The sequence below is a fragment of the Azospirillum sp. 11R-A genome (assembly GCF_049472615.1).
Lineage (GTDB): Bacteria > Pseudomonadota > Alphaproteobacteria > Azospirillales > Azospirillaceae > Azospirillum > Azospirillum palustre.
The window spans coordinates 56449-169365 of the sequence record NZ_JBCEBL010000017.1 but is presented as its reverse complement, the minus strand read 5'-3'; the positions used below and the strand labels follow the sequence as shown (position 1 = coordinate 169365).

At 68.7% G+C, this 112917-nt stretch carries 104 protein-coding genes (2 of these 104 cut by a window edge); 34 read left to right on the top strand and 70 right to left on the bottom strand.

What is annotated here, in order from left to right; all coding sequences use genetic code 11:
• A protein-coding gene (locus tag VH569_RS22050) for a class II aldolase/adducin family protein (protein WP_423317952.1) crosses the window boundary here: on the bottom strand, nucleotides 1–749 show its 5' portion. The gene continues 43 nt to the left of window position 1, outside the view; the window shows 749 of its 792 coding nt (coding positions 1–749); it begins with the start codon at nucleotides 747–749; the stop codon falls past the left edge of the window.
• A gap of 26 nt (nucleotides 750–775) precedes the next feature.
• Nucleotides 776–2098: a M20 family metallopeptidase gene (locus VH569_RS22045; RefSeq protein ID WP_423317950.1), complete on the bottom strand. Its 1323-nt coding sequence runs from the start codon at nucleotides 2096–2098 to the stop codon at nucleotides 776–778.
• Between the two features lie 323 nt (nucleotides 2099–2421).
• On the opposite strand from VH569_RS22045, the gene VH569_RS22040 reads away from it, so the two are divergent.
• Both VH569_RS22040 and VH569_RS22035 read left to right on the top strand, forming a co-directional pair.
• On the top strand, nucleotides 2422–3429 hold the full coding sequence (locus VH569_RS22040; protein WP_423317948.1) for a LysR family transcriptional regulator: 1008 nt from the start codon (nucleotides 2422–2424) through the stop codon (nucleotides 3427–3429).
• Nucleotides 3430–3624: 195 nt separating this feature from the next.
• Nucleotides 3625–6912: a PAS domain S-box protein gene (locus tag VH569_RS22035; RefSeq protein ID WP_423317946.1), complete on the top strand. Its 3288-nt coding sequence runs from the start codon at nucleotides 3625–3627 to the stop codon at nucleotides 6910–6912.
• Between the two features lie 5 nt (nucleotides 6913–6917).
• Here VH569_RS22035 and VH569_RS22030 read toward each other — a convergent pair whose 3' ends face one another.
• A complete protein-coding gene (locus tag VH569_RS22030; RefSeq protein ID WP_423317944.1) occupies nucleotides 6918–8330 on the bottom strand; it encodes a PLP-dependent aminotransferase family protein in 1413 nt (470 codons plus the stop codon).
• A 138-nt stretch (nucleotides 8331–8468) separates the two neighbouring features.
• On the opposite strand from VH569_RS22030, the gene VH569_RS22025 reads away from it, so the two are divergent.
• Nucleotides 8469–9329 carry a DMT family transporter gene (locus tag VH569_RS22025; protein WP_423317942.1) on the top strand — a complete coding sequence of 287 codons (861 nt, stop codon included), beginning with the start codon at nucleotides 8469–8471 and terminating at the stop codon, nucleotides 9327–9329.
• A 3-nt stretch (nucleotides 9330–9332) separates the two neighbouring features.
• Here VH569_RS22025 and VH569_RS22020 read toward each other — a convergent pair whose 3' ends face one another.
• The 13 genes from VH569_RS22020 to VH569_RS21960 form a co-directional block, all read right to left on the bottom strand.
• The gene (locus VH569_RS22020) at nucleotides 9333–10805 is read right to left on the bottom strand and encodes an L-lactate permease (protein WP_423317940.1); all 1473 of its coding nucleotides are present in this window, start codon (nucleotides 10803–10805) and stop codon (nucleotides 9333–9335) included.
• Nucleotides 10806–10946: 141 nt separating this feature from the next.
• Nucleotides 10947–11735 carry an SDR family NAD(P)-dependent oxidoreductase gene (locus VH569_RS22015; protein ID WP_423317938.1) on the bottom strand — a complete coding sequence of 263 codons (789 nt, stop codon included), beginning with the start codon at nucleotides 11733–11735 and terminating at the stop codon, nucleotides 10947–10949.
• A gap of 83 nt (nucleotides 11736–11818) precedes the next feature.
• On the bottom strand, nucleotides 11819–12505 hold the full coding sequence (locus VH569_RS22010; protein ID WP_423317936.1) for an SDR family NAD(P)-dependent oxidoreductase: 687 nt from the start codon (nucleotides 12503–12505) through the stop codon (nucleotides 11819–11821).
• A gap of 14 nt (nucleotides 12506–12519) precedes the next feature.
• Nucleotides 12520–13284, bottom strand: a complete 765-nt coding sequence (locus tag VH569_RS22005) for a 2-keto-4-pentenoate hydratase (protein WP_423317934.1) — start codon at nucleotides 13282–13284, stop codon at nucleotides 12520–12522.
• A gap of 70 nt (nucleotides 13285–13354) precedes the next feature.
• A complete protein-coding gene (locus VH569_RS22000; RefSeq protein ID WP_423317932.1) occupies nucleotides 13355–14569 on the bottom strand; it encodes a sialidase family protein in 1215 nt (404 codons plus the stop codon).
• 53 nt (nucleotides 14570–14622) lie between these two features.
• Nucleotides 14623–16038, bottom strand: a complete 1416-nt coding sequence (locus VH569_RS21995; RefSeq protein ID WP_423317931.1) for a sodium:solute symporter family protein — start codon at nucleotides 16036–16038, stop codon at nucleotides 14623–14625.
• Nucleotides 16039–16139: 101 nt separating this feature from the next.
• Nucleotides 16140–17039, bottom strand: a complete 900-nt coding sequence (locus VH569_RS21990) for a dihydrodipicolinate synthase family protein (RefSeq protein ID WP_423317929.1) — start codon at nucleotides 17037–17039, stop codon at nucleotides 16140–16142.
• 45 nt (nucleotides 17040–17084) lie between these two features.
• Nucleotides 17085–18221: an iron-containing alcohol dehydrogenase gene (locus VH569_RS21985; RefSeq protein ID WP_423317927.1), complete on the bottom strand. Its 1137-nt coding sequence runs from the start codon at nucleotides 18219–18221 to the stop codon at nucleotides 17085–17087.
• 11 nt (nucleotides 18222–18232) lie between these two features.
• A complete protein-coding gene (gene pdxA / locus VH569_RS21980; protein ID WP_423317925.1) occupies nucleotides 18233–19267 on the bottom strand; it encodes a 4-hydroxythreonine-4-phosphate dehydrogenase PdxA in 1035 nt (344 codons plus the stop codon).
• Nucleotides 19264–20463 (bottom strand): four-carbon acid sugar kinase family protein, encoded by a 1200-nt coding sequence (locus tag VH569_RS21975; protein WP_423317923.1) that lies wholly within the window; start codon nucleotides 20461–20463, stop codon nucleotides 19264–19266. The genes pdxA and VH569_RS21975 overlap by 4 nt, the downstream gene beginning before the upstream one ends.
• A gap of 275 nt (nucleotides 20464–20738) precedes the next feature.
• Nucleotides 20739–21515, bottom strand: a complete 777-nt coding sequence (locus VH569_RS21970) for a FadR/GntR family transcriptional regulator (RefSeq protein ID WP_423317921.1) — start codon at nucleotides 21513–21515, stop codon at nucleotides 20739–20741.
• Between the two features lie 98 nt (nucleotides 21516–21613).
• Nucleotides 21614–23173 carry a threonine ammonia-lyase, biosynthetic gene (gene ilvA, locus VH569_RS21965; protein ID WP_423317920.1) on the bottom strand — a complete coding sequence of 520 codons (1560 nt, stop codon included), beginning with the start codon at nucleotides 23171–23173 and terminating at the stop codon, nucleotides 21614–21616.
• A 34-nt stretch (nucleotides 23174–23207) separates the two neighbouring features.
• Nucleotides 23208–24146 carry a LysR family transcriptional regulator gene (locus tag VH569_RS21960; RefSeq protein ID WP_423317918.1) on the bottom strand — a complete coding sequence of 313 codons (939 nt, stop codon included), beginning with the start codon at nucleotides 24144–24146 and terminating at the stop codon, nucleotides 23208–23210.
• Between the two features lie 195 nt (nucleotides 24147–24341).
• Here VH569_RS21960 and VH569_RS21955 point away from each other — a divergent pair, with 195 nt between their 5' ends.
• Together VH569_RS21955 and VH569_RS21950 are read left to right on the top strand one after the other, a co-directional pair.
• Nucleotides 24342–25508 carry an MFS transporter gene (locus VH569_RS21955; RefSeq protein WP_423317916.1) on the top strand — a complete coding sequence of 389 codons (1167 nt, stop codon included), beginning with the start codon at nucleotides 24342–24344 and terminating at the stop codon, nucleotides 25506–25508.
• A 191-nt stretch (nucleotides 25509–25699) separates the two neighbouring features.
• Nucleotides 25700–26506, top strand: a complete 807-nt coding sequence (locus VH569_RS21950) for a class I SAM-dependent methyltransferase (RefSeq protein WP_423317915.1) — start codon at nucleotides 25700–25702, stop codon at nucleotides 26504–26506.
• A gap of 16 nt (nucleotides 26507–26522) precedes the next feature.
• Here the strand turns inward: VH569_RS21950 and VH569_RS21945 are convergent, their stop codons facing one another.
• From VH569_RS21945 to VH569_RS21895, 11 genes are all read right to left on the bottom strand, one after another.
• Entirely contained in the window at nucleotides 26523–27965 is a 1443-nt protein-coding gene (locus VH569_RS21945; protein WP_423317913.1) for an FAD-binding oxidoreductase, read from the bottom strand.
• Between the two features lie 5 nt (nucleotides 27966–27970).
• Complete coding sequence (locus VH569_RS21940; RefSeq protein ID WP_423317912.1) at nucleotides 27971–28678, bottom strand: ABC transporter ATP-binding protein; 708 nt, start codon at nucleotides 28676–28678, stop codon at nucleotides 27971–27973.
• A complete protein-coding gene (locus VH569_RS21935) occupies nucleotides 28671–29462 on the bottom strand; it encodes an ABC transporter ATP-binding protein (RefSeq protein ID WP_423317910.1) in 792 nt (263 codons plus the stop codon). Before VH569_RS21935 ends, VH569_RS21940 begins: the two co-directional genes overlap by 8 nt.
• Nucleotides 29459–30475: a branched-chain amino acid ABC transporter permease gene (locus tag VH569_RS21930; protein ID WP_423317908.1), complete on the bottom strand. Its 1017-nt coding sequence runs from the start codon at nucleotides 30473–30475 to the stop codon at nucleotides 29459–29461. The genes VH569_RS21935 and VH569_RS21930 overlap by 4 nt, the downstream gene beginning before the upstream one ends.
• Entirely contained in the window at nucleotides 30472–31350 is an 879-nt protein-coding gene (locus VH569_RS21925) for a branched-chain amino acid ABC transporter permease (RefSeq protein ID WP_098736495.1), read from the bottom strand. Before VH569_RS21925 ends, VH569_RS21930 begins: the two co-directional genes overlap by 4 nt.
• 175 nt (nucleotides 31351–31525) lie before the next feature.
• Nucleotides 31526–32668, bottom strand: coding sequence for an ABC transporter substrate-binding protein (locus VH569_RS21920; RefSeq protein ID WP_098736494.1), 1143 nt, complete (start codon nucleotides 32666–32668; stop codon nucleotides 31526–31528).
• 105 nt (nucleotides 32669–32773) lie between these two features.
• Complete coding sequence (locus tag VH569_RS21915; RefSeq protein ID WP_423317905.1) at nucleotides 32774–33634, bottom strand: isocitrate lyase/PEP mutase family protein; 861 nt, start codon at nucleotides 33632–33634, stop codon at nucleotides 32774–32776.
• On the bottom strand, nucleotides 33618–34181 hold the full coding sequence (locus tag VH569_RS21910) for a 3-isopropylmalate dehydratase (protein WP_423317903.1): 564 nt from the start codon (nucleotides 34179–34181) through the stop codon (nucleotides 33618–33620). The genes VH569_RS21915 and VH569_RS21910 overlap by 17 nt, the downstream gene beginning before the upstream one ends.
• 8 nt (nucleotides 34182–34189) lie before the next feature.
• Complete coding sequence (locus tag VH569_RS21905; RefSeq protein WP_423317901.1) at nucleotides 34190–35446, bottom strand: 3-isopropylmalate dehydratase large subunit; 1257 nt, start codon at nucleotides 35444–35446, stop codon at nucleotides 34190–34192.
• Nucleotides 35447–35472: 26 nt separating this feature from the next.
• The gene (locus VH569_RS21900; protein WP_423317899.1) at nucleotides 35473–37062 is read right to left on the bottom strand and encodes an FAD-binding oxidoreductase; all 1590 of its coding nucleotides are present in this window, start codon (nucleotides 37060–37062) and stop codon (nucleotides 35473–35475) included.
• Between the two features lie 36 nt (nucleotides 37063–37098).
• Nucleotides 37099–37989 (bottom strand): MBL fold metallo-hydrolase, encoded by an 891-nt coding sequence (locus VH569_RS21895; RefSeq protein WP_423317897.1) that lies wholly within the window; start codon nucleotides 37987–37989, stop codon nucleotides 37099–37101.
• A gap of 380 nt (nucleotides 37990–38369) precedes the next feature.
• On the opposite strand from VH569_RS21895, the gene VH569_RS21890 reads away from it, so the two are divergent.
• On the top strand, nucleotides 38370–39263 hold the full coding sequence (locus VH569_RS21890; protein WP_423317896.1) for an IclR family transcriptional regulator: 894 nt from the start codon (nucleotides 38370–38372) through the stop codon (nucleotides 39261–39263).
• A 47-nt stretch (nucleotides 39264–39310) separates the two neighbouring features.
• On the opposite strand, the gene VH569_RS21885 is transcribed toward VH569_RS21890, so the two are convergent.
• Nucleotides 39311–40927 (bottom strand): alpha/beta fold hydrolase, encoded by a 1617-nt coding sequence (locus VH569_RS21885; protein WP_423317894.1) that lies wholly within the window; start codon nucleotides 40925–40927, stop codon nucleotides 39311–39313.
• Between the two features lie 274 nt (nucleotides 40928–41201).
• On the opposite strand from VH569_RS21885, the gene VH569_RS21880 reads away from it, so the two are divergent.
• Nucleotides 41202–42809 carry a class I adenylate-forming enzyme family protein gene (locus VH569_RS21880; protein ID WP_423317892.1) on the top strand — a complete coding sequence of 536 codons (1608 nt, stop codon included), beginning with the start codon at nucleotides 41202–41204 and terminating at the stop codon, nucleotides 42807–42809.
• A gap of 98 nt (nucleotides 42810–42907) precedes the next feature.
• Here VH569_RS21880 and VH569_RS21875 read toward each other — a convergent pair whose 3' ends face one another.
• Complete coding sequence (locus VH569_RS21875) at nucleotides 42908–43603, bottom strand: TetR/AcrR family transcriptional regulator (protein ID WP_423317891.1); 696 nt, start codon at nucleotides 43601–43603, stop codon at nucleotides 42908–42910.
• A 149-nt stretch (nucleotides 43604–43752) separates the two neighbouring features.
• Here VH569_RS21875 and VH569_RS21870 point away from each other — a divergent pair, with 149 nt between their 5' ends.
• Genes VH569_RS21870 through VH569_RS21850 form a run of 5 tightly spaced genes read left to right on the top strand, consistent with a single transcriptional unit; the run spans nucleotide 43753 to nucleotide 47908 of the window.
• Nucleotides 43753–44520, top strand: a complete 768-nt coding sequence (locus VH569_RS21870; protein WP_423317889.1) for an SDR family NAD(P)-dependent oxidoreductase — start codon at nucleotides 43753–43755, stop codon at nucleotides 44518–44520.
• A gap of 17 nt (nucleotides 44521–44537) precedes the next feature.
• Nucleotides 44538–45734 carry an acyl-CoA dehydrogenase family protein gene (locus tag VH569_RS21865; RefSeq protein ID WP_423317887.1) on the top strand — a complete coding sequence of 399 codons (1197 nt, stop codon included), beginning with the start codon at nucleotides 44538–44540 and terminating at the stop codon, nucleotides 45732–45734.
• Nucleotides 45731–46786, top strand: a complete 1056-nt coding sequence (locus tag VH569_RS21860) for a phosphotransferase family protein (RefSeq protein WP_423317886.1) — start codon at nucleotides 45731–45733, stop codon at nucleotides 46784–46786. The genes VH569_RS21865 and VH569_RS21860 overlap by 4 nt, the downstream gene beginning before the upstream one ends.
• A gap of 28 nt (nucleotides 46787–46814) precedes the next feature.
• On the top strand, nucleotides 46815–47198 hold the full coding sequence (locus VH569_RS21855) for a DUF6285 domain-containing protein (protein WP_423317885.1): 384 nt from the start codon (nucleotides 46815–46817) through the stop codon (nucleotides 47196–47198).
• A complete protein-coding gene (locus VH569_RS21850; RefSeq protein ID WP_423317883.1) occupies nucleotides 47195–47908 on the top strand; it encodes a histidine phosphatase family protein in 714 nt (237 codons plus the stop codon). Before VH569_RS21855 ends, VH569_RS21850 begins: the two co-directional genes overlap by 4 nt.
• Before the next feature lie 12 nt (nucleotides 47909–47920).
• Here the strand turns inward: VH569_RS21850 and VH569_RS21845 are convergent, their stop codons facing one another.
• On the bottom strand, nucleotides 47921–48859 hold the full coding sequence (locus VH569_RS21845; RefSeq protein WP_423317881.1) for a LysR family transcriptional regulator: 939 nt from the start codon (nucleotides 48857–48859) through the stop codon (nucleotides 47921–47923).
• 103 nt (nucleotides 48860–48962) lie between these two features.
• Here VH569_RS21845 and VH569_RS21840 point away from each other — a divergent pair, with 103 nt between their 5' ends.
• Together VH569_RS21840 and VH569_RS21835 are read left to right on the top strand one after the other, a co-directional pair.
• On the top strand, nucleotides 48963–49727 hold the full coding sequence (locus VH569_RS21840) for an SDR family NAD(P)-dependent oxidoreductase (RefSeq protein ID WP_423317879.1): 765 nt from the start codon (nucleotides 48963–48965) through the stop codon (nucleotides 49725–49727).
• 157 nt (nucleotides 49728–49884) lie between these two features.
• Entirely contained in the window at nucleotides 49885–52632 is a 2748-nt protein-coding gene (locus VH569_RS21835; protein WP_423317877.1) for an HAD-IC family P-type ATPase, read from the top strand.
• Here VH569_RS21835 and VH569_RS21830 read toward each other — a convergent pair.
• The 9 genes from VH569_RS21830 to VH569_RS21790 all read right to left on the bottom strand — a co-directional run bounded on the left by VH569_RS21830 (nucleotide 52619) and on the right by VH569_RS21790 (nucleotide 61006).
• A complete protein-coding gene (locus VH569_RS21830) occupies nucleotides 52619–53095 on the bottom strand; it encodes an L-2-amino-thiazoline-4-carboxylic acid hydrolase (RefSeq protein ID WP_423317876.1) in 477 nt (158 codons plus the stop codon). The two genes, VH569_RS21835 and VH569_RS21830, sit on opposite strands and share 14 nt — an antisense overlap.
• A 37-nt stretch (nucleotides 53096–53132) precedes the next feature.
• Nucleotides 53133–53858: an ABC transporter ATP-binding protein gene (locus tag VH569_RS21825; protein ID WP_423317874.1), complete on the bottom strand. Its 726-nt coding sequence runs from the start codon at nucleotides 53856–53858 to the stop codon at nucleotides 53133–53135.
• On the bottom strand, nucleotides 53855–54625 hold the full coding sequence (locus tag VH569_RS21820) for an ABC transporter ATP-binding protein (RefSeq protein ID WP_423317872.1): 771 nt from the start codon (nucleotides 54623–54625) through the stop codon (nucleotides 53855–53857). Before VH569_RS21820 ends, VH569_RS21825 begins: the two co-directional genes overlap by 4 nt.
• Nucleotides 54622–55674 carry a branched-chain amino acid ABC transporter permease gene (locus VH569_RS21815; protein WP_423317870.1) on the bottom strand — a complete coding sequence of 351 codons (1053 nt, stop codon included), beginning with the start codon at nucleotides 55672–55674 and terminating at the stop codon, nucleotides 54622–54624. The genes VH569_RS21820 and VH569_RS21815 overlap by 4 nt, the downstream gene beginning before the upstream one ends.
• Complete coding sequence (locus VH569_RS21810; protein ID WP_098736474.1) at nucleotides 55661–56575, bottom strand: branched-chain amino acid ABC transporter permease; 915 nt, start codon at nucleotides 56573–56575, stop codon at nucleotides 55661–55663. The genes VH569_RS21815 and VH569_RS21810 overlap by 14 nt, the downstream gene beginning before the upstream one ends.
• Before the next feature lie 52 nt (nucleotides 56576–56627).
• Nucleotides 56628–57737, bottom strand: coding sequence for an ABC transporter substrate-binding protein (locus VH569_RS21805; protein WP_423317868.1), 1110 nt, complete (start codon nucleotides 57735–57737; stop codon nucleotides 56628–56630).
• Nucleotides 57738–57790: 53 nt separating this feature from the next.
• Nucleotides 57791–58288 (bottom strand): L-2-amino-thiazoline-4-carboxylic acid hydrolase, encoded by a 498-nt coding sequence (locus VH569_RS21800; protein ID WP_423317866.1) that lies wholly within the window; start codon nucleotides 58286–58288, stop codon nucleotides 57791–57793.
• 17 nt (nucleotides 58289–58305) lie between these two features.
• The gene (locus VH569_RS21795; RefSeq protein ID WP_423317864.1) at nucleotides 58306–59649 is read right to left on the bottom strand and encodes an NAD(P)/FAD-dependent oxidoreductase; all 1344 of its coding nucleotides are present in this window, start codon (nucleotides 59647–59649) and stop codon (nucleotides 58306–58308) included.
• Nucleotides 59650–59836: 187 nt separating this feature from the next.
• Nucleotides 59837–61006: a M20 aminoacylase family protein gene (locus VH569_RS21790; protein ID WP_376963194.1), complete on the bottom strand. Its 1170-nt coding sequence runs from the start codon at nucleotides 61004–61006 to the stop codon at nucleotides 59837–59839.
• A gap of 230 nt (nucleotides 61007–61236) precedes the next feature.
• Here VH569_RS21790 and VH569_RS21785 point away from each other — a divergent pair, with 230 nt between their 5' ends.
• Together VH569_RS21785 and VH569_RS21780 are read left to right on the top strand one after the other, a co-directional pair.
• A complete protein-coding gene (locus VH569_RS21785; protein WP_423317862.1) occupies nucleotides 61237–61497 on the top strand; it encodes a helix-turn-helix domain-containing protein in 261 nt (86 codons plus the stop codon).
• A gap of 118 nt (nucleotides 61498–61615) precedes the next feature.
• A complete protein-coding gene (locus tag VH569_RS21780) occupies nucleotides 61616–63355 on the top strand; it encodes a SulP family inorganic anion transporter (RefSeq protein ID WP_423317860.1) in 1740 nt (579 codons plus the stop codon).
• A 19-nt stretch (nucleotides 63356–63374) separates the two neighbouring features.
• On the opposite strand, the gene rbsK is transcribed toward VH569_RS21780, so the two are convergent.
• The 10 genes from rbsK to VH569_RS21730 all read right to left on the bottom strand — a co-directional run bounded on the left by rbsK (nucleotide 63375) and on the right by VH569_RS21730 (nucleotide 72749).
• A complete protein-coding gene (gene rbsK, locus VH569_RS21775) occupies nucleotides 63375–64301 on the bottom strand; it encodes a ribokinase (protein WP_423317858.1) in 927 nt (308 codons plus the stop codon).
• Nucleotides 64298–65314, bottom strand: a complete 1017-nt coding sequence (locus VH569_RS21770; RefSeq protein WP_423317857.1) for a LacI family DNA-binding transcriptional regulator — start codon at nucleotides 65312–65314, stop codon at nucleotides 64298–64300. Before VH569_RS21770 ends, rbsK begins: the two co-directional genes overlap by 4 nt.
• 78 nt (nucleotides 65315–65392) lie before the next feature.
• Nucleotides 65393–66274, bottom strand: a complete 882-nt coding sequence (rbsB, locus tag VH569_RS21765; RefSeq protein WP_423317855.1) for a ribose ABC transporter substrate-binding protein RbsB — start codon at nucleotides 66272–66274, stop codon at nucleotides 65393–65395.
• 87 nt (nucleotides 66275–66361) lie between these two features.
• Nucleotides 66362–67303: a ribose ABC transporter permease gene (gene rbsC / locus VH569_RS21760; protein WP_098736466.1), complete on the bottom strand. Its 942-nt coding sequence runs from the start codon at nucleotides 67301–67303 to the stop codon at nucleotides 66362–66364.
• Nucleotides 67304–67324: 21 nt separating this feature from the next.
• The gene (locus tag VH569_RS21755) at nucleotides 67325–68821 is read right to left on the bottom strand and encodes a sugar ABC transporter ATP-binding protein (protein WP_423317853.1); all 1497 of its coding nucleotides are present in this window, start codon (nucleotides 68819–68821) and stop codon (nucleotides 67325–67327) included.
• A gap of 14 nt (nucleotides 68822–68835) precedes the next feature.
• The gene (gene rbsD, locus VH569_RS21750) at nucleotides 68836–69255 is read right to left on the bottom strand and encodes a D-ribose pyranase (RefSeq protein ID WP_423317851.1); all 420 of its coding nucleotides are present in this window, start codon (nucleotides 69253–69255) and stop codon (nucleotides 68836–68838) included.
• A gap of 201 nt (nucleotides 69256–69456) precedes the next feature.
• Nucleotides 69457–69831 carry a hypothetical protein gene (locus VH569_RS21745; RefSeq protein ID WP_423317849.1) on the bottom strand — a complete coding sequence of 125 codons (375 nt, stop codon included), beginning with the start codon at nucleotides 69829–69831 and terminating at the stop codon, nucleotides 69457–69459.
• 38 nt (nucleotides 69832–69869) lie between these two features.
• Nucleotides 69870–71573 (bottom strand): copper resistance CopC/CopD family protein, encoded by a 1704-nt coding sequence (locus tag VH569_RS21740; RefSeq protein WP_423317847.1) that lies wholly within the window; start codon nucleotides 71571–71573, stop codon nucleotides 69870–69872.
• A gap of 106 nt (nucleotides 71574–71679) precedes the next feature.
• Nucleotides 71680–72213 (bottom strand): YcnI family protein, encoded by a 534-nt coding sequence (locus VH569_RS21735; protein ID WP_423317845.1) that lies wholly within the window; start codon nucleotides 72211–72213, stop codon nucleotides 71680–71682.
• 50 nt (nucleotides 72214–72263) lie between these two features.
• Nucleotides 72264–72749 carry a DUF2946 family protein gene (locus VH569_RS21730; RefSeq protein WP_423317843.1) on the bottom strand — a complete coding sequence of 162 codons (486 nt, stop codon included), beginning with the start codon at nucleotides 72747–72749 and terminating at the stop codon, nucleotides 72264–72266.
• Nucleotides 72750–73028: 279 nt separating this feature from the next.
• Here VH569_RS21730 and VH569_RS21725 point away from each other — a divergent pair, with 279 nt between their 5' ends.
• A complete protein-coding gene (locus VH569_RS21725; protein ID WP_423317841.1) occupies nucleotides 73029–73394 on the top strand; it encodes a hypothetical protein in 366 nt (121 codons plus the stop codon).
• 133 nt (nucleotides 73395–73527) lie between these two features.
• Here the strand turns inward: VH569_RS21725 and VH569_RS21720 are convergent, their stop codons facing one another.
• The 10 genes from VH569_RS21720 to VH569_RS21675 all read right to left on the bottom strand — a co-directional run bounded on the left by VH569_RS21720 (nucleotide 73528) and on the right by VH569_RS21675 (nucleotide 86552).
• Nucleotides 73528–74835, bottom strand: coding sequence for an AAA-associated domain-containing protein (locus tag VH569_RS21720; protein ID WP_423317839.1), 1308 nt, complete (start codon nucleotides 74833–74835; stop codon nucleotides 73528–73530).
• 13 nt (nucleotides 74836–74848) lie between these two features.
• On the bottom strand, nucleotides 74849–76609 hold the full coding sequence (locus tag VH569_RS21715) for an ABC transporter permease (RefSeq protein WP_423317837.1): 1761 nt from the start codon (nucleotides 76607–76609) through the stop codon (nucleotides 74849–74851).
• A 507-nt stretch (nucleotides 76610–77116) separates the two neighbouring features.
• Entirely contained in the window at nucleotides 77117–77815 is a 699-nt protein-coding gene (locus VH569_RS21710) for a response regulator (protein WP_098736456.1), read from the bottom strand.
• A complete protein-coding gene (locus tag VH569_RS21705; RefSeq protein WP_423317835.1) occupies nucleotides 77812–80577 on the bottom strand; it encodes a DUF4118 domain-containing protein in 2766 nt (921 codons plus the stop codon). Before VH569_RS21705 ends, VH569_RS21710 begins: the two co-directional genes overlap by 4 nt.
• Nucleotides 80578–80710: 133 nt before the next feature.
• On the bottom strand, nucleotides 80711–81328 hold the full coding sequence (locus tag VH569_RS21700) for a K(+)-transporting ATPase subunit C (protein ID WP_423317833.1): 618 nt from the start codon (nucleotides 81326–81328) through the stop codon (nucleotides 80711–80713).
• A 10-nt stretch (nucleotides 81329–81338) separates the two neighbouring features.
• Nucleotides 81339–83447, bottom strand: a complete 2109-nt coding sequence (gene kdpB, locus VH569_RS21695; RefSeq protein WP_423317831.1) for a potassium-transporting ATPase subunit KdpB — start codon at nucleotides 83445–83447, stop codon at nucleotides 81339–81341.
• A gap of 14 nt (nucleotides 83448–83461) precedes the next feature.
• Complete coding sequence (kdpA, locus tag VH569_RS21690) at nucleotides 83462–85171, bottom strand: potassium-transporting ATPase subunit KdpA (protein WP_423317829.1); 1710 nt, start codon at nucleotides 85169–85171, stop codon at nucleotides 83462–83464.
• Between the two features lie 13 nt (nucleotides 85172–85184).
• Complete coding sequence (locus tag VH569_RS21685; RefSeq protein ID WP_109448108.1) at nucleotides 85185–85274, bottom strand: K(+)-transporting ATPase subunit F; 90 nt, start codon at nucleotides 85272–85274, stop codon at nucleotides 85185–85187.
• Between the two features lie 270 nt (nucleotides 85275–85544).
• Complete coding sequence (locus VH569_RS21680) at nucleotides 85545–85754, bottom strand: hypothetical protein (RefSeq protein WP_423317827.1); 210 nt, start codon at nucleotides 85752–85754, stop codon at nucleotides 85545–85547.
• A 198-nt stretch (nucleotides 85755–85952) separates the two neighbouring features.
• On the bottom strand, nucleotides 85953–86552 hold the full coding sequence (locus VH569_RS21675; RefSeq protein WP_423317825.1) for a gamma carbonic anhydrase family protein: 600 nt from the start codon (nucleotides 86550–86552) through the stop codon (nucleotides 85953–85955).
• Between the two features lie 266 nt (nucleotides 86553–86818).
• On the opposite strand from VH569_RS21675, the gene VH569_RS21670 reads away from it, so the two are divergent.
• From VH569_RS21670 to VH569_RS21660, 3 genes are read left to right on the top strand one after another with little or no spacing between them, the layout of a single operon-like run.
• Nucleotides 86819–87145 (top strand): hypothetical protein, encoded by a 327-nt coding sequence (locus VH569_RS21670; RefSeq protein ID WP_423317823.1) that lies wholly within the window; start codon nucleotides 86819–86821, stop codon nucleotides 87143–87145.
• On the top strand, nucleotides 87142–88713 hold the full coding sequence (locus VH569_RS21665) for a PepSY-associated TM helix domain-containing protein (RefSeq protein WP_423317822.1): 1572 nt from the start codon (nucleotides 87142–87144) through the stop codon (nucleotides 88711–88713). Before VH569_RS21670 ends, VH569_RS21665 begins: the two co-directional genes overlap by 4 nt.
• Nucleotides 88706–89005 (top strand): DUF3325 family protein, encoded by a 300-nt coding sequence (locus VH569_RS21660; protein WP_423317820.1) that lies wholly within the window; start codon nucleotides 88706–88708, stop codon nucleotides 89003–89005. The genes VH569_RS21665 and VH569_RS21660 overlap by 8 nt, the downstream gene beginning before the upstream one ends.
• Nucleotides 89006–89031: 26 nt before the next feature.
• Here VH569_RS21660 and VH569_RS21655 read toward each other — a convergent pair whose 3' ends face one another.
• Both VH569_RS21655 and VH569_RS21650 read right to left on the bottom strand, forming a co-directional pair.
• A complete protein-coding gene (locus tag VH569_RS21655; protein WP_423317818.1) occupies nucleotides 89032–89253 on the bottom strand; it encodes a hypothetical protein in 222 nt (73 codons plus the stop codon).
• Between the two features lie 153 nt (nucleotides 89254–89406).
• Nucleotides 89407–90258 (bottom strand): LysR family transcriptional regulator, encoded by an 852-nt coding sequence (locus VH569_RS21650; RefSeq protein ID WP_161958024.1) that lies wholly within the window; start codon nucleotides 90256–90258, stop codon nucleotides 89407–89409.
• Between the two features lie 311 nt (nucleotides 90259–90569).
• On the opposite strand from VH569_RS21650, the gene VH569_RS21645 reads away from it, so the two are divergent.
• Nucleotides 90570–90947, top strand: coding sequence for a c-type cytochrome (locus VH569_RS21645; protein ID WP_109050936.1), 378 nt, complete (start codon nucleotides 90570–90572; stop codon nucleotides 90945–90947).
• Between the two features lie 68 nt (nucleotides 90948–91015).
• Here VH569_RS21645 and VH569_RS21640 read toward each other — a convergent pair whose 3' ends face one another.
• Nucleotides 91016–91612 carry a TetR/AcrR family transcriptional regulator gene (locus tag VH569_RS21640; protein ID WP_423317816.1) on the bottom strand — a complete coding sequence of 199 codons (597 nt, stop codon included), beginning with the start codon at nucleotides 91610–91612 and terminating at the stop codon, nucleotides 91016–91018.
• Between the two features lie 154 nt (nucleotides 91613–91766).
• Here VH569_RS21640 and VH569_RS21635 point away from each other — a divergent pair, with 154 nt between their 5' ends.
• The 10 genes from VH569_RS21635 (at nucleotide 91767) to VH569_RS21590 (ending at nucleotide 102998) form a co-directional block, all read left to right on the top strand.
• Nucleotides 91767–92165, top strand: coding sequence for a RidA family protein (locus VH569_RS21635; RefSeq protein WP_423317814.1), 399 nt, complete (start codon nucleotides 91767–91769; stop codon nucleotides 92163–92165).
• 113 nt (nucleotides 92166–92278) lie between these two features.
• Nucleotides 92279–92614, top strand: coding sequence for a hypothetical protein (locus VH569_RS21630; protein ID WP_423317813.1), 336 nt, complete (start codon nucleotides 92279–92281; stop codon nucleotides 92612–92614).
• A gap of 215 nt (nucleotides 92615–92829) precedes the next feature.
• Nucleotides 92830–93264 carry a DUF4399 domain-containing protein gene (locus VH569_RS21625; protein WP_098736439.1) on the top strand — a complete coding sequence of 145 codons (435 nt, stop codon included), beginning with the start codon at nucleotides 92830–92832 and terminating at the stop codon, nucleotides 93262–93264.
• 38 nt (nucleotides 93265–93302) lie between these two features.
• Nucleotides 93303–93884, top strand: coding sequence for a DUF4399 domain-containing protein (locus tag VH569_RS21620; RefSeq protein ID WP_423317811.1), 582 nt, complete (start codon nucleotides 93303–93305; stop codon nucleotides 93882–93884).
• A gap of 67 nt (nucleotides 93885–93951) precedes the next feature.
• Nucleotides 93952–95511 carry a DUF4384 domain-containing protein gene (locus tag VH569_RS21615; protein ID WP_423317809.1) on the top strand — a complete coding sequence of 520 codons (1560 nt, stop codon included), beginning with the start codon at nucleotides 93952–93954 and terminating at the stop codon, nucleotides 95509–95511.
• A gap of 116 nt (nucleotides 95512–95627) precedes the next feature.
• Nucleotides 95628–96458, top strand: a complete 831-nt coding sequence (locus VH569_RS21610; protein WP_423317807.1) for an OmpA family protein — start codon at nucleotides 95628–95630, stop codon at nucleotides 96456–96458.
• 26 nt (nucleotides 96459–96484) lie between these two features.
• Entirely contained in the window at nucleotides 96485–96862 is a 378-nt protein-coding gene (locus VH569_RS21605; protein ID WP_376963093.1) for a hypothetical protein, read from the top strand.
• 27 nt (nucleotides 96863–96889) lie between these two features.
• Nucleotides 96890–98008 (top strand): DUF4384 domain-containing protein, encoded by a 1119-nt coding sequence (locus VH569_RS21600; protein WP_423317805.1) that lies wholly within the window; start codon nucleotides 96890–96892, stop codon nucleotides 98006–98008.
• Between the two features lie 7 nt (nucleotides 98009–98015).
• Nucleotides 98016–99935: a CHASE2 domain-containing protein gene (locus VH569_RS21595; protein ID WP_423317803.1), complete on the top strand. Its 1920-nt coding sequence runs from the start codon at nucleotides 98016–98018 to the stop codon at nucleotides 99933–99935.
• 261 nt (nucleotides 99936–100196) lie between these two features.
• Nucleotides 100197–102998, top strand: coding sequence for an SUMF1/EgtB/PvdO family nonheme iron enzyme (locus VH569_RS21590; protein ID WP_423317801.1), 2802 nt, complete (start codon nucleotides 100197–100199; stop codon nucleotides 102996–102998).
• A 6-nt stretch (nucleotides 102999–103004) separates the two neighbouring features.
• Here the strand turns inward: VH569_RS21590 and VH569_RS21585 are convergent, their stop codons facing one another.
• From VH569_RS21585 to VH569_RS21565, 5 genes are all read right to left on the bottom strand, one after another.
• Nucleotides 103005–103730, bottom strand: coding sequence for a hypothetical protein (locus VH569_RS21585; RefSeq protein ID WP_423317799.1), 726 nt, complete (start codon nucleotides 103728–103730; stop codon nucleotides 103005–103007).
• A gap of 103 nt (nucleotides 103731–103833) precedes the next feature.
• Nucleotides 103834–104544, bottom strand: a complete 711-nt coding sequence (locus tag VH569_RS21580; RefSeq protein ID WP_098736430.1) for a Crp/Fnr family transcriptional regulator — start codon at nucleotides 104542–104544, stop codon at nucleotides 103834–103836.
• A gap of 273 nt (nucleotides 104545–104817) precedes the next feature.
• Entirely contained in the window at nucleotides 104818–105165 is a 348-nt protein-coding gene (locus tag VH569_RS21575; RefSeq protein ID WP_423317797.1) for a hypothetical protein, read from the bottom strand.
• A 33-nt stretch (nucleotides 105166–105198) separates the two neighbouring features.
• The gene (locus VH569_RS21570) at nucleotides 105199–105675 is read right to left on the bottom strand and encodes a hypothetical protein (protein ID WP_423317795.1); all 477 of its coding nucleotides are present in this window, start codon (nucleotides 105673–105675) and stop codon (nucleotides 105199–105201) included.
• A 241-nt stretch (nucleotides 105676–105916) separates the two neighbouring features.
• On the bottom strand, nucleotides 105917–106459 hold the full coding sequence (locus VH569_RS21565) for a hypothetical protein (RefSeq protein ID WP_423317793.1): 543 nt from the start codon (nucleotides 106457–106459) through the stop codon (nucleotides 105917–105919).
• 224 nt (nucleotides 106460–106683) lie between these two features.
• Between VH569_RS21565 and VH569_RS21560 the strand changes: the two genes are divergently transcribed.
• From VH569_RS21560 to VH569_RS21550, 3 genes are all read left to right on the top strand, one after another.
• On the top strand, nucleotides 106684–108555 hold the full coding sequence (locus VH569_RS21560) for a sensor domain-containing diguanylate cyclase (RefSeq protein ID WP_423317791.1): 1872 nt from the start codon (nucleotides 106684–106686) through the stop codon (nucleotides 108553–108555).
• 173 nt (nucleotides 108556–108728) lie between these two features.
• A complete protein-coding gene (locus VH569_RS21555) occupies nucleotides 108729–110495 on the top strand; it encodes an SLC13 family permease (RefSeq protein WP_423317789.1) in 1767 nt (588 codons plus the stop codon).
• 106 nt (nucleotides 110496–110601) lie between these two features.
• Nucleotides 110602–111033 (top strand): CBS domain-containing protein, encoded by a 432-nt coding sequence (locus tag VH569_RS21550; RefSeq protein ID WP_244592406.1) that lies wholly within the window; start codon nucleotides 110602–110604, stop codon nucleotides 111031–111033.
• A 30-nt stretch (nucleotides 111034–111063) separates the two neighbouring features.
• On the opposite strand, the gene VH569_RS21545 is transcribed toward VH569_RS21550, so the two are convergent.
• The 3 genes in view from VH569_RS21545 to VH569_RS21535 are tightly spaced (at most 7 nt apart) and all read right to left on the bottom strand, a layout consistent with a single transcriptional unit that may run on beyond the window.
• Nucleotides 111064–111636 carry a DUF533 domain-containing protein gene (locus VH569_RS21545; RefSeq protein WP_423317787.1) on the bottom strand — a complete coding sequence of 191 codons (573 nt, stop codon included), beginning with the start codon at nucleotides 111634–111636 and terminating at the stop codon, nucleotides 111064–111066.
• 7 nt (nucleotides 111637–111643) lie between these two features.
• A complete protein-coding gene (locus tag VH569_RS21540; protein WP_423317785.1) occupies nucleotides 111644–112030 on the bottom strand; it encodes a response regulator in 387 nt (128 codons plus the stop codon).
• On the bottom strand, nucleotides 112023–112917 hold the final stretch of the coding sequence (locus VH569_RS21535) for a PAS domain-containing protein (protein WP_423317783.1). Its footprint extends 2879 nt past the window's final position; only the last 895 of its 3774 coding nucleotides appear in the window; its start codon lies off the right edge, out of view; it ends in the stop codon at nucleotides 112023–112025. Before VH569_RS21535 ends, VH569_RS21540 begins: the two co-directional genes overlap by 8 nt.

Here is a 112917-nt window from a genome sequence, read left to right as displayed (position 1 = left end):
AGCAGCGAGTCCCATTCCAGGACGCCGGCGCGGGGATAGGCGCGCTCATACTGCTGAGCGGTGTGTTCGCAGACCTCCGGCGACGGATAGACCAGCGGACGGCCGCCGGCCATCGCCATGATCTGCTGCTTGCAGGCCTGCTCCAGGTAGTACATCAGCACCGCCGCCTCGGCGACGTCCTGGCCGACGGTCAGCAGGCCGTGGTTGCGCAGGATCATGCTGTGGTGGTTGCCGAGGTCGGCGACCAGCCGTTCCCGCTCCGCCAGATCCAGCGCGATGCCTTCGTAGGTGTGGTAGGCGATGCGGTTGTACCAGCGCAGCGAATGCTGGGTGATCGGCAGCAGCCCGTCGGCCTGGGCGCTGACCGCCATGCCGGCGTCGGTGTGCAGGTGGATGACCGCGCCGACGTCCGGGCGGGCGTGGTGCACCGCGCTGTGGATGGTGAAGCCGGCGGGGTTGATGGCGTCGCCGTCGCGTCCGTCGACCAGATTGCCGTCGATGTCGACCTTCACGAGGTTGTCCGGCGTCACCTCATGGAACATCAGGCCATAGGGGTTGATGAGGAAATGGTCCGGCGTGTCCGGGATGCGGGCCGACATGTGGGTGTAGATCAGGTCGGTCATGCCCAACCGGTCGAACAGCTTGTAGGCGGCGGCCAGATCGGTGCGCGCCTTCCACTCAACGTCGGAATAGGTGCTGCTGGCCTGCGGGGCGTGGGCGGCGTTTGCTCTCAGGGTGGCGGCGATCATCGGGCGGGTCTCGTCAGGCTAAGGGGTCAGATGGGTTCCAGGCCGCACCAGCCGGCGATGAACAGCGCCAGCACGCGGGTCACGTCGCGCAGGCTGTCCAGCGACACCGATTCGTCGATGCCGTGGATGCGCGTCGCCTCCGGCCCGTAGCAGGTGGCGGGCGTGTCGCCATAGAGCTGGAAGAAGCGGGCGTCGGTGGTGCAGGTCAGCGCGACCAGTTCCGGATCGCCGCCGCGCACGGCGCGATGGCTGTCGGCCAGCAGGGTCACCAGCGGGTGCGCCGGGTCGATCTCGCAGCCGGCGGCCTGGAAGCCGTTCCACTGCAGCTCGATCCCCACGCCGGACAGGGCCGGGTCGGTGGAGCGCGCCTGCTCCACCGCCCGGGTCACCTCGGCGCGGACCGCTTCCGGCTCCTGCCCGGGGAAGAAGCCGAGCCGGAGGTCGAGCGCGCAGCGCGTCGGGACTGACGACGGCCACTCACCGCCCTCGATCCGGCCGAGATTGATGTTGACGGGATGGGCATGGCCGCAGAAGGCGGGGTGGCGGCAGGCCGGCTCGTTCCATCGAACCTCCAGCGCCTTCAGATGCGCCGCCAGCGCATAGGCCGCCTCGATGGCGTTCACGCCGGCCGAGGTGTCCAGCACATGGGCCGGCGTGCCCGTCAGCACCAGCCGCACCCACATCACGCCGACCTGGGCGATGGAGATGGAGTGGTTGAACGGCTCCGGGATCACGGCGGCGTCGGCGCGGTAGCCGCGATGCAGGCAGGCCAGCGCGCCATTGCCGGTGCATTCCTCCTCGATCACGGACTGGAGATAGACCGGGGCGGCCGGCTGGTAGCCCAGATTGCGCAATGCTGAGAAGGCGGCGGTGTAGGCGGCGATGCCGGCCTTCATGTCGCCGGCCCCGCGGCCATAGAGCCGTCCGTCGGCGATCCGCGGCTCGAAGGGCGGGGTGGTCCACAGCTCCGCCGGGCCGGTCGGCACCACGTCGATATGGCCGTTCAGGATCAGCGAGCGGCCTTTCGCCTCACGCGGCCTGTGGACGCCGACGACATTCTCGCGGCCGGCATAGGCGCCGGGGAGAACCGGCGGCGAGAAGCCCGGCATGCGGGAAATCGCCTGCTCGTCGATGTCGAAACGGTCGACCTCCAGACCCAGTGCGGCGAAGCGGTCGGCCATCAGCGCCTGAGCCCCGGACTCGTCCCCCAGCAGCGACGGCTGGCGGACGAGGTCGGACAGGTGCGACACACAATCGCCCTGCGCCGCATCGGCGGCGTCCAGGATCGCGGCGCGCAGGCCGGGGTCCGGCAACACATGGTCGAGACGGTCTGCCGTATCTCGTGTCATTCTAAATCCTTTGCCCGATTCCATTTCGCTGCTGCGGCAGGGATGCACGGGCGGGTGGAAAAAGACGAAGCTGTTGCGTTGCGGCCCATCCCAAATGGATATGGCCACCATAACGGTGCATTATGCGGTGTCCGGCATGGCGATGTTTGAAGGCCGCCATGTGTCGATTAGGAAGGCATCCAATCGATCAGGCAAATAAGCATTTTTCATTTCGCCCATGAATCTGATTTATGCCGCAGTTGCTCACAACGCACTCATGTGCGTAGAATTTGGGCGGCAGCAGCGATGCACCGGAATCGGGCAGCGATCGAGGGGATGGGACGGTGAACGAAACCGAGGCGGAACGGCAGGCCCTGGCCCGGCTGGGCCAGCAGATGGACTGGAACCTGCTGCGCACCTTCATGGTGATCGTGCAGGAGGGCAGCATCACCAGGGCCGCCGTCCGCCTGTTTTTGACGCAGCCGGCGGTCAGCCTCGCCCTGAAGCGGCTGGAGGAGCAGCTTGGCCGCGCCCTGATCGACCGCGGCCCCGGCCGCTTTGTCGTCACCGCCGCCGGCGAACAGGTCTATGACGAGGCGGTGTCGATCCACGCCACCGTGTCCCGCCTGGGCGCCCTGGTGCGCGACGCCAAGGACGAGGTCAGCGGCCATGTCCACATCCTGATGACCAGCCGCATCCAGACCCCGCTGCTCGACCGCTCGCTGCGGGAATTCCACCGCATGTACCCGCTGGTGACCTTCCGCATCGACGTCATGGCGTCGGCCGACGCGCACATCGCGTTGCAGCAGCGGGTTGGCGCCATGGCGATCTGCCTGCTGCGCGAGCCGATCCCCGGCCTGTCCAGCCAGATCTTCCTGCGCCAGACCTATCGTCTCTATTGCGGCCCGGATTTCCGCCTGTTCGGCCAGCGCGACATCGACATCGCCGAACTGCGCCACGAGAGTTTCGTCTCCTTCACCTCCGACCAGATCGACGGCGCCCTGTCGCCCCTGACCCTGTTCCGCGCGCGGGAGGGCTTCGCCGGCCGCGTCGTCGCGTCGTCGGCCAACCTGGAGGAGGTGCGGCGGATGATCGTCTGCGGCCTTGGCATCGGCCCGCTGCCCGAACACATCGCCGCCCGCGACGTGGCCGACGGCCTGCTGTGGGAACTCCCGCCCTACGAGGGCATCGCGCCGGTCAACGTCCACCTGATCTGGAACGAACAGGCCAAGCTGAACCGCGCCGAACGGGCCTTTCTCGATTATCTTCAAACGGCGCTCGCCACCGCGCCGGCCCGGGAGCTTGCCGGGGGGGCGGAGGGGAATTCCGACAGCCACCTCCTTCGGGGCTGACGATTGGACAGCTAGGCCGCCGCCCTTGAGCCGTGTGATAACGGAATCGTTTCGACGCTGGATTTATTCGACTGCTTTGATGAACGTCCAAGGTCTTCCGTTCCCCGCCGGTGTTGGACGATGCCGGTGAGCCAGTCACCCGCCGCGGCGTCTCCGCCCGCCTTTTTGACCGGGGCGGGGGATGTGGCCTCTCTCATGCGCGGCCATGACTGGACGGCGACGCCGCTCGGTCCGCCGGAGAAATGGCCGCAGGAGCTTCGGGCCATGGTCGGCCTGATGATGCGGTCGCGGCAGGCGATGTTCATCGGCTGGGGCCCCGACGTCACCGTTCTCTACAACGACGCCTATCGGGACATTCTGGGGTCCCGCCACCCGGCGGCGCTGGGCCGGCCGATGAGCGAGGTCTGGCCGGACGCGTGGCCGCAGGTCCGCGATTTCGTCCGCCGCGCCTATGAGGGCGAGTCCCTGCTGCACGAGGATCTGCTGGTCCCGCTGGAGCGGCGCGGATTGGGCGAGGACTATTATTTCACCTTCTCCTACACGCCGATTGCCGGCGAAACGGGCTGCATCGGCGGCTTTCTCTGCATCGTGGCGGAGACCACGCTTGCCGTGCGGGGCCGGCGGCGCATGGCCTTCCACGCCGAACTGGAACACCGGCTCCGCGAACTGACAAATCCGCTCTGTGTGGTGACCGTGGCGGCGGAGGCGCTGGGCCGGCATCTCGACGCCAGCCGGGTCGGCTACGGCGTGATGGACGAGAGCGAGCGCTTCTTCACCACGGAGCGCAACTGGACCGACGGCACGGTCGCTCCCCACATCGGGACCCACGATCTGCTGGTCTTCGGCGAGCCGGTGCTGGCGACCCTGCGCAGGGGACAGTCTCTGGTCGTCGACGATGCGGCCACCGATCCGCGCACCGCAACACCGGACCTGCTGGCAGCCTTCGCTGCGTTCGGTTTCTCCTCCGTGGTCACCGCCAGCCTGGTGAAGCAGGGCCGGATGGTCGCTGCACTCTACGTCCATGACCGCCGCTCCAGGCATTGGCGCGAGGACGAGATCGAACTGATCGAGGAGGTTGCGGAACGCACCTGGTCGGCGGTGGAGCGGGTGCAGGCGGAAGAGGAGGTGCGGCGCGCCAACGAACGGCTGCGGGCCGAGGGGGAGCGGCTGCGTGCCCTGTTCCGGCAGGCGCCGGGCTTCATGTATGTCTGGCGCGGGCCGGACCATGTCTTCGAGATGGCGAACGACGCCTATTTCGAGCTGATCGGCCGGCGCGACGTCATCGGCAAGCCGGGGCGGGAGGCGTTGCCGGAAATCGTCGGCCAGGGCTTCTTCGAACTGGCCGACCGGGTCTACCGGACCGGCGAGCCCTTCGTCGGCGAAGGCATGCCGGCGCGGATCGCCCGGCGGCCCGGTACGCCGCTGGAGGAACGCTTCGTCACCTTCGTCTTCCAGCCGATCCGTGATGATGAGGGGCAGGTGACGGGCCTGTTCGTCCAGGGCAGCGACGTCACCGGCATGAAGCGGACGGAAGAGGCGCTGCGCGAGAGCGAGCAGCGGCTGCACATCGCCCAGGATGCCGGCGGGGTCGGTACCTTCGAACTGCGCGCCGATGGCCTGCTGGCGGTGTCGCCGCAGTTCTGCCGCCTGTGGGGCATCGACGAGAGGCCGCTGGTGCGGCTGGAGGAACTGGTCGGGCTGATCCATCCGGAGGACCGGCCCACCCTGAACACGCTCCAGCCGGGGCAGGTGCCGACGGACGGTCTGGGCTATGTCGAATACCGCATCCTGCGGCCGGACACCGGCGCCGTGCGCTGGATCGCCCGGCGTGCCCAGGCGTTCAAGCGCGACGAGGACGCGGATGGAGGGGGCGTGCGGGTTCTCGGCGCCTGCTACGACATCACCGACCGCCGCTGTGCCGAAGATGCCCTGCGCGCGCTCAACGCGACGCTGGAACAGCGGGTGGCGGAGCGGACGGCCGACCGCGACCGCATGTGGCGGCTGTCGACCGACATCATGCTGGTGGCGCGGTTCGACGGCACGATCGGCGCGGTCAACCCGGCCTGGACCACGCTTCTCGGCTGGCGGGAGGAGGATCTGCAGGGTGCGGTCTTCCTCGATTTCGTCCATCCCGACGACCTCGACGCGACGGTGGCGGAGGTCGGCCGGCTGCGAACCGGCCTGACCACCCTGCGGTTCGAGAACCGCTACCGCCACAAGGACGGGTCCTATCGCTGGATCTCCTGGACCGCGGTGCCGGACGACCGCTTCATCCATGCGGTGGGGCGCGACGTGACGGCGCGCAAGGAGGCCGCCGCCGCCCTGCGCCGGGCCGAGGACCAGCTGCGCCAGGCGCAGAAGATGGAGGCGGTCGGCCAGCTGACCGGTGGCGTGGCCCACGATTTCAACAACCTGCTCCAGGCGCTCAGCAGCTGCCTGACCATGATCGGCCGCCGCAGCGCGGAGCCGCGGCTGGCGCCTCTGCTGGAGGCCGGCATGCAGGCGGTCGACCGCGGCGCCAAGCTGGTCCAGCAATTGATGGGCTTCGCCCGCCGCGACAGCCTGCGTCCGGAGCCCATCGACGTGCGCGACCGCGTCCTCGGCATGGCCGGCCTGCTGGAGCGCGCTCTGCGCGCCGACATCCGGCTGGAAACCCGCTTCGCCCCCGGTCTGCATCCCATCGAGGTCGATCCGACCCAGTTCGAACTGGCGCTGATCAACATGGCGGTCAACGCGCGCGACGCGATGCTCGGTGGCGGCACCCTGACCGTCGAGGCGGAGAACCGGACGTTAGGCCCCGGCGAAACAACCGGTCTGGATGGCGGGGGCCTGGAGGGTGAGTTTTTGCGGCTGACGGTCGCCGACACCGGAACCGGCATGCCGCCGGAGGTGGTGGCGAGGGCCTTCGATCCCTTCTTCACCACCAAGGAAGTCGGCAAGGGCTCCGGCCTTGGCCTTGCCCAGGTCTATGGGCTGGCGCGGCAGGCGGGCGGCACGGTCTGGATCGAAAGCCGGCCGGGGGAGGGGACCCGCATCGTCCTGCTGCTGCGCGCCGGCACCGGTATTCCGAGGGCGTCGGCGGCTCCCGCCCAGGCCGCGGCCGGCCTCGTCCGGGGGGCGCGGGTGCTGATGGTGGAGGACGATCCGGTCGTCGCCTCCTCAGTCGCGGCGGCGCTTGAGGAAAGCGGCTGGACCGTGCTGCGCGCCGCCTCGGCCGACGAGGCGCTGCCGCTGCTGGCAGGGGACGAGCGCATCGACCTGCTGTTCTCCGACGTGGTGATGCCCGGCCGGCTGAGCGGCATCGACCTCGGCCGCGAGGCCGCGCTCCTGCGCCCCGGCCTGCCGGTGGTGCTGACGACCGGCTACAGCGAGGATGTGGCGCGCACCGAAGGCATCGCGGTGCTGTCGAAGCCCTACCGCATCGACACCCTGCTCCAGACGCTGAGCGAGGCGCTGGCGAAAAAACCCTCGTCCCAGCGGTGAAGGGCTTATGGAGAGGAAGTGTTCGCCATCGCCCGCTCCAGAACGCCGTAGATGCGTGGATCGCCCATCTGGGCGACGTTGAAGCGTAGAAATCCCGATGCGGAGTGGGAGACGCTGAACACGTCGCCGGGGGCGAGCACGACATCCTCGCGCAAGGCCGTGCGGGCGACGTCGGCGGCGTTCCGTCCATCGGGCAGGCTGCACCAGAGATAGAAGCCGCCGCGCGGCATCAGCCATGGTGTCAGGCCAATCGCTTCCAGCCGGGTGGCCGTCTCGCGCCGCACCCGTGCCAGACGCCGGCGCAGCCCGTCGAGATGCTTGCGGTAATTGCCGTCGTTCAGGGTGGCGAGGACGAGTTCGGCCGCGGCCGGGCTGGGTCCGCCAAAGTTCGTCGCCACCTGCAGATCGACCAGCGCCTCCACCCAGTCCGGCCGCGCCGCGATATAGCCGCAGCGGATCGAGGCGGAGAGCGTCTTGGAGAAACTGCCGATCCGGATCACGCGGGCCAGCCCGTCCAGCGCCGCGAGCCGGGGTGACGGCTCGGGCTCGAAGCCGGCGAAGATGTCGTCCTCGACGATGGTCAGGTCTTGCGCGGCAGGGTCATGCGCCGCAGCGGCGCAGAGCAGGCGGTGGGCGGTCTGCGGCGTCATGGTGGCGCCGGTCGGGTTGTGAAGGGCGGAATTCGTGATGTAGAGACGCGGCCGGTGCGCCGTCAGCGCCTGAGCGAACAGCTCCGCATCCGGCCCGTTGCGCGTATAGGGCACGCCGACGATCCGCGCCCGATGGGCGCGCAGCAGCGCCTGGAAATTGAAATAGCAGGGGTCGTCGATCAGCACCGTGTCGCCCGGCCGCAGCAGCAGGCGGCAGATCAGGTCGATGGCCTGCGTGCCGGAGGCGGTCAGCAGGATCTGGTCGGCACCGGCGGCGATCCCTTCGTCCGCGAACTGGCGGGCCAGCAGCCGGCGCAGCGCCAGCGATCCGCGTGTGCCGCCATAATCCGCCAGCAGCCCGTCATCCGCCCGCGCGAGCTGGCGGATCGCCCGGCGGATCGCCGCGTTCGGCATCCAGTCGGCCGGCAGCCATCCGCATCCCGGCTTCAGCATCTCCGCCCCGGCATCGAGCGATTGCCGCGACACCCAGAAGGGATCGATGGCGCGGTCGCGCTGCGGTTCCGCCTCGGCCAATGCCAGCGGCGGCATGGCGCCCGACACGTAGAAGCCCGATCCCGGCCGCGACTGGATCGCGCCATCCGCCGCCAGCCGGTCATAAGCCTCCACCACGGTCGAGGGCGACACGCCCATGGTGGCGGCGAAGCTGCGGATCGACGGCAGCTTTTCCCCCGGAGACAGCTGGCGGTTCGCCATCCTGCGGCGGATCGCCTCCATCACCTCGCTGGTGCGCGTGCCGGTCCTGCCCATGATGTTCCACCGCAGAAAAGCGTATTGCCCTGTAGGGCAGTACAGTTTGGCGGAATTGTATGGGACTGTCCCTGTTTCCGCCAGAGGCCACCGCGCTAGGATCGTGCTGCGATTTCTGGGGTGCGGAAGGAAAGCGGGATGCGGACGTCGACGGCGGGATGGGGCAGCGGGCTGCTCGGCGTGATCATTTTCAGCGGTTCGCTGCCGGCGACGCGCGTCGCGGTCGGCGGCTTCACGCCGCTGTTCCTGACCGCGGCGCGGGCGGTCATCGCGGCGGCCCTGGCGGCGGCGCTGCTGGCGCTGCTCCGGCAGGCCTGGCCGGCGAGGCGCGACCTGCCCTCGCTCGCCATCGTGGCGGTCGGCGTGGTCGCCGGCTTTCCCCTGCTGACCGCGCTGGCGCTCCAGCACATCACCTCGGCGCAGTCCATCGTCTTCATCGGCCTGCTGCCGCTCGCCACCGCCCTGTTCGGCGTGCTGCGGGGGAGGGAACGGCCGCGGCCGGCCTTCTGGCTGTTCTCGACGGCGGGCAGCCTGACCGTGGCCGGCTTCGCCCTGTGGCAGGGCGGCGGGGCGTCGCTGACCGGCGACCTGCTGATGATCCTGGCGATCCTGCTCTGCGGGCTCGGCTATGCCGAGGGGGCGGCCCTGTCGCGCCGGCTGGGCGGCTGGCAGGTCATCTCCTGGGCGCTGGTGCTGGCGCTTCCCCCGATGGCGGGGGCGGCGGTTGCGACCATGCCGGACGACTGGACCGGGGTTGCCATGCCGGCCTGGATCGGGCTCGGCTATGTGTCGGTGTTCAGCATGCTGATCGGCTTCGTCTTCTGGTATCGCGGGCTGGCGCTGGGCGGCATTGCCGGCGTCGGGCAGTTGCAACTGCTCCAGCCCGCCTTCGGCCTGATCCTGGCCGGGCTGCTGCTGCGCGAGCCGGTCGCCTGGACGATGATCGCCGCGACCGGGCTGGTCGTGCTCTGCGTCGCTGGAGCGAAGCGGTTCGCCTGATCGCTAAACCAGCCCGCCGGCCTTGAAGCCGGTCATCGCGACGATGACGGCCAGCAGGGCGAGGATGGTCGCCAGCCCGATCGGCAGGGCGCGGCGGTAGATCGCCCCCTCCGACCGCTCCAGCCCGACCAGACCGGCGGCCAGCACGATGCGGCCGGGGGTCAGCATGGTGCAGATGCTGCCGGCAACCGTCTGGACCGCTGCGATCAGGATGGAGGGCAGGCCGCTTTCGGCGGCAAGGCTCAGCTGGATGTGCATCATCAGGGCGTTCGATGCCGTGTTGGAGCCGGTCAGCATGCCAGCCGCGGCGCCGAAGACCGGGCTTGCCAGCACGGCGAAGCGTCCCGCCACCTCGCGCCAGGCGTTGCCGAACATCGCCGCTCCGCCGGAGGCCGCCATGAAGGTGGCGAACTCGACGAAGACCAGCGTCGCCGCCATCGGCACCAGGGCGGCGCGAAGGGCGCCGCGCACCACGTTCCCGGCCTCGGCCCCCGGCAGGCCGGCCAGCAGGATGCCGGCGATCAGCACCAGCCAGGTCGCGGGATGGCGCAGCAGAGCCAGCGGGGCAAGACCGCCGAACGGGTCGAGCACCAGCCATTGCCCGGTCCAGTCCGACAGCGGCGGCAGCAGGCGGGTCGCCATCAGCCCGGCGATCAGCAGCCCATAGGGCCAGAGCCGCTCGGCCATTTCGCGGACACCGGTGCCGCTGCGCAGCAGGCGCGGCCCCTCCACGACCAGCAGCAGGATTGCAGTCGCCAGCCCGCCGCCGAGTTCCGGCGCGACGAACCGGTTGGTCAGCCAGATCAGCCCGGCCAGGCAGAGGAGAAGGGCGACGTCGGTCGCCCGCTCCCGCAGGGTGGAGCGCAGCCCCGACGACTGGATCAACCCCCAGAACACCGGCAGGAGGCAGGGCAGCACGACCGCCATCAAGAGGGCGCTGGCGGTTCCAAGCTCGGTGAAGGACACGCCGATCAGTTCGGCCCCGACCCGGCTGCCGACGCCCATCGCGCCCCAGGCGGCCAGCACCTGACTGAACAGGCCAAGCGCCGCCGACTGAACCGGCGGCAGCCCCAGGCTGCGCAGCATGGCGAGCGCCACCACCAGACCGACGCCGAACCCCGTCACCGACTCCGCGAAGGGACCGACCAGGAAGCAGGCGACGAAGACGGCGCGCCGCCGGTTCTCCTGCGCGACCGCGGCCGTCCGCGTGCCGCGCGCCTCGAAGGCACGGTGGAACAGCAGGCCGGCGGCGATGATCGACATCGCGTGCCATGCCAGCCATGCCCCTTCCCCCGCCTTGACGGCGGCCAGACCCAGCACCGGCCCGGCCGACGGCTGCGCCATAAGCATCGGGGCGACCATCGTGACGAGCGCCAGCGCCATGCCGGCGATCCCGGCGGACAGCAGGCTGACCCGGCGCGAGGCGAGCAGCAGGATCGTGCCGACGAGCGGCATCATATGGAAGGCAAGAGTCATGATCGGCCAGACGCGTTCCGGAGGGGGGAGTGCCGGCGCGAATCCTGGCCGGGGCCATTGGATACTAGTATATCTGCGGTGGCGCAATCATTCGGCGCCTGCAACGGCACCGAATGATTGCGCCGGATGGTCGCGGATGCGTCAGGCCGGCGTGTCGCGGTGGATCTTGAACGGCGCCCAGGACTGGCTGACCGGCATGATCTCGACGCTGTTGATGTTGACGTGCGGCGGCAGCGAGACCACCCAGCGCACCGTCTCGGCGATGTCCTCGGGCTGGAGCGGGTTGGCGCCGCCATAGAGCGCATCATAGGCCGCCTTGTTGCCGCCGGTGCGCACCAGGGTGAACTCGCTTTCCGCCAGGCCCGGCTCGATGGAGGTCACGCGCACGCCCTGCGCCGACAGGTCGCTGCGCAGGCCGAGCGAGAACTGCTTCACGAAGGCCTTGGTGCCGCCATAGACATTGCCGCCGGGATAGGGCCAGTTGGACGCGACCGATGCGAGGTTGACGATCAGCCCGCGTTGCGCGATCAGCCGGGCCAGCAGCAGCCGGGTGATCGTGACCAGTCCGGTGACGTTGGTGTCGATCATCGTCCGCCACTGCTCCAGGTCGCAGTCCTGCGCCGCTCCGGTGCCGAGCGCCAGCCCGGCATTGTTGACCAGGACCGAGATGTCGGCGAAGGCGTCGGGCAGGGTGGTCAGCGCGGCGCGCGTCGCCTCCTCGTCGCGGATGTCGAAGCAAAGCGGATGGACGACATCCGGCCCGCCCAGCGTTTCGACCAGGGCGTCCAGCCGGTCCTGGCGCCGGCCGGTGGCGACGATCCGCCAGCCCTCCGCTACCAGCCGCCGGGCGATGGCGTCGCCGAAGCCGGAGGTGGCGCCGGTGACGATTGCAATCTTCTGGGCGGCAATCTTCGGGGCGGTGTTCGACATCCTGTGATCTTTCCTCGTGACGGAAGTGCGTGGCAACCATATAGCCCGAAATCGTCCGGGTCGATGGCCGCCCGTGCTCCAGCCTAAAGCGAAGCGCCGCCGCAGACGAGGATCTGCTGCCCGGTGATGGCCGCCGCCGCGTCGGACAGCAGGAAGGCGGTCAGCGCCGCCACCTCCTCCGGCTTGATGAAGCGGCCGATGGGCGGAAGCTTCGGTGGCAGGCCGGTGCGGTTCGGGTCCTTCAGCATCGGCGTGTCGGTCGCCCCCGGCGCCACCACATTCACCGTGACGCCGCGCGGCGCCAGCTCCAGCGCCCAGGAGCGGGCAAGCCCGACCATCGCCGCCTTGGTCGCCGCATACTGGCTGCGGCCGGCGGCCCCCTGTGCGGTGCGGCTGCCGATCAGGACGATCCGGCCACCGCCGTCCGACATGCGGGGGGCGACATGCTCGACCAGCTGTGTCGCAGCCTCCACATGCAGGCGCCACATCGCCCTCGCATCGTCCCCGGCCAGTTCGCCGAGCGTGCCGACCCGCATGACCCCGGCGGCATGGACCAGCGCGTCGACGGGCGGCAAACCGGCCAGCGCCTTCGCCACGGAGTCCGGCGCCATCAGGTCGGCCGGGGTGAAGCGCAGGTTCGGGTGGTCGATGGGGGGGGCCGACCGGCTCATCCCCTCAACCAGCCAGCCATCCTGCAACAGCCGTTCGGCGATGGCGGCACCGATCCCCGAACTGACGCCGGTGACGAGGGCGCGCCTTTCCGTGTTCATCCCGGCGCCCTCCCTCATGCCACGGTCAGGGCGATGCGGCCGAGGCCGGGGAAGTCGGCAACGGCGCGGCTGCCGGGCTTGATGAAGATGGTGCCGGTGCAGGACCCGGTTGTCACCGTGTCGCCGGCATGCAGGCCGCCGAACGGCCGGGCGCCGACATTGGCGAGCCAGGCAAGCAGACGCATCGGGTCACCGGCCTTGTTGCCGCTCACCGTGTCGATCCTGCGCTCGCCGTCGATGTCCAGCGTCAGCGGCTGGGTCACCGGATCAATGCGGCGCCAGTCCGCCGTGGCCGCGCCGACGATCAGCGCGCCGTGGTTGCCCTGATCGGCCAGCGAGGCGAGCGGCCCCTGCGAGCCGTAGGCGGCGAAGCGGGTGTCGCAGATCTCGAAGGCCGGATGGATGGAGCCGACGGCGTCCAGCACCTCGTCCCGCGTCCAGGGCTCGTCACGGGCGGGCAGGTCGCTTTTCAGGCGATAGACGATCTCCGCCTCGATCCCGATGACGCGGAACATCGCGGCGGGCAGTGTTTCGGTCTCGAAGAACAGCGTGTCGGCATGGATGGGCGCGCTCGACGGCTCGGCGTCGGGGGCGGAGGCGCCGACCTTCCAGGCGGTCACCGGGCCGATGCCGCGGGCGACCTCGGTCTGGATGGCGTAGGCGCCGGCCTTGTCAGCGGGCATCGCCGCCGGCGGCAGGGCGTCGAGCGGGCGGTTGTCGCGGCGCGCAGCGAGCAGCGCGCCGGCGGCCTCAAGAACGGCCTCGGCGGTCATGGTCATGGGACAAGTCCCCGGAAAATGAGGAATCGGACGGGCGGGCGGGGACGCCGGTTGGCGCCCCCATCGCCGGTCAGTTGCCGCCGCCCACCCAGTCGGGCGAGACGCGGCTGTATTTGATGGCCTGCCGGAAATAGGTGAAGGCGACATGCAGGTCGCCCTCCGCCGTCTGGGTGACCGACGGGTAGGAGAATTCCCGGTTCAGGCTGTCCTTGGAATTGTTGGTCATGCAATAGCCGTCGCCGACCTCCAGGTTCCGGCGCGCCGGCCAGCTCAGCCCGCCATCCTCCGACAGGGCCAGCGTCAGCGGCGCACGTGGCGCCCCCCAGAAGGCCTTGCGGGCAGGTGTCTGCGCCGGCTTTGCGGCGACCGCAACGGCGGCGCCGCCGGCCGGGACGTCGTCCTCGATCTCGTCATAGAGCGAGGCGCGGCGCTCGGTCGCGTTCTCCGCACTGGATTCGTTGAAGACGATGGCGAGCCGGCCGTCGGCCAGCGCCGTCACCTGGATCGAGGAGTTGTTGTTGGGCAGCCCAGTCGGAACCGGCGCGCTCCAGCTGCGGCCATTGTCGGCGGAGACGCTGCGGTAGACATGGTCGGCCCAGCGGCTGCGGTAGAAGGCGGCCAGCGTGCCGTCGCACAACGGCACGACGCTCATATGGACGCAGCCGACGCTGTCGGGCACCGGATGCTCGGTCCAGCTTTCACCGCGGTCGGAGGAGATGCGGACGGCGCTGGTGTCGTTATCGCCCACCCACTTCTCGCCCGGCGTGCCGTGGCAGAGGAAGGTCGGCAGCAGCCAGTCGCCATTTGGCAGCACCACCACCGGCTGGCGGATGAAGATGCCGTCGCTGCCGCTGCCTTCGAACAGGGTGCGGATGGGGCCCCAGCTCTGCCCATGGTCGGCGGAGTTGCGGCAGCGCACGACGGCGGTGTCCTGGTTGCCGGAGATTTGCGCGGTGTAGAACAGCCACAGCGTGCCGTCCGGCGCCGGGAACAGCACCGGGTTCTGTTCCGAGCGGGTCGGGTCGTCCGACAGCTTGACCGGATCGGTCCAGTTGTCGGAGCCCCGGGGCAGCCGCGAGAAATAGATCGAGATGTCTGGAATGCCCTCCTGGGTGCCGCCGAACCAGACGCAGCCGAGATCGCCGTTGCCGAGCACAACGATGTTGGCGGCATGGTTCTGGACGCAGGGCGACGGCAGATAGGCGTCGCGGCGCCCGGCGTCCCCGTCCACGGGCGCAACGCGCCCGCGGTCGGTGGTGAAGGGCAGGGTCGAGGGTGTGGTCATGTCGGTCACATGCAAACTGGGGAAGGGGCAAACTGGGGAAAGCGCCAAGCCGGTCATCCTGCGTCGGCCTGCGGCGGGGCGGCGACCATCGCCGGGGCGCTGCGGCCACGGATCAGGCGCTCCACCAGCATCACCAGCATCGGCGTCAGCAGGGCGACGTACATGTTGTCGATGCCGTAGGGGTTGCCCATCACGTACCAGACGGTGGTGCTGACGGTGGCGCCCAGCAGGCCCAGCGTGGCGCCCAGGTTGCTGGCGAACAGCGGCAGGAAGAAGCCGATCATCGCCACGACCGTGATCGACAGGCGCAGCGCCCGGGTGAAGAAGGACAGCTTCAGGATTTCCGGCACGAAGAAGACGAAGATCAGCGGCAGGAAGCCGATGATGAGAGACAGGATGCGGGTGGTGCGGAATTCCTGCTCCGGCGTCGGCTTCTTCCACGGCACGTAGAAGTCGCGCACCGCCAGCGAGGCGATGGCGAGCGCCACCGTGCTGACGCTGACGAAGACCGAGGCGACGAGCGAGGTGGTGACGATGGCGGCCATCAGCGGGTGCATGGCGTCGAGGAACACCGGCAGCGCGTACAGGCTCTTCATGTCGGGATGGAGGTAATGCGCGGTCACGCCGATCAGCGCCAGCATGATGCCGAGCGGCAGGCAGAAGATCGCGGCATAGAAGGCGGAGCGCTGGGCCTCGCCGGCGCTGCGGTTGGACGAGATCGCCTGGATGACGAACTGGGTGGAGAAGATGGCGCCGACGGTGCCGATGACCCAGGCGAAGATCGTCGGCATGCCGATGGTGCCGTCGATGGTGAAATAGTGGGCCGGCAGCTTTTCAACCATCGGGCCGATGCCGCCGCTGAGCGACAGCGCGGTGCCCAGCAGCAGGGCGATGCCGAGCAGCTTCAGCCCGCTGTGCAGGATGGTGACGTAGGCGATGCCCTTCAGCCCGCCGAACACGTAGTAGAAGGTGCTGACCACCGCGATGATGACCATCGCCCAGGTCAGATTGAGGTTCATGACGGTGGACAGGGCGGCGGCACCGCTGATGTAGTTGCCGACATTCACCAGCAGCAGCGCATACATCATGATGATCGACACCGTCCGCATGGTGGAGGTGCCGTAATATTTCGCGATGGCGGCGGAGATGGTGTATTCGCCCGATCCGTAGATGCGCTTGGCGAAGAACAGGCCGAACAGCAGGAAGCCGATGGAGGCGCCCAGCACCGACCAGGCCGACGCCATGCCGGAGCTGAAGGCTTCCTGCGCCGTGCCGACGGTGGACTTGGCGCCGATGAACTCGGACATCAGCAGGACGCCGACGACGGCCGCCGGCATCGACCGCGCGGCGTTCATGAACTCGCCGTTGTTGCGGCTGCGCAACCGGATGGTCAGCCAGGAGGTGAAGAGGATGTAGAGGACGACGATCCCCAGGATGAGCGCACTTTCTTCACTGGTGAAATGGTTCATGGACGGGTCTCCCTAACGGGCGGATGGATCCGCCTTCGGTGTTGTTCAGGGGATTGGCGCCGGCCTTGTGTCGTCACGGCGCCATGCGGCGTGGAACAGCGTCACACCGCTTCGGCGTAGCGTGCCGCGATTGCCTTGATCCGGCTGTCCACCTCGTCGGCGATCAGCACCGGGGCGCGGCTGAAACCGACCTCGGGCATGGCGCTGCGGAGAGCGCGCTTGACCATCGCCGGCGGGAAGCCCAGCGCGTAGAGTTCCTTGCGGAGCGTGCTGAAATGGGTCTGGTGCCTGTCGGCCGCGTCGTCGTCGTCGGCCACGAAAGCGGCATGGATGCTGTTGAGCGTCACCGGCGCGATGTTGCCGAGGCCGGAGATGCAGCCGGCGGCGCCGTTGCGCAGGCCGTGCAGCACCAGCGAATCCGGGCCGACCAGCACGTCGAAATCGTCACGCTCGCGCGCGATGGCGAGGAAGCCGTCCAGGCTCTCCTGCGAGCCGGCGCTGTCCTTGATGCCGATGATGTTCGGGTGGTCGGCCAGGATGCGGGCGGTCTGCGGCTCCAGCGTGTTCCCGGTGCGGGCCGGGATGTTGTAGAGATAGACCGGCACCGTCAGCGCATCGGCGACGCGGCGGTAATGCTCCACCAGTTCGGCCTGCGAGCAGGCGATGAAGGACGGCGTGATGGCGGAGACCGCCTTGACGCCGAGCCGCTCGACCGCCTTGCCCAGCGCGATGGTCTGGTTGGTGGAGATCTCGCCGATATGGGCCAGCACCGGCACCTTGCCGTCGGCGGCCTCGACGCAGGTCTCGGCCACCGCCAGCTTCTCGTCGAAGGACAGGGCGTAGAATTCGCCGTTGGTGCCGGCGCAGAAGACGCCGTTGCCGGCGGACGCCTGCCGCTTCACCTGCCGTCGCAGCGCTGCGAATTCGACGCGTTCGTCGCCGTCGAAGGGGGTGACGATCGCGACGAAGGGTCCGCCGATCTTGCCGCTGGTCTTGCTCATGGGATTGGCCTTTTCACGAACGGGATGAGGGCTGGCGCCGCGCCGTCAGGCGGCGGCGCGGTACATGCCCAGGATGTCCTCGCGGCTGAGATCGCGCGGGTTGTTGTCGAGCAGCCGGCGGATGGCGTGCGCCTCCTCGGCCATGGCGGCCAAGTCGGCCTCGGGCACGCCGAACGCCGACAGCCGCATGGTGCAGCCGAGGTTCACGCACCAATCGTGCGCGGCCTTGAACACCGCGGCCGGATCGGCGACCGCCGGCAGGCCCAGCGCTTCCAGCACCGCGGCGGTCTTGGCCGGGACGGCCGGCGCGTTGAAGGCCAGCACATGCGGGAAGATCAGCGCGTTGGCGGCGCCATGCGGGATGTGGTGGCGGGTGCCCAGCGGATAGGCGACGGCATGGCCGGCGGCGGTGTTGACCGGACCCAGGCAGATGCCGCCGTAGAAGGACGCCACTGACAGGCCGGCCCGCGCCTCGCGGTCGCTGCCGTCGGCGATGGCGCGCGGCAGGAAGCGGCCGACCAGCCGGATGCCTTCCAGCGCATAGAGGTCGATCAGCGGATGGGCCTTGCGGTTGGTGTAGGCCTCGACGCAATGGGCCAGCGCGTCGACGCCGGTGGCGGCGGTCACCGCGGCCGGCACGCTCAGCGTCAGGTCGGGATCGACCACCGCGACGTCGGCCAGCATGTGGACGCTCTGCACCGCCAGCTTGCTCATCGTCGCCGGGTCGGTGACGAGCGCGCGGGTGCCGACCTCGCTGCCGGTGCCGGCGGTGGTCGGCACCTGCACCAGGACGGCGCGCTTGCCCGCCACCTTCTCCGGCCCGACCACGTCGCGGATGGTCTGGCCGCTGCCCGGCAACACGGCGGCCAGCTTGGCCAAATCCATGGCGCTGCCGCCGCCGAAGCCGATCACCACCTGCGGCTCGACCTGTTCGGCGACCGCGAGCAGCGCCTCCAGGTTGGGAACGTCGGGTTCGGGCTTGATGTCGGCAAAGATCGTGACGGCGCCCTCAAGCCCCAGCCGCTCCACGCGGGTGGCGTTGAAGGCGTCGGCGACCACCAGGATGCGGGTCAGGCCGCGCTCCCGCACCCAACGGCCGGTCTCGGCCGCGGTGCCGGCGCCGAAGACGACGCGGGGCGGGCGGAGCAGGTCGATGGGCGTGGTCAGGTCGATGGTGTTCATGATCGGGTTCCTCAGGCGGCGACGCGCACGCGGGCGGCGGCCAGCTTTTCGGCGTAGTCGATGGCCTCGATCAGGCTCAGCTCGTTGGCGATGCCCTTGCCGGCGATGTCGAAGGCGGTGCCGTGGTCGACGGAGGTGCGGATGATCGGCAGGCCGAGCGTGATGTTGACACCGCTCAGCGCGTCCCAGGTGCCGGTCTCCGGATTGACGTTGAAGCCCAGCAGCTTGACCGGGATGTGGCCCTGGTCGTGATACATGGCGACCACCGCGTCGTACTGGCCGGCGCGCAGCTTGACGAAGATGGTGTCGCCCGGCACCGGCCCGACGACATCCAGCCCGTCGGCGACGCATTGGCGGATCACCGGCTCGGTCACCTCGATGTCCTGGCGGCCGAACAGCCCGCCTTCGCCGGCATGCGGGTTCAGCGCGGCGATGGCGATGCGGCGGCGGGAAAGGCCGAGCCCGGCCAGCGTCTCGTCGGTGCGGTCGATGACGTAGCGCAGCCGTTCCGGCGTCAGCTTCTTCGGCACATCCTCCAGCGCGATGTGGGTGGTGACGTGGCTGACCCGCATGTTGCCGTGGGCCAGCATCATCACCGAGCCGCGGGCGCCGGTCAGTTCGGCCAGCAGGTCGGTGTGCCCGGCGAAGTGATAGCCGGCCTTGTTCATCGCCTCCTTGTTCAAAGGCGCGGTGACGATGCCGTGGATGCGGCCGGCTTCGGCCAGCCGCACCGCGCGTTCCACCGCCAGATAGGCGAAGCGGCCGCCGTCGACCGACAGCACGCCGGGACGGATCGGCTCGCCCTCCGGCCCGGCCTGGAGGCAGGCCAGCGCCGGCCACTCGCCGTCGATGTCAGTCACCTCGGGGAAGTCGAGGTCGCTGCCGAGCGCATCGCGCGCCGCATGGAGGGCGGGGTTGCTGCCGATGACCAGCAGGCGCAGCGTGCCGTCGGCCAGCCGGTCCTTCAGACGCGCGCAGGCCTTCACGATGATCTCCGGCCCGACGCCGGCCGGATCGCCCATGGTGATGGCCAGATGCGGTGTCATGCTTGTTCTCCCTGATGAAGCGGCGCAGCCAGCGCAAGCAGCCGGCGCAGCAGTGATGGGTCGCCGAACGCGCCCGATTTTGAAATGATGCGGACCCCGTCGAAGCGTCCGCCGCGCAGGATGGAGCAGGGCACCCCCGGCCAGATCTGTCCGTCCAGCTCCAGCCGGTCGGCTTCCAGGGCGAGGCAGAGGCCGCGCAGGGTCTCGCCGCCCGCCACCAGCAGCGTGCCGGGCGGGTCGAGCCGGCGGACCAGCCGGGCGAATTCCCGTTCGATCCGCTGCGCCGCGTTGCTCCGTGCCAGCCCGTCGGGCAGGGCGAGGGTGGCGAGTGCGATGCCGTCGCGGTCCAGCCGCTGGGCCAGCACCATGGCCGAGGTCGGGCCGCCGTCGGGCAGCGCCAGCACATGTTCCGAACAGGCGCCGATCTGCGCCGTCATCGCCGGATGGTTGGTGCCGAACAGGCCGAGGATCGGCCGTGGCAGCCGCATGGCGACGGGATCGCAGGCGGCGGTGCCCATCTGCCGGGCCAGCGCACCGGCCAGTCCGCTGCTGCCGCACCACAGCACGCGCCCGTTCAGCGCGAGGCCGGCGGCGGCGACGGCGTCGAGATCGGCATCGGTTTCGGCATCCCACAGGCTGACACCCGCCGGCACCGCCGCGCCGGGGCAGCGGAGCTGGACCGCAAGGCCTTCCCGCTCCAGATCGGCGCGCAGGTCGCTGGCTGCGGCTGTCCAGCTGCGGGCGTCATCGCCGCGGGCAAGCTGGATGCCGCCGCGCGTGATGCGGCCCTGATAGGGGAAGGCGGGGGCGACGATAACATGATCGGGAGCCGTGGCCGCGATCCAGGCGGCGATCTCCGTCCCGGCATGGCCGCGCAACAGGCTGTCGAGCTTGGCGTAATGGAGCGAGCCGGGACTGCGCGGCAGGCCGGCGGCGATGGCGGCGACCCGGCGGCGGGCCTCGTCCCGCGTCGCCTCGCGCGTGCCGCTGTCGAAAGCGAGCGTATTCGGCAGAGTGGGGTAGGGCAGGCTCTGCCAGTAGACGGAGATCGGACCGGCGATGGCGGCGAACTGGGCGGCGGTGTCGAGCGCCCCGGTCAGGTCGTCGGCGATCAGGCACGGATGCAGCGTTGCCGATGATCCGGCCGCGGCCTGGATGCCCTGTGGCGATCCGTCCTGTGGAACCATGCTGTCCATGGGTGGTCCCCATCCTTGTGAGCGGCGGCCCTCGCATTGCGATGGTCAGCTGCCGGGCGCTCCCGCCGCCCTCGACGATGACCCACTCCATCATAGCGCTGCGGAGATGTCAATATGTTGTAATGTTGTTGAAGGCAAAAATAAGGGATACAGCGCGGTTCTCGGGCAATACATGTTTACATGTTGCGCCAAGAAGCTATGGCCGCGCCGGTTCACGCGCACCAGCGACGGCCGGGCGGTGCGGTTCTGCCGGAAAGCAATTGCAGGTCAGCGATTTACAGCGAGAGGTCCAGCGCCCGCCCTTCGAACACGCGGTCGCGCGACCCTTCCAGATGCGTGCGCATCCGCTGGCGTGCGGTTTCGCCGTCCCGGTGACGGATGGCGTCGAAGATGCCGCGATGTTCGTCATACACGCCGGTTAGGCCGGAGCTCGGACCCATCAGCGACACGCCGTGGAACTTCATGCCGACGGAGATGTGATCCTTCAGCGCCTGCATCGACGACATGTAATAATGGTTGTTCGTCGCCTCGGCGATGGCGGTGTGGAAGGCGTAGTCGGCGTCCTCGCGGTGACGGTGGGCGCGGGTCGCATCGTCCATCAGGCTCAGCGCCGCGGCGATGCGGTCCAGCGCGGCGTCGTTCCAGCGCAATGCTGCGTGATAGGCGTGGTCCGGCTCGATGGTCAGGCGGAACTCGTAACAGCGCTGGATGTCGGCAATCGTTTCCACCGGCGCATAGCCCAGCACCGGCTGGCTTTCCTCCACCGCCACCCGGACGAAGCTGCCAGCGCCCTGGCGGGAGTAGATCAGCCCGTCGTTGCGCAGCCGCTTCAAGGCCTCCCGCACCACCGGGCGCGACACCTGGAAGCGGGCGGCAAGGTCGTTCTCGCCGGGCAGACGCTCGTCGGGCTTGAAATCGCCGGCGCTGATCTGGGCCAGCAGCAGCTGGTAGATCCGCGTGACCAGCGGCGTCTGGCGGGTGCGGAGCAGCGGCGTGCCCTCCCCGCCGTCCGACACCGCAGCGGTCATCGCGCCGTGTTCACTCGACTCCATCCTGTCGCTCCCGCTCCGCTGGCTGCCGTCCCTCGGCTGTCAGGTATTTGTAAACATGTAAGGGCCAACTTGCCAGCTTTTAGGGAGCGGTCCGGGCATCAGCCCTGCGGTTCGGCCAGGAACATCCGGTAGGCCGGGTTGCCGGTCTCGTCCCAGCAGGGATAGCCAAGCTCGTCCAGGCAGCGCCGGAACCGCGTCCGGTCCTTGTCCGGCACCTGGATGCCGGCCAGCACGCGGCCATAGTCGGCACCGTGGTTGCGGTAATGGAACAGCGAGATGTTCCACTCCTGCGCCAGCCCGTTCAGGAACTTCAGCAGGGCGCCCGGCCGCTCCGGGAACTGGAAGCGGTAGAGCAGCTCGTCCTTCAACCCGCGCACCCGGCCGCCGACCATGTAGCGGACATGGAGCTTCGCCATCTCGTTGTCGCTCATGTCCAGAACCGGGCAGTCCAGGCCGCGCAGCAGATCGATGATCTGGCGCTTTTCCGCATCGCCCTCGGTCAGCTGGACGCCGACGAAGATCTGCGCCTCGCGGTCGTCGGCATAGCGGTAGTTGAACTCGGTGATCGAGCGCTTGCCGAGCGCCTGGATGAATTGCCGGTAGGCGCCCGGCCGCTCCGGGATGGTGACGGCCAGCAGTGCCTCGCGCCGCTCGCCGATCTCCGCCCGTTCGGCGATGTGGCGCAGCCGGTCGAAATTCATGTTGGCGCCGCTGCCGATGGCCACCAGCCCCTTGCCCTGCAACCCTTCGCGCTCGGCGTATTTCTTCAGGCCGGCCAGACCGACCGCGCCCGACGGTTCGGTGATCGCGCGGGTGTCCTCGAAGATGTCCTTGACGGCGGCGCAGATCTCGTCGGTGTTGACGGTGATGACCTCGTCCAGCAGCTCGCTGCACAGCCGGAAGGTCTCGGATCCGACCTGACGGACGGCGACGCCGTCGGCGAACAGCCCGACCTGATCCAGTTGCACGCGCTTTCCGGCCGCGATGGCGGCGCCCATGCTGGCCGCGTCGTCGGGCTCGACGCCGATCACCTTCACGTCGGGGCGCAGGAACTTGACGTAGGCGGCGATCCCGGCGGCCAGCCCGCCGCCGCCGATCTGCACGAAGATGGCGTCCAGCGGGTGCGGGTGCTGGCGCAGGATTTCCATGCCGACGGTGCCCTGGCCGGCGATCACGTCGGGATCGTCATAGGGATGGATGAAGGTCAGCCCCTTGTCGGCCTCGATCTGGCGGGCATGGAGATAGGCGTCGTCGAAGACGTCGCCGTGCAGCACGACCTTACCGCCGCGGCTCTTGACCGCCTGGACCTTGATGGCCGGCGTCGTCCGCGGCATGACGATCACCGCCTTGATCCCCAGCTTCTGCGCCGACAGCGCCACGCCCTGGGCATGGTTGCCGGCCGACGCGCACACCACCCCGCGCTCCCGCGCCTCCGGCGGAAGCCCGACCATCTTGTTGTAGGCGCCGCGCAGCTTGAAGGAAAAGACGGGTTGCAGATCCTCGCGCTTCAGCAGGGCCATGTTGTTCAGGCGCTGCGACAGCCGCGGCATCGGGTCGAGCGGGCTTTCGATCGCCACGTCATAGACGCGCGCGGTGAGGATTTTGCGGACATACTCGTGCATGAACATCGGCCTTCCTGAACAAGTCGCGGACACCATAGCAAAGCCGTGGCAATGCCGCCGCCTTTTGACGCTATGGCGCCTGCACCGCGCGGAAGGCGAGGGGCACGGCGACGCGCATCACCTCGATGAAGCGGCGCAGGCGGGCCGGCTGGTGGCGGGCGGGATGATAGACCAGACTGACGGGCAGGGTGGGCGCCTGCCAGTCCGGCGCCAGATGCACCAGCCGGCCCGCCGCCAGATCGTCCACCAGCGCCCATTGCGAGGCGATGGCCGCCCCCAGCCCCAGGATCGCCGCGTTGCGGATCGCCTGCAGCCCGTCGGTGGACAGGCGCGGCCGGATGGGAAAGCCGACCGTCTCGCCGGTCCCGGCATGGGTCAGCGTCACCTCTCCCCGGTAGAAAGTGCGCAGAGCCAGCCAGGGCAGGTCCGTCAGCTCGTCCGGATGCTGCGGCACCGGCCGGCCGCCGAGCAGGGTGGGGGAGGCAACGGCGATCCGCGGCACCTCCGCCAGCCGCAGGGCGACGACCGATGGGTCGGAGACCTCGCCGACCCGGATGGCGCAGTCGATGCCCTCGGCGATGAAGTCCGGCATGCGGTCGTGCAGCAGCCATTCCACCGTCATCCGCGGAAAGCGGCGCAGATAGTCCGCCACCGGCCCGATCAACTGCTGCTGTCCGAAAGCATGCGGCGCCAGCACCCGCAGATGGCCGGTCGGCTGGTCGTCGGCGCCGCGGACATCGCTTTCCAGCATCTGCCAGCCGGCCAGCAGATCTTTTGCCCGCTCGTAACAGAGAGTGCCGTCTTCCGTCAGGTTCATCCGGTGGGTGGAGCGGTGCAGCAGCCGGACGCCGAGCGTCCGCTCCAGCAGTTGCAGACGGCGGCTGACCGTCGGCTGGGTGCTGCCCAGCTGTGTGGCTGCGGCCGACAGGTTCCCCGCCTCCACGATGCGGACGAAGGTCTCCAGCAGGGCGATGCGGTCGCTGCCGACCGCCGGGAGGTCATTGTTCATACGTAAAGCGTATAGCAAATCTACACCCGGTCCGGCTACCGTCTCTTGCAGCCCGCCGCCATACTCCCCCTCAACCAAGACACTGCTTGCCCTTGAGGGGATCGAACGATGACAATCATTCAAACTGCGCATGCAACGCCGCTGGCAAGTGCAATGCCAAGCCAGGGTCCCCTGGCGCCTGCGCATGACGGCGGGATGAGCCGGCCGCTGGTGTTCCTGATGGCCGCGGGCACCGGTCTGGCGGCGGCGACGCTCTATTACAGCCAGCCGATGCTGGGCGTGCTCGGCGCTGACATCGGGGCGGCGGACCGGACGGTTGGCTGGGTGCCGACGCTGACCCAACTGGGATACGCCTTCGGCATTCTGCTGCTGGCCCCGCTGGGCGACCGCTTCGACCGCCGCCGCATCATCCTGGCGAAGGTGTCGGTGCTGGTCGCGGCCCTGCTGGCGGCGGGCTTCGCGCCTTCCATCGGCGGATTGCTGGCGGCGAGCCTGGTGATGGGGCTTTCGGCGACGCTGGCGCAGGACATCGTCCCCGCCGCCGCGACGCTGGCCCCGGCGGAGCATCGCGGCCGGGTGGTCGGCACGGTGATGACCGGCCTGCTGCTGGGCATCCTGCTCTCTCGGGTGGTCAGCGGCGTCATCGCCGAACAGTTCGGCTGGCGCGTCGTGTTCGTCGCCGCCGCCGGCAGCATCGCCCTGCTCGGCGCCGCGCTGTGGCGTGGGCTGCCGCGCTTTGCGCCGACGACCGATCTCGGCTATGGCGAGCTGCTGGGGTCGCTGGTCACGCTGTGGGCCCGTCATCCCGGCCTGCGCCGGGCGGCGATGGCGCAGGGTCTGCTGTCGCTGGGCTTCAGCGCCTTCTGGTCGACCCTGGCGGTGATGCTGCATGGCGCGCCGTTCCATCTGGGTGCCGCCGCGGCGGGTGCCTTCGGTCTGGCCGGTGCGGCCGGTGCGCTGGTGGCGCCGATTGCCGGCCGCATCGCCGACAGCCGCGGTCCGGCGCTGATGACCCGGCTGGGCGCCGGTCTGGCCGTGCTGTCCTTCGCCGCCATGGCGCTGTCGCCGCTGCTGCCCGAAGGGGGCCGCCTGTGGCTGCTGGTGGCGAGCGCCGTCGGCTTCGACCTTGGCGTCCAGGCATCGCTGATCGCCCACCAGACCATCGTCTACGGCATCGACCCGGCCGCCCGCAGCCGCCTGAACGCGGTGCTGATGGTCGGCATGTTCATCGGCATGGCAGCCGGCGCCACGCTGGGCAGCCAGGCCCTGGCCGCCTGGGGCTGGAATGGCGTGGTCGCCGTCGCCACCGCCGCCTCGGCCGCAGCATTGGTCCTGCGGTTCCTGACCCGGTCGGACCGCTGAACCGTCCCTTTTCCCAAGATGACCGCAAGTCCCCCGGAGCCATGCCGAAACGCATGGCTCCGGGGGACTTTTCGTTGCGATTTCGTCGATTGCCGGACCCAAGGAGCATGCGCCCGCCCCCAATTGGCCGTCGCCCGCATCGTCGGCGGGGAATAAGCTGAGCGATCCCGCATTTTGAAATGGGGGGCGACATGGCTGACGTGGACAAGGCATTCGCAGGGGCGATTCCGGCACTCTATGACCGTTATCTCGGCCCCCTCCTGTTCGAACCCTATGCCGGCGATATGGCACGGCGGCTTGCAGGCATGGAAGGGCGGATTCTGGAAACGGCGGCCGGAACCGGGATTGTGACGCGCGCCCTGGTCCAGACCCTGCCGGCAAGCGTCGAACTCGTTGCGACGGACCTCAATCAACCGATGCTCGACCATGCGGCGCAGAAGCTGGATGCGTCGCGGGTGATATGGCGGCAGGCGAACGCCCTGAGCCTGCCCTTCGAAAGCGACAGCTTCGATGCGCTCGTCTGCCAGTTCGGCGTGATGTTCTTCCCGGACAAGCCCGAGGGGTTCGCCGAAGCACGCCGGGTGCTGAAGCCGGGAGGCCGCTTCCTGTTCAGCGTGTGGGACCGGATCGAGGACAACGAGATCGCCGCGGTCGTCAGCGCCGCCGTTGCCGCGGCCTTTCCCGACGATCCGCCCGGCTTCATGGCACGGACGCCGCACGGCTATCATGACACCGGGCGGGTCCGCGCCGACCTCCAAAAAGCCGGCTTCACCGACATCGGCATCGAGACCGTGACCCTGCGCAGCCGGGCGGCGACTGCCGCCGATCCGGCGACCGGCTTTTGCCAGGGAACGCCCATGCGCCTGGAGATCGAGGCGCGGGATGCAAGCCGCCTCGACGAGGTGACGGACCTCGCCGCCCAGGCCATCGCCCGGCATTTCGCCGACGGCCCGATAGACGGCAGGATTCAGGCGCATGTGATAACGGCGGTGGCCTGAACCGGGGACACAATGGTCAGTGTCGGGCCGCCACGACCTTGCCCGGATTCATCACTCCCTGCGGGTCGAACAGCTGCTTGATGCCCCGCATCAACGCCATCTCCGCCGGTCCCTTGAAGGCGGCGAGCGCGTCGCGCATGCTCTGGCCGATGCCATGCTCGGCGCTGATGGTGCCGCCGAGCGCGATTGCCTGTTCATGGACCGCCGCGCTGATCGCCTGGGCGATGCGGTCCAGCGGCTCGCCGGATGCGCGGAGGCTTTCGCGGAGGCTTTCCGGCAGGATGGCGACCAGATGGATGTTGCCGTCGCCGATATGCCCCACCGCCACCACTCGGGCATCCGGCCGCACCGCCTCGATGGCCGCGCTGGCGCGGGTGACGAAGTCGGGGATGCGGGCGACCGGCACCGCGGTGTCGTGGCCGACGACGATGCCGCTCTTGCGGTTGGCCTCCGACACGCTGTGGCGCAGCTTCCACATCGCATTCGCCTGGGCTTGGCTGCGGGCCACCGCCGCGTCGGCGATGCGTCCGTCCTCCAACCCGGTTGACAGCAAATCCTCCAGCCGCGCGGCCAGATCCAGCCCCTGCATCGGGTCGGTGACCTCGACCAGCAGATACCAGGGCATGATTGTGCCGAGCGGTCGGGCAGTGCCCGGCACATGGGCCAGCACCGAGGCCAGTTGCGACTCCGACAGGATTTCCGCCGTGCTCACCCGGTCGCCCAGCGCAGCGCGCAGTTGGGCGAACACTTGCAAAGCCGCGTCCAGCGAGGGCAGGGCGAGAAAGCCGGTGGCGACGCTCTGCGGCCTTGGGAACAGCTTCAGCGTCGCCGCCGTGACGATGCCCAGCGTGCCCTCCGCCCCGATGAACAAATGCTTCAGGGCATAGCCGGTGTTGTCCTTGCGCAGCGACCGCAGCCCGTTCCACAGCGTGCCGTCGGGCAGCACCACCTCCAGCCCGAGCACGAGGTCGCGCATCGGGCCGTAGCGCAGGACGGCGGTGCCGCCGGCATTGGTGGCGATGGTGCCGCCGATCTGGCAGCTGCCCTCGCTGCCCAGGCTCATTGGGAACAGCCGCCCGGCCTCCTCGGCGGCGGCCTGGACCGCGGCCAGGGTGCAGCCGGCCTCCACTGTCAGGCTGTCGCCGATGGGATCGACATCGCGGATGCGGGTCAGGCGCGACAGGCTGAGCACGAGGCTGCGGCCGCTACCGTCGGGAATGGCGCCGCCGACCACCCCGGTGTTGCCGCCCTGGGGAACCAGCGGCGTGCCCGTTTCCGCGCAAAGCCGAACGATGGCCGCCACCTGCGCCGCATCGGCCGGCCGGACCACGGCCAGCGCCGCGCCGCGGTAGCGCCCGCGCCAGTCCGCCAGGAAGGGCGCCGTGTCCACCGGCCCGACCAGCACATGGGCCGGCCCGAGGATCGCCCGCGCCCGCTCCACCACCTCCGTGCCGGACATGCCCGTCACAGCCCGAGATAGGCTGTTTTGATGCGCGGATCGGCCAGCAGGGTCTGGGCCGAATCCTCCATCACCACCCGCCCGGTTTCCAGCACATAGGCGCGGTCGGCAAGACGCAGGGCCAGATCCACGCGCTGCTCGACCAGCAGGATGGTGATGCCGGTGCCGTGCAGGTTCCTGATGGTGTCGGCTAGGGTGTCGACGATGATCGGCGCCAGACCCAGCGTCGGCTCGTCCAGCATCAGGCACTTCGGGTTGGCCATCAGGCCGCGGCCGAAGGCGACCAGCTGCTGCTGTCCGCCGCTCATCGTGCCGGCCTTCTGGGTGCGGCGTTCGGCCAGGATGGGGAACAGCTCGTAGACCCAGCGCAGCCGCTCGGCGAAGCCCATGCTGCCGGGCCGGCCGCGCAGCGCGCCCAGCTCCAGATGCTCCAGCACCGTCATCTCGGGGAAAAGCTGGCGGCCTTCCGGCACATGGACCAGCCCGCGCTCGATCACCTGATGGGGCGCCAGCCTATCGATGCGCTCGCCGTCGAAGGTGATCGTCCCGCCGCTCGGCCGCAGCAGGGCAGAGATCGCCTTCAGCGTCGTCGTCTTGCCGGCGCCGTTGGAGCCGACCAGCGTGACCAGCTCTCCGGCCTCGACGGTCAGGGAGACGTTGTGGACCGCCTCGCGGTGGCCGTAGCGGACTTTCAGACCTTCGACCTTAAGCATCGACCGGCTCCCGTCCCAGATACACGCGGATCACTTCCGGATCGTTCAGCACCTTGGCCGGCGGTCCCTCGGCGATCTTCACCCCATGGTCGAGCACCACCAGCCGGTCGCAGACGCTGGCAACCACCCGCATGTGGTGCTCCACCAGCAGAACGGTGACGCCGCGGGCGCGGATGCGGCGGATCATCTCGACCAGCCGCTGGCCCTCCTCCGGGTTCATGCCGGCGGCCGGCTCGTCCAGCAGCAGCAGGCGCGGCTCGGCGGCCAGCGCGATGGCGATCTCCAGCCGGCGTTGCTCGCCATAGGACATGGCGTCGGCCAGCGTGTCGGCGCGGTGGTCGAGATCGCAGAAGGCCAGGATCTCCAGCGCCTTGCGCCGCAGCTCCGCCTCTTCCCGTCGGTAGGCGGGGCTGCGCAGGATGGCGGCGCCCCAGCCGGCCCGCGTGGTGCGGAAGGCGGCGCTGCGCACATTGTCAAGCGCCGTCAGGCTTGGGAACAGGCTGGTGATCTGGAAGGTCCGCGAGACGCCGCGCTGGCCCATGACGTGCGACGGCGCGCCGGTGCAGTCGGTGCCTGCGAAGCGGATGCTGCCGGACGAGGGCGGCAGCGAGCCGCCCAGCATGTTGAACAGCGTCGTCTTGCCGGCGCCGTTCGGCCCGATCAGCCCGACCACCTCGCCGGCCTGGACCGTCATGGTGACGTCGCGCACCGCGGTCAGGCCGCCGAAGATGCGGGTCAGGTTGCTGACGGCGAGGATTTCACCTGCGTTTGCGGCGGGGTTCATTTCGCACCTCCCTCCGTGCTGGGCAAGCCGGTGGGCGTGGCCGGCTGGGTGTTCTCCGACTTGTGAGCGTTGCGCCAGCGCTGCCACAGGCTGATCAGCCCGCCCGGCAGGAAGACGACGGTGCCGGTCAGCAGGGCTGCGAAGATGACCATGCGCAGCGGGCCGGCGACGCGCAGCGATTCCAGGAGGCCGATATAGACCAGCGCCCCCAGGATCGGACCCAGGATGGTGCCACGGCCGCCGATAATGACGACGATGATGAGGGCGGCGACATTGTGGACGCCCATGATATCGGGGGTGATGACCCGGATGTAGTGGGCATAGATGGCGCCGCCGATGCCGGCGATGGCGGTGGCGGCGACGAAGCCCATCAGCTTGGTGTGGAAGACGTTGATGCCGAGCGAGGCGGCGAGCGGCGCATTCTCCCGCACCGCCAGGAAGGCGCGGCCGGTGCGGCTGCCCACCAGCGCGTGGCAGAGATAGGCGGTCGCCAGCACCAGCGCCAGCACCAGATAATAGGTCGGTCGGGCGCTGTCGAAGGCCAGCGGACCGATTGCCATCGGCGGGATGTCGGTGATGCCCATGGGCCCGCGCGTCAGATCGACCCAATGGTTGGTGATGGTGAACAGGATGGCGCCGAAGCCCAGCGTCAGGATGGCGAACTGCGGCCCGACCACCCGCAGGGCGGCGTAGCCGATGACCAGCCCGAACGCTGCGGCCACCAGCCCGGCCAGCGGCAGCCCCAGCAGCGGCGGCAGGCCCAGCTGTGTGGAGAGGATGGCCGAGGTGTAGGCGCCGACGCCGACGAAGGCGGCATGGCCGAAGGTGAGTTCGCCGAGATAGCCGATCACGATGTTGAGGCTGAGCGCCAGCAGCGCATACAGCATCCACAGCACCAGCAGATGTTCCAGATAGGCGTTGCCGGCCAGGAAGGGCAGGACGGCCAGGGCGGCGATACCGCCGGCAATCGCCAGGGGTTGGCCCAGGGAATGCCCATGAGAGTTGGTGTTCATCGCAGACCCCGCGCCGTGCTGAACAGGCCGTTGGGGCGCCACAGCAGGACCGCGATGATCATCGCGTAGCCGATCGCCTCCATGAAGCCGAGGGAGATGTAGCCGCCGCCCAGCGATTCGATGACGCCCAGCAGCAGGCCGGCGAAGAGAGCGCCGGTGACGCTGCCCAGACCGCCCATGATGACGACGATGAAGCCCTTCAGCACCGCCCAGTTGCCGATGGTCGGGAAGATCATCACGGTGGGGCCGACCAGGGCGCCCGACAGCGCCGCCAGCCCGCAGGCGAGCGCGAAGGTGTAGGTGTGGACCAGCCCGATGTTGATGCCGGTCAGCGCCGCACCGTCCGGATTCTGCGCCGTCGCCCGCATCATCTTGCCGAAGCGCGAATAGCGGATGAACAGGTAGACCGCGATCAGCGCCACCACCGCGGCGGCGAAGACCAGCACGCGCTGCTGGGTCAGCGTCACCGTGCCGATCTCCAGCACCTCGTCGGCGAAGGGGCTCTCGACATATTTCGGATCGGCGCCGAACAACAGTTCGCCGCCGTTGGCGATCAGCAGGGCGAGGCCCAGGCTGGACAGCAGGATGGTGAATTCATGGTCGCGGCGCAGCGGCCAGAAGATCAGCTTGTTGGCGGCGACGCCGAGCCCCGCCACCACCACGGCCGAGATCGCCGCCGCCGCGATGTAGTCGAGCCCGAACAGGGTGCCGACGAAATAGGTGATGTAGGCGCCGAGCATGTAGAACTCGCCATGGGCGAAATTCACGATGCGCAGCACCCCGAAGACCAGCGTCAGCCCGGTGGCGATGAGCACATAGGCCATCCCGTTGACCAGGCCGTTCGCGATCTGCTGGGCGAAGACGGTGAAATCCATGTCGAATCTTCCTGTCGGGGGGCGGGCGGTTGTTCCCTCTCCCCCCCCGGGAGAGGGTTAGGGTGAGGGGGTCGCGCTGCGGCCCTTTACCTAGAATCCACCCAATGCCTCCCCCTCACCCCGACCCTCTCCCCGGGGGGGAGAGGGGGAAGAAGGAGGGAGAGGGAGACCCTCGTTAATCCCGGACGCTGACGATCTGCTTCTTCTGAACCTGCACCAGATGGATCGCCTGGCTCGCCTGACCCTTGTCGGAGAAGCGCAGCTCCCCCATCACGGTCGGGACCGCCTGCGACTTCAGGGCCGCGGCGATCTTGTCGTAGGCGCGCGGGTCGCCGCCGGCGGCATCGACGCCGAAGGCCAGGGTCTGCACCGCCTGCGCGCCGAGCGCGGCGATAAAGGACGGATCGTTCTTGTAGTCCTTGCGGTATTGGTCCAGCCACGGCTTCAGCGACGGGGCGGCGCCGTCCTCGGTGAAGGGCGAGGCGGAATAGACCTGCTCCAGCGAGTTGCCGGACAGCTCGACCAGCTTCGGGTTCATGTTGCCGGCCGACGCGATGACCTTGCCGCGATAGCCGGTCTGCTTGATCTGCCGGTAGATCGTCGCCCCCTGCGAGGTGTTGATCGCCGCGACATAGATGGCGTCGGCGTTCAGCGACTTCAGCTTGGTCAGCGCGGTGGTGAAGTCGGTGTCGGTGCGGTTGTAGAACTCATGCCCCTTCACCTCGATGCCGCAGCCGGTCAGCAGCTTGGTGTAGTTGTCCAGCTCCAGCCGGCCCCAGTCGTCGTTGACGTTCATGAAGGCGATGGACTTGGGCTTGATGCGGTCGCAGATCGCCTTCGAATAGAACTCCGACATCATTGCCGAGGTGGCGTTCAGGCGGAACAGGTACTTGTGCCCTTCCTCCGTCACCTTCGGGTGCTGGGAGCTGGTCATGACGGTGATGATCTTGTCGCGCGTCACTTCCTTCATCGACAGGGCGACGGCGCTGAACCAGCCGCCGATGATCATGTCGACGTTGTCCTGCTCCATCGCCCGCTTGGCGGCGCTGACGCCATCCTCGGGGGAGCCCTTGTCGTCATAGGTCAGCAGCTCGATCTTGCGGCCGCCGGCCACACCGCCCTTGGCGTTGATCACCGCGGCCATCGCCTGCGCGCCTTCCAGGCCGAGCTGGCCTTCGAAGGCGCCGGTGCCGCTCATCGGCCCGATGAGGGCGATGCGGACTGGGGGCTGCTGCGCCTGTGCGCCGGTGGTGCCGGCGACGGGAATGATCAGGGCCAGGGCCGCCGCGGCGGCAAGGAGAGTGCGCCTACCGAACATGGGGTTCCTCCGTGGATTGGTCGTCTTTTGGTTGGCCGTCTTTTGCCCGGCCGGCTTTTGATTTCCCCTTGGCCCCGGCGGGTGGTGCCCGCCGGCAAAGGATCGTCAGGCGGTCTTCAGGTAGCGCTTCTGCAATTCCTCGATCTGCGGGAAGCCGATGAAGTCGATGAAGCTGTTGTGGTCGGTCACCGGGCGCGGCAGATCGCGGGTGGAGCGGCGTTCGGCCAGCGCCGCCAGATTCTCCTTCAGCGCCGAGGCGACGGTCATCAGCGGCACCAGCGCGTAGGTCGCCATGCCGGCCACCTCCTCGACCTCGTCGGCCGACAGCTTCTCCAGCCAGCCGAGCAGCTGCAGCGACAGCGGCACGCCGACCGCCTCGCGCATCGCACGCAAGCCGTCGATGTTTTGGAAGCATTTGCTGATCGGCTGGATCATGTCGGCACCGGCGGCGACATAGGCGCGCCCGCGCTCCATCGCGGCAGCCGGATCGACCACGTCGGTGCGGGCGATGATCAGCATGTTGGGATCGCGCCGGGCGGCCACCGCCGCCTCGATCTTGGCGACCGCCTCGTCCATCGGGATCACCTCGACCCCGCCGACGCAGATCGGGCAGCGCTTGGGCGCCACCTGGTCCTCCATGATGACGGCCGATACGCCCGACGCCTCGAACTCGCGGATCGTGCGCATCACGTTGATGGCGTTGCCATATCCGGTGTCGATGTCGGCGATGACCGGCACGTTGACCGCCGACACCACGTTGCGGACCACCGTCAGGTTTTCCGACATGGTGTACAGCTCTGCATCCGGCTGGCCGAGGAAGGAGGCCGAGACGCCGAAGCCCGAGGTCATCAGCGCGTCGAAGCCGGCCGCCTCGATGAAGCGGGCGGACAGGGCGTCATAGGCACCGGCCGACCAGACGGTCTTCTGCGCCAGGATGCGATTGCGGAATTCAGGTCCCCGAGACATTGGCATGGTCCTTTTGTTCGCGTTGCTGGGCCGCCTGCCGCTTCAGGAAGGGGACGAGGCCGCCGGCCTCGATCATCTCGGCATCCGCCTGCGGCAGCGGTTCGAAGGGAATTTCGGTGCCTTGGGTGTGGTTGCGGACCACGCCCGCCGCCCAATCCACCTCGATCTCGTCCCAGCGCCGGACGAAGCCGAGGATTCCGGGGCAGCTGACCTGCGGGAAGCCCATGCTGACCTCGCCGCGCCAGTAGCCGGGCGAGAAGGATTCCGCGATCACCCCGGTGACGCCGAGATGGCGCATCGCCTTCATCGGCGGGTAGTGCGGATGGCCGTAGCCGAAATTGTCGGCGCCGACCAGCAGGTCGCCCGGCCGTACCGACGTGGCGAAATCGGGGTCGTAGGCCTGCATGGCAAGCTGCGCCAGTTCGGCCACGTCGGTGATCTTGATGTTCTTGACGCCGACGATCTGGTCGACGTCGAAGTTGACCTCGTCGAAGATGAAGGCGACGCGGCCCTTCATCGCCGGCATATTAAGTGTGGGTTCGGTCATGCCCGGCCTCACAGGTACGGGCGCGGATCGGCGATCCGGCCCTCGATGGCGGAGGCGGCGACGACCGCGGCGTTGCAGAGGTAAATCTCGGAGTCCGGGCTGCCCATGCGGCCGCGGACGTTCAGCGTGCCGGTCGATACCGCGCGCTGGCCCGCCGTCATCGTCGCGATGCGGCCGAAGCAATAGTCGCAGCTGGGGGAGGAGACGAAGGCCCCCGCCTCCACCAGGGTGGAGACCAGCCCCTCGCGCGCCGCCGCCGCCATCAGCTCCTGGCTGGTCGGCACGATGTGCAGCGAGACGCCGGTCTTGACCCGCCGGCCCTCCAGCACCTTGGCCGCCGCCCGCAGATCCTCCAGCCGGCCCGATGCACAGGACCCCAGATAACCGGCGTTGATCTCCAGCCCGAGGAACTCGGTCAGGTCGCGGGTGTCCGCCGGGGTCGGCGGGGCGACGACGATCGGTTCCAGATCCGACAGGTCGATGTCGTGGACCGCCGAATAGTGGGCGTCCGGATCGCTCGACACCGGCTCCAGCCTTTTGCGGGCGCGGGGCAGGGCGTAGTCCAGCCGTACCGGGTCGGGATTGACGATGGCGGTCAGGGCGCCGGTGAACATGGCGAGCCCGGTGATGGTCTGAAGCCCCTCCGTCGACATCGCCGCCACCGACGGCCCGCCCAGCTCCAGCACCTGGAAGCGGCAGGAACTCGGCCCCAGACGCCGCACCAGATGATGGAAGACGTCGCGCGCCATCACGCCGGGCCGCAAAGACCCGCGCAGGTTCACCCGCACGGTGTCTGGCACGCGGATCGACACGGTGTCGCTGACGAAGGCTTCCATCACATTGCGGCGCAAGCCGATGGCGAGCGTGCCGAAGGTGCCGAGCTGGCTGACATGGCCGTCGAAATGGACGACGAAGGCGCCCGGCGTCGCATAGCCGACCTCGGCCGCCACCTGATGGCCGATGCCGTGCCGTTCGAACAGCGGCACATCGTTCTCCGCGCACCAGTTGCGCGTGTTGATGTGCAACTCCTCCTCCTTGGCGGTGGCGGTCGGCACCATATGGTCGATGAAGATGCCGAAGCGTTCCGGCTCGGCCACCCGCTCGATGCCGAAATCCTCCTTCATCGTCTTGAAGTAGACATCGGTGTAGCCGGGGAAGTCATAGGCCAGGACGAAGTCCGGCTTCGCCTTGATGTCCTGTCCGGCGCGCACCGCGGGCAGCCCCGCGGCGCGTGCCAGGATCTTCTCGGTGATGGTGTAGCCCATGGCGTGGATGTCTCCGCTCCCGATCCTCAGCGGCCGAGGCCGAGGGAACCGGGATTCATCAGCCCCTGCGGATCGACGGCGCGCTTGACGCCTTCCAGCAGCGACCAGGTTTCGGGGGTCACGATCTCGCGGAACGGGTAGTCTCGGGCGACCTGCCAGCTGACGCCGCCGAGGCTGCAATAGAGCTCCTGCGTCGCGCGGCGCAGTTCCGCCACCGCGTTGCGCGCCGCCGGGTTGGCCGGGCGGTCGCGCCAGGGCTTCACCACCTCGTCGCCCAGGCTGGCGGCGTGCAGCGGCGTGATCTCGTCGGTCCAGTAGAAGGCCGGTTCCAGGAAGAAGTCGTTCCCGACCGTCATGGTCATCACCGAATAGATGATGCCGTGCTGTTCCATGAAGCCGCGCTTTTCCGCGAAGAAGGCGTCGTTGGCAGCGACCACTCTGTCGGCGTCGCCCAGCGGGAAGATGGCGTGGATCGGCACCCAGCGCTGACCCTCGCGCCCCAGCATGCCGCGCACCGGCCCGAAGGGCTTGGAGCGCATGACCTTGGGCACGCTGTTCTCGATCTCCTTGCCGTGGCGGGCACCGATCTCGCGCACCGTCTGCATCGCCTCGCGCAACTGGGTCTCGCTGCGCCCCTCCACCACCAGATGGAGGGTGAAGTTGTGGTCCTTGAGGAAGGCGGTGCCGGCGGTGGCGACGCTCAGCGCCTCCTTGGCGCCCTGGAACAGCGACTTGCCGGCCTTCGCCACGTTGCCCAGCGTCTTCAGCCCGTCCGACAGCTTGTTGACGCTGGCCGAATGCTCGACCTTGGTGCGGTCGATGCCGAAGCCTTCCGAGACGCAGCGCGCCCGCGCCATCTCCACTTGCGCTGCGGCCATCGCCTGCATGGTGGCGAAGCCGAAGGACAGGAAATCGGTGTGCTCCGGCCGGCGGTGCAGCCGCAGCGTCGCCGCCACCTTGAAGCCCATGGCGCCGTTGTCGCCCAGGAACAGGCCTGTCAGGTCGGGGCCGCCGGAGCGGGTGAAGGGTTTGGTGCCGACGCGTCCGCCCGACCCGGTGGTGACGGTGCGCCCGTCGGCCAGCACCACGGTGACGCCCAGCACGCTCTCCGCCACGGTGCCGTGCAGGGCGGACCCGAAGAAGGCGCTGTTCTGCGACAGGGCGCCGCCGATGGTGGCGTTGATGCCCGACAGCGGTCCCCAATAGCCGGTGCGCAGGCCGGTTCCCTCCAGCGCCTCGTTCAGCGCCGCCCAGGTGCAGCCGGTCTCCACCGTCACATAGAGGCTGTCGGTGTTCAGCTCGACGATGCGGTTCAGCCGGCGGCTGTCGATGACGACCGAATTCGGGCCTTCGGGCAGATAGCCCTTGGTGTAGGACATGCCGCCGCCGCGCGGCACCACCGCCACCCCGGCGTCATGGGCGGCGCGCACGGTGGCGGCGACGGCGTCGCGGTCGCGCGGCAGGGCGATGGCGAGCGGCGCGATGCCCGGCTGCCAGAAAACGTCGTTGGCGTAGAAATTCCGGCTCTTCTCGTCATCCAGCAGGCCGTCGGGGCCGAGCGCCGTGCGCAGGGTGTCGATGAGAGTGGCCGGGCCGTCGAGGGCGGCGATGCTCATGGGGAAGTCCCTTTCGGGTATGATCGGGCTGAATGATCAGGCGGCGAGCGGCTCGAACCGGAAATTCTCGGCCGTCCGGCGGACGAAGCCGGTGTGGGGAGCGCCGAAATGGGCGGGGAAGACCAGGGCGCCGCGGTCGGCGGCATGGTCGAGCAGCCGGCGGCGGGTCGCCACCGCCTGCGCCTGATCCTCGCAGAAGCGGCTGTTCCAGTCGGGGCGCGCCACCTGCATCGGCTGGTGCAGGCAGTCGCCGGTGAAATAGGCGGCGTGCCGGTCCGACTCCAGCCGGACGAACATCTGGCCGGCGGTGTGGCCGGGGGCCAGTTCCACCGACAGCCCGTCGAGGATGCGGTCGCCGTCCTCGATCAGCTCGACCTGTCCGGCTTCCCAGACCGGCAGGACGCTGTCCTCCATCACCGGGCCGTTGCCCGGCATGCCGATCAGCCCGCCCTCGGGGCTGCGCCAGTGCTTGAATTCCTGCGCGCCGTAGATGTAGCGGGCGTTGGGGAAGGTCGGCACCCAGCGCCCGTCGACCAGCTGGGTGTTCCAGCCGACATGGTCGATGTGTAGGTGGGTGTTGATGACCAGCGTCACGTCCTCCGGCTGCACGCCCGCCGCCGCGAGGTTGCGCAGATAGGGCTTGTCCAGCATGTGGAAGCGCTCGAAACCGGGCGTGTGGCGTTCCTTGTGGTTGCCGCAGCCGGTGTCGACCAGGATCACATGGCGGTCGGTGCGGATCAGCCAGGAATGCATGCTCGACATCAGGCGCTTTGATGCCGGGGCGAGGAAATTCGGTTCGGCCAGTTCGGGGTTCCGGGTCAGGATCGCGTCGTCGTAGGCCGGAAACAGGAAGCCGGGGTCGAAGCCCGGCGTCAGCATTTCCTCGATCCGCGTGACCGTGAACGCACCAAGGGCGATGGTGTGCATAGTCCTCCCCTCGTGCAGGATGCCGGCGGCCGGTCCGGGAAATCAGGGGACGGCGGCGTGCCGGAGCATGGGGCGCCCGCCATCCGCAAAGGCGGTGGGGCGCGCTTGTTCTGTTTGGTTCGTTTTGTTTGTTTGGCAAGGAAACCATTTGCACCGGATCGTGTCAACAGGCAAAATTGGTGTCACTGTTTGACACGAACGGTGCATCGCGTTAGGGACGGTGGAAAGGGGTTGCGGAACTCCGCGCCTGCCATCAATGCTAGCCGGCGCTGCTACCGCGGCGGGATGATGGCGGTTTCGCCGTCTTCCGCCGGCTGTGTCGGACAGCAGCGTTTCCGCCTGGACTCGAGACGCGGGACATCCATAAGGGGCTTGAACGTATGGACACCGAACAGGACGACAACCAGGGCGCGGACAACCAGGGTATGGACGGCCAAGAGATGGACGGCCAGGGCACGGAAAAGAACGGTCTCGGCGTCCGCGCGGTGTCGCGGGCCCTGGCCGTGCTGCGCAGCTTCTATCGGGAAGGCCCGACGCTGACCCTGACGGAGGTCGCCGGTGCCGCGAAGCTCGACAAGGGGACGGCTCGGCGCATCCTGTTGACGCTGGTGCAGGATGGCTTCGCCGCCTTCGACCCGCAGAGCCAGAAATACAGCCTGGGGCTCGAGATCCTGAAGCTGGCCGGGGCGGTGCCGGAACGCCGCGACCTGCGCCAGATCGCCTCCACCATCCTGTCGCGGCTGGCGAAGACGACCGGCAGCACCGTGTTCCTGTCCGTCTATCACGACGGGTCGGCTGTCTGTTTGGACCAGTTCCACAGCGACCGCTCGGTCGAGGTGCGCTGGTGGATCGTCGGCGGGCAGCTGCCGATGAATTGCGGTGCGGCGCCGCGCGTGCTGCTGGCCTATCTGCCGGAGGCGGAGGTCGACCGCGTGCTGTCCCGCGGCACTACGCGCCTCACCCCCCACACCACCACCGACCCCCGCCAGCTGGCGAAGGAGTTGGAGGAGGTGCGGCAGCGTGGATGGTCGGTGGCGGTCGACGACGTGATCGAGGGGCTGGCCGCCATCGCCATGCCGCTGTTCGAGCCGGATGGCCGGCTGATCGCCGCGGTCAGCCTGACCGGCCTGACCCCCCACATCGTCCGCAACGGCCAGCCCAATTTCCTCGATGACATGCGCGACGCGGTGCGGGAGATCTCGGCCAACCTCTATTCCCTGTCGGCCCCGCCGCTGCACCGCGCCGTCCGCGCCCAGTCCGCCATCGGCGGCTGAACTGGGCCCGCCATCGGCGGCTGAACGGGGGTGGCGACAGTATTGCCTTATGACACCGGGTGCGGATTTGCCGTCCCCGGCTTTCCATTGAGGAAAGCGGCGTAGCAGTCGATGGTTTCCTGTACCGCCTGGGCACCCTGGCCGGGATACCAGACGGTGGCAGGGGTCGGCGTGACCTCCGTTCCGGCCGGGGCGAGCGTCTTCGCCTCCGCCAGCCCTTCGACCAGCATGTCGGCCGGACCGGCGCAGATCAGGGCCGGACGGGTCAGGCGCACCAGGGCCGCCCGCGTGTCGTAGCGGAAGGCGGCGCGGTAGGAGCGGTCGTAATGGCTGCTGCTCGCCAGCAGCCCCATGGTCCAGTCATGCAGCACCGCCGCGGTCGGGACGCCGATGTCGCGGGCGGCGGCGCGCTCCTGGCGGTACCACGGCCAGAACAGGAACATGTCGCGCCGCATGTTCCAGGCCTGGAGCAGATGCAGCCCCCAGCGGTCGGCGGCCAGCGGCGGGAAGTAATGGTCGAGGATGTCGGCGCTGAAGTCGGCCGGGATCAGCACCGGCGCTTCCAGCACGGCGCGGCCGATCCGCTCGGGATGGCGGACCGTCAGGTCGAGCGCCACCAGCGCGCCGGTGTGGGTTCCCCACAGGTCGAACCTGTCCAGGCCAAGCGCGTCGGCCAGCGCCAGCATGTCGTCGGCCAGCACGCCGATGTCCACCGCACGCTCCGGCTTGTCGGACTCGCCGTTGCCGAGATAATCGGGCGCGATGATCTCCCGTTCCGCCGCCAGCCCGTGCAGCAGCGGCAGCAGCGGTGCCGACGAACCCGGTGCCGACTGGAAAGCCAGCAGCGGCCGTCCCCGCCCGGCGCGGCGCAGATGGACGCGGCCATGGGGTGTGTCGGCGTAATCGTGCCAGACCCGCAGCGGGTCGGCGAAGGACCGCGTCGGCGGCAGCGGAGCGGTGGCTTTCCGTCCGGCGGCCATCGGTGCGAGACGGTCGGCGACCTCCGCTAGCCCAGCGATACAACTCTCCCCGGCGGCAGAGCCGGTCTCCGCGCGCATGGCGTCCAGGCACAGCGACCACAGCGCCCCATACCGGTCCGGTGCGACGGCAGCGCTGCGCAGCATCGCATCCAGCTCAGGCGGAGCGGGCAGGGGAGCGCCGCTCCTGGCCGGATGGCTGGCGTCGCGCGGTTCCAGGACATGGGCGTCGCGCAGATGCGCCCACAGCACCGCCAGATGCGTGCCATCCGCGCGGGGAGTCAGCGGGGCAGGACGCAAGTCCCGTTCGCTCCACCCCTCCGCCACGGCGGTGTCGACCAGCAGCACGCCGTACGGCTGCCACCCCGTTGCCGGCAGAGCGCGTGCCAGAGGGGCCGCAAGGTCGAAGGCCAGCAGCGGGCAGCCGATCAGGCCGAGCCGGCCGGCGGCATCGGCGATCAGGCGGGCCAGTCCGGCGACGTCGTCCGCCCAGCTTGTGACCGACCCGCCGGTTCCCGGCAGGTCGAGCGCGGTGACGGTCCAACCCGGCAGCGCACCCGCCAGCCGGTCGGCACAGACGGAGGCCGCTTCGATCAGGCCGGGAAGGACCAGCAGGTCCGGGCCCGATCCGCTGCGCCAGACGCGCATCTGGCTGTCGGCGAGGGTCACGTAATGGGGTGTCGACATCGGTTTCCTCCCGATTGGCTGGCGTCCGGCGCCTGCTCTTCGATGATGTGCGGAATTTGGGAATGGTCGCGCGAAGCGTCGGCTCCGCTCGCGTCGGGCGCTATGTTCGCCCTGCTGACGGTGTCGCTATTTGACACTCAGTTCATAGAATGACATAGTTTCCGCAACACCGACAAGTGCGGTGCCGGTGGGGCCGCAGAGCTTCGAGCCCCGGCATCGCCTGAATCCAGATATTCCACCAGAAATTCCAATTGAATCGTCAGGGAGGAGCGGCATGGCCTGGCCGGACGGGATCGGCGTTTCCAAACGGCGCGAGCTGCTTTTCGGCACGCGCCTCGTACCGTGCTACAGCGAGCGTCCGTCCACCATCGACGCCATGTTCCGCGCCGCCGTCGCGCGCCGGCCGGATGGCGAAGCGCTGGTGGATGGGGAGCGGCGTTACAGCTATGGGCGGCTGGATGCGCTGGCGACGCGCGCCGCCGCGTGCCTGCTGGCGCAGGGCGCCCGGCCGGGCGACCGCATGGCGCTTGTCCTGTCCAACCGCGCGGAGTTCCTCATCGCCCTGCTGGCGGCGGCCCGCGCCGGCATCGTCGCGGTGCCGGTCAGCGCGCGGGAGCAGCGGCCGGGCATCGCCGGCATCCTGAACGACTGCGGCGCCTCCATCCTGATCCATGACTCGGGCCTCGCAGACCGGATGCCCGACGCGGTGGAGGTGCCGTCGCTCATTTCGCGCTTCTCCGCCGGCGGAGCGGTGGACGGCTGCCAGCCCTTCGAAGCGCTATTGGAAACCGACGCCGACCTTCCGCAGTCCGCGGAGCCGCAGCGGGAGGAGGACATCGCCGTCATCCTCTACACCTCCGGCACCACCGGGAAGCCGAAGGGCGCGTTGCTGTCGCATGTGAACATCATCCACTCCGCCATGCATTTCGAGGAATGCTGGGACTATCGCGAGGGCGAGCGGGCGGTGCTGGCGGTTCCGGCCTCGCACGTCACCGGGCTGGTCGCTGTCGTCATGGCGATGATCCGCGTCGCCGGCTGCACCGTGATGATGCCCGCCTTCGATGTCGCCGGTTTCCTGGAACTGGCGAGCCGGGAGCGCATGACCACCACCGTGCTGGTGCCGGCCATGTACAATCTCTGCCTGCTGCGCGCCGATTTCAGCCGCTACGACCTGTCGTCCTGGCGGATCGGCGGCTTCGGCGGCGCCCCGATGCCGGAAGCAACGGTGGAGGCGATGGCGGAACGGCTGCCCGACCTGCATCTGCTGAACGCCTACGGTTCGACGGAATGCGCCACCATCATCAGCGTGGTTCCCATCGGCCACACCCGCGCCTGCCTGGATTCGGTCGGCATGTGCGTGCCCTGCGGCGACCTGCGCATCGTCGACGATCAGGGCCGCGAATGCCCGCCGGGGGTGAGCGGCGAGGTGTGGATCCGCGGTCCGATGACCATCCGCGGCTACTGGAACCGCGAGGATGCCACCCGCGACAGTTTCGTGGATGGCTATTGGCGGTCCGGCGACATCGGCACACTGGACGGGCGCGGCTATCTCCGACTTCACGACCGCAAGAACGACGTCATCAACCGCGGCGGCCACAAGATCTACAGCGTGGAGGTCGAAAACCTGCTGGTCCGCCATGCGGACGTGGTGGAGGCGGCGGTGGTCGCCCATCCCGATCCGGTGCTGGGCGAGAAGATCCACGTCTTCGTCATTTCAAAGTCCGGCAGCCTGACCGAAGACGACGTGCGCGACTTCTGTCGCGCCAGCCTCGCCGAATACAAGGTGCCCGATTACGTCACGCTGCTGGGCGACGCGCTGCCGCGCAACGCCAACGGCAAGGTGACCAAGCGGGTGCTGCGCGATCGGGTGTCCACGATCTAGAGTCTGTCTGGTGCTTATTGAAGCACCAGACAGACTCTAAGCTTTTGGTTTTCCGTGTGATTCACGCTTCAAGCGATTCCGCTTGAAGCGATCACACTCTAAGCCCGCCTCGGCCCCACCGCCGCCTCGACGAAGGCGATCAACTGCTCGGCATAGAGGTCGGGCGTGATGCCGCGGCGGCGGTGCTTGGCGCGCTTCACGTACCAGTCCTGCAGCATCGGCTTGATCAGCGCCGCCGTCATCGTCACGTCGGGCATGGCGAACAGGCCTCGGGCGACTCCGTCGGCCAGCGCGTCGGCGATCATGCTCTCCGTCAGCATCTCGCTGGTGACGGCAAGGTCGCGCCCGTCCTTGGGGAAGGACTTGGCCTCCATATAGGCGAAGACGAACCAGGGATGCATGGTCTCGGTCAGGAACAGGTGGGTGCTGAGCAGCCAGCGCAGCCGGGCGGCCGGGTCGTTCGCCAGCCCGTCGGGCGGGTGGCCCAGCACCTCCTCCACCACGCTGACGACCTGGCCCAGGATCATCATCAGCAGCGTGTCCTTGCTGTCGAAATAGGCGTAGAGCGCCCCCATGCTCAGCCCCGACTGCTCGGTCAGGTCGCGCAGGCTGGTGGAGTGGAAGCCCTTGCGGTTCGCCAGCATCAGCGTGGTTTCGACGATGCGCGCCAGATTGCCGATGGCGACCGCCGGCTTCTTCACCCGGATGGTCGCGGCATGCCGCTCCAGGATGCGGGCGCACAGCGCCTCCATCGACAGATCGTGCCGTGCCTGGAAGTCGCGCAAGCTGTTCATACCGGCTGTCCTATCGTTTGCGATGCTGATCGTTCTTGCACATCGTCGGCGCCAAGGATATAAAGCGAGCGCTCGCTCGATTTTTCAAGAGTGCCGATCGGGGCCGTGCCCCGCCGCCTCGCCAAACGATCCCGACCATGGGAGGAAGCATGAGCGTCTCCATCGATCTGACCGGCAGGACGGCACTGGTCACCGGCGCCTCCAGCGGCCTGGGCCGCCACTTCGCCGGTGTCCTGGCGAAGGCGGGCGCCCGCGTGGCGCTGGCCGCCCGGCGGACCGAGGCGCTGGCCGAAACGCGGTCCGCCATCGAGGCCGCCGGCGGCAGCGCCGTTGTCGTCGCCATGGACGTCACCGACCCCGCTTCCGTCGCCGCCGCGGTGGGGGAGGCGTGGGGGGCGCTGGGCCGCATCGACATCCTCGTCAACAATGCCGGCGTCACCGCCACCCGTCCCTTCCTCGACATGGGCGAGGAGGACTGGGACCGGGTGATCGATACCAACCTGACCGGCTGCGCCCGCGTGGCACGCGCGGTGGCGCAGCACATGCGCGACGACAAGCAGGGCGGGACCATCGTCAACATCGCCTCCATCCTCGGCATGCGGGTGGCGGGGCAGGTCTCGTCCTACATCGCCGCCAAGGGCGGGCTGGTGCATCTGACCAAGGCGATGGCGCTGGAGCTGGCGCGCCACAACATCCGCGTCAATGCGCTGTGTCCCGGCTATGTCGAGACCGAGTTGAATGCCGATTTCTTCGCCAGCGATGCCGGCAAGGCGCTGGTCAAGCGCATCCCGCAGCGTCGCCTCGGCCGGCTGGCCGATCTCGACGGGCCGCTGCTTCTGCTGGCGTCGGATGCCGGCGCCTACATGACCGGATCGGTTCTGGCCGTCGATGGCGGCCATCTGGTTTCCTCCCTCTGAACGAACGGAGCGGTTCAATGGATTTCACCCTTCCCGCGGAGCTGGAAGACTACCGCCGCCGCGTCCGCGCCTTCGTCGAGGACGAGATCCTTCCCGTCGAGGCCGACCGCGCCAACTGGGACGAGCACGAGAACATCGCCGAAGCGCCGCTGGCGGCGCTGCGCGCCAAGGTGAAGGCGGCCGGGCTGTGGACCCTGCAACTGCCGAAGGAGGTCGGCGGCCACGGCCTGCCGATGGTCGGCGTCGCCGCCTGCTACGAGGAGATGAACCGCTCCATCTTCGGCCCGGTCTCCTTCAACGCCGCCGCACCCGACGACGGCAACATGCGGCTGTTGAGCATGGTCGGCACGCCGGCCCAGAAGGAGCGCTGGCTCGCCCCCATCGTCGAGGGACGGGTGCGCAGCGCCTTCGCCATGACCGAACCGCATCCGGGCGGCGGCTCTGACCCGTCGATGATGAAGACCAGGGCGGAGCGCAAGGGCGACCGCTGGGTGGTGACGGGTCGCAAATGGTTCATCACCGGGGCCGACGCGGCGCAGCACTTCATCCTGATGGCGCGCACGTCGGACGATCCGCGCAAGGGGCTGACCGCCTTCCTGTTCGACAAGGACCAGCCCGGCTGGCGCATCGAGCGCCGCATCCCGATCATGGGGCCGGAGGAGCATGGCGGCCATTGCGAGCTGATCTTCGACGGGCTGGAAATCCCGGACGAGAATGTGGTGATGAAGGTCGGCGACGGGCTGAAGGTGACGCAGATCCGGCTCGGCCCGGCGCGGCTGACCCACTGCATGCGCTGGACCGGCCTCGCCAAGCGCTGCCTGGAGATCGCCGGCGCTTATGTGAAAGAACGCGAAAGCTTCGGGATTTCGCTGGCCGAGCATGAGGGCGTGCAGTGGATGCTGGGCGAGACGGCGATGCAGATCGAGATCGGCCGGCTGCTGACCATGAAGGCGGCGCATGCGCTGGACAGCGGCAGCTTCGCCCGCAAGGAGGTGTCGATGGCCAAGGTCCAGGTCGCCGACACGCTGTTCAAGGCGGCCGACACGGCGATCCAGCTTTGCGGTGCGCGCGGTTATTCGAAGGACACGGTGCTGGAATGGATCTACCGCTACGCCCGGCAGGCCAAGCTGGTCGACGGCGCGTCGGAGGTCCATAAGATGGTGCTGAGCCGCAGCTACCTCGCCGAGGGCGACGATTTCTGGGGCTGGCGATGAGCGGCGGCGGGAAGGCCGGTCTTGACACCGGCCTCATCGATGCCGGCCGGAAGGCCGCTCTCGAAAGCTGGCTGGCCGGACAGGCCGGGGCGCGGTCGGTCACCGTCATCGACGAGGGGCGGCTGAGCGGCGGCGCCATCTCGCTCAACCTCGCGGTGACGCTGGAAATCGACGGCGGGCCGCAATCTGGCCGCCATCCTTGCGTGCTGCGCACCGGATCGGCGTCCGGCGTCTCGGCCAGCCTGGGCAAGGCGGAGGAGGCCGCGGTCCTGCGCGCCGTCTTCGCCGCCGGCGCCACGGTGCCGGAGCCGCTGTTCGTCGGTGCCGATCCCGCCATGCTGGGGGCGCCCTTCTACATCATGCGGCGGGCGACGGGCGTCGCCGCTGGCTTCCGCATCGTCAAGAGCGAGGAACCGCGGCGCGAGCTGGCCCGTGAACTCGGCCGGCAGCTTGGCCTGATCCACCGGGTGCGGCCCGGTGCGGAAGGGCTGGAGTTCCTGGCGCGGCCGGAACCGACGGCAGCCTTGCAGGCGGTGGCCGATTTCCGCCGCTGGGCCGGGCGCTACGCCGCCAGCGATCCGGTGCTGGCCTATGGGCTGCGCTGGCTGGAGCGCAACGCGGTGCCGGCCGGCGACCTCGTGCTGTGCCATCGCGACTACCGCACCGGCAACTATATGGTCGATGGTGACCGACTGACGGCGATCATCGACTGGGAGTTCGCCGGCTGGTCGGATCCGATGGAGGATCTGGGCTGGTTCTGCGCCGCCTGCTGGCGGTTCGGCCGCAACGACCGCGAGGCCGGCGGCATCGCCGAACGCGCCGACCTCTATGCCGGCTACGAGGAAACCGCCGGACGCGAGGTGGATCCTGTCGCCGTCGCCTATTGGGAGGCTGCGGCCTGCATGCGCTGGGCGGTCATCGCCATTCAGCAGGCCGACCGCCACATCTCCGGCACCGAACCGTCGCTGGAACTGGCGCTGACCGGCCGGATGCTGCCGGAGATCGAAATGGATTTGCTGCGCCACCTCGACGCCGTCGAGGCCGCGCCATGATCGGAGACGCCATGATCGGAGACGGGGCATGATCAACGACGATCCCGGCGCCCGCGATCTGGTCGCCATCGCACTGCGCAGCTTTCGCGAGGCGATCCTGCCGGTGGTGCCGGCCGACCAGCGCTTCACCGCACTGATGATCGCCAACGCGCTGGGCACGGCAGAACGGGAATTGGCCGCCGGCACCGGTGCCGAGCCCGCCCTGGCCGTTGCCGTCGGCGACCTGCTGGGCGAAACCGGCGATCTGCCGACCCTGCTGCCGCGGCTCTGCGCCGCCATCGATGCCGGGCGCTTCGACGCACCGGACCGGCAGTCGGCCTTGCGGGCAGTCCTGACGGACATCACGCTGGCAAGGCTGGCGGTGAGCAATCCCAAGCGGCTGTCCGCGGAACGGCGGGAACCCGGCCGATGAGCCTGTTTCCACCCCTGGAAGGAACGGTTGCCCGCCGCCGCCTCTACCTGCTGCGCCACGGTCACGTCGCCTATTACGATGCCGACGGCAAGCCGCTGAATCCGAAGCTTGCCGCGCTGACCGACCGCGGCCGGGAGGAGGCGCGGACGGCGGGTGCCCTGCTGGCCGGGGTGCCGCTGGACCGTGTGCTGTGTTCCGGCCTTGCCCGCACACGGCAGACGGCGGAACTGGTGGCCGCTCCGCATGGGCTGCCGGTGGAGGACGATCCCAACTTCCTGGAAATCCGCGCCGGCCGCCTGTCGGAAGTGCCGAAGGAGCGGCGCGAGGCCGCCTATGTCTATGGTTTCGAAGCGGCGGCGGAGGATGGACGTTTCGCCGGTGGCGACGGCTTCGCCGCTGTGCGCGACCGGGTGGTGGCCGCCATCGAGGCGCTGGTGCGGCAACCGGACTGGACCCATCTGGCGCTGGTCGCCCATGACGGGGTGAACCGGATGCTGCTGTCCTGGGCCTGCGGCGCCGGCCTGTCCGCCCTGTCGGCCTTCGAGCAGGATTACGGCTGCATCAACATCATCGACATCGACGTGACGGCCGACCGGGTGGTCCGCCGCATGATCCGCGCGGTCAACCTGACGCCCGGCAATCCGGCGAAGATCGGCCTGCACCGCAGCAGCCTGGAGGAGGCCTTCGGCCCGTTGCTGGCTCTGGATTGAAGCCCCAAACCCTTATTTATCCGATTTCATGCCGTCGATCTGACGTCGCCAGACCGGTTCCGACAGGTGTTCGATCAGGAAATCGGCCAGTACGCCGACCTTGGCCGGCCGTGCGCGGGCCGACGGCGTTATGAAGTAGAGGCCGCCCTTCGGTAGCGACCAGTCGGTCAGGATGGCGGTCAATGTTCCGTCGGCCAGATGCTCCGCCGCCATGAATTCCGGCAGCTCGGCGATGGCCAGCCCTTCCAGCAGCATCGGCACCAGCGCGTCGGAGTTGGTGACGCGCAGCGGGCCGGATGGGGTGACGCTCTCCTCCTCGCCAGCGCTGTTGGTGAAGTGCCAGATGTCCTGGCGCCGGCGATAGGCATAGCCCAGGCAATGGCGGCCATCCAGCTCGCGGGGATGCCGTGGTTCGCCATGGCGGGCGAGATAGCTGGGGGCGGCGAGCACCAGTTGCGACACCCCGCACAGCCGCCGCGCCACCAGCGCGCTGTCCGGCAGCACCGCGACGCGCAGGGCCGCATCGAAGCCATCCCCGACCAGATCGACGACAGCGTCGCTCAGGTGCAGGTCGATGGAGATCTCCGGATAAAGGCGGAAGAAGTCCGGCAGCAGCGGCGCCACCCAGCGCAGCCCGAAGGACATCGGCACCGCGAAGCGGATCAGGCCGCGCGGGCGGCTGGACATCTCGCGCACCGCATTCTCCGCCGCTTCCGCCTCGTCATAGAGGCGGGTCGCCCGCTCCGCCAGGGAATGGCCGAAATCGGTCAGGGCCAGCCGGCGGGAGGTGCGGTTGAACAGCCGCGCGCCCAGCCGCTCTTCCAGCCGGCTGACCGCGCGCGACACGGTGGCGACCGAAACCCCCATGGCGCGGGCCGCACCGGCGAAGGAGCGCTCCTCCACCACCTTGGCGAACATCGCCAGCCCTTCGAAATCCGGCAGCTTCGACATCGCCAATCCTGCAACGATGGTTTTCAGTCATTTCTATTTCGATAAGATGGTGCCGTCGATAGCTTTGTCTCCAGCGAACAACCCAATTCCAAGGAGACTTCAGATGTCACGCAAGCTTGACGGCAAGATCGCCCTCGTCACCGGCGCCAACAGCGGCATCGGCCTCGCCGCGGCCAAGCGCTTCGCTGCCGAAGGCGCCACCGTCTATCTCACCGGCCGCCGCCAGACGGAACTGGAGGCCGCGGTCGCGGCGATCGTTGCGGCCGGCGGCAAGGCGACGGGGGTGCAGGCGGACTCTTCCAACCTCGCCGATCTCGACCGGCTCTATGCCCAAATCCAGAGCGAGGCCGGCCGGCTCGACGTGCTCTATGCCAATGCCGGCGGCGGTGGGATGCTGCCGCTGGGCGCCATCACCGAGGAACAGTACGAGGACACCTTCAACCGCAATGTGAAGGGCGTGCTGTTCACCGTGCAGAAGGCGCTGCCGCTGCTTGGCAAGGGCTCTTCGGTGATCCTCGCCGGCTCGACCGCGGGCAGCATGGGCACGGCGGCTTTCAGCGTCTACAGCGCCAGCAAGGCGGCGGTGCGCAACTTCGCCCGCAGCTGGATCCTGGACCTGAAGGATCGCGGCATCCGCATCAACACCCTCAGCCCCGGCCCGATCCGCACGCCGGGTCTGGTCGAACTGGCCGGTCCGGACGCCGCGCAGCAGCAGGGGTTGGTCGACTATCTGGCCGCCCAGGTGCCGCTGGGCCGTGTCGGCGACCCGGACGAGATCGCCAAGGCCGCCGTCTTCCTGGCCTCCGACGACAGCAGCTTCGTCAACGGCATCGAACTGTTCGCCGACGGCGGCATGGCCCAGGTTTGACCGCTCAGCTGTGATCGTGGTCTGAGGACTCGTCGCGTCCGCTCCGTTGCCGGCCACCATGCGCCGGTTGCGGAGCGGACCAGCCGGTCTAATCCCTTCTCCCGGCATGGGTAAGGTGTCATCCTTGAGGTCAGAATCCTCCGGGGAGGCAGATCGCATGCCACCGCTGGCAGACACAGGCCCAGGCGTCTCCGCACCGCAGAGCAAGCCGCACGAAGCTCCCTGGCACGCGCTGGAAGCCGGCGCCGTTGCCGAACGGCTCGGCAGTCCGGCCGACGGGCTCGACAGCGCAGAGGCGGCGGCGCGGCTGGCACGTTTCGGCCCCAACCGCCTGACACCGCCGAAACGGCGGCCGGCCTGGATGCGCTTCGTGGCGCAGTTCCACAATCTGCTGATCTATGTGCTGCTGGCATCGGGCACGGTGGCGCTGCTGCTGTGGCACTGGACGGATGCCGGGGTGATCTTCGGCGTCGTGCTGGTCAACGCGCTGATCGGCTACATCCAGGAGGACAAGGCCGAACAGGCGCTGGAGGCCATCCGCACCCTGCTGTCGCCCCAGGCGGTGGTGCTGCGCGACGGCCATGCCGTGACCCTGGCGGCGGAAACGCTGGTGCCGGGGGACCGCGTGTTCCTGGTGTCCGGCGACCGGGTGCCGGCCGACCTGCGGCTCGACCGCACCAAGGGCCTGCTGGTGCAGGAAGCGGCGCTGACCGGCGAATCCGTGCCCACCGCCAAGTCCGCCGCACCCGTTGCCGCCGATGCGGCCCTGGGCGACCGCGGCGGCATGGCCTATGCGGGCACGATGGTGGTGCAGGGGCAGGGCACCGGCATCGTGGTGGCGACCGGCGACGCAACGGAGGTTGGGCGCATCGGCCATCTTCTGGCCTCGGTCACGACGGTGGCGACGCCGCTGCTGGTGTCGATGGCGCGGTTCGGCCGCTGGCTGACCGGCGGCATCCTGCTGCTGGCGGCGGTCACTGTCCTGTTCGGAATGCTGGTATATGGCGAGCCATGGCAGGACATGGTGCTGACCGCGGTCGGGCTGGCGGTGGCGGCGATCCCGGAAGGGCTGCCGGCAGTGATGACCATCACCATGGCGGTGGGCGTGACCCGGATGGCGCGGCGCAACGCCATCATCCGCCATCTGCCGGCGGTCGAGATGCTGGGGAGCGTCCGCACCATCTGCACCGACAAGACCGGCACGCTGACCCGCAACGAACTGCTGGTGACCAGCATCGTGACTGCCGACGCCAGCTATCGCGCCGGCGGCAGCGGTTATGCGCCGGAGGGCGAGATCGGTCGCAGCCTGGATGGAGACTGGCGGCTGGTCGATCCGGCCGGGGAACCGCTGCTGCTGGACCTGGCGCGTGCCGCCCTGCTGTGCAACGACGCCGCCCTTTACCGCGACCCCGGCGGCGCGTGGCAACTGGCCGGCGACCCGACCGATGGTGCGCTGCTGGCGCTGGCGATGAAGGCGGGGCTGGACCCGGCCGGCGAGGCGACGCGCTTCCCGCGCCGCGACGCCTTGCCCTTCGAATCCGAACGCCAGTACATGGCGACCCTGCATCACGACCATGCCGGCCACGGCATCCTGGTGGTGAAGGGGGCGCCGGAGCGGGTGCTGGCGCTGTGTGAGCGGGAACGGCGCGGCGCCGGCACGGCGCCGGTGGACCGGCTGCATTGGTCCGCCGTGACCGCTGAACTGGCCGGGCAGGGCCAGCGCGTCCTGGCGCTGGCGATGCGCCGCACATCGGTGGAGCTGTCGGAACTGAACGTCGAGGATCTGGGGGAGGCGGGGCTGGAACTGCTCGGTCTCTGCGGCCTGATCGATCCACCGCGGGAAGAGGCGCTGGTTGCGGTCGCGGCCTGCCGGCAGGCCGGCATCACGGTGAAGATGATCACCGGCGACCATGCCGCCACCGCCGCCGCCATCGGCCGGCGCTTCGGCCTGCCGGACGGCGTCATCGGCGGGCCGGAGCTGGACCGGCTGGACGAGGCCGGCTTCGCCGCCGCGGCGCAGGCCAACAGCGTCTTCGCCCGCACCACCCCGGAACACAAGCTGCGCCTGATCGCTGCGCTCCAGGCGGCGGGCGACACGGTCGCCATGACCGGCGACGGCGTCAACGACGCCCCGGCGCTGAAGCGCGCCGACATCGGCGTCGCCATGGGCCGCAACGGCACCGAGGCGGCGAAGGAGGTGGCGGCGATGGTGCTGGCCGACGACAATTTCGCCTCCATCGTCCATGCGGTGGAGGAGGGGCGCACCGTCTACGACAATCTGCGCAAGACCATCCTGTTCATGCTGCCGACCAACGGAGCGCAGGCGGTGGTGATCCTGCTGGCGGTGCTGTCGGGCAGCATCCTGCCGATCACGCCGGTGCAGATCCTGTGGGTCAACATGGTGACCGCGGTGACGCTGGGGCTGGCGCTGGCCTTCGAGGCGCCGGAACCCGGCGTCATGGCCCGCCCGCCGCGCCCGCGCGACGAGCCGATACTGACCGGCCGGCTGGTGCGGCGGATGGTGGTGGTGCTGGCCCTGCTGGTGGCCTCCAGCTTCGGCTTCTTCCACTTCCACCGCTTGCAGGGCGATGGCATCGAGGAGGCGCGGACCATCGCCGTCAACGCCCTGGTGGTGGGCGAGATCTTCTTCCTGCTCAGCGCCCGCGACCTGCATGGGCGGGCTGGGCTGCCGTCCGCCCTGGCCGGCAGCCGGCCGGTCTGGCTGTCCATCGCGGTGATGACCCTGCTGCAGCTGGCCTTCACCTATGCGCCGCCCTTGCAGTCCCTGTTCGGCACGGCTGCGGTCGGCGTCACCGCCTGGGCGGGGATGGCCGCCGTCGGCGCCGCGCTGTTCGTGCTGATGGAGATCGAAAAGCGGCTGACCGCTGCGCCTACTCCTCCTTAACCTCGAAGCGATAGCGGAAGTCGCAATGGTCGGCGCCCTGCATGATGGTCTGCGTGCGCTCCATCTTGATGCGCGGGTCGTAGCCGGTGCAGAAGGCGGCGTCGCGGTTGCACGACAGCAGGTGCCCGATCGACCCCAGCCCCATCTCCCGGTACATCTCGGCGTAGCGGCAGCGGGTGACGTTGTAGTCGAAATGCGTGTCGTCCTGCCGCTTCACATCCAGCTGCAGCGCGTCGTCCTTAGTCCACAGCGGCTGAAGATCGGCGAAGCTCTTCAGGCTGGTGCCCTCCGGCTCGGTCTCGGCGAAGGACTTGGCGGCGGCAAGGGCCGCCTTGGTAATCGCCGCGCCCAGGATCTCCTGTGCGGTGGCTTCACCCAGCCGGGCGGCCATCTCCTCATAGACCGGCTTCAGGATTTCCGCCTCGATGCGGCGGCGTTCGAGGATGCCCATGGTCTGGGTCATGACTGGCTTCCTTCCGTGAGGTGGCGTCAATCGGATTTCAATGGGCGTGGCCGCCGAGGTAGGCCTCGGCGATGCGCGGGTCGTCCCGCAGCTGGTCGGCCGGGCCGGACAGCACGATCCGACCATCCTCCAGCACCGCGGCATGGTCGGCAATGCGCAGTGCGGCGCGGGCGTTCTGTTCGACCAGCAGGATCGACACCCCTTCGGCCCGGATGCGGCCGATCAGGTCGAAGATCTGCGCGACGATCTTCGGCGCCAGCCCCAGCGACGGCTCGTCGAGCAGAAGCAGGCTCGGCCGGCGCATCAGGGCGCGGGCGATGCACAGCATCTGCTGCTCGCCGCCGGACAGCGATCCGGCATTCTGGCGCAGGCGCTCGCTCAGGATCGGGAACATCGCCAGCACGCGGTCCAGCTCGCCCAGCCCGACATCGCCGCCGCCCAGCACCAGATTCTCGCGGACATTCATGTTGGAGAAGATCTGCCGCCCTTCCGGTGCCTGCGACAGGCCGAGCTGGACGATGCGGTGGGCCGGCATGTTGGCGATCGGCTGGCCGCGGAAGGTGATGGTCCCCTGTTTCGCCCGGTAGATGCCCGACACGGTGCGCATCAGCGTGGTCTTGCCGACGCCGTTGGAGCCGAGCACCGCGACGATGGCGCCCTCGGGCACATCCAGGCGGACACCGTGCAGGATCTCCTGCGGTCCCATGGCGACATGCAGGTCCGCAATCGAGAGCAGCGGCGCTGTTATTGGCAGCGCGGTCATTCATCCACCCCAAGATAGGCTTCGAGGACGGCGGCATCGTTGCGGATGGCGTCCGGCGTGCCGTCGGCGATCTTGCGGCCGGAGGCCAGCACCAGGATGCGCTGGCAGATGCCCATGACCAGCGTCATGTCATGTTCGACCAGCATGATCGTCAGGCCCTGTCCGTGCAGCCGCTTGATGAAGGCGGCCAGATCGCGCGTCTCGGTGTCGTTCAGCCCGGCCGCCGGCTCGTCCAGTATCAGGAAGCGCGGCCGCATGGCGAGCGCGCGGGCGATCTCCAGATATTTGCGCTGGCCGTAGGGCAGGTTGGCCGCCAGTTCCGCCGCCACATGGGTCAGGCCGACCGCCTCCAGCGCTTCCCAGGTGCGGCGGCTGATCTCGGCGGAACGGTCCCGGCCGCTCCGGTGGAGCCCGCCGAACAGCGCGCCGAACGCCCCCTGCGGCAGCGCGCCGACGGCGCCGACCGACACGTTGTCGAAGACCGACATGTTGGGGAAGACGCGCAGGTTCTGGAAGGTGCGGCTGATGCCCAGCCGCGCCACCTGATTGGGCGTCATCCCGCTGATGGTCCGGCCGGCGAAGGCGACGGTGCCGCCGGACAGCGGGGTGAAGCCGGAAATCAGGTTGAACAGCGTGGTCTTGCCGGCGCCGTTCGGTCCGATCAGCCCGACCAGCTCGCCCTCGTTCACATGGGCGGTGACGTCGCCGACCGCCTGGACGCCGCCGAAGCGGCGGCTGACGTTGCGGATTTCAAGAAGATGGGTCATCGCCAGCCGATCCCTTCACCCTTGCCATTTGCCGGGCCGGTGGTCCGCCATGCCGCACCCAGCTGTTGGCGGACCAGCCGCAGGGCCGACACCTCGCCCAGCAGGCCCTTGGGCAGCAGCAGGATGGAGAGGAACATCACCAGACCGACCATGATGTTGCGGAAGTCGCCCAGGCCGCGCAGCCCTTCCGGCAGCAGGATCAGCAGCAGCGCGCCGATGACCGCCCCCGGCAGGCTGCCCAGGCCGCCGACCACCACCATCGCCAGGATCAGGATGGATTCCGAGAATTTGAAGTCGCCCGGCGAGATGTAGCCGGTCATGTGCGCCCACAGGCCGCCCGCCACCCCGGCGAAGAAGGCCGACAGGGTGAAGGCCTCCATCTTCAGCCGCACGGTGCTGACGCCCATGGCATCGGCGCACTGGTCGTCCTCGCGGATCGAACGCAGGGCGTTGCCGTAATAGGAGTGGCTGAGCCGGCCGATGGCGATGACCGACAGCGTCACCACCGTCGCCACCGTGTAGTAGGCGGCGAGGCGGCCGGACAGGCCGAAGCCGAACAGCTCGAACCCTTTGGAGACGATGATTCCGTTGGGACCCTTGGTGAAGTCCACCCAGTTCAGCATGACCAGATACAGCATCTGGCCGATGGCGAGCGTCGCCACGGCGAAATAGATGCTGACCAGCCGCATGGTCGGCAGCGCCACCAGGAAGGCGACCAGCGCCGCCACCAGACCGGACAGCGGCAGCGTGACGGTGAAGCCAAGCCCCAGCTTGGAGGTCAGCAGGGCCGCGGTGTAGGCGCCGACGCCGTAGAAGGCGGCATGCCCGAGATGCAGCAGCCCGGCCACCCCCGTCACCAGATGCATGGAGGCCGACAGCAGGACGAAGATCAGCGCCAGATTGGCGATCTGGTAGAAATAGCCCTTGTCGAAGCCGGCCAGCACCGCCGGAAGCGCGGCAAAGACCAGCAGCAGGATCAGCGCCGGGACCAGCAGCCCCCGGCGCCGGGTCAGGCCATCGGCAGGTGCCGCAGTCTCAAACGCGTTCACGGCGCGCTCCGAACAAGCCGTTGGGGAAGAAGATCAGGGTCAGGATCAGGAAGCCGTAGGCCACCATGTCCGACCAGCCCGACGAGACGAAGGTCGTCGCCATGCTTTCCGAAATGCCGAGGATCAGCGCGCAGATCACGGCACCGGGGATGGAGGACAGCCCGCCCATCACCATGGCGACGAAGGCCTTGATGCCGGGGGTGAAACCCATGGCCGGGAAGACCGCGCCATAGTACAGCCCCATCAGGATACCGGCCGCCGCCCCCATCATCGATCCGACGACGAAGGTGGTGATGATGGTGCGATCCGTGTCGATGCCGACATATTTGGCGCCGAGCGGGTTGTTGGACACCGCGCGGATCGCCAGCCCGACGCGGGTGCGTGTCAGCAGATATTGCAGGCCGATCAGCATGGCGGCGGCGACGCCGAAGATGATGAAGTCGCCGGTCACCAGGATCACCGGGCCGACGCGCACCGGCGTGTTGATCAGGTACTCGAAGGGGACGGAGCGCATCTGCGATCCGAAGACGATCTCCAGCGCCTCGCGCACCACGATGGACACCGCCAGCGAGGAGAGCAGGGTCGATTCCCGCATCGCCCGCGATTTCAGCGACGCCTCGTCGGTGAAGCGGCGGAACGGCTTGAAGGCGATCCGCTCCAGCGAGAAGCCCGCAAGCGCCCCGATTGCCAGCGCGCCCAGGATCACCGCCACGATGGGTGGCGCCGTGGCCGAGATCAGCACGAGGCCGGCGAAGGCGCCCAGCGTGTAGATCTCGCCATGGGCGAAGTTGACGACGTTCAGCACGCCGAAGATCAGCGTGAAGCCGATTGCCATCAGCGCGTAGGTCATGCCCAGCGACAGGCCGATGGCGAGCTGCTGGAGATAATAGGGATCGAACATGCGGGCTCTGTCGCTGAGAAGAGGGGCGCTGGGGATCGTTTGCCGGGAGGCGTCAGTCGGCGACCGGAACGAAGGCGCCGCCCTTGACCTCGACCTTCACCAGCTCCTTCTCGGCCTCGCGGTCGGCGCTGAAGCTGGTCTTGCCGGTGACGCCGGGGAAGTCCCTGGTCTGGGCCAGCGCGTCGCGCACCTTCTCGCGGGTCGGGTTGGGCGAAGCCTTCTCCACCGCCGCCAGCATGATGCGGACCGCGTCATAGGCCTGGGCCGGGAACTGGCCGGGCACCGCGCCGTCGGAACGCTTCTTCCACTCGTCGACGAAATGCTGGACGTTCGGCGACGGGTCGGTCGGCAGGAAGTTGGAGGTCAGATGCACGCCCTCCGCCGCGCCGCCGGCCAGTTCGATCAGCTTCGGGCTATAGGCCGCCGAGGTCGAATAGACCGGCGTCTTGATGCCCAGCTGCTGCAACTGCTTCAGGAACTGCGCGCCGTCCTCGTAGAAGAAGCCGGTGTAGATCGCGTCGGGCTTCGCACGCTCGAGCTTGCTGATCAGCGACCGGTAGTCCTTCAGGCCGCGGTTGAAGAATTCCGAGAAGGCAACGGTGCCGCCATTGGCCTTGACCGCGTCGGAAAAGCCGCTGACCACCGACTGGCCCCAGTCGGTCTGTTCCGCGATCACCGCGACGTTCTTGAAGCCCTTGGCCGCCATCCATTTGGCGTTGTAGGGGCCTTCCTGCGCCTGGGTGGCGATGTTGCGGAACTGGTACTTGGAGATCTTGGTGTAGTCGGGGTGCGAGGCGGTCTGCGACAGCTGCGGCATGCCGGCGTCCTTGTAGACCTGCGCCGCCGCCATCGAAACGCCGGAGGTGAAGTCGCCCAGAACGCCGACGATCTCCTTGTCGTCCACGAACTTGCGGGCGATGTTGGTGCCCTCCTTGGCGTCGGAGCGGCTGTCCTCGAAGACGATCTCGACCTTGAACGGCTTGCCGGCGGCGTTGAACTCGGTTAGCGCGATCTCTGCGGCCTTGCGGAAGTCCTGGCCGTACTGCGCGGTGTCGCCGGTCAGCGGCAGCTGGTAGCCGAGCTTGACCGTGTCGGCAGCGAAAGCCGAACCGGCGAGTCCGGCGGCGGTGAGGGTCGTCAGCGTGAGGAGGCGGAACTTCATGGCGATGGCACCCTCTTATTGTCTGTCTTTACAGGCTTTGCGGCGATGCGCGTTTATTCGGCGGCTCTGGCGCCGGGCAGGACCTTCAGCCGGCAACAGCCCTCGTCGCCCGGCTTCCAGGTCTCGCCCTTGAAGACGAACCCGGCGGCCTCGAACAGGCCGCCGTCGATGGCGCCGGCCATCTTGCAGAGCAGTTCCAGATCGGTGTCGGACCGGCCCTGCGCCTGCCAGGCTTCCTTCAGCGGGCAGCGGTGGAAATGGATTTCCAGCGCCTCGCCGTCGCACCGCTTGATCTCCGGCGCGAACATGCTGTCGCGGTTGGGAATGCCGTCGAGGAAGGCATGGCACAGGCCGGTCAGGTCGTCGGGACCGTGCCCGGCAAATTTCACGCCCATCGCCTCGCCGAGACGGCGGGTGGATTCCTGTCCGACCTCAAGCGCTGTTTCGGTGCCGAAACGTTCGCGCAGCACATCGAACATGTGGGCATAGGACGCCGCGCGCATCGCGTAGGCATTGCGCAGAAGGGTGGGGTAGTCGGGGCCGTCGGACATGCTGGCAGTCTCCTCGATCAGACTTCGCGGGCGTCGTTCCAGCGGTATTGCAGGATCTTCAGCGGCCCGATGCGTTGCAGCAGGGCGTTGAAGGGCAGGGGCGTCGGTGCGGTGAAGGGCAGGGCAAGGTCTTTCGGATCCTGTCCGATGGCGGCGCGGGCCAGTTCCCGTCCCAGCGAGACCGACAGCGCCACGCCGCGCCCGTTGCAGCCGGCCCAGGCGAAGCCGTTCGGCCCCAGCCGGTGGACACGGGGGAAGTAATCGGTGGTCATGGCGATGCGGCCATTCCACACATAATCGAAGCCGACGCCGTTCAGTGCCGGGAACATCCCGGCCAGACGGGCGCCGACGATGCGCTTCAAGCGCTCCGCCCCATTCACCGGGTTCAGCAGCGCGCCGCCGGTCACCAGCCGGTTGTCGGCGGTGTAGCGCATGAACCGCAGGTCGCCATGGGTGTCGGACATCGCCTGCCGGCCCGGCAGGACGGTTTTGCGGACGTTGTCGCCCAGGGGAGCGGTCGCCATCTGCCAGGACAGGACCGGTACGACCTCCGTCCGGATTTCCGGGAAGATCGATGCGGCATAGCCGTTGGTGCCCAGCACCAGGGAGCCGGCGGTCACCATGCCCTGCGGGGTGCGGGCGACCCAGGAGTCGCCGCGGCGCTGCACCGACAAGGCGGGGGAGTTGACGTAGACCGCCGCGCCGGCTGCGACCACCTTGGCGGCGAGCCCGCGCACCAGTGCCAGCGGGTTGATGTGTCCGCCGGTCCGGTTCATCCAGCCGCCGAAATAGGCGTCCGTGCCGAGAATGGCGGAGACGGCGGCGCGGTCGAGCAATTCGACGTCGGCGCCGAACTTGCCCCATTGCGTTGCCCGGCGCTCGGCGATCTTGATGCGGCCCGGCGAATGGACCGGCTGAACCCAGCCGGTCTGTTCCGCCGCGCAGTCGATGCCAAGGCGGCGCACCAGATCGAACAGGGTGGAGGCGCTGTCGCGGATCAGCCCGACCAGGCGCTCCCCGCTCTCCCAACCGAAGCGGTCGATGAGGTCGGCGGGGTCGGGACGGGTCAGCGTCGGGATGACCTGCCCGTTGTTGCGGCCGGAGGCGCCCCGTCCCAGTTCGGACGCCTCCAGCAGCACCACGCGGCGCCCGGCCTCGGCCGCATGCAGACCGGCGGAAAGCCCGGTGAAGCCGCCGCCGATCACCAGCACGTCGGCCTGCACGCTGTCCTGCAACGTCGGCAGGACGGGCGGCGGCGGGGCGGTGGCCTCCCACAGCGAGTCCGGACGCTGCCAGATGCCACCCCGGCCCGGAATGTCCTGCGCCTGGCCCGCCCCCTGATGTGCCCCTTGGTTCGTCACGTCGCGCCCGTCCCTGTTCGGCTGAAATCCGCCATGCCCTTATCCCCTTTTGGAGTTAGGGCCATCCGTTTCCCGCCGAACTATGGGACAATGGACACACGTACGCAATTCCCAAGATTTTTCCGCGGAAATTTTTTCATGTCATGCGTCCTGATCGGGAAATCGGGACGCATGTACATGATCTGCATCATTTCGGCAGGACGGTTTCCGCCAGCCGGACCCAATAGCTGGCGCCGATGGGCAGCACCGCATCGTTGAAATCATAGTGCGGGCTGTGCAGGTTCCGGCCCTGGTCCGACGGTCCGGCACCAACCCAGACGTAGCAGCCCGGCCGCTTTTGCAGCATGAAGGAGAAATCCTCCGCCCCCATGCTGGGCATCGGATCGAGGTCGAGCGCCTCTTCTCCGACCACGCGTGCCGCCGCCCGCCGGGCCAGTTCCGTCTCCGCGGCGCTGTTGGTGGTGGGCGGATAGCGCCGCTCGTAGCGCAGGCTGGCCTCGACTCCGAATCCGGCGGCGATGGCGGTCGCCACCTCGCCCATGCGGCGCTGCACCAGATCCTGAACCTCCGGCCGGAAGGTGCGGACGGTGCCGCGGAGAACGGCGGTGCCGGGCAGGACATTCCACGTGTCGCCGGCGTGGAACTGCGTGACGCTGACGACGGCCGAATCGATGGGATGGACGCTGCGGCTGGCGATGGTCTGGAGGGCGGAGACGATCTGGCTTCCGACCATGATCGTGTCAGTCCCCATATGCGGCATGCCGGCATGCGTGCCCTTGCCGGTCAGGGTCAGCTCGAAGATGTCGTAGGCCGCCATCAGCGGGCCGGGGCGAAGCGCGATGCGGCCGACCTCAAGCCCTGGCCAATTGTGCATGCCGAAGACCTTTTCGACGGGGAAGCGGTCGAACAGCCCTTCCTCCACCATCACCCGGCCGCCGCCCTCATTCTCTTCCGCCGGCTGGAAGATGAAGACGATGGTGCCCCGGAACAGTTCGGGGTGTTCGGTCAGGTAGCGGGCGGCACCCAGCAGCATGGCGGTGTGCCCGTCATGACCGCAGGCATGCATGCGTCCGGGATTGCGCGAGCTGTGCGGAAGGTTGGTTTCCTCGTGGATGTGCAGCGCGTCCATGTCGGCGCGGAAGCCGACCATCGGTCCCTCGCCATTGCGCAGAATCCCGACCAGACCGGTCTTGGCGAGGCCGCGATGAACCTCCAGCCCGAAGGAGGCCAGCTTTTCCGCCACGAAGTCGCTGGTCCGCTGCTCCTCGAAGGCGGTTTCCGGATGGGCGTGCAGATCGCGCCGCCAATCCGTCATGTCCGCGGTCAGCCCGTCGAGCCCCGTAACCATCCCGTCCATCGTCTTGTCCTTATGTTCCAGCAAATCCCTGGGACAATCCTGCCCAAATTATACCGGATCCGAAACGGCCTATTTCGCCGGTGGGCATGCATTCCATCGCATGGCACGGGCGGGGCGTCCGGCAACGGGGGCCGGGAAAGCGCCATGGTCTCAAACATCTCTAGTGACGTTTTAAACATCATAATGTATGTTTTAGATGCCGACTTGCATGTATCAGCGGGGTATACGGGATGATCACGGCTTCGCAGCTGCGCGCCGCCCGGGCGCTTCTTGGGATCGATCAGAAGACGCTGGCCGAACTGGCCGGACTGTCCGTCCCGACCATCCAGCGCATGGAGGCGAGCGACGGCAACGTGCGCGGCGTGGTGGAGAGCCTGACCAGGGTGGTGGAGGCGCTCGATCTCGCCGGAATCGAGCTGATCGGCGACAACGCGCAGAGCGTCGCCGGCGGCCGCGGCGTCCGCCTGAAGACATCGGCACCCAGGCCCTGAAACACTGAAGCCAAATCCTGGCGCCAAACCCTGACGCCCACCCCATCGACCGCGCGACGGCGACCGCCGACCTGATGCCGACGATCCCGCCGCCTTATTCCAGAAGGCCGCCGGACAGATGACCGCACCGATTTCCCATCGACCGAGCTTTGCCGAACTGTTCACCCCGAAGCTCGTCACCATCCTGCGCGAGGGCTACGGGCTTTCGAACCTCCGCGCCGACGCCATCGCCGGACTGACGGTGGCCATCGTGGCGCTTCCGCTGTCGATGGCGATTGCCATCGCCTCGGGCGCGTCGCCGGCACAGGGACTCTACACGGCGATCTTCGGCGGCTTCTTCGTCTCCGCCCTGGGCGGCAGCCGGTTCCAGATCGGCGGGCCCGCCGGCGCCTTCATCGTGCTGGTCGCCGCCACGGTGCAGGCGCATGGCATCGACGGGCTGATCCTCGCCACCCTGCTGTCCGGCCTGATGCTGGCAGCCATCGGCCTCCTGCAGCTGGGAACCTACATCAAATTCATGCCCTATCCGGTGACGGTCGGCTTCACCGCCGGCATCGCCGTGATCATCTTCGCCAGCCAGATCAAGGATCTCCTCGGCCTGACCCTGAGCGGGCCGGAACCCGGGCCTCTGCTTGAAAAGCTGCCGGTGCTGTGGTCGGGCCTGCCGACGGCCGACCCGGCGTCGGTCGGGCTGGCGCTGGCGTCCGTCGGCATCATCGTCGGGTTGAAGGCGGTGCGGCCCCACTGGCCGGGCATGCTGATCGCGGTCGCCGGCAGCGCCGTCGTGACCGCCGCCTTCGGCCTCGACGTCGCGACCATCGGCACCAAGTTCGGCGGCATTCCGTCCGGCCTGCCGATGCCGGCCCTGCCGGCGATCACGCTCGAAAAAATTCAGGCGGTTCTGCCGAGTGCCGTCTCGTTCGCGCTGCTCGGCTCCATCGAATCGCTGCTCTCGGCGGTGGTCGCCGACGGCATGACCGGACGCCGCCACCGCTCCAACTGCGAACTGGTCGGGCAGGGCATCGCCAACATCGCGTCGGGCCTGTTCGGCGGCATCTGCGTCACCGGCACCATCGCCCGCACGGCGACCAACGTGCGCGCTGGCGCCCATGGGCCGGTCGCCGGCATACTGCACGCCGTGTTCCTGCTGGTCTTCATCCTGGTCGCGGCACCGCTCGCCAGCTTCATTCCGCTCGCCAGCCTTGCCGGCGTCCTGGCCGTCGTGTCGTGGAACATGGTGGAGAAGCCGGCCATCGCCGCCCTCCTGCGCGCCTCGCGCGGCGATGCCGCGGTGCTGCTGACCACCTTCCTGCTGACCGTCTTCACCGGCCTGACCGAAGCCATCGTCATCGGCTTTGCGCTCGGCTCGGTGCTGTTCATCCACCGCATGTCGACCATCACCGCCATCGAGAGCCAGACGCCCTTCGTTGCGGAGGACAGCGCCGACGGCGCCCTGGTCGCCCGCAAGCCCTACGATCAGGGTGCCGCCGATCCCGAGGTGGTGATCTACCGGATTTCCGGCGTGTTCTTCTTCGGGGCAGCGGCGTCCATCGGTTCGGTGCTCGACCGCATCGCCGACACCCACCGGGTTCTGATCGTCGATTTCAGCGCCGTGCCGTTTCTCGATTCGACCGCGGCCAACACGATCGAGGGGCTGGCGCACAAGGCGGCGCGGCGCGGCGTGAAGCTGATCCTGACCGGGACCAGCCACGCCTCGCGGCAGGCGCTGTTCAGCCACGGGCTGAAACCGCCCCTGGTCAGCTATGAGCGGACCATCGACGTCGCCCTGCACAAGCTGCGGCGGGGCGAGGCCGCATCGAATGCCGGGGATGGAGCGGTGACCCAGGACGCCGTGTAGCGGCGCGGGGCGATCCCGATCACCCCAGCAGCGCCGCCACCTCCGCCAGCGTCGGGGCCGAGTCCGCAGCACCGGCGCGGGTGGTGGCGAGCGCCCCGCAGGCGGCGGCGAAGCGCACCGCGCCAGCCAGATCGTCGCCGCGGGCGAGCGCGAAGGCGAGCCCGCCGTTGAAGCAGTCGCCGGCCGCGACGGTGTCGACCGCCGTCACCGGGAAGGGCGGGATGAAGCCCTGCTGCCCCGGGCCGCGGAAGTAGACGCCCTTGGCGCCCATCTTGACGATGGCGATGGACAGGCCGCGCTCGGCCAGCCGCTCCGCCGCTACGGCGGCCTCGTCCGGGGTCGTCGGCCGCAGCCCGACCAGGGATTCGGTCTCCGTCTCGTTCGGGGTCATGGCATCGACGGCCCGGAAGACGTCGGCGGCCAGCCCGCCATGCGGGGCCGGCGCCGGGTCCAGGATGATGCGGCCGCCGCCGGCCCGCACCGCGCTTGCCGCGGCCAGCCCGGCGCCGAGCGGGATTTCCAGCTGAAGCAGCAGCACGGACGCCTCGGCGAACAGCGGGGCGGCCTGGGCCACGTCCTGCTCGCTCACCGCCATGTTGGCGCCGCCGATCACGGTGATGCAGTTCTCGCCGGAGGATTCGACGCCGATCACCGCGATCCCGGTCGGGTTGGCCGCGTCGTTCGACAGGTGGCCGGTCCGCACGCCGAAGCCGGCCAGCCGGCTGCGCGCCATCTCGCCGAAGGCATCGCCGCCGGTCCGGCCGACCATCTCGACCGATCCGCCCAGCCGGGCGGATGCTGCGGCCTGGTTGGCGCCCTTGCCGCCCAGCCCCATGGCGTAGCCGGTGCCATGCACGGTCTCGCCGGGACGGGGAAGCCGGTCGGAATAGGCGCAGACGTCGATGTTGACGCTGCCGAAGACGACGATAGGGCGGTTTGACGTCATGAAAGCCTCGCACAGGGCCAGCCGACCGAGGCGCGGAGCACGAGGTCGGGCGGCAGGGACAACAGGTCGGGCAGGGGCCGGCCGTCTTCGAGATGGTCGATCAGCAACTCCGCCGCGCGGGCGCCCAGCAGGCCCGCGGATTGGCGGATGGTGGACAAGGGCGGGGTGAGGTAGGCGGCCAGTTCGATGTCGTCGTACCCCAAGACCGACAGGCGGTCCGGCACGGCCAGCCCACGTTCGGCCGCAGCGCGCAGCACGCCGGCCGCCATCAGATCGTTGAAGGCGAAGACCGCCTCCGGCGGCTCCCCCCCGTCGAGCAGCGATGCCGCCGCCGCGTAACCGCCGGCAATGGTCAGGTCGGCCTCGCGCAGCAGCCCCGGCTCCAGCGTCAGGCCGGCCTTGCCCAACTCCTCGACGAGGCCGGCCAGCCGGGCGCGGGAGCGCGGATGGCGCCCCGGACCGGTGATGCAGGCGATGCGGCGGAAGCCGCGTTCCGCCAGCAGCCGTGCCGCCAGCCGTCCGCCCATCACTGAATCGTCGGTCACCGTGCAGGCGCCCGGATGCGGGTCGGTGTCGAGCAGCAGCAGCGGCAGATCGGGCGCCCGCGCCTGCACATTGTCGAGAAAGCCGGGATCGGCGTTGCTGGTCAGCACCGCAAGCCCGTCGATCCGCCGGTTGTGCAGGGCCTCGAAGGCGCGGAGCTGCTTGTCCGGCTCATCGTCGGTGTTGCACAGGATCAGGCTGTAGCCGCGGTCGGAACTGACCGTCTCCAGCCCGTGGATCACATGGGCGAAGAAGGGGTTGGAACTGGCGGTGACGATCATCCCGAGCGTGCGGGTGCGGTTGCCCTTCAGCGCCCGCGCGATGCCGTTCGGCGTGTAGCCCAGCCGGTCGATGGCGGCGCGCACCAGCTGTTCAGTTTCCGGCGCCACGAAGCGGGTGGCGTTGATGACGTGGGAGACGGTGCTCATCGACACGCCGGCCTCGCGGGCCACATCCCTGATCGTCACCATGCCGCCGCTCTCCTCAACACGTTCCGCCCCCGCCGGTGCCAGCCCCCTTGGCCGCGCCGGCAGAGGCGGGCCCGTGCTTTACTTCGTCACCATCTTCAACTCAACCGGCGTGAAGGCCGGGACCTTCTCGCCCTTCAGGACCTTGTCGGCGGTCTCGACACCCTTCTCGCCGATCAGGCCGGCCTGCTGGGCGACCGTCGCCGTCAGGGTGCCGGCATTGACCGCGGCGACGCCCTCGTCGGTGCCGTCGAAGCCGACCACCGGGATCTTGCGGCCGGATGCCTGGATCGCCTTGGCGGCACCCAGCGCCATCTCGTCGTTGTGGGCGAACACCACGTCGATCTTCTGCTGGGCCTGGAGGATGTTCTCCATGACGTTCAGCGCCTTGGTGCGGTCGAAGTCGGCCGGCTGGCTCGCCACCACCTTCAGGCCGCTGGCCTTGTCCACCGCCTCGTGGAAGCCCTTGCCGCGGTCGCGGGCGGCCGACGCGCCCGGCAGGCCCTGCAACTCGACGACGGCGCCCTGGCCCTTCAGCATGTCGACCACCAGCTGGCCGGCCATCCGGCCGCCGGCGACGTTGTCCGACGCGATGTGCGACGCGACCTCGCCGCCATTGGCCGAGCGGTCGAGCGTCACCACCGGAATCTTGGCGCGGTTGGCCGAACGGACCGCCGAGCGGACGGCGTCGGAATCGGTCGGATTCACCAGCAGAAGCTTGACCTTCTTGTTCACCACATCCTCGACATTGGCCAGTTCCTTGGCCGGGTCGTTCTGGGAGTCGAGGACCAGCAGATTGTAGCCCAGCGCCTTGGCCTTGGCTTCCGCCCCGTTCTTCAGCGTGACGAAGAACGGGTTGTTGAGGGTCGAGACGACCAGGGCGATGGTGTCGGCCGCCTGGGCGTTGGCCGAGGCGAGCAGGGCGGTGGCGGCGACGGTGGCCGCGGTCAGAAGCTTACGCATGGTTGGATTCCTTCCTCATCGCTTTTGTTCGTCTGATTGGGCCAGGCAACGGGTCCAAAGGGGGGCCGATCCGGTGAAGCGGTCGCCTTACGGCGATTTGCGGCTGTCGGCGAGCACCGCGAGCAGGATGACCGCGCCCTTGGCGATCATCTGGTAATAGGAGGAGACGTCCATCAGGTTCAGCGCGTTGTTCAGCACGCCGATGATGAGGGCGCCGACCAGCGTGCCGAACAGGGTGCCCTTGCCGCCGGACAGGCTGGTGCCGCCGACCACGACGGCGGCGATGGCATCCAGCTCGTAACCGGCTCCGGCGGTCGGCTGCGCGCTTTCCAGCCGGGCAGTCAGGATGACGCCGGCCAGTGCCGCCAGCAGGCCCGACAGGGCGTAGATCGTCGTCTTTTCCAGATTGACGCGGATGCCGGACAGCCGCGCCACCACCTCGTTGCCGCCGACCGCATAGGTGTAGCGGCCGAAGCGGGTGCGGGTCAGGACGAGGCCGCAGACGGCGAAGACCGCCGCCGCCACGACCACCGGTACCGGAATGCCGAGCAGATAGCCGCCGCCGACGCTCCAGAACGCATCGGCCGCCGCACCGGTCCCGGTGGTGATCGGCCGCCCGTCGGTGAAGACCAGCGTGGCGCCGCGCAGCATCGTCATGGCGACCAGCGTGGCGACGAAGGGCTGCACGCCGCCGGTGCCGATGACGACGCCGTTGATGGCGCCCAGGCCGGCACCCAGCAGCAGGCTGAGCGGGATCGCCAGCCAGATCGACAGGTCCCCGGCCACCAGCCAGGCGCAGACGGCGCCGCAGAAGGCCAGCACCGATCCGACCGACAGGTCGATGCCGCCGGACAGGATGACGTAGGTCATGCCGACCGCGATCACCGCGTTGATCGAGGTCTGCCGCAGGATGTTCAGCAGATTGTCGACGGTCATGAAGCTGGGGCTCATGACCGCGACGGCGGCCATCAGCACGATCAGGCCGACCAGCGGCTTGTTGCGGGACAGGAAGCGTTTCAGCGTGGTCATCGTCGTCTCTCTTCCTGCCCGTCAGCCGATCGCGCAGGCCATGATCTTTTCCTGGGTCGCCTCGTCCCGGCCGAAGCGGCCGGTGATCCGCCCCCCCGCCATCACGAGGATGCGGTCCGACAGGCCCAGCAGTTCCGGCATGTCCGAGGACATCAGCAGGATGCACAGGCCCTTGGCCTTCAAATCGTTGATCAGGCCGTAGATCTCGCGCCGTGCGCCGACATCGACGCCGCGCGTCGGCTCGTCGAGAATCACGATTCTGGGCGACAGCATCAGCGCCTTGGCCAGCGAGATCTTCTGCTGGTTGCCGCCGGACAGCGTCCGCACCTCCGCCCCGATGCCATGCGCCTTGACGGCGAAGGCAGCCATGAAGCGGTCGACGGCCGACCGCTCGTCGGCCTGCCGGACGACACCGCCGGGGCCGCAAAGCTGCTTGAGCGCCGCCAGCGACATGTTGGTGCGGATCGAATGGCCTTGGATCAGCCCCTCGGCCTTGCGGTCTTCGGGCACATAGGCGATGCCGGCGGCGACGCCGTCGCGGGGATGGCGCAGCCGGACCTCGGCGCCATCGACGCGGACGCTGCCGGCGCGCAGCCGGCTGGCGCCGAAGATCGCCTTGCCCAGTTCGGTCCGCCCGGCGCCCATCAGCCCGGCAAATCCCAGAATCTCGCCACCGGCGGCGCTGAAGCTGACGTCGTTCACGCCGTCGGCGCTCAATCCCCCCACCGTCAGCCGCTCGGCCCCGGCAGGACAGGGCAGATAGGGGTACTGGTCGGTGATCGAGCGGCCGACCATGTGGCGGATCAGGGCCGCCTCGTCGAGATCGGCGACCGCCCCGCGATGGACCATGTGCCCGTCGCGCAGGACCGTGACGCTGTCGCACAGCGCGAAGATCTCACCCAGCCGGTGCGAGATGTAGACGATGCCCTTGCCGTCGGCCTTCAGGCCGCGGATGACCTCGAACAGGACGGCGGTCTCGACGTCGGTCAGCGCGTCGGTCGGTTCGTCCATGACGATCAGTTCGGCGTTCAGCGACAGGGCGCGGGCGATCTCCACCATCTGCTGCTGCCCGACGCTGAGGCTTCCGACCGGGCAGTCCGGATCGATGGTCTGGCGCAGCCGCTCCAGCAGGGCCTTGGCTTCGCGCCGCATGCGGCCGCGGTCGATCAGGCCCAGCCGGTTGCGCGGCTCGCGCCCCAGCCAGATGTTGTCGGCCACCGACAAATGGGGCAACAGGTTCAGTTCCTGATGGATCATCGCAATGCCGGCGTCGATGGCCTGCCGCGGCGCGGTGAAGCGCACCGGCTGGCCGCGGAACGTCATCGCACTGGAACTGTCGGGCTGGACGATGCCGGTGACGATCCGCATCAGCGTCGATTTGCCGGCGCCATTCTCGCCGATCAGGGCCATGACCTCGCCGGCACGCAGGCGAAAATCCACCCCGTCCAGCACCGTCACGCCGTTGAAGCCTTTGCCGACCCCCTGGAGGTCGAGCAGGAATCCGGATCGGGAATCCATCACGCCCTCTGCGCTCAGAAGGTTACACCGGAATAGAGAAGGATGTTGGCGTAGGGGCTGCACTCGCCCGTGCGCACCACGGCGGAGGAGGACACGGTCAGCCGCTTAAACTCCTCATGGGGGACTTCCTCCACCGCGATCTGCCGGCCCTGCGCCGCGGCCATGCGGTCCAGCCGGACGGACAGCTGGGCGCGCAGGGACGGATTGGCAATCGTCATCTCGGCCGCGATCACCACGCGTTCCACCATCATCTCGTCCGCCACCGCGTCGAGGATGTCGAGGAAGGACGGCAGGCCCGGCGTCACCGCGAGGTCGATCCGCTCCGGTCCGGCCGGAATCGGCAGCCCGGCATCGGCGATGACCAACGCCTGCGTATGGCCAAGCGAGGCAATCGCGTGGCTGAGCGGGGCATTGAGAAGGCCAATCCGTTTCATCGCAAAGCGGCTCCAACTGGGCGGGACCGGTCGAAGCTAGCGCCATCGAAACGTTTGCGCAAACGTTTGCGTTGCTGCGCCGCATCAATTCTGCGCGCTTTCGCCATCGGCGCGATGCTATGCGGCCGGTCCGGGGGAATAAAAAATGTCGGTCTTCAGTGACTTATGCGCTGGGCTTGCCCGCGCGTGTCCGGCCGCCGCTCAGACGGCGTAGGTGCCGTCGAACAGGTCGCCGAGGGCGAAGCGCGTGAGGGCCCGCAGCCGCGCCACCCGTCGATGTTTCTCGCGACCGGTCACGAAGTGGCAACGCCGACAGAGCCGGTGATGGTCTTCAGCGGCCATCCTTGCCGCTGCCGACTGACGGTAGAGACCGACAACGGCACGCGAGTGACGCAGACGGGCGTAGTCGACGACATCCGGCCAGGACGCCTGGTCGCCGTTGGCGTCGATCCACCCGTTGTCGGGCGACAGCCAACGGCCGTCGGGCAGGCAACGAAGCATCTGCCCATGTGGCCGGCCGCAATGGTCACAGCGGAGATCGATGGACGGGCTGGAGGTGTCAGCGCTGTTGGCCATGGGATCGAAGACCGTGGATGGCGGGACCGGGCTCGATTCTAGCGAAGGTTCGGGCTCGTGGGAATCCCCTCCGTGCTTGCCGGCGTTTCCCTGATCGGAACCTCCGTCTGGAACACCCGCTTGTCGAAATCGTCGATCAGCACCTCAAGACGCAACGACCATTGCCCGGCCAGCGGCAGCGTCGTGTCGTCGGCTCCGAAGAAGCCGGGACCGAAGCTCGTCAGGGCATGCCGCAGCGGAGCCACACCCGCCGAAGGAAGCTCCCAATTCATCGTCACCTCACGGGCTGTAACCGGTTTGCCGTCCTCGTTCTGAAGGTGAAGCCGAACGCCGTTGCGTCCAGGCATGGCCGGGCCGACATCGATGAGGGCGATGAGCCCGCCTTTCACCGCGACGGCGGAAAAGCCGGCCGGAGGCTTCTCCTCGCTTGCATGGAGGGCGCGCGGCGGCGGCGTCAGGGCGAAGGCCGCCGTCAGCAGCAGGGCGGTGCCTGCCGCCGCCATCTCCAGGCCGATGCTCCGCCGCAGGGACCTGACGGCGCGGCCACCATTCCGGTCGCCACTCTGGTCCAGGGCAGGGGTCAGGACTTGCCGGTTCCATGCCGCCAGCCCGAGCAGCAGCAGGACCGCCAGCATCTTGCCCAGCCATACCCAGCCATAGCCGCTGGAGAGGATGGCCTGGACGGACTGGAGTTGGATCGCGGACAGAACCATGCCGGCTCCGGCCAGAATGGCCACGGCACCGATGGCGATCCGCGAGAAGCGGCGGGTCAGCCTTGCGGCCTCGGCCGGGGATTCCAGGCGCAGTGCCATGGACAGCGGCCAGAAGGCGCCGACCCAGAAGGCCGCCATCAGTCCGTGCAGGCCGACGAGCGGCGCACTCAGCCAGCGGGGAGGAGCCGTGGCGGCGTGGCCGGTGGCGGCCAGCGAGGCGGCCCCCAGCAATGCCCCCGCCACCAGCAACGCCGGTCCCATCGCGGAACGGGCCTCGATGGCCAAGCCGCAAGCCGAGCAGAGCAGGGCCAGCAGAGCGATGCCGGCGCTGAGGCCGACGCTGCTCCCCGCCCCGGTGGTCCAGGGGGCGCCTGTCGCCAGGGTGGCAAGCGGCTGACCGGCCAGAGTCGCACCGGTCACTCCCACCAGAAGCACCGCCGACAGACCGGCCACCAGCAGCGTGAGACAAAGAACCGGCTTCAGGCGGTCGTTGAGCGGTGCCCAGCGTCCGGTCACCAGCACCAGGAACAGGCCGCCCCCGGTCCCCGCCAGCAGGGCGGCATAGTGCATCGCCCGCAGCAGCAGCCCGGCGAAGGCGGTAGCCCGGGACGGATCGTCCACCGGAGGCGTGCCGGTCGTCGGTGCCGGCGTCACGCCGATCCCGAACGTGAAAGAGCCGGCGACGGGATGCCCATCCGCGGAGGTGACGCGATAGCTGGCGACATACAGGCCCTTCGGCAGCCCCGGTGGCAGGGCGAGGCGGACGCGGTTGTCCTCCGCCAGCGCACCCTGCGGATCGGCCATATCCCGCCCCTGCTGGTCAAGCAGTTGGATGCGGACGGGGGTGACGGGCTCATTGAACTCCAGCGACAGGGCTGCCGGCGCGGCGTCGAGGCTGGCGCCGTCGGCCGGCACGGACTCCATCAGGACGGCATGGGCCCAACCGGTTCGCGGCAGGGCGGCGAGGAGCAGCACGGCGAAGAAGAGGACGGACAGACCCGTAAGCCTGCGACGCGGGCTGGGACGCATGAGGATGCCTCGCTATCGTGGAGGGTACGGCCAAGGGGCTGCATGCCGTTCAGCCATCGCGGCAGCCGGCATGCAGCCCGATCTTCCGGCCGGTGCCGGGGCGCCGTCAGTGCTGCTTGGGTTCGGTCAGCTTGAGGCCCGGTGCCGGCTCCCGATAATCGTCCGCCGGTTTGCCGGCTTCGGGGATCTCGATCCAGCGGTGGACGCCTTTCTCGCACTCCTGCACCACCGGGATGTAAATCATGGTGCCGGCGGGCTGCTTGGGCAGCACGACCTGAAAGACGAACTCGTCGTACCAGGCGTCGGGCAGGCTGCCGCCGGTCCAGGCGATTTCAGTGACGCCCTGGGTGATGCTGCGGCCATGCGACTCATAAGGCTGGGCGTAGGGGCCTTCCTTGGTCGCCAGGGTCCAGCCCGGCTTCGGCATCGGTTTGGCCAGCACCGCCCCGTCGGGCAGGCGGACGCGGATGGCGGTGGTCGGCGAGCCGTCGCAGCCGTGGCCGACCTTGAGCACCGCCTTGTAATAGCTGCCGGCCGGCGCTTCACGGGTTTCCAGTGTGACATGCGCAGCGGCGCTGCCGGCGGACAGGGCAAGGCAAAGGGTCCCGGCGGCGAGCGCCAGGGAAATGATGCGGGTCATGATGCGCTCCTGAACGGAATGATGGTCCGGTGATGACGGGGAATAGGCCGTCACACCGGCGGAGCGCGGGGATTGAGACAGGTCAGGAAATGGTCGTCCGGGTGAATGCCGGTGGCAACCGGTGCGACAACCGGCACGCGATGGACGGCCTGCGGCCGGACGACGGCGGAACCGGGGAGCAGGCCATGGGTGCCGAGCGCAAGGCAGAAGGCGCAGAGGCCGTCATGATCCATGACGGGATGGCCGGACCCGTCATGGCCTTCGCCGGCATGGTCTCCGCCAGCCAGCCCTTCGCTGTCCTGTGCATCGGATGGGAGGGTGCCGCAATGGTCGGCCGCCGTCGGGGCGGTCAGGAACCCCGCGGGCAATCCCGCCTGTGCCCGTGCCGCCATGGCCAGATCGGGAACCGCCACCTGGATCAGCAGAGCCAGGACGGCAAGCCAGCCGACCAGCGCGCGGCGCAGTCCGACCGTACCGGCGGAAACGCCGATCCGGAGGGAGGCATGCGTGTTGCGCGCGGTCTGGCGGCGGGCCATACGGAGGAGCCGGCTGTTGAGGAAAGCCGCGACCAACCTTCACGCGCAGTCTTGTCCAGTCAAGCCATTCGGCGGTGGCGAGACGATTTGACCACCCCCCTTGATGGTGTGCGGGCGGTCGCCGGCAGCCCGTGCCCTGGGTTGTGCCACCGTTGCGTGGCCTCTCGCCACTCGCGAGACGCGCATCGCACAATCAGCTTATCCCATTGTCGCATTCCGCTTCTTCCTGGCCTGTGTTCAGATCGCGCGTGCCTTGAGCAACCCAAGGGAGGAAAAACCATGAAGCGAAACAGCCTGATCCCCGTCCTGCTGCTGTGCGCAGGATCGTTCGTCACGACGGCGCAGGCCCAGACGGCCCAGACGCTGAAGTTCTGGAACCTGACCACGGAAACCATCACCGAGCTGAAGCTTGCCGAACCCGGCACGAACAAGTGGGGCAAGAACCAGACGCTGAACGACAAGGACAAGACGGTCGAGGCCGATGAGCGCCTGAAGCTCAGCGACGTCAAGCCGGGGACCTGGGACGTCAGCATGAAGGACAAGAAGGGGCGCACCTGCGTCCTGCGCAATGTCGCCCTGTCGGGGACCGAGGCCTATGCCTTTTCGATCAGCGAAGACGATGTGAAGAAATGCGCCCGCAAATGAGCGGCCGCCATCTCTGACCTGCGGACGGCACCGGGAAGATGCCGGACCGGACAGCCGACGGGAAGCGTCGGTGCCGATCCGGCTTTCGCTGATGTGACGGGGCCGGCTCCTGTCAACGGCTCCGGCCGTCCGTTCAGTCCGCATCCTCGAACGCGAAGGTCTCGGTCTCGTCGTCGTAGGTGAACAGCTCGGCATAGCGTGCCCAGCTGGTGACGGCCTTCAGCGTCTCCTCGGCATAGCCCTCGCTCATGAAGGGCGTCAGTTCGGCCCGGATGCGGCTGCTCGGCACGCGCTGGGTCGCCGGTTCCTTCAGCAGGCCGTGGATGTGGGCCGCCAGCGGCACGTAGCGGATCAGATGCTCCGCGAACAGCCGCTTGCGGTCATCCAGGCCGGATTCGGCGAACAGCCGGCCGGGCTCGGTCAGGTGGATGTCGCCCTCCGCCACCTCCGCCAGACCCAGCATCTGCAACGTCTCGGCAATCGGGAACAGGTCGTCGATCTCATGCTGGAGCGCTGCGGCCAGATGCGGCAGGTCCGCCTTGCCATGGTAGGCCGGCGAGGCGAGCGTCTCCAGCAGGCCGGCCAGCAGGTTGGTCGACACATGCTCCAGCGGCACGGCATGGGCCGGCGGCTGCTTGGCGGCCGGCGACGATGCCACCAGCGGCTTGCGCGCGGTCATCCGGCCATAGATGTCGTCCACCATGGCGCGGAACTGCGGGTCCAGGCGGTTGCGCGGGTGGGCGATGTTAACCCGGATCTCCGCCGCCACCCGGCCGGGGTTGGAGGAGAAGACCAGGATGCGGTCGCACATCAGCACCGCCTCCTCAATGTTGTGGGTCACCATCAGGATCGACTTGATCGGCAGCCGCCGCTCCATCCACAGGTCGAGCAGGTCGGTGCGCAGAGTCTCCGCCGTCAGCACGTCGAGGGCGGAAAAGGGCTCGTCCATCAGCAGGATTTCCGGATGGACCACCAGCGCGCGGGCGAACCCCACCCGCTGGCGCATGCCGCCGGACAGCTCCTTGGGATAGGCGGATTCGAAGCCGGACAGACCGATCAGGTCGATGGCCTCCTCGGTCCGCGCCTCGGCCTCGCGGGCGGGCACGCCCTTGGCCTTCAGGCCGGCCATGACGTTTTCCCAGACGGTCAGCCAGGGGAAGAGGGCGAAGGTCTGGAAGACCATCGCCACCCCGTCGGTCGGGCCGGCGACCGGCTCGCCATGATGGCGGACGGAGCCGCCGGTCGGCTTGACCAGCCCGGCGACGATGCGCAGCAGCGTCGATTTGCCGGAGCCGGAGCGGCCGAGCAGCCCGACGATCTCGCCGTCGCGCAAGGTCAGGTCGACATTGTCGAGCACGACGTAATCCTGCCCCGACGGCTTGGCATAGGCCTGACGGACGCCGCTCAGTTCGAAGATGGTGGTGTTGCGGGTGTTCAGCATGGCGGGGTCCTCCTCAGGCGAGGCGCAGGCGGCGCTCGGCGAACGCATAGAGCGGACGCCACAGCAGACGGTTGAACAGGATGACGAACAGCGACATGACGGCGATGCCCAGCACGATGCGGGGATAGTCGCCGGCCTCGGTGGCCTGGGCGATGTAGCTGCCCAAGCCATGGGCGGTCAGCCGGGTGTCGCCCCAGTTCACCGCCTCCGCCACGATGCTGGCGTTCCACGACCCGCCGGACGCGGTGACCGCCCCGGTGACGTAGTAGGGAAAAACGCCCGGCAGCATGACGTCGCGCCACCATTGCCAGCCGCGGATGCGGAAATTGGCCGCCGCCTCCTTCAGGTCGCCGGGAAAGGCGGTGGCCCCGGCAATGACGTTGAACAGGATGTACCACTGGGTGCCGAGGATCATCAGCGGGCTGAGCCAGACGTCCGGGTTCAGGTCGAAGCGGACGATGGCGACCACCGCGACCGGGAACAGCAGGTTGGCCGGGAAGGCGGCGAGGAACTGGGCGGCCGGTTGGACTTTCTCCGCCAGCCGGGGCCGCAGCCCGATCAGCACGCCCAGCGGGACCCAGACCAGCGTCGCCACCGCGATCAGCACGATCACCCGCAGCAGCGTGGCACCGCCGAGCAGAAGCACGGTGCCGACATCGCCCCAGTCGACGCCGGAGGAGACGAAGGCAATCATCGACCAGCCGGCCCACAGGCCCGCCACCGCCAGCAGCAGGTACCAGACGATATCGACGGCCCGCGCCGGCACCCGGTCGAGCAGCCGCCCGCCCGCCCGCCGGCCGCCCGCCGCACCGCGGCTCGCGCCGCCCACCGGCAGGCGCAGCCAGACCAGCCGGCCGAGCATCCGCTCGAACGGCGCGAAGACGGCGCGGAAGAAGCGGGTGCGCTGGAAAAGGGTGAGCAGCCAGGATTCCGGGACCTCCTGCGCCCCGGTCAGCTCGACCCGGAACTTGTCGGCCCAGGCGACCAGCGGGCGGAACAGCAGCTGGTCATAGGCCAGGATGACCAGCAGCATCGCCAGCACCGCCCAGCCGACGGCGTCCAGCCGCTGCCCGTCGATGGCCTTGGCGAGGTAGGAGCCGATGCCGGGCAGGGTGATGGTGTGGTCGCCCACGGTGATCGCCTCCGACGCGACGACGAAGAACCAGCCGCCGGACATCGACATCATCATGTTCCACACCAGGCCGGGGGCCGCGTAGGGCGCCTCCAGCGTCCAGAAGCGCTGCCAGCCGGAAAAGCCGAAGCCGGTCGCCGCCTCGTCCAGGTCGCGCGGAACGGTGCGCAGCGACTGGTAGAAGCTGAAGGCCATGTTCCAGGCCTGGCTGGTGAAGATGGCGAAGATCGCCGCGCACTCGGCTCCCAGCACGCTGCCGGGGAAAAGCCCCAGGAAGAAGACGACGGTGAAGGAGATGTAGCCGAGCACGGGCACCGACTGGAGCACGTCCAGCACCGGGATGAGCAGCATGCCGGCCCGCCGGCTCTTGGCCGCCAGCGTGGCATAGGTGAAGGTGAACAGCAGCGAAGCCGCCATCGCCGCCAGCATCCGCAGGGTCGAGCGCAGGGCGTATTCCGGCAGCATCCAGGGGTCCAGCGTGACCGGCACCTCTTCGACGCTGTTCAGCGGCAGGGCCATCTGATGGCCGCCGATGGCGAGCAGGGCCAGCAGGCCGATGACCAGCGGCAGGGCGACCACGTCCCACCGGTTCGGCGCGGCGTCGGTAGCCTTCACCGAAACATTCGTGTTGATCCAGACCATGACGATCCATCCTGCGGTCCCGTCGCGGGACCGGCCGGCAAGGAAAACGGTAGCGGCGCAGCAGAGGCGCCGGTGCGGATTTTCAGGAGGAGTGGCGTGGGGTCAGCGACTTGGCGGGCGCAGGTCGCCCGTCACGGAAAAGCACCCGCGCCCGTCGGGGCGGCGGCGCATGGAAACCGGGATGGTGAGGAGCTTCACCATGGTCCACCTCTGATCGGCCCGAAGACGACGGGCCGCGGGTGAACCCCTTACAAGAGGTCAGCCCGCGAACGGCGTCGTCAGGGGAATGTGAGTAGATCGACTACTGGGGCTGTCCATCTCTTGCCTTTTCGATCCGGCCGCCGGCCCGGCGGGCAGGGCGGAGGGAACGATCATGCGGTGACGATGCCGCCCCTCTACTCCCCTGGCCGGCCAAGGTCAAGAGCGGGAATTGGCTTGCTGCCACCCGTCATCGAATCGTCATGAAACCATGTGCCGGCGGCTGTCGGCGGGGAAAGTGTATCCGCCTCAATCGGGTGCGCGCAGCCGGTATCCGACCCCCGTCTCGGTCAGGATGTGGTGGGGCCGTTCCGGATCGGGCTCGATCTTCTGCCGCAACTGACGGATGTAAATCCGTAGGTACTGGATGTCGGTTTCACCGCCCCACACCTCCTTGAGGATGAAGCGGTGGGTCAGCACCTTGCCGGCATGCGCCACCAGCAGGCGCAGCAGGTCGTATTCGCGCGGCGACAGTTTCACGTCCTCGCCGCGCACGGTGACGATGCGCCGGACCAGATCGACCGTCAGGTCGCCGCTGCGGAACAGCGGCCGTTCGCCCTGCTGCTGGAGCTTGTGGCGCATGGCCGTGCGGATGCGGGCCAGCAGCTCCTCGACCCCGAAGGGCTTGGTCACATAGTCGTCGGCCCCCAGATCGAGCGCCTCGACCTTTCCGGCCTCGTCGACCCGGCTGGACAGCACGATGATCGGCAGGGTCACGCCACTTCCGCGCAGGCGGCGGATAACCTCCAGCCCGTCGATGCCCGGCAGCCCGAGATCGAGGACCAGCAGATCGGGGGAGCGCCGCCGCACCTCCTCCAGCGCCTTTGTCCCGTCCTCCGCCTCGACGATGTCGTATCCCTGGGCCGTCAGGCTGGTGCGCAGAAAGCGCCGGATCGGCGGTTCGTCATCGACGACGAGCACGCGCAGCGGGATGGAGTCCGATTTCATGCGGCGGCTTCCTCTTCATATCCGGACATGTCGGCTGCCTTGGGGAGGGTCAGGGTGAAGACGGCGCCGCTGCGGTCGCGGCGGTTGCCGGCCGTGACCGTCCCGCCCATTGCCTCGACGAAGCCCCGGCAGATCGCCAGACCCAGCCCGGTGCCGGCGCGCTGCCGGTCCTGGGCATGGACACGGTAGAACTTGTCGAAGATGCGCTCCACATCCTCGGGCGGAATGCCGCCGCCCTCGTCCAGCACCTCGATGCGGACGAGGGCGCCGTCCTGCCGTCCGCGCACCGTGATCGTCGACCCGGCCGGCGCGTATTTGCCGGCATTGTCGAGCAGGTTGAACAGCGCCTGTTCGATCAATACGGCATCGATGTCCACCATCGGCAGGCCGGCGGCAAGATCGACCTCGACCCGATGGCCGGCGAGGATGCGGGACACCCGCTCCAACGCGCTGCCGACCACCTCGGACAGGTCGACCGCACCGGTGCGCGGCCGGATGGCCCCCGATTCCAGCCGCGTCATGTCCAGCAGGTTGGCGATGAAGCGGTTGAGCCGTTCCGCCTCCTCCTGGATGGTCGCCGCGAGGTCGCGCCGGTCCTCCTCGTCCATCATCGGTCCATAGCCGACGAGGCTGGTCGCCGAACCCAGGATGGAGGCCAGGGGCGTGCGCAGGTCGTGCGAGATCGAGGTGAGCAGGGCCGAGCGCAGCCGTTCGGTTTCCGCCGCCAGCTTGCTGCGGTCGACATCCTCGGCCAGCGTCACACGTTCGATTGCCAGGGCGGCCTGATCGATCAGCGCGTCGAGAAGCCGGCGTTCGTCCGGTGTCAGGTAACCGCCGGTCCGCCCCTTTCCGCCGCCGGTGTCGATGCCGACCACCCCGACGACTCCGCGCCCGGTGCGCATCGGCAGGAACAGCCACTTGGCGCCGGGCAGCGTGTCCGCGCCCTTGCCGGTCGGTCGGTTGTTTTCCCATGCCCAGACCGCTGCGGCCAGATCGGCGTCCTCGATGACGTCCTCCGGCGGATAGCCGGCCCTGACCGCGACACTGCCTTTCCCATGGCCTTCCCCTGGGCCACTCTCTGGCAGCAGCAGGACGACATGGACCTTCAGCATGGCGGCGATCTGATAGGCGGTGGCCCACAGCAAATCGTCCATGGTCACCACGCCGGCCAACTTGCGGCTGAACTGGTAGAGGTCTTCCGTCGTCTTGGCGCGGAGCCTCGCGGTCACCGCCTGGGCACGGACACGGGCGGTCAGGTTGCTGGCGATCACCGAGACGACGGCGAAGACCAGCAGGGCGACGATGTTCTCGGGATCGGAAATGGTGAAGGTGTAGAGCGGCGGCAGGAAGAAATAGTTGAAGGCCAGGACACTGATTACGCTGGCATAGAGCGACGGCGCCAGCCCGCCGGTGACGGCGCTCGCCAGCACGGCGGTCAGGAAGACCAGCGCCATGTTGTTGAGGGCCAGCACCCGGTGCAGCACATGGCCGGCGCCCAGCGCCGCCGCGACATAGCCCGTGCTGGCGACGTAGGGCCACCAGGCGAAGGCCCGCTGCCGGGCCGCTTCCGTCCTGACCGTCCTGGCGGGAAGCGCGGCGCCGGAACCGGCGGCGATGACATGCACGCTGATGTCGCCCGCCCGGCGGATCAGGCTGTGCGCCACGGACCCGTGCAGCAGTTCCGACCAGCGCGGACGGGTGGATTTGGCGATGACGATGTGCGTGACGTTGTTGGTCAGCGCATAGTCGACGACGGTGTCGGCGACATCGCTGCCGGGCAGCGTGACCGCCTCGCCGCCCAGCCGTTCCACCAGCCGCAGCGTGTCGGCGATGCGGTCGCGGTCGGCCTCGCTCAGGCGCAGCGCCCGGCTTGTCTCGACATGGATGGCGCCCCAGCGGGCGCGCAGCCGTTCGGCCTGACGGCGGGCGTAACGGACCAGGGCGCCGCCGCTGGCGTCCTCGTTGATGCAGACCAGCAGCCGCTCCCCGGCGGCCCAGGGGCCGGAGATGGCGTGCGCCTGCATGTGGGTCAGCAGCTGCTCGTCGACGCGGTCGGCGGTGCGCCGCAGCGCCAGTTCGCGGAGTGCCGTCAGGTTTCCGGGCGAGAAGTAATGCCGGATCGCCCGCTCGGCCGTGCGCGGGACATAGACCTTGCCCTGCTGGAGGCGCTGGATCAGGTCGTCGGGCGCGATGTCGATGACCTCGATGTCGTCGGCCCGGTCGAGGATCGAGTCCGGCACCGTCTCGCGGACGCGGACGCGGGTGATCTTGGCGACGACGTCGTTCAGGCTCTCGACATGCTGGATGTTCAGGGTGGTGTAGACGTCGATGCCGGCGGCCAGCAGTTCCTCGACGTCGAGATACCGTTTCGGATGACGTCCGCCGTCGGCGTTGGTGTGGGCCAGTTCGTCGACCAGCACGATTTTCGGGCGGCGGGCGAGGATGGCGTCCACATCCATCTCGGTCAGGACATGGCCCTTGTGCTCGATGGCGCGGCGCGGAACCACCTCCAGCCCGGCGACCAGCGCTTCGGTCTCGCGCCGGCCGTGGGTTTCGACCACCCCGACGACGATGTCGACGCCGTCGCGGCGCTTGGCCTGGGCGGTTTGCAGCATCTCGAAGGTCTTGCCGACGCCGGGGGCGGCACCAAGAAAGATCTTGAGCCGCCCCTGCGCCTCCTTCGCCGCCTGACGGAGCAGCGCGTCGGGAGATGGCCGGCCGGCGCGGTCGCCCTGAATGCGCTCGCTCTGTTCGTCGGTCATGGCATCGTCCCTTTCCGCTCCCCCCGCTCCAGAAGCGGTCCCAAACCCGGCCGCAAGCCCGGCTATGGATTACTCCGCCGGCCGTTGCGGAGGATAGCCGATTCCGACAGTCCCGTTGCACTGCCCCGGCCGGCTATTTGCCCGCTGCCTTGCCGGCCGCCCGATCCAGGGCGAGGTTGAGCGCCAGGACGTTGACGGTCGGCTCGCCCAGGAAGCCGAGCGGGCGCGGTTCCGTGGTGTCGGCGACCAGCTTGCGCACGGCATCCTCCGGAAGGCCACGGGCCTTGGCGACGCGCGGCACCTGGAAGTCGGCGGCGGCCGGCGACAGGTCGGGGTCGAGGCCGCTGCCCGAGGTGGTCACCAGTTCCACCGGAACCGGAGCGCCGGGGTTTTCCGCCTTCAGCTTTTCGGCGTCGGCCTGCACGCGGTCGACCAGCGCCTTGCTCGTCGGGCCGAGGTTGGAGCCCATCGAGTTCGCTGCATTGTAGGGAGCCGGCACGGTCTTGGCCGGATCGGCGGGGTCGGCACCGGTGGTGGCTGAGGGGCGCGGGTGGAAATAGCCAGCAGCGGTGAAATCCTGTCCGATCAGGCTGGAGCCGACGGTTGTCCCGTTCCGTTCGATCAGGCTGCCGTTGGCCTGATGCGGAAACAGGACTTGCGCGATGCCGGTGACGGCCAGCGGGTAGGCAAGCCCGGTGATCGCCGTCAGTGCGACGGTCATCACCAGGGCGGGACGCAGATCCTTCAACATGACAGGCTCCTCAAACAAGGCCGGCGGCGGTGACGATCAGGTCGATCGCCTTGATGCCGGCGAAGGGCACCACGAGGCCGCCAAGGCCGTAGATCAGCAGGTTGCGGCGCAGCAGCGAGGCGGCACCGACGGCGCGGTAGCGCACGCCGCGCAGGGCCAGCGGGATCAGCGCCACGATGATCAGCGCGTTGAAGATGATCGCCGACAGGATGGCGCTTTCCGGGCTGTGCAGCCCCATCACGTTCAGCGCCTGGAGCTGCGGGTAGAAGGCGAGGAACATTGCCGGGATGATGGCGAAATACTTCGCCACGTCGTTGGCGATGGAGAAGGTGGTGAGCGCGCCGCGGGTCATCAGCAGCTGCTTGCCGATCTCGACGATCTCGATCAGCTTCGTCGGGTCGCTGTCGAGATCGACCATGTTGCCGGCCTCGCGCGCCGCCACCGTGCCGGTGTTCATCGCCACCCCGACATCGGCCTGGGCCAGCGCCGGCGCGTCGTTGGTGCCGTCGCCGCACATGGCGACCAGCTTGCCCTTCGCCTGCTCGTCGCGGATCAGCTGGAGCTTGGCCTCCGGCGTCGCCTGGGCGAGGAAATCGTCCACCCCGGCCTCGGCGGCGATGGCGGCGGCGGTCATCGGGTTGTCGCCGGTGATCATCACCGTGCGGATGCCCATCTGGCGCAGGGCGGCGAAGCGTTCGCGGATGCCGCCCTTGACGATGTCCTTCAGGTGGATGATGCCGAGCAGCCGGCCGTCGCGCGCCACCGCCAGCGGCGTGCCGCCGGCCTTGGCAACCCGTTCCGCGATGGCGAGGATCTCGCGCTCCGCCGGGCCGGCGGCCGGGTGCAGCGTGGTGACCCCGCGGCCGCCGGCCACGGCGACGCGTTGCGCCCCGTTGACGTGGGCCAGAACCGCGTCCACCGCGCCCTTGCGGATCACCGTGCCGTCGGTGTCGATGCCGCTGATGCGGGTCTGGGCGGTGAAGGGGACGAAATAGGCGTGCATCTCCTCCATCCTGCGGGCGCGGATGCCGTATTCCTCCTTGGCGAGCACGACGATGGAGCGGCCTTCCGGCGTCTCGTCGGCCAGCGAGGCGAGCTGGGCGGCATCGGCCAGCTCCTCCTCGCCGACGCCGGCAACCGGCAGGAACTCGGCCGCCTGACGGTTGCCCAGCGTGATGGTGCCGGTCTTGTCGAGCAGCAGCGTGTCGACGTCGCCCGCCGCCTCCACCGCCCGGCCGGACATGGCGAGCACGTTGAAGCGGACCAGACGGTCCATGCCGGCGATGCCGATGGCCGACAGCAGCGCGCCGATGGTGGTCGGGATCAGCGTGACGAACAGCGCCACCAGCACCAGCACGCCGACCGACCCGCCGGCATAGGCGGCGAAGCTGGGGATCGTCGCCACGGCGATGACGAAGACGATGGTCAGCCCGGCCAGCAGGATGTTGAGTGCGATCTCGTTGGGGGTCTTCTGGCGCTGGGCGCCCTCCACCAGCGAGATCATGCGGTCGAGGAAGGTCGAGCCGGGGGCGGCGGTGATGCGCACCTTGATCTGGTCGGACAGCACCTGGGTGCCGCCGGTGACGGCCGACCGGTCGCCGCCGCTTTCGCGGATGACCGGAGCGGATTCGCCGGTGATGGCGGCCTCGTTGACCGAGGCGACGCCCTCCACCACCTCGCCGTCGGACGGGATGATGTCGCCGGCCTCGACCAGCACGAGGTCGCCGGGCTTCAGCGCGGTGGCGGGCACCGTGCGGACGGTGCCGTTCTCCAGCTTTTTGGCGCTGGTCTCGGTGCGGGTCTTGCGCAGGCTGGCGGCCTGGGCCTTGCCGCGCCCCTCGGCCACCGCCTCGGCGAAGTTGGCGAAGATCAGCGTGAACCACAGCCAGACGACGATCTGGACGGCGAAGCCGGAGACCCCGGCCCCCGTGACGGCATCGCGCAGGACCAGCAGGGTGGTGAGCGCCGCCACCACCTCGACGCAGAACATCACCGGGTTGCGGATCATCTGGCGCGGGGAGAGCTTGGCGATGGAGCCGCCGATGGCCGGCACCAGGATGGCGGGGTCCAGCAGGGTGCTGGCCGAAGACCGGCCGGACCGTTTGCTTTTGGCATGCATGGGAGCGTTCCCGATCAGAAGAGGGTGCCGGCGGTCATCGCCAGATGCTCGACCACCGGGCCGAGGGCGAGAGCCGGGAAGAAGGTGAGGCCGCCGACGATCAGGATGACGCCGACCAGCAGCCCGACGAACAGGCCGTCATGGGTGGGGAAGGTGCCGGCCGAAACGGGGGCGCGGGCCTTGGACGCCAGCGAGCCGGCAATCGCCATCATCGGCACGATGACCAGGAAGCGGCCGACCAGCATGGCGATGGCCAGCGTGACATTGTACCAGGGCGTGTTGCCGGTCAGTCCGCCGAAGGCGCTGCCGTTGTTGGCGGCACCCGAGACATAGGCGTAGAGCGCTTCGGAGAAGCCGTGCGGCCCGGCATTGGCCATCGACGCGGTGCCGGTGTCGAGCACCACCGCGACGGCGGTGAAGCCCAGCATCATCAGCGGCAGGCAGAGGATGGCGAGCATGGTCATCTTGACCTCCTTCGCCTCCAGCTTCTTGCCGAGATATTCCGGGGTGCGGCCGACCATCAGCCCGGCGACGAACAGCGCGACGATGGCGAACAGCAGCATGCCGTAGAGGCCGGCGCCGACGCCGCCGACGATGATCTCGCCCAGCATCATGTTGATCATCGGCACCATGCCGCCCAGCGGCATGAAGCTGTCATGCATGGCATTGACCGCGCCGCAGGAGGCGGCGGTGGTGACGGTGGCGAACAGCGCCGTCGCGGCGATGCCGAAGCGGGTCTCCTTGCCCTCCATGTTGCCGGCGCTGCCGTCGATGCCGAAGGACGCGAAGGCCGGGTTGCCCTGCGCCTCGGCCCAGTAGGCGACGGCGACGCCGGCGACGAACAGCAGGCCCATGGCGGCCAGGATCGCCCAACCCTGGCGCTCGTCGCCGACCATGCGGCCGAACAGGTTGGTCAGGCCGGCGCCCAGCGCGAAGATGCACAGCATCTCGACCAGATTGGTCAGGGCGTTGGGGTTCTCGAAGGGATGGGCGGAGTTGGCGTTGAAGAAGCCGCCGCCGTTGGTCCCCAGCATCTTGATCGCCTCCTGCGAGGCGACGGGGCCGAGTGAGATGGTCTGCTTCGCCCCTTCCAGCGTGGTGGCGTCGACGGCACCCGCCAGCGTCTGCGGCACACCCTGCCAGACCAGGAACAACGCACAGACGACGCACAGCGGCAGCAGGACATAGAGGGTGGCGCGGGTCAGATCGACCCAGAAATTGCCGACCGTGCGGGCAGAGGTGCGGGCGAAGCCGCGGACCAGCGCCACCGCCAATGCGATGCCGGTGGCGGCCGAGACGTAGTTGTGGAAGGTCAGCCCGGCCATCTGCACCAGATGGCCCATGGTGGTCTCGCCGCCGTAATTCTGCCAGTTGGTGTTGGTGGTGAAGCTGGCCGCGGTGTTGAAGGCGAGGTCGGCGGGCACCGCCGCCATGTCCTGCGGGTTCAGCGGCAACACGGCCTGGAGACGTTGCAGGGCATAGAGCAGCAGCATGCCGGCGGCGCTGAACAGCAGCATCGATACGGCGTAGGTCACCCAATGCTGCTCGGTGCGCTCGTCGACGCCGGCCAGACGATAGAGGGCGCGTTCGACGGGTCCCAGAATGGGGGAGAGCAGCGTGCGCTCGCCGGTGAAGACGCGCGTCATGAAGCCGCCCAGGGGCCGCGTCATCGCGACGACCAGGGCGAGGAAGACCAGGATCTGGATCCAGCCGTTGACGGTCATGGGATGGGTCTCCTCAGAACCGTTCGGGGCGGATCAGGGCATAGACCAGATAGACCAGCAGTCCGGCGGTCACGAGGCCGGCCAGGGCATAATCGAGGGACATGGCGCCGCTCCCCTCACAGCCGGTCGCAGGCATGGACATAGGCGACCGCCGCGGCGAAGAAGCCGACGGTGAGCGCAAGAAACAGCAGGTCGAGCATCGTTGGGGTCTCCGGAATTGCGTCCCCCTCGCCTTGACGGTGGCGGGGAGGTCCGACCCTGTGAGGGTGCGCCGGAGCCGCGTATAGATTCGATGGGGGACGGCAGGGCCGAAAAATATAGGGTTCATATATACGGCTGGCCGTCCGGGCATCCGCGCGACCGCCTCCGCCGGTCAGGCCCCGATCCACAAGGCCAGCACCTGCAGGGCAAAAGCGATCAGCAGGAACGCGGCGATGGTGACTGCCGCCTCGCCCAGCACCGCGCGCGGGGAGGGGAATGCCTCATGGGAGGAGGCAGCCGATGTCTGCGGATCGCAGTCTTCCATGCGTGCCGGGGCAGGCATGGTCCGGTCGAGCAGCGCGAGAGGCGATTTTCCTTGCATGACAGCCTCGCAGTCCAGGCGCGGCCAATGGCCGCTATCCCACTGAGAAGAAGGCTGCGGGGCATATAAATGCGATGGGGCGCGTGACGCCTGGAAATATACGGCCGCGCTATACGCGAGCTCGGTCAGGGCTGTCGGCGGTGCCGCAACGTGCAGGTGGGGCGACGTCCGTTCGAATCGAACATCGCCCCGGCCCTGTCACCCGCGCCCCGACGCAGCCCGTGCCAGACCGGCATAGTGGCGCACGTCGAAGGCGATGAACTCCACCTCGGCGTCGGTCACGTCGCGCAGATGCCTGGCCGGACTGCCCGCCCAAAGCTGGCGGGCGGGGACGCGCTTGCGCGGGGTCAGCACCGCGCCGGCCGCCAGCATGGCGCCGCTTTCCACGACCGCCCCGTCCAGCACGATTGCGCCGATGCCGACCAGACAGCCGTCCGCCAGCGTACATCCATGCATCCGCACGCCATGGCCGATCACCACGTCGGCGCCGATCACGGTCGGATACTCGTTCAGCATGACGTGGATGATGGTGCCGTCCTGGATGTTGGTGCGCGGCCCCACCGTGATGCTGTGGTCGTCGCCGCGAAGCACGCAGCCGTACCAGACGCTGGCCTCCGCCCCGATGGTGACGTCGCCGACCACCACCGCGCCGGGGGCGATATAGGCGTCGGCGGCGATGCGCGGCCATACTCCCTTGACGGGTTGGATGATGGCGCCGGGATGGCGGGCGAGCAGGGCCTCCCCGGTTTCGAAGGCCCCGGTTTCGAAGGTCGCTTCGGTTGCGCTCTCGGTGGTCATTGGTTCTTGTCCTTTTTGGCCCTGTCGGGTCTTGGATCCGGTCGGGGAACCGCCGGTCGATGTCGGCCCGAGTGTAGCCCAGTCCGGCCGGCAGCGTCGCGCCCCTGCGCGGTTCCAGGTGGCGGTCGCAGGCTGTCCGTCTTTCTTTCCCGGAAAGAGAAGAATCTTGCAAATGAGAATCAGTATCATTATCAAGGCTAGGGCTGCGTGGACTGCGTCGGGGGCGTTGGAACTTTGGCAGGCACAATGGCGGGGGGACCATCGCGATGAAGACTGCCAGGCAGTCCGGACGGGTTGAGGGACGGGCTGTGCCGCTGCGCCTGCGCACCGCCGCACGGGTGACGGCGGCGGTGTTCGGCGCCTATGGCTTCGCCTGGGGCCTTGCCGCCTTCGGGGCGGAGTTGGGGGCGCTCGCGGGCATGGCCCCGGCGGAGGCGGTCACCGCCTCCAGCCTGCTGGCCCTGGTGGTGCTGCCGGTGGCGTCGCTGTGGGCCTTCGCGGTGCCGCGGGTTACGGTCGGCTGGGCGGTGCTGGGCGGCGGCGGGGTGCTGCTGATCGCGGTCTCGCAGTTTGCCGGTCTCGCCGGGCCATGACGACGAAGAAACGCAAGCTGATCAGCCCGGCCCTGCGCGCCGCCATGCTGTGGCCGCACACCTGGGCGGGGATGACGCTCGGCGGCCTGCTGATGCTGATCTTCTTCATGGGATCGCTGGCGGTATTCGCATCCGAGATCGACCGCTGGATGATGCCCGCCACCCGTGTCGGTGCGGTGGAGACCGGGCCGGCCTCGCTCGACCATGCGGTGCTGCCGGCGGTGGAGAAGCTCGCCGCCGGGCGGGCGGTGCGGGACTGGTACGTGCAGTTGCCGGACGAGCGGCGGCCGGTGATGGCGCTTCAGCTTCGGACCGAAACCGGCAATGCCGGCGGCATGGCGACCGGCGACGGCCGGCTGCTGTCGCCGGTCGGGACGCTGGGAGGCACCTATTTCTTCTATCCGCTGCATTACAGCCTGCATCTGCGGGCGGGTTTCATCGGCTATTGGATCGTCTGCTTCGCATCGGTGGCGATGCTGGCCGGACTGATTTCCGGCGTCATCATCCATGCGCGGATCTTCAAGGACTTCTTCACCTTCCGCAGTTGGGGGCAGTTCCGCCGCTCCCTGCTCGACCTGCACAACCTGACGGGCGTGCTGGTCCTGCCCTTCCATCTGATGATCACGATCACCGGGATCGTCATCGTCCTGCCCATCGTGCTGCCGGCCGGTGTCCAGGCGCTGTATGGCGGCGACGTGCGGCGCTTCTACGACGATGCGCTGGGCAATTACAGCCGTCCGCGCAGCGGCATCGCCGCCCCGCTGGCGCCGCTCGATCCGATGGTGGCGGAGGCCCGCCGGCTGTGGGGCGGGGGCGAGCCGGCCGTGGTGTTCGTCTACAATGCCGGCGATGCCGCGTCGGTCGTCCGCATCAACCGCGCTCTGCGAGACCGCATCAGCCTGGATGTCCAGCCGGTCTTCTTCGACGGCGTCACCGGGCAGGTGCTGAAATACCAGCGACCGGGGCCGGTGGTGGCGACCCACCGCGTCCTGTCGGGGCTGCATTTCGCCGCCTTCGACCATTGGCCGCTGCGCTGGCTGTATTTTCTGTTCGGGCTGTCCGGCTGCGTGCTGATCGGCACCGGCATGCTGTACTGGATGGAGAAGCGGCGGGTTGCCCATGGGGTGAGGCCCGGCGTCGGCTGGCGCAGCGTCGCCGCCATCGCCTGCGGCAGCACCTCCGGCCTGCTGATCGCCACGCTGGCGATGATGGCGGCCAACCGGCTGCTGCCGGCCGGCATCCCCTCGCGGGAGCTTGTGGAGGTCGGCCTCTTCTTCCTGATCTGGATCGGAAGCGCCGTCCATGCCGCCGTCCGCACCCGGACGGACCCGCCCTGGAGCGAACAATGCACAGCGGTCGCCCTGCTGGCCGCGTCCTGCGTGGCGCTGAACTGGATCACGACGGGGGAGCATCCCATCCGTGCCGTAGCCTCCGCCGACTGGGCGGTGCTGGGCGTCGATGCGGTGCTGGCGCTGACCGCCGTCGCCGCGTGGCGGGTGTCGCGGCGGCTGGCCCAGCGGCCCGATCCCGAACTCTCAACCCTGGTGAAGGTGACCGACCATGCCTGATGCTTTGATGCTGCCCGGCCTGTTCGGGCTCTGCTACTTCGCCTTCGCCGCCCTTGCGCTGTCGGTGGAGCGGCATTGGCGCGACCTTGTCGAGTCCAGGCGGGGGCCGCCGCGCCGCACGGTGTTCCGGCTGCGGCTGGCCGCACTGCTGTGCCTGGCGGCGGCGCTGTCGGTCGCGGTCCGCCATGACGGGACGGGCTTCGGCCTCCTGCTCTGGGCGCTGGCCTTGAGCGCCGGTGCGCTGGCGGTCGCCGCCACCGTCACCTGGAGGACGCGGTCCGCCCGCGGCTGAACGTCTTGGCGGCGGGGACGCCGGCCTCACATGCGCATCATGCGGAAAATGGCGATGAACATCACGACCACGCCCACCTCAGCGGCGGTGGCGAGCCAGGCCGGGTGAAAGAGGATACCGAACGGCACGATCAGCAGCAGGATCAGCGACGGAAAGACGATGTAGGGGGACTCGAACCGGCGGAACTTCGTATCCGCCACGGTGCCTTCTTCTTCGAGCAGGGACGGCTGCGCCAATTGCGTGGACATCGGATCGGGACCTTCGGTCTTCGGTTTGGGGGAGCGGGCATTCGGGAACCCCGGCACCGATGCCGGATGGGGTCCGAATGCCCTCGAAGCCGATCCTAGGCAGCGCCATCCATCGCAAAAAGCGAAATAAACCGATAGATTACATCGGCTTTATCAAAGTGAGTCGCGGGCGCCGGCAGGTTCGCCCAGGATGGCCTTCAACCCTGTGAGGGCCGGGTCGATGATGGCATCGTCGGCGTCGGTCGGGTAGGCGGCGTAGATGGGAAGGCTGAGCGGCCGGGCTTCCGGCAGGATTTCCCCCTTGCCGGCATCGATCAGCGGCTGGACGAGCTGGCGGGGGAAATGCCCGGTGCCGCCGCACTGCTTGACATAGTCGAGCCCGAGCGTGCCGACGCCGATCGACACCGGGGCGGCCTGCACGTCCGGCCGATGCAGCTGCACATTGCGGCGGAAATCGTCGCCCCAGTCGATGTGGACATAGGGCTCCTCCAGGTAATCCTCGACCGCCGGCATGCGGAAGAGGACCAGCTCCTCCTCCAGCAGCAGGCGGATCGACAGGCCCGGCAGGGCGCGCGGCGAATAGAGGACGGCGACGTCCAGCGTCCCGTCCTGAAGGCCTTGCAGCAACCCATTCGGCAGGCCGACGTCGCAGCGCAGGGCGATGTCGTTGGCGTTGCGCCGCATCCAGGGAATCCAGCGGTACAGCAGACGGTTCCACAGGCCGGCCTCGCTGCCGATGCGCAGCAGCGCCTTGTGGCCGGCGGGCAGGGTGGCCTCCTGCCGGGCCTGCTCCCACAGGCGGAGGATCGCCGCGGCATGGCGCTGGAAACGCAGGCCGGCGCTGGTCAGCGTGGCACCGGTCTTGTTGCGCACGAACAGCCGGCAGCCAAGCTGCTGCTCCAGCTGCTGAATGCGCGTGCTGACCGTCGACTGGGTCACATGGAGCCGGTCGGCCGCCGCCATGAAGCTGCCTGCCGCCGTGACCTCCAGAAATGTCCGGGCCATTTCCGTATCCATGATACCTCGCTCGAAACCCCGCCTCCACGGACGGGCAGCAAGACCTACGCCATCGGCAGCTTGATCGCGACCGGCCGGTGTGAGACGATTCGTCGCATCCACTGGATGCAGCCGCGACCGGCGGTTCCCCTAATGCGGCAGGATCGTATCGGAAAAACCGATGACAACCATCGGGTAAATTCGCTTCCTGGCCTCATTGGCCGCCATTAGCTTCCGCCTGCTCGCCGGAAGGAAGCCCGACCAATTTTCTCGGTTGGCCGGAGACAACGTTGAGAAATGGGAGTTCCGCTGTGTCCGTCATGCGCAAAATTCTGTTGGCCTCCGTCATTCTGATTTCCGGTGGAACCGCCGCCGCGCAGGCCGCGGACGGCGATGCCGCGGCGGGCAAGTCGGTGTTCAACACCTGCAAGGCCTGCCACACCATCGAGGCGGGTGGCCCCAACCGCGTCGGTCCGAACCTGCATGGCATCGTCGGCCGCAAGGCGGGCAGCGTCGACGGCTTCAGCTATTCCGCGGCGGTGAAGGATGCAGGCTATGACTGGGACGAGCAGAAGCTCGACACCTATCTGAAGGATCCGAAGGCGGCGCTTCCCGGCAACAAGATGGCCTTCGCCGGCGTCAAGGACGACGCCAAGCGCGCGGATCTGATCGCCTATCTGAAGAGCGAGTCCAAGTAACCGCGGAACTGGCTGAAGCATCGTCCTGTCCGTCGCCACAGCCCCGCCGATGCGGGGCTGCGGCTGTTTCAGGATGGGCGTGCCAGCAGCCCTTCCGCCAGGGCGCGGAACGCCTCGACCGCCTTGGCGAGAACGGTCTGCGGATCGGGGCTGGCGGCCACCCAGAGTGCGGCATTCAATGCCGCCCCATTCAAGAGCCGGGCGGCCGCTTCGGGGTCGATGGGCCTGACGATCCCCTGCGCGATCAGCCGTTCCACCGTTTGCCGCGTCATTTGAAGGCAGCCGTTCTGGCTCGGCCATTGCGAGGGATCGCCCAGGAAGGCCGGTCCGTCGAGCAGGACGATGCGCTGGACCTCGGGCTCCAGCGCCATCTCGATGTAGGCCACACCCTCCACCAGCAATCCGTCCCAGCCGGTTCCGGCCCGGGCGCCGATGTCGTGCGCACGCTGTGCCATCTCCGTGTCGAGCTGGTCGACCACCGCCTGGAGAAGCCCGCGCTTGTCGCCGAAATTGTGATAGAGGGCGCCCCTCGTCAGCCCGGCCTCTGCCGTCAGATCGTCCATCGATGCAGCGGCGAACCCCTGTTCGGCGAAGGCCTTGCGCGCGGACGCGATCAGCTTGGCGCGGGTTTCCTCCATCATCTCGGATCGCTTTTTGGCGGCCATGGTCCTTCTCCGGAAATTTCCGTATACGTCGCGTATGTGAATTGACATACGCGACGTATGTGTGTTGTGGTTTGCATACGCGGCGTATATCAACTTGCAGCCGCGCTGTGAAGCCCGATGCCGGACATTCCGGCAGTCAAGAAGGACCACGACCATGGCCAAACGCGACGCGATCACTCCGGCAAACCGGCACGCGCTCTACGAAAAGCACCGCTACTCGGCGGCGATCCGTTCGGGCGATCTCCTGTTCGTATCGGGGCAGGTCGGCAGCCGCGCGGACGGATCGCCGGAACCCGACTTCGAGCAGCAGGTGCGGCTGGCCTTCGACAATCTCGCCAATGTGTTGAAGGCCGCCGGCTGCACCTTCGACGATGTCGTCGACGTCACCACGTTCCACACCGATCCGGCCAACCAGTTCGAGGCCATCATGTCGGTGCGCGAGACGGTGATCGGCGATGCGCCCTATCCCAACTGGACCGCGGTCGGGGTGAACTGGCTGGCGGGATTCGATTTCGAAATCAAGGTCATCGCCCGTATCCCCGAGCCGGCATGAGCCTTTGCGGCTTTTTGCCCGCCGCTGTGGCCCCGCTCACAGCGGCGGGCGGATGGCCTGCGGCAGGATGGGGCCACGCCGCCCCTGGCCCTGTTCCGCGGAGGAAAGCCCCGATGCGCAGCCTTGCCGCCGTTACTCTTTGCCTTTCGGTTCTCGTCGCGATCACCGCCCTTGTCCGGCCGGCCGCCGCGTTCGAGGTGCAGTCCGGCGGCGTGCCGCTTTCGGCTGCGGCGGTTTCCCAATTGGCGAACCGGGTCGGCAACGCGCCGCCCAATGCGGCCGGCCCCGTTGGCGCTTTCCCGCCCTGGATGGGGAACGGCCGGACGAACGGTCCGGCCCTGGCGAACGGGGCGATGGGCGGCGGATTGCAGTTGCCGGGGCGGGCCGGCGGTGTGGCAACTGCGGACCGGGCGGCGATGAACGAGCAACTGTTCGGGATCAAGCGCTGAAAAGGTCGCCTGCCTGTCCTCCCTGAGCCGTCCTCCCCCGCAATGGTGGGGATAGGGACGGCGATTGTCCGCCAATTCGGAAGGGTGTGGCGCAGGAGCGGGTTGTTTTTCAACGGGATGGGATTACCCAAGAATTCGGGGGAACCCTGCTTCGCGGTCGAAGACTAAGATCGATTGCATCGGACAAAGGGCAATGAAGAATACAGGGGGAAATCATGCTGCGGACTGCCGTGATCGCAGTCGGCGCCCTGCTGCTTCTGCCGCTGTTTCTGGCTGGGCAGGGAATGGCCGACCGGGCGAAAGCGCCCGATGACGCGCGTGCCTACATCCTGTGGCCTCCCAACGGGACGGTCATCACTGGCGGAAAATTCTGGGTGCGCATGGGGCTCCAGAACATGGGGATTGCGCCGGCCGGCATCAGCCACGCCGACACCGGGCACCATCACCTGCTGATCGACACCGAGCTGACGAACCCGGACGAGCCGATCCCCAACGACAAGCAGCACCTGCATTTCGGTGCCGGCCAGACCGAAGCGCGGCTGGAGCTTCCGCCCGGAACCCACACGCTTCAGATGGTCCTGGGCGACGCCGACCACATTCCGCACAACCCGCCGGTGATGTCCGAGAAGGTGACCATCACCGTCCGCTGACCGGAGCCGTTCGCTTCGTCCCTGCCAGGGAGGGCACCATGACATCGAATTCGTGCGCGCTTACGACCGCTCGCCGCCTGCAACCGGTTCTGGGTGCGGTCTCCTGCGCGGTGCTGTGGGGCGTGCTGTCGCTTGCGCTGGTGACGGTCACGGCGACGCCCGCGGCTGCGGCGGACGCATCCGCCCAGCAGAAGGCCGGCCAGAAGGACAGCCAGAACGACTCTGGCGCCACACAGAGGACGCCCGGCCGAAAGGATGCATGGCTCTACATCGGCTGGCCCAACAACGGCCAGGTGGTGGGGACGCGCTTCAAGGTGTGGTTCGGGCTGCGCAATTTCGGCGTCGCGCCGGCCGGTGTGCGCAAGGACGGCACCGGGCACCATCATCTGCTGATCGACACCGACCTCAAGAATTTCAACGAGCCGATCCCCAGCGACAAGCAGCACCTTCATTTCGGCAAGGGCCAGACCGAAACGATCCTGGAACTGCCGCCCGGCCGTCACACGCTGCAACTGGTCCTGGCCGATGCCGACCATGTGCCGCACGACCCGCCGATCATGTCGAAGAAGATCACCATCACGGTCCGCGCCGACCGCAGCCCGCAACTGTCGGCGCGGTGACCGGTCCTGAGCCGGCCTGACGGCGCAGGCAGCAAGCCGGACCACAAACCCACAGGAGACAGCGCCGATGAGCATGGTCCGGTTCCTTGGTTCCGCCGTGGTTTCCGTCGGCCTGACGCTGGCGCTCGGCGGCTGCTTCACCTCCGGCGAGGTGGCCCGCGTGGTGCAGCAGCCGAAGACACCGGCCGTCCGCACCATCAGCAGCTTCAGCGAGGCGCTGCGCTGCATGGACACGCTGCTGTGGACCCATGGCAAGCACGACATCTACATCACCGCCAACGGCCTGCCCGACGCCACCGGCCGGGTCGCCGGCGGCACGAAGGAGATGCTGATCACCGCCGTCTCGCGGATGTCGGAAACCTCCAACGCCTTCCGCTTCGTGGATTTCGAGCCGGCGCTGGACGACGTCAACGCGCTGTACTGGATGATCGGCGTGCAGCCGAACTTCCGCGCGCCGTCCTACTACATCCGCGGCGCCATCACCCAGCTGGACGACAATGTGGTCAGTGAGGCGGCGGGAGCCGGTCTGTCGCTGCCCAAGCTGGACATCGGCGTCTCGGCCGATCAGGTGGTGTCGATGGTCTCGGTCGACCTCAATGTCGGTGAACTGGTGACGCGCCAGATCATCCCCGGCATGTCGGCGTCCAACACGCTGGCGGTGGTGTCGTCCGGGCGCGGTGCGGATACCGGCGGGGTGATCGGCAAGGCCGGCCTGTCCTTCAACATCTCGCTGAACCGGTCGGAGGGGCTGCACCAGGGGGTGCGCACGCTGGTCGAACTCAGCACCATCGAGGTGCTGGGCAAGCTGACCCGCGTGCCCTACTGGCAATGCCTGGGCATCGACCAGACAAACCCCGCCTTCATGGCGGAGGCGCGCGGCTGGTTCGACGGCATGGCTCCGTCGGAGCGCGTGACCTTCACCCAGCGCGCGCTGTCGGCACAGGGCTATTACGACGGGCCGGTCAACGGGCAGCTCGACCAGCGGACCGCCGAAGCGGTCGGCCGTTTCCAGGCGGACAGCGACCTGATCGCCACCGGCCGCATCGATTTCGACCTCTACCAGCGCCTGCTCGCCAAGCCGCCCGGCCAGGGTGGGGCGTCGCCGGCCAGGCTGCAGAGCGTCAGCAATGCCGGTGGCGAAGGGTTGCCGCGTGCCCAGCCGTCGCCGTCCCGGCTCGACCTGCTGCTGTCGTCGGACCGCGGGCCGGCACCGCGCTACCGCGCCGGCGAGGCGCTGGTGGTCCGGATGCAGCCGACGGCGGACGGCTTCGTCTATTGCTACTACCGCGATGCCGCCGGCACGGTGTCGCGCATCTTCCCCAACCGTTTCCAGCCCGACGCCTTCGTCGAGGCCGGCCGGCAGGTGGAAATCCCGCCCGGTGTGCAGAAGCCCTTCAACCTGCGCATGGACCGGCCCAACGCCGAGGAGACGGTCGCCTGCGTCCTGTCGCACGACGAGATCGGCGTGCGGATCCCCGAGGCGTTCAAGAGCGAGGATTTGCAGCCCATCCCCGGTGCCGCCCTGGATGACGTGATCAATGCCTTCGCGACGGCCAAGGGCAGCGATGCCCGCGCCAAGCGGCTGACGGTGAAGGTGCTGCCCGGCACGCTGGCACAGGGGGAGTAACCTCGGGCGAACCGCCGGAATCGGGGGCCGACTGTTGGCCGGCTCACAGCGCGGGGCAGGGTGGTGGCGATAGAACCAGGGCAACGCCGTTCCTTCTCCTGCCCATGGAGCCTGACATGACCAAGTCCACCCTGTCCCACGCCCTGACCCGTACGCTGGCCCATAGTCTGGTCGCCACCCTGCCGATGCTGGCCGCCGCCTGGACCGGTTCCGTATCCGCCCAGACGGTGGAAGGGTCGGGTTCGTCGAAGGTGATGATGTTCGACCGGCCGCCCAGCGTGGAGGAACTGCGCGAGGTGGTGGCGCCGGAACCCAAAATCCGCACACGCAGCATCGAGATCATCGGCGGTGCGGCCGGTGCCGCCGCCAAGCGGCCCCGGCCCATCGACGAGATCAATTACGGCACGGCGCCGATCCCGTCCGCAGCGCAGCCGGCTCCGCAGCCCGAGGTGCAGCCCGTTGCCCAACCGGCGCCCCAACCCGCTCCGCAAGCCGCACCCAGCCGCCCCGCCCACAAGCAGCGCCGGCAGGAGGTTCGCACGGAGGCCCCGGCTGCCCAGATGGCCACCGCCGAGCCGCCCGCCGCTCCCGTCGCCCAGGAGCAGGGCGCCGCACCGCAGGCCTTCGGCTTCCGCATCAACTTCGCGCTCAACTCCGCCGAAATCCCGGCCGAGTCCGCCTCCTACATCGACGCCGTCGGGGCGCTGATGAAAGAGGACCCGACCCTGGGACTGACGGTGGAGGGCCACACCGACGCCAGCGGCAGCCTTTCCCACAACATGTTGCTGTCGCAGCGTCGCGCGGTGTCGGTCGGCGAGTATCTGGTCCGCGTCCATCGGATCGACCCCAAGCGCATCACGGTGGACGGCAAGGGTCCGACGGCGCCGATCGCCGCCAACCCCTATGACGGCCGCAACCGGCGCGTCGAATTCAAGCCGACCCATTGAGTGCGGCCCGAACGGAGGAGGATGCCATGAAACACGCTCTGCTCCTCGCGGCCTGCCTCGGTCTTGCCGCCCTATGGCTCGCCGGTGCGGCCGATGCCACGGTTGTCCGCAAGAAGGGGGGCGACACGTCGGGCGCCACCAGCGGCGGTGTTGCGGGCGGTGTCGACATCGCCCCGTCCGGCAAGCGGGTCCGTGTCCAATGCTGGCAGGACGGCCACAAGATCATCGACGAGGAGGACCTTGCCGTCGTCTCGCTCAGCATCGCCAGCCAGATGAACGGGCTGCGCTTCCGCCGCAACGGCGGGACGGACGGAGCGGTGTCGGTGGTGACGCAATCCCGCACCGCCTGCCTGCTCGCGCCTGATGACGGGGCCGCCACCGGCAAGGGCCGGAACCGCGACTGATCCTTTCAAATCCAGGAGGTGACGATCATGCCGAAGAGACGCTTTACCCCTTTGCTGGGTGCCGCCGTCCTCGCCCTCGGCTTCGGCCAGGACGCCGCGGCAGAGGCCGTGGTGGTGGCGTCGAGCGCGCCCGGCTATGTCCAGGGCCAGCTCGTTGCCGACGGGCAGGCGGTCAGGCTTCCCGACGGGGCGAATGCGACGCTGCTGTTCGCCAACGGCCGCCTGCTGCGGCTGCGCGGCCCCTATGACGGGGTTCCCGGCCAGACGGCGGACGGTGCTGTGTCGGCCCGTGCCGGTCCTGGCGACGACCGGTTCATGCAGAGCGACCTCGGCGCAGCGCGTACGCTGGGAAATCCGCTGGATGCGGCGCTGGAGAAGGCGCTGGCCATCGACCCGTCGGCATCCGGCACGCAATGCATCAAAACCGGCAGTTCCCCCCTGCTGCGGCGCCCGGCTGAGCCGGGACTGGACCGGCTGACGTTGCAGGCCGGCGGAGAACGCGCGGCGGTCGAATGGACGAACGGCAGCCCGGCCCCCTGGCCGCGGAGCCTGCCGCTTGCGGACGAGACGGACATCGGCATGCTGCGGCCGGATGGCACCCCGGTCGGCACCCTGCATCTCCGCATGGTGGAGGCCGCGGGCGGTGCGGCGCTGGCGGTCGGCCTAGCATCGGCCGGCTGCGCCGGGCAGAGCGGTGCCGCGATGGCGTCGCTGCGCGACGCGATGGTGCCGCTCGACGTCTTTCTGTCCGCCGATCCGGCCGGCAATGCCGCCTACCGGCCGGGTGAGGACATCCGCCTGCTGGTGCAGACCGACCGTGACGCCCATCTTTATTGCTATCTGCGCAACGCGCGCGGCCAGTTGATCCCGATCTTCCCGTCCGGTGCCACGATGAGCGCCCGTGTGATGGGCAATGTGCCGATCAGCCTGTCTGGCGACCGCATGCCGCTGCGCGCCGGGGATGCTCCCGCCGATCTGGAGGTGCGCTGCATCGCCACCAGCCGCAATCTGGACGGCGAGATTCCCGGCCGCGATGCCGCCTTCCGTCCCTTGGCCGAGGATGCCGCCGGCCAGCTCGACCGCGCGGTGTCCCGCCTGCGCGAGACGGAGGTGGCCTCCGCCCAGCTGATCCTGAAGGTTCGGTGAGGAGCGGATGGACGGCCCGCCGGCGAACCCCAGGGAAGGGCCGGAGGCTCCCGCCGTTGCGAAACCGGCGGTGCGCGACCCGCCGCCGGACCGTCGCGGCTGGTCGCGCCGCTGGCTGCCGGTGGCCGTCATGCTGGCGAGTGCGGTTCTGGCGCTTGCCGCCACGCGGCTGGTGCCGCCGCTGCGCACCGCCGACGAGAGCTTGAGCGACCGGCTGATCGCCGCAGCCGCCCCGGCGCAGCCACAGCATGCGGCCATCGCGCTGGTACTGTTCGGCGAGGACAGCTTCGCCGGCCTTGCCTGCCGGTCGCCGGTGGATCGCGGCATGCTGGCCGACATCGTCGGCGTGCTGGCGGCGGCCGGGGTCCGCGCCATCGGCATCGACGTGCTGTTCGACCAGCCGAGCCTTCCGGCCCTGGACGAGCGGCTGCGCCGCACCATGCTGGGGGCACCGGTTCCGGTGGTGGCGATCACCGCCCTGGAGCAGACGCCGCTGACCGAGCGGCAGCGCCGTTTCCTCGACCGCTTCACCGACGGGATGCCGCGCGGCCATGCCAATCTGGCGAAGGACCGGCTGGATGCCGCCGTGCGCTGGCATGTCCCCTTCGGCGGCGACGGCGCGCCGAGCCTGCCGGTTCAGCTTGCCCGCCTGGGCGGAGTGCCGGTTGTGCCGGGCGAGCCCTTCCGCATCGACTGGCATGGCCGGCCGGACGGCTCGACCGCCCCGTTTCCGATCTATCCCGCGGAGACTGTCGCCGTTTTGCCGAAAAGCTGGCTGGCCGGGCGGACGGTGCTGGTGGGCACGGCGCTGGCCGGCATCGATCAGCATCGGACGCCGCTGTCGTCGGCCGGTGCGTCGACGCCGGGGGTGGAGATCGAGGCGCATGTGCTGGCCCAGCTTCTCGATGGGCGGAGCAGCCCGCGCCTGCCATTCGCGGGCGAAGCGGCGCTGGCGCTGCTGATGGCGGCGGCCGGGGTGGCAGTGGCACTGGCCGGATTGCCCTTGTGGCTGGTGGCGGCGGCCGGACTGCTCGTTCCGGCTGCCGCCTGGACCGGCGCCAATGCGCTGTTCGCGGCGGGCGGGCCGCTGGTGCCGCTGGTGGCGCCGTCGCTGGCCTGGGGAGCGGGTCTCGCCGCCATGACCGTGCAGATGTCGCTGCGCGAACGGGCGGACCGGCGGGTCATGATGCAACTGTTCGCCAACCATGTCTCCCAACCGGTGGCGGAGGAGATCTGGCGCGAACGTGCGACCTTCATGACCGGCAGCCGCCCGCGTCCGCAGCAACTGACCGCCACCGTGCTGTTTTCCGATATCGAGGGCTTCACCACCATCTGCGAAGCGCTGGAGCCGGAACCGCTGATCCGCTGGCTGGAGGGCTATCTGGATGCGATGGTCCACATCGTCACCGCCAATGACGGGGTGGTTCTGCGCTTCGTCGGCGATGCGATTCTGGCGGTGTTCGGCGCGCCGGTCGCCCGGAGCACTCAGGACGAGATCGACGCCGACGCCCGCCGTGCGGTCTGCTGCGCCTTGCAGATGGGCCGGGAACTGGTGGCGTTGAACCGGCGGTGGCAGGCGGAAGGGTTGCCGCCGGTCGGCATCCGGGTCGGCGTGCACACCGGCCCGCTCGTCGCCGGCAGCCTTGGCGGGTTGCGGCACAGCGAATACTCACTTCTCGGCGACACCGCGAACACCGCCGCCCGGCTGGAGGCCTATGGCAAGCTGGTCGATGCCCGGACGTCGCGCCATTGCCGGGTCATCGTCGGCGATCCGACATGGCAGGCGGTGCGGCAGGGGGAGCAGCAGGCGGCGGGCGTCCGCTGCACGGCGCTGCCGGTGGGGGAGGTCGCGCTGAAGGGCAAGGTGAAGGCGGTGCGGATCTGGCTGTTGATCGACGATGAAGAGCCCGATAGCCGTCGGCGATAATCATCAGCATTAATCCTCGATACAGGAAGTAATCACTTCGGCCTGCCACCCCCTCTTTTGCCGGGTTCAGGCTCAAGGGGCGGCTTGGAATGGGTTTGAGCCATGGTATGCTTCCTTCCATCCATGGCGGGCTGCCGGCAATTTCCGAAATCGATTCGAACAGCCATCCGCTATGCGCCGCAAGCTTCGCCGGTGAGCCTACAGGTCGCATGCGACCGACGACGGAGTGCGGCGCCTCTTTGCACGGGTACGGAGGCGGGGATGGTGAAACCGGTCGGACCCTGCCGGACGATGGTCGCGGTGCTGCTCCTGTTGCTGGCGGCTGGGCTGCTGGCGCTGATGGGCCTCGGCGGGGGAGCGCTTGCGGCCGGTCCGGCCGCCACCGGGCAGACGCCTGCCGGTGCCGCGGCGGAAAGCCGGCTGGCGCTGGTGATCGGGGTCAGCAATTACCGCAATGCGCCGGAGCTGGTGAACCCGCGCAACGATGCGAAAGCCATCGGCGAGGCGTTGCGGGCACTCAACTTCACGGTGGACGAGCAGTACGATCTCGATGCCCGCGGCTTCGCCACCGCCTTGCGCCAGTTCGGCCTGAAGGCTTCGCAGGCCGACGTGGCGGTGATCTTCTATGCCGGGCACGGCATCCAGGTGAACGGCGTCAACTATCTGCTGCCGGCCGACGCCCAGCTGGAACGCGAACGCGATCTGGTCTATGAGGCGATCCCGCTGAACCTGCCGATGGGCGAACTGGCGGGCGCGCGCAAGCTCGGCATCCTCATCCTTGACGCCTGCCGCAACAATCCCTTCGTCGACCGCCTGACCCGCAGCGGGTCGAACCGCAACCAGGCCCATCCCGGCTTCGGCAGCGTCGACGACACGCCGAGCGACACGCTGGTGGCGATGGCGACCCGTGCCGACCAGCTGGCGGAGGACGGCACCGGCGACCATAGCCCCTTCAGCGCGGCGCTGCTCCAGCATCTCCAGACGCCGGGGCTGGAATTGAGCCTGTTCTTCCGCAATGTGCGCGATACGGTGAAGCAGGCCACCAGCGGCCGGCAGGAGCCGTTCGTCTACGGGTCGCTCGGCGCAACTCCCTTCTACTTCAACCCGCGCCCGCCCAACCGGCCGCCAGTGCTGGGAGAGTTGCGGGCGCTGACCGTGCTCGACCGTGCCGGCGCGGAGCCGCTGGGAGCCGGCAAGCCGACCGATCCCGACGACGACCAGATGTATGCCCGCATCACCGGACTGCCGCGCGGCGGCACCGTCCGCGTCGGGGAGCGCAGCGTGCTGATCGGCGACTATCTGACGGTGGAGCAGTTGGCGGCCACCAGCTTCAAGCCCGACGGCAGCTTCCGCGGCGATGCCGGCGCCTTCGAGTTCCTGGTGGCTGACGGGCGCGGCGGCATGACCACCGGCGCCATCCCCGTGACGATCAGGCCGAGCAACCAGCTCCCGGCGGTGGTGGCGGAGCGCAAGCTGCGCGTCGCCGGCAACCCGATGGGGATCGACGCCCCGTCCGACCCGGACGGCGACCCGCTGACCGTCACCGTCACCGCCGTGCCGGAGCGCGGCAGCGTCCACAATGGTGCGGCGGTGGTGAAGTCGGGCGACCGGCTGACCGTCCAGGCGCTGACCGGCCTGACCTTCGACCCGGAGGCCGCCGCCCCCGGTCCGGCCGGCACCCTGCGCTACAGCGTCGATGATGGGCGCGGCGGCACCGCCGCGGCGAGCGTGAGCGTGGAGATCGCGGCGCCCGGCACCGCCCCGGTGGCGGAGCTTGAGGACAGTGTGTGGAAGCGCATCCAGTCGAGCAAGGAGCCCGGCGACTATCAGGCCTTCCTGCAACTGTTCGGCAGCGGCAATTACGCTCCGTTGGCCCGCCGCCAGCTTGAAGCGCTGAAGATCGCCGGCAAACCGGCGGAGCCGCCGCCGAAAACGGAAGCCAAGCCGGAAGCGGCGATGGGGCCGGGCCTGGAGCCGGCCGAACCCGGACGCTACACCGTCATTGCGGACGGCATCCTGCGGGCGACCCCGGCCAATGGCGGGGCGCGGGTCGGCCGGGTGGCGCGCGGGGCCGCGGTGCAGGTGCTCGGCCGCGTGCCGGAAGGCGGGTGGTACCGCATCGCGCTGGAGGACGGCGCCCAGGGATTCGTCGCCGCCGCGCTGTTGAAGCGTGAAGCGCCCCCGGCGCCGGCAGCGGCCCAGGCCGCCGCTCCTCCGCCGGCCGAACCGCAGGTGGCGGCGACCGTGCCGCCGGCAGCACCGCAGCCAGCAACGCCGACTGGGCCGCCGGCTGCGCCGTCAACCGCGCCATCCGGGCCGACGAACGGCACTGCGCGCAATCATGGGTCGGGCAACAGCTTCCAGGATTGTCCGACCTGCCCGGTGCTGGTGCGGGTGCCGGCCGGCAATTTCATGATGGGGAACGACAAGGGCGACCCGTCGGAACGGCCGGTCCACCGCGTCACCATCGCCAAGCCCTTTGCGCTCGGCATGTATGAGGTGACGGTCGGCGAATGGCGCGCCTGCATCCAGGAGGGCGGCTGCACCGACATGCCGCGCATGACCAACCCGACCGATGGAACCCCCGTCCACAATCTGCATTGGCAGGATGCGCAGGCCTATGTGGCCTGGCTCAGCCGCAAGACCGGGCAGCGCTATCGCCTGCCGAGCGAGGCGGAATGGGAATTCGCCGCGCGGGCCGGCACCACCACGCCCTTCTGGTGGGGGGCGGAGGAGGGGAACCACGCCGACTGCGTCGATTGCGGCGGTCCGCACGAACATCTGACCCCGGCCGCCGCCGGCAGCTACAAGGCCAATCCGTTCGGCCTGCACGACATGAACGGCGGCGTGGCGGAATGGGTGGCCGACTGCTGGAACAAGAACTACCAGGGCGCCCCGGCCGACGGCAGCGCCTGGAATCAGGGGAACTGCCGCAAGCGGGTTCTGCGCGGCGGGTCCTGGCGCGACAAGCTGGAAGCCATCAATGGAACGATGCGCAACAGCTATGACATCGACGTGCGCTATCTCACCAACGGTTTCCGGGTGGCGCGGGAGGTGAACTGACGGGGATCAGCGCTGGACCGTGACCGTTTTCTGGGTCGCCCGGTTTCCCGTGCCGACGGCGGTGTTGGTCGTGGTGTTCACGTTGTTGAACTGGACGCCGCCATGGGCCAGCGCCGCGGGCAGATGCGGCAGCGGCCCGGCCGTGCTCATCAGCATGTCCAGTGTCGAAGGCCCGGCCGGCTTGGCGGTCGAAGCGGGGGCCGGAGCGGGGAGTGGGGCCGGTTCGGGCGCCGGTGCCGGGGCGGCGGTCTCCACCGGGCCGGCGCTGCCCGCCGCGGTGCCGTCGCCGAGCTGCTGCTGGCTGATGTTGCCGTCGCCGAAGGCGAAGTTCAGCGCGCTGTTGAAATTGTTCACGATGAAGGGGGCATCGATGATGGTGAAGCTGGGGTCGATTGGCTGCACCGGCGGCTGACGGCTGGCGGCCAGCGGCTGCCCCTTGTTGAAGCCGGCGAGATAGCCGGCATCGCCGCGGATGCGGGTGATCGCCTGCTGGTTCACGGAGGACCGGCGCACGGACGGGTTGGTGACCATCGCGCCGGGAGGGGCGCCGCGGGGCGTCGGATTCACCGACACCGGCAGGCGCGGTGTCTGGGCGAAGGCCTGCGCCATCGCCGCACCGGGGATCGGGCCGGGCGGAAAGGCGATGCCGCCGGTGACCTGGGCCGCAGCCGTCCCGGCGGTCAGCAGCAGGGCGGCGAATGCAGGTAGAAAGACGGTGCGGGACGACATCATCGCTGGCTCCCTCAGTGGCTGACGGCCGGGTGTGGGGAGCATCTTGAGGCTGATCGGAAAAGCGCGCTGTGGCGCGGCTCACAAGCGGCGTCGGATTGGCGTCTCAGCCGCAGGAGTCGGCGATGTCGTCCAGGGCGCCGGTGTCGCGGATAACGATATAGCCGGCATCCATCTCGATCACGCCGGCACGTTGCCACTCGTTCAGCAGCTTGTTGACGCTCTCGCGCGACACGCCGACGAGACAGCCCAGCTGCTGCTGCGACAGCTTGATGTCCAGCCGCAGCCCCTCCGGCCCCGGCTTGCCGAAGGCATCGCCCAGCCGCTTCAGAGCGCGGGCGAAGCGGGAGGGCGCCTCCAGGAAGAGGGTGTCCTCCAGATGCTCGCTGGTCTGGCGCAGCCGCTGGCACAGCACGCTGATGATGCGGAAGGCCAAATCCGGCCTTGCGGTCAATACCGGCATCAGCTGCGACCGGTCCAGCACCAGGAGGTCGGTTTCCTCCAGGGCCACCGCGTCGGCGGTGCGCGGCTCGCCATCCAGCAGGGCGATTTCGCCGAACAGGCCACCCTTGTTGATGATGCTCAGCACCAATTCCTTGCCGTCCATGGAATGGCAGCAGATCTTCACCCTGCCGCGGATAACCGCCATCATGCTGTCGCCGGGATCGCCCTTCTGGAAGATCATGGCGCCGCGCGCGTGGTGCGACAGCCGCGCAGCGGTCGCCAGACGATGCCTTTCCTCCCGCTCCAGATGCTTGAGCAGGAAATGTCCGGCAAGGACGAGATCCTTGTCGAAATTGATCCGTATCGCGGTCATGGCGGCCTCTTGGCTGAGCTTCGGCTGACGACGCGGGACTGATGGCGCAGGTGTGACGGCTTCGGTGTGACGATGCGGGGAATGGTACGCCGGCAACCGACCCGACCCCCGCCGTCAAAGGCGGTACGCCGTCGTCGGCGCTTCTGCCCCGTCCGTGTGCTGGCCGAATGCAAAAAGAGCGACCGGCGTCTGCCGGCCGCCCTTCGATTGCGGGATGGTGCGGTGGATCGTCCTTAGCGGAAGATGTCCTCCGGTTTCGCGGCTCTGCGGGGATCAGTCGATGTCCGGATCGTCATCGTCCTCCAGGGTCAGGGAGTGGGCCCGATGGTCGAAGGGGAACCCCCGGCGCTCGAGCAGGCTGTGCAGATCGGGGGTGACCGGGCGGGGAAGCCGCTGGATCTCCGTTTCTGGAACGGCCTCCGACTGCGGGTCGGATGGGGTGGCAGTACAGCGGGTCCGGCCGTTGTGCGTCACGCAGCTCAGCGTTCCCGACCCTCGCATGCAGACGGTCTTGCCGTTGACCGTCTGGCAGGAGAGGGAGTCGGCCTGCACCGGGGCCGAAACGGCCAGGACCAGCAGGGCGGGTGCGGCGAGGGCTAGGAGTGTCGGGAGCTTCGGCATCGGTGGCCTCCGGGATTGGAGGGAAAAGAGCGCTCAGCGGCGAAGGCCGGTCAGCGATTGGGCGGCGCTGTTGCCGATCCCGGCGGTGACGTTGGTGCCGACCCCGACATTGGTGCTGACCAGGGGGCCGCGGCCGCTGAAGTTCAGCCCGACCTGCACACCGCTGCCCTGGATGCCCAGCAGCCTCTGACCGGCGCTGTTGCCGATGCCGGCGGCGACGTTGGTGGCGGTGCCGACATTGGTGCTGACCAGCGGGCTGACGCCGCGGATGGGAGCACCGCCCCCGCCCTGAAGGAAAACACCCTGCTGCTGTGCCGAGTTGCCGATGCCGGCGCCGACATTGGTGGCGTTGCCGACGTTGGTGCTGACCAGTCCGGGCACCGCCATCATCGACGGCATGCCGGGGCCGGTCATTGGGCCGGTCAGGGGGCCGACGGGCTTGTTTTGCGCCAGGGCGGGCGTGGCAAGCAGCATGGCGGCGAGGGTACCCAGAACACAGGTGCGGATCATGGCGGGATTTCCTTCGGTTGGGGATGGGGCTTCGGGCTTGCCCGCCCGTGGGTCTTGGTGGCGTCCTTGTGGAAAGCTTAAGTGAAGTGCCGGACCGGCTTCTGTGAGTTGCCCCACAACGGCCGGCGGATTTCCCGCTGGAGTGCGGAGGGGCTTCCGGGGCTGCCGGCGGGCAGAAAAATGCTCCGGCCGTTGCCGGCCGGAGCGAGGTCAGGGAGGAAGCCGGGAGGAGAGGGGACGGTCAGCGCTGCCTCACCAGTGCGCTCTGTCCGGCGAAGTTGCCGACACCGGCCGACAGGTTCTGCATGTTGCTGCGGTTGAAGGGGCCGACCAGCCCGCCCGAACGCTGCAGCACCGTGCCGCTCTGCAAAGCGGTGTTGCCGATGCCGGCCGCCGTGTTGCCGACGTTGGCGGCGTTACCGCCGCTCAGCAGGCCGCCGCTCCGCTGCATCACCGTCGCCATCTGGCCGGCGTTGTTGCCGATGCCCGCCGCGGTGTTGCCGATGGTGGCCGCCGACCCGCCGTTGAACAGGCCGCCGCTCCGCTGCTTCACGAAGGCTTCCTGGTTGGCCGTGTTGCCGATGCCGGCGGCGAGGTTGGACACGGTGGCGCTGTTCGGGCCGGCGAAGGGACCCTTGGACTTCTGCATGACCAGCGCGCTCTGGTTGGCGGTGTTGCCGATGCCGGCCGCGGTGTTGGAGATGTCGGAGATGTTCTGGGCCATCGCCGGGGCGGCGAACAGGGCGAGCGAAGCGAAGCCGGTCAGCAGGGCGGTGCGGATCATGGTCTGTCTCCTGTTTTCGGGGCCGCGGGGTGCGGCGTGTTGCCGATGGACAGACCCTACCCAAACGCCGGATTCCCGGATGTGAGCCGCACCACAAACACCGGCGTTTTGTCGATTGGCGCGGTTTCGTGCCGCAAGAGCGCGGTCCTGCGGTTGGTCCCAATTGCGTGCCCAGCCTATCGGCGGGCATGGTTCCCTCCGAACGCTGTGCGATACGGGGCACCATGAAGCGGGTATGGGTCGCCACGACCCTCGGACTGATCATCCTGTTGAACGGCGTGCTCGGCGGCCTGCTCTCGGCGGAGCGCAGCGCCGACGTCCGGTCCATGGTGGATTTGGCCTCGCTCACCACCGCCCACAGCGCCGAGCATATGGACGAGGTGTTGGAGATCGCAGACCGTACCATTTCCGTGGTGTCGGAATTCATGCGGGTTTCCGAACGGATCGCGGACCTCGAAGAGTTCGACATCCATCGCCTTCTGGTCCATCAGCACCGGATCACACCGATCCTGCGAAGCCTTTTCGTCGTCAAACCGGACGGGCAGTTGACCCACGATTCCCGCACGCCGCATCCCGTTGGCGTCGATCTGCATGACCGCGACTATGTCCAGTATCATTTGAACGGCGGTGCGGACATCCTGTTCATCGGAAAGCCGGTCGTCAGCCGGACCGACGGCCAATGGATGGTGCCGGTCAGTCGCCGGGTCGAGGACCGGTTCGGCCGCCTTGTCGGAATCGTCACTGCGGCGCTCGACCCGGAAGTCTTCTCCGCGATGCTGAAAGCATTCCCGCTGCCGGAAGGCATGCAGGCGGCAATCGTTTCGCCGTCCGGTTTCGTGTTCGGATGCCTGCCCAGCATGGACTGCCTCGGCCGCTCGGCCGGCGACTGGCCGCTGTTCCTCCACCATGGGCAGGAACCGGGGACGACCACCAGCACGACGCGAGGCTCCATCCTGCCGGGTGTGTCCGGCCCCGGCGCCTATCAGGTCAGTCCCCGCTATGGCATCATCGCGGCGGCGAACATCGAAACCCGGGAGGCGATCGGCGGCTGGCTCGGACGCCTGCCGGTCTTTTTCCTGCTGGACCTGGTGCTGAGCGGCGGCGGGGCGGTGCTGTCCGCCACTCTCTACCGTCAGGTCACCCGGCGGCGGCGGGCGATGCTCCAGCTGGCCGAAGCCAACGCCCGGCTGGAGCAGCGTGTGGTGGAGCGCACGGCCGCCCTACAGCGCAGCGAAGAGCGGCTGACCGCCTTCGTCTCCACCGCGCGCGATGCGATGCTGGTGGTGGACGGCTCCGGCATCATCCAGTTTCTCAACCCTGCGGCAACGACCCTGTTCGGCTATGCCGCCGAGGATTTGATCGGCCGGACCATCGACCTGCTGCTGCCGTGCCAATTGCGCGACCTGCAGGATCCCGGTCACTTTGCGCCCCACGGACTTGGGGGGCAGGCCGGTGTCCGTGAACTGATGGCGCGCCATCGCAGCGGCGTGGAGTTTCCGGTCGAACTCACGCTCGGCGCGTCGCACAGCGAGGGAGAGGCGATCTACGTCGGCGTGCTGCGTGACATCCGCGAGCGCAAGCTGCAGGAAGAGAGGCTGTGGGAGCTGGCCAACCTTGATCCGTTGACCGGGTTGCTGAACCGTCGTGCATTCATGGGGCGCGGCGCCGAGTTGCTGGAGGAGGTCTGGCGGCAGGGCCGGCCGGTCAGCGTCCTGATGATCGACGCCGACCATTTCAAATCGATCAACGACGGCTTCGGGCATCAGGCCGGCGACGATGTGCTGCGTATGCTGGCCGACATCCTCCAGGCGGCGGTGCGCGGCGACGATCTTCTCGGGCGGCTGGGCGGTGAGGAATTCGCCATCATCCTGCCGGGCGCAGACGGTCCCGACGCCGACCGCATCGCCGAGCGGCTGCTGGCTGACGTCCGTCAGGCGCGGGTGGCCGTGCCGGGCCGTATGCTGGCCATCACCGTCAGCATCGGCATCAGCGTGATGCGGCGGCGCAGCACGCTGGACGACCTGCTGGCGGCGGCGGATCAGGCGCTGTATGCGGCCAAGACCGCGGGGCGGGACCGGCGGGCCATCGCCGCCTGAGGGACTGTACCAGGGTGCTGCGCAGGGGTGCCGTCTGAGGAGGCAACCTGAAAGTGCAGTTCGAAGCGACGGACGATGCGCATCCTGGTCATCCGGGCCTGAGCGCAGGCTTTGCGGGAACGCTGGTGGGGGGCACGGGGTTACCCTCGGGCACCTCAACGAACGGACCCCAGATGACCCTTCAGCAGTTCATGTCCTTCGCGCTGGTGGGCATCGTGGTGGCGATGCTGATCTGGAACAGGTGGCGGTTCGACGTGGTTGCGGTGCTGGCCCTGCTGGCCGGCGTGTTCCTGGGGCTGATTCCCGCGAAGGACGCCTTTTCCGGCTTTGCCGACGACATCGTCATCATCATCGCCTCCGCCCTGATCGTCAGCGCCGGGATCGCCCGGTCCGGGGTGATCGACGCGCTGGTCCGCCCGGTGGCGGCGAAGCTCAGCACGCCGACGCGGCAGATCGCCTTCCTGTGCGGATCGGTCGCCTTCATGTCGGCGCTGATGAAGAACATCGGCGCGCTCGCCATTTTCCTGCCGATCACCATGCAGCTGGCGCGGCGGCACCGGACGGGTGCGCACCGGGTGCTGATGCCGATGGCCTTCGCCTCGCTGATGGGCGGGCTGATGACGTTGGTCGGCACCTCCCCCAACATCATCGTGTCGCGCGTGCGGACGGAGATCGTCGGCCAGCCATTTTCCATGTTCGACTACCTGCCGGTCGGGCTGGGCATCACGGTCGTCGGGCTGCTGTTCCTGATGGTCGGCTGGCGCCTGCTGCCCCAGGACCGCAGCGGCGCCCGCTCGGCGGAAGAGACCTTCGCAGTCGAGAATTACGCCAGCGAGATGAGGCTGCCTGCCGGCTCCTCCTTCGTCGGGCGCACCGTCCGCGATGTGGAAGCCCTGGCGGAGGGCGAGGCGCAGGTGATCGGCCTGATCCGCGAACGCTTCCGCCGCTATGTGCCGGACAAACACTGGACCCTGATGGCCGACGACGTGCTGGTGCTGGAGGGCGACGCCCCCGCCCTGCAACGCCTCGTCCAGGGCGCATCGCTGGAGCCGCTGGGCATCCTGGAGGGGGCGGAGGGCGAACTGCTGGCGGTGGAGGCGGTGGTGACGCCGGACTCGCCGCTGGCCGGCAAATCGGACCGCTCCCTGGATCTGCGCCGGCGTTTCGGCGTCAGTCTGCTGGCGGTCAGCCGGACCGGCGAGCGGCTCGCCCGGCGCCTGCACCATGTGATGTTCAAGGAGGGTGACCTGCTGCTGTTGCAGGTGCCGGCGGAGCGCTATCCGGATGCGCTGGCCGACGCCAGCCTGATCCCGCTGGCGGAGCGCAGGCTGCAGCTCGGCCGGCGCCGCCCGGTCTGGGTGCCGGTCGGCATCCTGGTCGTCACGATGCTGGTCCTCGGCTTCCATCTGGCACCGCTGGCGGTCACCTTCCTGGCGGCGGCCGCCGCGATGATCGTCACCGGCGTGCTGAGCGTCGAGGATGCCTACCACGCGGTGGAATGGCCGATCATCGTCCTGCTGGCGGCACTGATCCCGGTCAGCGGCACGCTGGAGAGCACCGGGGCGACGCAGGTCATCTCCACCCTGCTGGCCGACGCCGCGCGCGGCCTGCCGGCGGTGGCCTGCGTGGCGCTGATCATGGCGGCGGCGATGGCGGTGACGCCGTTCCTGAACAATGCCGCGACGGTGCTGGTGATGGCGCCCATCGGCGCGGGCGTGGCGCAGCAGCTGGGGCTCAGCCCCGACCCGTTCCTGATGGCGGTCGCGGTCGGCGCCGGCAGCGATTTCCTGACGCCCATCGGCCACCAGTGCAACACGCTGGTGATGGGGCCGGGCGGCTACCGGTTCGGCGACTATCCGCGGCTGGGCGTGCCGCTGTCGCTGATCATCCTGGCGCTCGGCACTTGGCTGATCGTGACGTTTTGGCCGCTGGGCGGCTGAGAGGAGCGGCTGAGAAGGGTGGGGAACAACGGGAAGCCGGGCTCCGTTGCCCAAGCCCGGCCCCAGGTCAAATGTCCGGATGGCCTGAACAACGAGGATTACGACCGTGCTGGTTTCCGAGATCATGGCGAAGGCGCTGGAGTTCATTTCACCCGACGCCACCGTGCAGGACGCCGCGACGCTGATGGGGGAACTGGATGTCGGCGCCCTGCCGGTCGGATCGGCCGACGACCTCGTCGGCATCCTGACCGACCGCGACATCCTGTTCCGCGTGGTGGCGGAGGGCGGCGACAACACGCGTGTGCGGGTGCGCGATGTGATGTCGAGCGCGCTGTTCAGCTGCCGCGACACCGACACGCTGGCCACCGCCATGGACATCATGGGCGCCTATCACGTGCGCCGCCTGCCGGTGCTGGACGAGGGCGGGGTGGTCGTCGGCTGGCTGACGCTGAGCGACATCTCGCGCCGCATGCTGCTGGACACCGACACCATCCGCGAAGCGCTGAGCGAACTCAGTGCCAGCGGGCAGGATGTGTGAGGGGAGGACGAAAGTCCCCCGCCATTCCCTTTACAGCCGCAGCCCCATCTGGCGGTTCAGCCGGACAACCAGATCGGCGGGCAGGCCCAGGCGCTGGGCGAGATAGCGCAGGTAGGAGCGGTTGATCGGCGCGTTCTTGTCGACCGTCGCCAGGGACACGGCGTAGAAACGCGCGGCCAGCCGCGGGGTGTCGATCCGGCGGACCAGCTCCTCCAGGCATTGCGGTTGGTCCACCAACTGCTCCAGCCGGCTCCGGGCCTCCTCGTCGAGGCTGCTGGTGCCGAGCCTGCTCCGAATCCGGCCACGTTCAATCGCATCCAGCTCACCGTCGGCCTGGGCGGCGGCCGACATGGCAAGGACCAGCAGATGGGTCTCATCCGCGTCGGCGGTCCGGAAGTCGGTGGGTGCGCGGTCGAGCAGCTGGTGGCGGTTGCGCAGATGGGCGTCGAGGATCTGCCGGCCCAGCATCGCATGCAGCGCCGGCTCGTGGCCCAGACGGGACTTCGGCGGAGCGGGATCGGCCGCGAGGGCGGCATCCGGAGTTGGCGCCTCGGGCGCTCCGGCGAAAAGGCGCTTCAGCAGGCCGAGGGGGGCTTGGGTCATTCCGCGGTTACTCCCCGGCCGTTTGCGGGCGGCGCTGCATGGCGGTGTCGATCTGGGTCAGCAGGCGGGAGAAATCGACCGGCTTGGGGTGATAGTCGTCGCAGCCGGCCTGCAAGGTCTTCTCGCGGTCGCCGGACATGGCGTGGGCGGTCAGCGCGATGATCGGGATGCCGGCGGTCTCCTGCCCCGCCTTCAGCTCGCGGGCGGCGGTCCAGCCGTCGATGACGGGCAGGTTCATGTCGAGCAGGATGACATCGGGCCGCTCGCTGCGCGCCATGTCCACCCCCTGCCGTCCGTCGAAGGCGAGAACGACGTCGAACCCGCGACGTTTCAGCCGGCGCGACAGGAAGTCCCAGATTTCCTCATGATCCTCGACCAGCAGCAGCTTAGCCATCGGTACCTCCTGTTCCGTTCGTCGCGCCGGCGTCCATACTCCGGTCCTGGGGGCTCCGTTCCTGAGGGCCCCGGTCGGGGGGAGCGGGCCGCAGGCGGGCGATCGCTTCCTTCAACTCCTCGATCACTCCATCCGCTCCGTCCTCTGCCATCGGGATGATGTCCTGCACCCGGCCGCGCAGTTCCTCCGTCTCGTCGCGTCCGATTGGCTGGGCGACGACGACGATGACGGGGATGTCCCGCCAGTCCGGGTTGCGGTCCAGCGCCTTGAGGAAGGCGAAGCCGTCCAGTCCGGCCATGACGGGGTCGAGCAGGATGACCGTCGGCAGGGTGGTGGCGAGACGGCTGAATGCGTCTTCCTCCGTTTCGGCCTCGGCGATCTGCCAGCCGTCGCGGCCCAGTTCGGCGGCCAGCAGGGTGCGGGTCTCGTCCGCCTCCATCATAACCAGCGCCGTGCCGGGCGCCTGCCCGCCGAGGCCGCTCAGCACCCGGTGCAGGCGCTGCCAGTCCACCGGCTTGGTGAAATAGTCGGCGGCTCCCAGCGACAGGGCCAGCCCCTTTTCCCGGCGCGACGAGATGATGATGACGGGAATGTCGGCAAGGTCGGGTTCGGCCTTCAGCACCGACAGCACCGACCAGCCGTCGGTCCGCGGCATCATCACGTCCAGCAGGATGGCGCGCGGGCGGATTTGCCGGGCAATCGACAGGCCGGTCTGCCCGTCGGCGGCCAGAGCCACGCCGAACCCCTCGCGGTGCAGGAAACGGGCGAGCAGCTCGCGCATCGCCTGTTCGTCGTCGATGATCAGGATCGTCTCGCGGGCGGCCTGGGACGGCGTGACCTCGTCCACGCTCAACGGGTCGGCATCAGTGGAGCCGGCCAGACGGCCG

Coding starts and splice junctions, on each gene's coding strand:
- VH569_RS21615 (WP_423317809.1), top strand. CDS start 93,952: ATGAGCATGGTCCGGTTCCTTGGTTCCGCCGTGGTTTCCGTCGGCCTG.
- kdpB (WP_423317831.1), bottom strand. CDS start 83,447: ATGCATGCCAAAAGCAAACGGTCCGGCCGGTCTTCGGCCAGCACCCTG.
- VH569_RS21645 (WP_109050936.1), top strand. CDS start 90,570: ATGCGCAAAATTCTGTTGGCCTCCGTCATTCTGATTTCCGGTGGAACC.
- VH569_RS21895 (WP_423317897.1), bottom strand. CDS start 37,989: ATGCACACCATCGCCCTTGGTGCGTTCACGGTCACGCGGATCGAGGAA.
- VH569_RS21940 (WP_423317912.1), bottom strand. CDS start 28,678: ATGCTTAAGGTCGAAGGTCTGAAAGTCCGCTACGGCCACCGCGAGGCG.
- VH569_RS21715 (WP_423317837.1), bottom strand. CDS start 76,609: ATGGTCTGGATCAACACGAATGTTTCGGTGAAGGCTACCGACGCCGCG.
- VH569_RS21610 (WP_423317807.1), top strand. CDS start 95,628: ATGACCAAGTCCACCCTGTCCCACGCCCTGACCCGTACGCTGGCCCAT.
- VH569_RS21680 (WP_423317827.1), bottom strand. CDS start 85,754: ATGCAAGGAAAATCGCCTCTCGCGCTGCTCGACCGGACCATGCCTGCC.
- VH569_RS21900 (WP_423317899.1), bottom strand. CDS start 37,062: ATGAGCATCGCCGCCCTCGACGGCCCGGCCACTCTCATCGACACCCTG.
- rbsC (WP_098736466.1), bottom strand. CDS start 67,303: ATGACCACGCTGAAACGCTTCCTGTCCCGCAACAAGCCGCTGGTCGGC.
- VH569_RS21925 (WP_098736495.1), bottom strand. CDS start 31,350: ATGGATTTCACCGTCTTCGCCCAGCAGATCGCGAACGGCCTGGTCAAC.
- VH569_RS21870 (WP_423317889.1), top strand. CDS start 43,753: ATGAGCGTCTCCATCGATCTGACCGGCAGGACGGCACTGGTCACCGGC.
- VH569_RS21845 (WP_423317881.1), bottom strand. CDS start 48,859: ATGTCGAAGCTGCCGGATTTCGAAGGGCTGGCGATGTTCGCCAAGGTG.
- VH569_RS21960 (WP_423317918.1), bottom strand. CDS start 24,146: ATGAACAATGACCTCCCGGCGGTCGGCAGCGACCGCATCGCCCTGCTG.
- VH569_RS21850 (WP_423317883.1), top strand. CDS start 47,195: ATGAGCCTGTTTCCACCCCTGGAAGGAACGGTTGCCCGCCGCCGCCTC.
- VH569_RS21740 (WP_423317847.1), bottom strand. CDS start 71,573: ATGCGTCCCAGCCCGCGTCGCAGGCTTACGGGTCTGTCCGTCCTCTTC.
- VH569_RS21700 (WP_423317833.1), bottom strand. CDS start 81,328: ATGTTGAAGGATCTGCGTCCCGCCCTGGTGATGACCGTCGCACTGACG.
- VH569_RS21745 (WP_423317849.1), bottom strand. CDS start 69,831: ATGGCCAACAGCGCTGACACCTCCAGCCCGTCCATCGATCTCCGCTGT.
- VH569_RS21945 (WP_423317913.1), bottom strand. CDS start 27,965: ATGTCCGGCACGGAGGTGGTGGAGCGGGCGCGGGCGATCCTCGGGCCG.
- VH569_RS21660 (WP_423317820.1), top strand. CDS start 88,706: ATGCCTGATGCTTTGATGCTGCCCGGCCTGTTCGGGCTCTGCTACTTC.
- VH569_RS21710 (WP_098736456.1), bottom strand. CDS start 77,815: ATGAAATCGGACTCCATCCCGCTGCGCGTGCTCGTCGTCGATGACGAA.
- VH569_RS21650 (WP_161958024.1), bottom strand. CDS start 90,258: ATGGCCCGGACATTTCTGGAGGTCACGGCGGCAGGCAGCTTCATGGCG.
- VH569_RS21790 (WP_376963194.1), bottom strand. CDS start 61,006: ATGGACGGGATGGTTACGGGGCTCGACGGGCTGACCGCGGACATGACG.
- VH569_RS21685 (WP_109448108.1), bottom strand. CDS start 85,274: ATGTCCCTCGATTATGCCCTGGCCGGCCTCGTGACCGCCGGACTGCTG.
- VH569_RS21770 (WP_423317857.1), bottom strand. CDS start 65,314: ATGGTGACGATCAGGGATGTGGCCCGCGAGGCCGGCGTGTCGATGAGC.
- VH569_RS22030 (WP_423317944.1), bottom strand. CDS start 8,330: ATGGGCAGGACCGGCACGCGCACCAGCGAGGTGATGGAGGCGATCCGC.
- VH569_RS21875 (WP_423317891.1), bottom strand. CDS start 43,603: ATGAACAGCTTGCGCGACTTCCAGGCACGGCACGATCTGTCGATGGAG.
- VH569_RS21930 (WP_423317908.1), bottom strand. CDS start 30,475: ATGAACACCAACTCTCATGGGCATTCCCTGGGCCAACCCCTGGCGATT.
- VH569_RS21920 (WP_098736494.1), bottom strand. CDS start 32,668: ATGTTCGGTAGGCGCACTCTCCTTGCCGCCGCGGCGGCCCTGGCCCTG.
- VH569_RS21970 (WP_423317921.1), bottom strand. CDS start 21,515: ATGGAGTCGAGTGAACACGGCGCGATGACCGCTGCGGTGTCGGACGGC.
- rbsB (WP_423317855.1), bottom strand. CDS start 66,274: ATGCGTAAGCTTCTGACCGCGGCCACCGTCGCCGCCACCGCCCTGCTC.
- VH569_RS22005 (WP_423317934.1), bottom strand. CDS start 13,284: ATGACCATGACCGCCGAGGCCGTTCTTGAGGCCGCCGGCGCGCTGCTC.
- VH569_RS22025 (WP_423317942.1), top strand. CDS start 8,469: ATGCGGACGTCGACGGCGGGATGGGGCAGCGGGCTGCTCGGCGTGATC.
- VH569_RS21780 (WP_423317860.1), top strand. CDS start 61,616: ATGACCGCACCGATTTCCCATCGACCGAGCTTTGCCGAACTGTTCACC.
- VH569_RS22015 (WP_423317938.1), bottom strand. CDS start 11,735: ATGTCGAACACCGCCCCGAAGATTGCCGCCCAGAAGATTGCAATCGTC.
- VH569_RS22045 (WP_423317950.1), bottom strand. CDS start 2,098: ATGACACGAGATACGGCAGACCGTCTCGACCATGTGTTGCCGGACCCC.
- VH569_RS21835 (WP_423317877.1), top strand. CDS start 49,885: ATGCCACCGCTGGCAGACACAGGCCCAGGCGTCTCCGCACCGCAGAGC.
- VH569_RS21860 (WP_423317886.1), top strand. CDS start 45,731: ATGAGCGGCGGCGGGAAGGCCGGTCTTGACACCGGCCTCATCGATGCC.
- VH569_RS21725 (WP_423317841.1), top strand. CDS start 73,029: ATGAAGCGAAACAGCCTGATCCCCGTCCTGCTGCTGTGCGCAGGATCG.
- VH569_RS21585 (WP_423317799.1), bottom strand. CDS start 103,730: ATGATGTCGTCCCGCACCGTCTTTCTACCTGCATTCGCCGCCCTGCTG.
- VH569_RS21540 (WP_423317785.1), bottom strand. CDS start 112,030: ATGGCTAAGCTGCTGCTGGTCGAGGATCATGAGGAAATCTGGGACTTC.
- VH569_RS21810 (WP_098736474.1), bottom strand. CDS start 56,575: ATGTTCGATCCCTATTATCTCCAGCAGCTCGCCATCGGCCTGTCGCTG.
- VH569_RS21670 (WP_423317823.1), top strand. CDS start 86,819: ATGAAGACTGCCAGGCAGTCCGGACGGGTTGAGGGACGGGCTGTGCCG.
- VH569_RS21995 (WP_423317931.1), bottom strand. CDS start 16,038: ATGAACCATTTCACCAGTGAAGAAAGTGCGCTCATCCTGGGGATCGTC.
- VH569_RS21665 (WP_423317822.1), top strand. CDS start 87,142: ATGACGACGAAGAAACGCAAGCTGATCAGCCCGGCCCTGCGCGCCGCC.
- VH569_RS21805 (WP_423317868.1), bottom strand. CDS start 57,737: ATGAAGTTCCGCCTCCTCACGCTGACGACCCTCACCGCCGCCGGACTC.
- VH569_RS21885 (WP_423317894.1), bottom strand. CDS start 40,927: ATGTCGACACCCCATTACGTGACCCTCGCCGACAGCCAGATGCGCGTC.
- VH569_RS22035 (WP_423317946.1), top strand. CDS start 3,625: ATGCGCGGCCATGACTGGACGGCGACGCCGCTCGGTCCGCCGGAGAAA.
- VH569_RS22010 (WP_423317936.1), bottom strand. CDS start 12,505: ATGAACACGGAAAGGCGCGCCCTCGTCACCGGCGTCAGTTCGGGGATC.
- rbsK (WP_423317858.1), bottom strand. CDS start 64,301: ATGACGTCAAACCGCCCTATCGTCGTCTTCGGCAGCGTCAACATCGAC.
- VH569_RS21915 (WP_423317905.1), bottom strand. CDS start 33,634: ATGTCTCGGGGACCTGAATTCCGCAATCGCATCCTGGCGCAGAAGACC.
- VH569_RS21600 (WP_423317805.1), top strand. CDS start 96,890: ATGCCGAAGAGACGCTTTACCCCTTTGCTGGGTGCCGCCGTCCTCGCC.
- VH569_RS21935 (WP_423317910.1), bottom strand. CDS start 29,462: ATGAACCCCGCCGCAAACGCAGGTGAAATCCTCGCCGTCAGCAACCTG.
- VH569_RS21575 (WP_423317797.1), bottom strand. CDS start 105,165: ATGCCGAAGCTCCCGACACTCCTAGCCCTCGCCGCACCCGCCCTGCTG.
- VH569_RS21675 (WP_423317825.1), bottom strand. CDS start 86,552: ATGACCACCGAGAGCGCAACCGAAGCGACCTTCGAAACCGGGGCCTTC.
- VH569_RS21890 (WP_423317896.1), top strand. CDS start 38,370: ATGGACACCGAACAGGACGACAACCAGGGCGCGGACAACCAGGGTATG.
- VH569_RS21975 (WP_423317923.1), bottom strand. CDS start 20,463: ATGGACAGCATGGTTCCACAGGACGGATCGCCACAGGGCATCCAGGCC.
- VH569_RS21905 (WP_423317901.1), bottom strand. CDS start 35,446: ATGGGCTACACCATCACCGAGAAGATCCTGGCACGCGCCGCGGGGCTG.
- VH569_RS21880 (WP_423317892.1), top strand. CDS start 41,202: ATGGCCTGGCCGGACGGGATCGGCGTTTCCAAACGGCGCGAGCTGCTT.
- VH569_RS21655 (WP_423317818.1), bottom strand. CDS start 89,253: ATGTCCACGCAATTGGCGCAGCCGTCCCTGCTCGAAGAAGAAGGCACC.
- VH569_RS21990 (WP_423317929.1), bottom strand. CDS start 17,039: ATGAGCAAGACCAGCGGCAAGATCGGCGGACCCTTCGTCGCGATCGTC.
- pdxA (WP_423317925.1), bottom strand. CDS start 19,267: ATGACACCGCATCTGGCCATCACCATGGGCGATCCGGCCGGCGTCGGG.
- VH569_RS21830 (WP_423317876.1), bottom strand. CDS start 53,095: ATGACCCAGACCATGGGCATCCTCGAACGCCGCCGCATCGAGGCGGAA.
- VH569_RS21955 (WP_423317916.1), top strand. CDS start 24,342: ATGAGCCGGCCGCTGGTGTTCCTGATGGCCGCGGGCACCGGTCTGGCG.
- VH569_RS21555 (WP_423317789.1), top strand. CDS start 108,729: ATGACCCTTCAGCAGTTCATGTCCTTCGCGCTGGTGGGCATCGTGGTG.
- VH569_RS21985 (WP_423317927.1), bottom strand. CDS start 18,221: ATGAACACCATCGACCTGACCACGCCCATCGACCTGCTCCGCCCGCCC.
- VH569_RS21820 (WP_423317872.1), bottom strand. CDS start 54,625: ATGACCCATCTTCTTGAAATCCGCAACGTCAGCCGCCGCTTCGGCGGC.
- VH569_RS21640 (WP_423317816.1), bottom strand. CDS start 91,612: ATGGCCGCCAAAAAGCGATCCGAGATGATGGAGGAAACCCGCGCCAAG.
- VH569_RS21605 (WP_376963093.1), top strand. CDS start 96,485: ATGAAACACGCTCTGCTCCTCGCGGCCTGCCTCGGTCTTGCCGCCCTA.
- VH569_RS21630 (WP_423317813.1), top strand. CDS start 92,279: ATGCGCAGCCTTGCCGCCGTTACTCTTTGCCTTTCGGTTCTCGTCGCG.
- VH569_RS21785 (WP_423317862.1), top strand. CDS start 61,237: ATGATCACGGCTTCGCAGCTGCGCGCCGCCCGGGCGCTTCTTGGGATC.
- VH569_RS21730 (WP_423317843.1), bottom strand. CDS start 72,749: ATGGCCCGCCGCCAGACCGCGCGCAACACGCATGCCTCCCTCCGGATC.
- VH569_RS21825 (WP_423317874.1), bottom strand. CDS start 53,858: ATGACCGCGCTGCCAATAACAGCGCCGCTGCTCTCGATTGCGGACCTG.
- VH569_RS22000 (WP_423317932.1), bottom strand. CDS start 14,569: ATGACCACACCCTCGACCCTGCCCTTCACCACCGACCGCGGGCGCGTT.
- kdpA (WP_423317829.1), bottom strand. CDS start 85,171: ATGACCGTCAACGGCTGGATCCAGATCCTGGTCTTCCTCGCCCTGGTC.
- VH569_RS21755 (WP_423317853.1), bottom strand. CDS start 68,821: ATGGATTCCCGATCCGGATTCCTGCTCGACCTCCAGGGGGTCGGCAAA.
- VH569_RS21840 (WP_423317879.1), top strand. CDS start 48,963: ATGTCACGCAAGCTTGACGGCAAGATCGCCCTCGTCACCGGCGCCAAC.
- VH569_RS21910 (WP_423317903.1), bottom strand. CDS start 34,181: ATGACCGAACCCACACTTAATATGCCGGCGATGAAGGGCCGCGTCGCC.
- VH569_RS21570 (WP_423317795.1), bottom strand. CDS start 105,675: ATGATCCGCACCTGTGTTCTGGGTACCCTCGCCGCCATGCTGCTTGCC.
- VH569_RS21580 (WP_098736430.1), bottom strand. CDS start 104,544: ATGACCGCGATACGGATCAATTTCGACAAGGATCTCGTCCTTGCCGGA.
- rbsD (WP_423317851.1), bottom strand. CDS start 69,255: ATGAAACGGATTGGCCTTCTCAATGCCCCGCTCAGCCACGCGATTGCC.
- VH569_RS21950 (WP_423317915.1), top strand. CDS start 25,700: ATGGCTGACGTGGACAAGGCATTCGCAGGGGCGATTCCGGCACTCTAT.
- VH569_RS21625 (WP_098736439.1), top strand. CDS start 92,830: ATGCTGCGGACTGCCGTGATCGCAGTCGGCGCCCTGCTGCTTCTGCCG.
- VH569_RS21735 (WP_423317845.1), bottom strand. CDS start 72,213: ATGACCCGCATCATTTCCCTGGCGCTCGCCGCCGGGACCCTTTGCCTT.
- VH569_RS21635 (WP_423317814.1), top strand. CDS start 91,767: ATGGCCAAACGCGACGCGATCACTCCGGCAAACCGGCACGCGCTCTAC.
- VH569_RS21800 (WP_423317866.1), bottom strand. CDS start 58,288: ATGTCCGACGGCCCCGACTACCCCACCCTTCTGCGCAATGCCTACGCG.
- VH569_RS21855 (WP_423317885.1), top strand. CDS start 46,815: ATGATCAACGACGATCCCGGCGCCCGCGATCTGGTCGCCATCGCACTG.
- VH569_RS21705 (WP_423317835.1), bottom strand. CDS start 80,577: ATGACCGACGAACAGAGCGAGCGCATTCAGGGCGACCGCGCCGGCCGG.
- VH569_RS21560 (WP_423317791.1), top strand. CDS start 106,684: ATGAAGCGGGTATGGGTCGCCACGACCCTCGGACTGATCATCCTGTTG.
- VH569_RS21590 (WP_423317801.1), top strand. CDS start 100,197: ATGGTGAAACCGGTCGGACCCTGCCGGACGATGGTCGCGGTGCTGCTC.
- VH569_RS21595 (WP_423317803.1), top strand. CDS start 98,016: ATGGACGGCCCGCCGGCGAACCCCAGGGAAGGGCCGGAGGCTCCCGCC.
- VH569_RS21565 (WP_423317793.1), bottom strand. CDS start 106,459: ATGATCCGCACCGCCCTGCTGACCGGCTTCGCTTCGCTCGCCCTGTTC.
- VH569_RS21865 (WP_423317887.1), top strand. CDS start 44,538: ATGGATTTCACCCTTCCCGCGGAGCTGGAAGACTACCGCCGCCGCGTC.
- VH569_RS21720 (WP_423317839.1), bottom strand. CDS start 74,835: ATGCTGAACACCCGCAACACCACCATCTTCGAACTGAGCGGCGTCCGT.
- VH569_RS22020 (WP_423317940.1), bottom strand. CDS start 10,805: ATGACTCTTGCCTTCCATATGATGCCGCTCGTCGGCACGATCCTGCTG.
- VH569_RS21545 (WP_423317787.1), bottom strand. CDS start 111,636: ATGACCCAAGCCCCCCTCGGCCTGCTGAAGCGCCTTTTCGCCGGAGCG.
- ilvA (WP_423317920.1), bottom strand. CDS start 23,173: ATGGTGTCCGCGACTTGTTCAGGAAGGCCGATGTTCATGCACGAGTAT.
- VH569_RS21620 (WP_423317811.1), top strand. CDS start 93,303: ATGACATCGAATTCGTGCGCGCTTACGACCGCTCGCCGCCTGCAACCG.